This window comes from Photobacterium sp. Alg240-V54 (genome assembly GCF_900537155.1).
Lineage (GTDB): Bacteria > Pseudomonadota > Gammaproteobacteria > Enterobacterales > Vibrionaceae > Photobacterium.
Window position 1 is genome coordinate 230685 of sequence record NZ_UNRL01000004.1, and the last position, 115343, is coordinate 346027.

General features: G+C 37.8%; 103 protein-coding genes (2 of these 103 cut by a window edge). 51 read left to right on the forward strand and 52 right to left on the reverse strand.

Annotation, left to right across the window (positions count from 1 at the left end; genetic code table 11):
- Positions 1 to 1079, forward strand: the 3' portion of a protein-coding gene (locus G6R09_RS12800; RefSeq protein ID WP_065168516.1) for a C69 family dipeptidase. Its footprint begins 397 nt before the window's first position; 1079 of the gene's 1476 nt are visible here — the last part of the coding sequence; its start codon lies beyond the left edge, outside the window; the stop codon is at positions 1077 to 1079.
- A gap of 65 nt (positions 1080 to 1144) precedes the next feature.
- On the opposite strand, the gene G6R09_RS12805 is transcribed toward G6R09_RS12800, so the two are convergent.
- Positions 1145 to 1717 (reverse strand): hypothetical protein, encoded by a 573-nt coding sequence (locus G6R09_RS12805; RefSeq protein WP_065168515.1) that lies wholly within the window; start codon positions 1715 to 1717, stop codon positions 1145 to 1147.
- Between the two features lie 200 nt (positions 1718 to 1917).
- On the opposite strand from G6R09_RS12805, the gene G6R09_RS12810 reads away from it, so the two are divergent.
- From G6R09_RS12810 to G6R09_RS12820, 3 genes are all read left to right on the forward strand, one after another.
- Positions 1918 to 2508 carry a TetR/AcrR family transcriptional regulator gene (locus G6R09_RS12810; RefSeq protein WP_065168514.1) on the forward strand — a complete coding sequence of 197 codons (591 nt, stop codon included), beginning with the start codon at positions 1918 to 1920 and terminating at the stop codon, positions 2506 to 2508.
- Positions 2509 to 2614: 106 nt separating this feature from the next.
- Positions 2615 to 3643, forward strand: coding sequence for an NADP-dependent oxidoreductase (locus G6R09_RS12815; RefSeq protein ID WP_065168513.1), 1029 nt, complete (start codon positions 2615 to 2617; stop codon positions 3641 to 3643).
- A 16-nt stretch (positions 3644 to 3659) separates the two neighbouring features.
- Positions 3660 to 4274 (forward strand): glutathione S-transferase family protein, encoded by a 615-nt coding sequence (locus G6R09_RS12820; protein ID WP_163922845.1) that lies wholly within the window; start codon positions 3660 to 3662, stop codon positions 4272 to 4274.
- A 98-nt stretch (positions 4275 to 4372) separates the two neighbouring features.
- Here the strand turns inward: G6R09_RS12820 and G6R09_RS12825 are convergent, their stop codons facing one another.
- Positions 4373 to 5737: a CynX/NimT family MFS transporter gene (locus G6R09_RS12825; RefSeq protein ID WP_065168511.1), complete on the reverse strand. Its 1365-nt coding sequence runs from the start codon at positions 5735 to 5737 to the stop codon at positions 4373 to 4375.
- Between the two features lie 96 nt (positions 5738 to 5833).
- Between G6R09_RS12825 and G6R09_RS12830 the strand changes: the two genes are divergently transcribed.
- Both G6R09_RS12830 and G6R09_RS12835 read left to right on the forward strand, forming a co-directional pair.
- Entirely contained in the window at positions 5834 to 6616 is a 783-nt protein-coding gene (locus G6R09_RS12830; RefSeq protein ID WP_065168510.1) for a helix-turn-helix domain-containing protein, read from the forward strand.
- Between the two features lie 130 nt (positions 6617 to 6746).
- Positions 6747 to 7517, forward strand: coding sequence for a class II glutamine amidotransferase (locus G6R09_RS12835; protein ID WP_065168509.1), 771 nt, complete (start codon positions 6747 to 6749; stop codon positions 7515 to 7517).
- A gap of 158 nt (positions 7518 to 7675) precedes the next feature.
- On the opposite strand, the gene G6R09_RS12840 is transcribed toward G6R09_RS12835, so the two are convergent.
- Complete coding sequence (locus G6R09_RS12840) at positions 7676 to 9145, reverse strand: C69 family dipeptidase (RefSeq protein ID WP_163922848.1); 1470 nt, start codon at positions 9143 to 9145, stop codon at positions 7676 to 7678.
- A 385-nt stretch (positions 9146 to 9530) separates the two neighbouring features.
- Here G6R09_RS12840 and G6R09_RS12845 point away from each other — a divergent pair, with 385 nt between their 5' ends.
- Positions 9531 to 11105, forward strand: coding sequence for a BCCT family transporter (locus G6R09_RS12845; protein WP_163922851.1), 1575 nt, complete (start codon positions 9531 to 9533; stop codon positions 11103 to 11105).
- Positions 11106 to 11207: 102 nt separating this feature from the next.
- Here the strand turns inward: G6R09_RS12845 and G6R09_RS12850 are convergent, their stop codons facing one another.
- The gene (locus G6R09_RS12850) at positions 11208 to 12674 is read right to left on the reverse strand and encodes an SDR family oxidoreductase (RefSeq protein ID WP_163922854.1); all 1467 of its coding nucleotides are present in this window, start codon (positions 12672 to 12674) and stop codon (positions 11208 to 11210) included.
- Positions 12675 to 13134: 460 nt separating this feature from the next.
- On the opposite strand from G6R09_RS12850, the gene G6R09_RS12855 reads away from it, so the two are divergent.
- The 6 genes from G6R09_RS12855 to G6R09_RS12880 all read left to right on the forward strand — a co-directional run bounded on the left by G6R09_RS12855 (position 13135) and on the right by G6R09_RS12880 (position 20936).
- Positions 13135 to 13806 (forward strand): ABC transporter ATP-binding protein, encoded by a 672-nt coding sequence (locus G6R09_RS12855; RefSeq protein WP_065168505.1) that lies wholly within the window; start codon positions 13135 to 13137, stop codon positions 13804 to 13806.
- Complete coding sequence (locus G6R09_RS12860) at positions 13787 to 16246, forward strand: ABC transporter permease (RefSeq protein WP_163922857.1); 2460 nt, start codon at positions 13787 to 13789, stop codon at positions 16244 to 16246. The genes G6R09_RS12855 and G6R09_RS12860 overlap by 20 nt, the downstream gene beginning before the upstream one ends.
- Positions 16246 to 17355 (forward strand): lipocalin-like domain-containing protein, encoded by a 1110-nt coding sequence (locus G6R09_RS12865; RefSeq protein WP_082955753.1) that lies wholly within the window; start codon positions 16246 to 16248, stop codon positions 17353 to 17355. The genes G6R09_RS12860 and G6R09_RS12865 overlap by 1 nt, the downstream gene beginning before the upstream one ends.
- 12 nt (positions 17356 to 17367) lie before the next feature.
- Positions 17368 to 18057: a potassium channel family protein gene (locus tag G6R09_RS12870; protein WP_065168503.1), complete on the forward strand. Its 690-nt coding sequence runs from the start codon at positions 17368 to 17370 to the stop codon at positions 18055 to 18057.
- Between the two features lie 159 nt (positions 18058 to 18216).
- The gene (locus tag G6R09_RS12875) at positions 18217 to 19398 is read left to right on the forward strand and encodes a YcjF family protein (protein ID WP_163922860.1); all 1182 of its coding nucleotides are present in this window, start codon (positions 18217 to 18219) and stop codon (positions 19396 to 19398) included.
- Entirely contained in the window at positions 19395 to 20936 is a 1542-nt protein-coding gene (locus G6R09_RS12880; RefSeq protein WP_065176819.1) for a GTPase family protein, read from the forward strand. Before G6R09_RS12875 ends, G6R09_RS12880 begins: the two co-directional genes overlap by 4 nt.
- A gap of 118 nt (positions 20937 to 21054) precedes the next feature.
- On the opposite strand, the gene G6R09_RS12885 is transcribed toward G6R09_RS12880, so the two are convergent.
- The 4 genes from G6R09_RS12885 to G6R09_RS12900 form a co-directional block, all read right to left on the reverse strand.
- Positions 21055 to 22719 (reverse strand): chitinase, encoded by a 1665-nt coding sequence (locus tag G6R09_RS12885; RefSeq protein WP_163922863.1) that lies wholly within the window; start codon positions 22717 to 22719, stop codon positions 21055 to 21057.
- Positions 22720 to 22952: 233 nt separating this feature from the next.
- On the reverse strand, positions 22953 to 23975 hold the full coding sequence (locus tag G6R09_RS12890) for an acyltransferase (RefSeq protein WP_082955752.1): 1023 nt from the start codon (positions 23973 to 23975) through the stop codon (positions 22953 to 22955).
- A 193-nt stretch (positions 23976 to 24168) separates the two neighbouring features.
- A complete protein-coding gene (locus G6R09_RS12895) occupies positions 24169 to 24858 on the reverse strand; it encodes a DUF3334 family protein (RefSeq protein ID WP_065176821.1) in 690 nt (229 codons plus the stop codon).
- Positions 24859 to 25034: 176 nt separating this feature from the next.
- Positions 25035 to 25391 (reverse strand): glutathione S-transferase N-terminal domain-containing protein, encoded by a 357-nt coding sequence (locus G6R09_RS12900; RefSeq protein WP_163922866.1) that lies wholly within the window; start codon positions 25389 to 25391, stop codon positions 25035 to 25037.
- Positions 25392 to 25706: 315 nt separating this feature from the next.
- Between G6R09_RS12900 and G6R09_RS12905 the strand changes: the two genes are divergently transcribed.
- The 6 genes from G6R09_RS12905 to G6R09_RS12930 all read left to right on the forward strand — a co-directional run bounded on the left by G6R09_RS12905 (position 25707) and on the right by G6R09_RS12930 (position 32554).
- Complete coding sequence (locus tag G6R09_RS12905; RefSeq protein WP_240345746.1) at positions 25707 to 26678, forward strand: response regulator; 972 nt, start codon at positions 25707 to 25709, stop codon at positions 26676 to 26678.
- Complete coding sequence (locus G6R09_RS12910) at positions 26675 to 27700, forward strand: diguanylate cyclase (protein ID WP_163922872.1); 1026 nt, start codon at positions 26675 to 26677, stop codon at positions 27698 to 27700. Before G6R09_RS12905 ends, G6R09_RS12910 begins: the two co-directional genes overlap by 4 nt.
- A gap of 99 nt (positions 27701 to 27799) precedes the next feature.
- The gene (locus G6R09_RS12915) at positions 27800 to 28546 is read left to right on the forward strand and encodes a tRNA-uridine aminocarboxypropyltransferase (protein ID WP_163922875.1); all 747 of its coding nucleotides are present in this window, start codon (positions 27800 to 27802) and stop codon (positions 28544 to 28546) included.
- Between the two features lie 143 nt (positions 28547 to 28689).
- Positions 28690 to 29601, forward strand: coding sequence for an N-acetylglucosamine kinase (gene nagK, locus G6R09_RS12920; RefSeq protein WP_065176823.1), 912 nt, complete (start codon positions 28690 to 28692; stop codon positions 29599 to 29601).
- Positions 29602 to 29739: 138 nt separating this feature from the next.
- Entirely contained in the window at positions 29740 to 31020 is a 1281-nt protein-coding gene (locus tag G6R09_RS12925) for a DEAD/DEAH box helicase (RefSeq protein ID WP_065176824.1), read from the forward strand.
- Positions 31021 to 31228: 208 nt separating this feature from the next.
- Entirely contained in the window at positions 31229 to 32554 is a 1326-nt protein-coding gene (locus G6R09_RS12930) for a GGDEF domain-containing protein (RefSeq protein ID WP_163922878.1), read from the forward strand.
- An 87-nt stretch (positions 32555 to 32641) separates the two neighbouring features.
- On the opposite strand, the gene G6R09_RS12935 is transcribed toward G6R09_RS12930, so the two are convergent.
- The 5 genes from G6R09_RS12935 to G6R09_RS12955 form a co-directional block, all read right to left on the reverse strand.
- Positions 32642 to 34060 (reverse strand): basic amino acid/polyamine antiporter, encoded by a 1419-nt coding sequence (locus G6R09_RS12935; protein WP_163922880.1) that lies wholly within the window; start codon positions 34058 to 34060, stop codon positions 32642 to 32644.
- A gap of 200 nt (positions 34061 to 34260) precedes the next feature.
- Complete coding sequence (locus G6R09_RS12940; protein WP_065168491.1) at positions 34261 to 34731, reverse strand: SulA-like leucine-rich domain-containing protein; 471 nt, start codon at positions 34729 to 34731, stop codon at positions 34261 to 34263.
- 472 nt (positions 34732 to 35203) lie between these two features.
- On the reverse strand, positions 35204 to 35776 hold the full coding sequence (locus G6R09_RS12945; protein WP_163922883.1) for a DUF2913 family protein: 573 nt from the start codon (positions 35774 to 35776) through the stop codon (positions 35204 to 35206).
- 259 nt (positions 35777 to 36035) lie between these two features.
- Entirely contained in the window at positions 36036 to 37280 is a 1245-nt protein-coding gene (locus G6R09_RS12950) for a cysteine desulfurase-like protein (RefSeq protein ID WP_163922886.1), read from the reverse strand.
- The gene (locus tag G6R09_RS12955; protein ID WP_373423718.1) at positions 37270 to 37923 is read right to left on the reverse strand and encodes a 2OG-Fe dioxygenase family protein; all 654 of its coding nucleotides are present in this window, start codon (positions 37921 to 37923) and stop codon (positions 37270 to 37272) included. Before G6R09_RS12955 ends, G6R09_RS12950 begins: the two co-directional genes overlap by 11 nt.
- A 583-nt stretch (positions 37924 to 38506) precedes the next feature.
- Here G6R09_RS12955 and G6R09_RS12960 point away from each other — a divergent pair.
- Complete coding sequence (locus G6R09_RS12960; protein ID WP_163922888.1) at positions 38507 to 39868, forward strand: lytic polysaccharide monooxygenase; 1362 nt, start codon at positions 38507 to 38509, stop codon at positions 39866 to 39868.
- Between the two features lie 56 nt (positions 39869 to 39924).
- Here the strand turns inward: G6R09_RS12960 and G6R09_RS12965 are convergent, their stop codons facing one another.
- Together G6R09_RS12965 and G6R09_RS12970 are read right to left on the reverse strand one after the other, a co-directional pair.
- Positions 39925 to 40407, reverse strand: coding sequence for a hypothetical protein (locus tag G6R09_RS12965; protein ID WP_065168486.1), 483 nt, complete (start codon positions 40405 to 40407; stop codon positions 39925 to 39927).
- A gap of 10 nt (positions 40408 to 40417) precedes the next feature.
- Positions 40418 to 41557, reverse strand: a complete 1140-nt coding sequence (locus G6R09_RS12970) for a cytochrome-c peroxidase (RefSeq protein ID WP_163922890.1) — start codon at positions 41555 to 41557, stop codon at positions 40418 to 40420.
- Positions 41558 to 41765: 208 nt separating this feature from the next.
- Between G6R09_RS12970 and G6R09_RS12975 the strand changes: the two genes are divergently transcribed.
- Positions 41766 to 42368, forward strand: a complete 603-nt coding sequence (locus G6R09_RS12975; protein WP_087843506.1) for a sugar O-acetyltransferase — start codon at positions 41766 to 41768, stop codon at positions 42366 to 42368.
- Positions 42369 to 42448: 80 nt separating this feature from the next.
- Here the strand turns inward: G6R09_RS12975 and G6R09_RS12980 are convergent, their stop codons facing one another.
- The 5 genes from G6R09_RS12980 to melB form a co-directional block, all read right to left on the reverse strand.
- The gene (locus G6R09_RS12980) at positions 42449 to 42676 is read right to left on the reverse strand and encodes a hypothetical protein (protein ID WP_065168483.1); all 228 of its coding nucleotides are present in this window, start codon (positions 42674 to 42676) and stop codon (positions 42449 to 42451) included.
- A 268-nt stretch (positions 42677 to 42944) separates the two neighbouring features.
- Positions 42945 to 43943, reverse strand: a complete 999-nt coding sequence (locus tag G6R09_RS12985; RefSeq protein ID WP_065168482.1) for a substrate-binding domain-containing protein — start codon at positions 43941 to 43943, stop codon at positions 42945 to 42947.
- A 218-nt stretch (positions 43944 to 44161) separates the two neighbouring features.
- Positions 44162 to 46294, reverse strand: coding sequence for an alpha-galactosidase (locus G6R09_RS12990; RefSeq protein WP_163923037.1), 2133 nt, complete (start codon positions 46292 to 46294; stop codon positions 44162 to 44164).
- A gap of 26 nt (positions 46295 to 46320) precedes the next feature.
- Complete coding sequence (locus tag G6R09_RS12995; protein WP_163922892.1) at positions 46321 to 49413, reverse strand: beta-galactosidase; 3093 nt, start codon at positions 49411 to 49413, stop codon at positions 46321 to 46323.
- Between the two features lie 77 nt (positions 49414 to 49490).
- A complete protein-coding gene (gene melB / locus G6R09_RS13000) occupies positions 49491 to 50876 on the reverse strand; it encodes a melibiose:sodium transporter MelB (RefSeq protein WP_163922897.1) in 1386 nt (461 codons plus the stop codon).
- 420 nt (positions 50877 to 51296) lie between these two features.
- Between melB and G6R09_RS13005 the strand changes: the two genes are divergently transcribed.
- On the forward strand, positions 51297 to 51818 hold the full coding sequence (locus tag G6R09_RS13005) for a hypothetical protein (RefSeq protein ID WP_163922899.1): 522 nt from the start codon (positions 51297 to 51299) through the stop codon (positions 51816 to 51818).
- 120 nt (positions 51819 to 51938) lie between these two features.
- Entirely contained in the window at positions 51939 to 52316 is a 378-nt protein-coding gene (locus G6R09_RS13010; protein WP_065168478.1) for a hypothetical protein, read from the forward strand.
- A 53-nt stretch (positions 52317 to 52369) separates the two neighbouring features.
- On the opposite strand, the gene G6R09_RS13015 is transcribed toward G6R09_RS13010, so the two are convergent.
- Positions 52370 to 53731 (reverse strand): phosphatidylserine decarboxylase family protein, encoded by a 1362-nt coding sequence (locus G6R09_RS13015; protein WP_163922902.1) that lies wholly within the window; start codon positions 53729 to 53731, stop codon positions 52370 to 52372.
- Positions 53732 to 54227: 496 nt separating this feature from the next.
- Here G6R09_RS13015 and hpf point away from each other — a divergent pair, with 496 nt between their 5' ends.
- Positions 54228 to 54620 (forward strand): ribosome hibernation-promoting factor, HPF/YfiA family, encoded by a 393-nt coding sequence (hpf, locus tag G6R09_RS13020; RefSeq protein ID WP_065168476.1) that lies wholly within the window; start codon positions 54228 to 54230, stop codon positions 54618 to 54620.
- A 94-nt stretch (positions 54621 to 54714) separates the two neighbouring features.
- On the opposite strand, the gene G6R09_RS13025 is transcribed toward hpf, so the two are convergent.
- On the reverse strand, positions 54715 to 55488 hold the full coding sequence (locus G6R09_RS13025; RefSeq protein ID WP_065176839.1) for a class I SAM-dependent methyltransferase: 774 nt from the start codon (positions 55486 to 55488) through the stop codon (positions 54715 to 54717).
- Positions 55489 to 55785: 297 nt separating this feature from the next.
- Between G6R09_RS13025 and G6R09_RS13030 the strand changes: the two genes are divergently transcribed.
- A complete protein-coding gene (locus G6R09_RS13030; protein ID WP_163922905.1) occupies positions 55786 to 56475 on the forward strand; it encodes a pseudouridine synthase in 690 nt (229 codons plus the stop codon).
- Between the two features lie 73 nt (positions 56476 to 56548).
- On the forward strand, positions 56549 to 56920 hold the full coding sequence (locus G6R09_RS13035; protein ID WP_065168473.1) for a spore gernimation protein: 372 nt from the start codon (positions 56549 to 56551) through the stop codon (positions 56918 to 56920).
- Between the two features lie 125 nt (positions 56921 to 57045).
- On the opposite strand, the gene G6R09_RS13040 is transcribed toward G6R09_RS13035, so the two are convergent.
- Positions 57046 to 57453 carry a nitrous oxide-stimulated promoter family protein gene (locus G6R09_RS13040; RefSeq protein ID WP_163922908.1) on the reverse strand — a complete coding sequence of 136 codons (408 nt, stop codon included), beginning with the start codon at positions 57451 to 57453 and terminating at the stop codon, positions 57046 to 57048.
- Between the two features lie 238 nt (positions 57454 to 57691).
- On the opposite strand from G6R09_RS13040, the gene G6R09_RS13045 reads away from it, so the two are divergent.
- The gene (locus G6R09_RS13045; protein ID WP_005367981.1) at positions 57692 to 57985 is read left to right on the forward strand and encodes a hypothetical protein; all 294 of its coding nucleotides are present in this window, start codon (positions 57692 to 57694) and stop codon (positions 57983 to 57985) included.
- A gap of 141 nt (positions 57986 to 58126) precedes the next feature.
- Here G6R09_RS13045 and G6R09_RS13050 read toward each other — a convergent pair whose 3' ends face one another.
- The 4 genes from G6R09_RS13050 to G6R09_RS13065 all read right to left on the reverse strand — a co-directional run bounded on the left by G6R09_RS13050 (position 58127) and on the right by G6R09_RS13065 (position 65448).
- Positions 58127 to 60880: a GH92 family glycosyl hydrolase gene (locus G6R09_RS13050; protein WP_163922911.1), complete on the reverse strand. Its 2754-nt coding sequence runs from the start codon at positions 60878 to 60880 to the stop codon at positions 58127 to 58129.
- Between the two features lie 76 nt (positions 60881 to 60956).
- Positions 60957 to 63404: a GH92 family glycosyl hydrolase gene (locus G6R09_RS13055; protein ID WP_163922923.1), complete on the reverse strand. Its 2448-nt coding sequence runs from the start codon at positions 63402 to 63404 to the stop codon at positions 60957 to 60959.
- A gap of 175 nt (positions 63405 to 63579) precedes the next feature.
- On the reverse strand, positions 63580 to 64977 hold the full coding sequence (locus tag G6R09_RS13060; protein WP_065168471.1) for a fructose-specific PTS transporter subunit EIIC: 1398 nt from the start codon (positions 64975 to 64977) through the stop codon (positions 63580 to 63582).
- Positions 64978 to 65001: 24 nt separating this feature from the next.
- Entirely contained in the window at positions 65002 to 65448 is a 447-nt protein-coding gene (locus G6R09_RS13065; protein WP_065168470.1) for a PTS sugar transporter subunit IIA, read from the reverse strand.
- A 463-nt stretch (positions 65449 to 65911) separates the two neighbouring features.
- On the opposite strand from G6R09_RS13065, the gene G6R09_RS13070 reads away from it, so the two are divergent.
- Positions 65912 to 66550 carry a thiopurine S-methyltransferase gene (locus G6R09_RS13070; RefSeq protein ID WP_163922925.1) on the forward strand — a complete coding sequence of 213 codons (639 nt, stop codon included), beginning with the start codon at positions 65912 to 65914 and terminating at the stop codon, positions 66548 to 66550.
- 75 nt (positions 66551 to 66625) lie between these two features.
- Here G6R09_RS13070 and purT read toward each other — a convergent pair whose 3' ends face one another.
- The 7 genes from purT to sbcB all read right to left on the reverse strand — a co-directional run bounded on the left by purT (position 66626) and on the right by sbcB (position 73358).
- The gene (purT, locus tag G6R09_RS13075) at positions 66626 to 67801 is read right to left on the reverse strand and encodes a formate-dependent phosphoribosylglycinamide formyltransferase (RefSeq protein WP_163922927.1); all 1176 of its coding nucleotides are present in this window, start codon (positions 67799 to 67801) and stop codon (positions 66626 to 66628) included.
- Positions 67802 to 67977: 176 nt separating this feature from the next.
- On the reverse strand, positions 67978 to 68853 hold the full coding sequence (locus G6R09_RS13080; protein WP_065168467.1) for a DMT family transporter: 876 nt from the start codon (positions 68851 to 68853) through the stop codon (positions 67978 to 67980).
- Positions 68854 to 68985: 132 nt separating this feature from the next.
- Positions 68986 to 69873: a cytidine deaminase gene (gene cdd, locus G6R09_RS13085; protein ID WP_065168466.1), complete on the reverse strand. Its 888-nt coding sequence runs from the start codon at positions 69871 to 69873 to the stop codon at positions 68986 to 68988.
- A gap of 226 nt (positions 69874 to 70099) precedes the next feature.
- Positions 70100 to 70786, reverse strand: a complete 687-nt coding sequence (locus tag G6R09_RS13090; protein ID WP_163922929.1) for a CidB/LrgB family autolysis modulator — start codon at positions 70784 to 70786, stop codon at positions 70100 to 70102.
- Positions 70783 to 71127 carry a CidA/LrgA family protein gene (locus tag G6R09_RS13095; protein WP_065168464.1) on the reverse strand — a complete coding sequence of 115 codons (345 nt, stop codon included), beginning with the start codon at positions 71125 to 71127 and terminating at the stop codon, positions 70783 to 70785. Before G6R09_RS13095 ends, G6R09_RS13090 begins: the two co-directional genes overlap by 4 nt.
- Before the next feature lie 117 nt (positions 71128 to 71244).
- Positions 71245 to 71769 carry a hypothetical protein gene (locus tag G6R09_RS13100; protein WP_065176847.1) on the reverse strand — a complete coding sequence of 175 codons (525 nt, stop codon included), beginning with the start codon at positions 71767 to 71769 and terminating at the stop codon, positions 71245 to 71247.
- Between the two features lie 167 nt (positions 71770 to 71936).
- Positions 71937 to 73358, reverse strand: coding sequence for an exodeoxyribonuclease I (gene sbcB / locus G6R09_RS13105; protein ID WP_163922932.1), 1422 nt, complete (start codon positions 73356 to 73358; stop codon positions 71937 to 71939).
- Positions 73359 to 73620: 262 nt separating this feature from the next.
- Here sbcB and G6R09_RS13110 point away from each other — a divergent pair, with 262 nt between their 5' ends.
- The 4 genes from G6R09_RS13110 to G6R09_RS13125 all read left to right on the forward strand — a co-directional run bounded on the left by G6R09_RS13110 (position 73621) and on the right by G6R09_RS13125 (position 79903).
- Positions 73621 to 74127 (forward strand): hypothetical protein, encoded by a 507-nt coding sequence (locus G6R09_RS13110; protein ID WP_240345747.1) that lies wholly within the window; start codon positions 73621 to 73623, stop codon positions 74125 to 74127.
- A gap of 99 nt (positions 74128 to 74226) precedes the next feature.
- The gene (locus G6R09_RS13115; protein ID WP_163922937.1) at positions 74227 to 75009 is read left to right on the forward strand and encodes a hypothetical protein; all 783 of its coding nucleotides are present in this window, start codon (positions 74227 to 74229) and stop codon (positions 75007 to 75009) included.
- The gene (locus G6R09_RS13120) at positions 75002 to 78253 is read left to right on the forward strand and encodes a DEAD/DEAH box helicase (protein WP_163922940.1); all 3252 of its coding nucleotides are present in this window, start codon (positions 75002 to 75004) and stop codon (positions 78251 to 78253) included. Before G6R09_RS13115 ends, G6R09_RS13120 begins: the two co-directional genes overlap by 8 nt.
- A gap of 1161 nt (positions 78254 to 79414) precedes the next feature.
- Positions 79415 to 79903 carry a hypothetical protein gene (locus G6R09_RS13125; RefSeq protein ID WP_163922943.1) on the forward strand — a complete coding sequence of 163 codons (489 nt, stop codon included), beginning with the start codon at positions 79415 to 79417 and terminating at the stop codon, positions 79901 to 79903.
- 511 nt (positions 79904 to 80414) lie between these two features.
- On the opposite strand, the gene G6R09_RS13130 is transcribed toward G6R09_RS13125, so the two are convergent.
- Positions 80415 to 80558 (reverse strand): hypothetical protein, encoded by a 144-nt coding sequence (locus tag G6R09_RS13130; RefSeq protein WP_163922946.1) that lies wholly within the window; start codon positions 80556 to 80558, stop codon positions 80415 to 80417.
- Between the two features lie 610 nt (positions 80559 to 81168).
- Between G6R09_RS13130 and G6R09_RS13135 the strand changes: the two genes are divergently transcribed.
- The 3 genes from G6R09_RS13135 to G6R09_RS13145 all read left to right on the forward strand — a co-directional run bounded on the left by G6R09_RS13135 (position 81169) and on the right by G6R09_RS13145 (position 84803).
- Positions 81169 to 82545, forward strand: coding sequence for a hemolysin family protein (locus G6R09_RS13135; RefSeq protein WP_065168639.1), 1377 nt, complete (start codon positions 81169 to 81171; stop codon positions 82543 to 82545).
- Positions 82542 to 83558 carry a CNNM domain-containing protein gene (locus G6R09_RS13140; protein WP_065168456.1) on the forward strand — a complete coding sequence of 339 codons (1017 nt, stop codon included), beginning with the start codon at positions 82542 to 82544 and terminating at the stop codon, positions 83556 to 83558. The genes G6R09_RS13135 and G6R09_RS13140 overlap by 4 nt, the downstream gene beginning before the upstream one ends.
- A gap of 237 nt (positions 83559 to 83795) precedes the next feature.
- Complete coding sequence (locus G6R09_RS13145; RefSeq protein ID WP_163922949.1) at positions 83796 to 84803, forward strand: transposase; 1008 nt, start codon at positions 83796 to 83798, stop codon at positions 84801 to 84803.
- Between the two features lie 307 nt (positions 84804 to 85110).
- On the opposite strand, the gene G6R09_RS13150 is transcribed toward G6R09_RS13145, so the two are convergent.
- Positions 85111 to 85533, reverse strand: coding sequence for a hypothetical protein (locus G6R09_RS13150; protein WP_065168809.1), 423 nt, complete (start codon positions 85531 to 85533; stop codon positions 85111 to 85113).
- Between the two features lie 662 nt (positions 85534 to 86195).
- Between G6R09_RS13150 and G6R09_RS13155 the strand changes: the two genes are divergently transcribed.
- Entirely contained in the window at positions 86196 to 88790 is a 2595-nt protein-coding gene (locus G6R09_RS13155) for a family 20 glycosylhydrolase (RefSeq protein WP_163922952.1), read from the forward strand.
- A gap of 624 nt (positions 88791 to 89414) precedes the next feature.
- On the forward strand, positions 89415 to 90944 hold the full coding sequence (locus tag G6R09_RS13160; protein WP_163922954.1) for an EAL domain-containing protein: 1530 nt from the start codon (positions 89415 to 89417) through the stop codon (positions 90942 to 90944).
- 70 nt (positions 90945 to 91014) lie between these two features.
- Here G6R09_RS13160 and G6R09_RS13165 read toward each other — a convergent pair whose 3' ends face one another.
- The 3 genes from G6R09_RS13165 to G6R09_RS13175 form a co-directional block, all read right to left on the reverse strand.
- Positions 91015 to 91317: an antibiotic biosynthesis monooxygenase gene (locus G6R09_RS13165; RefSeq protein ID WP_163922957.1), complete on the reverse strand. Its 303-nt coding sequence runs from the start codon at positions 91315 to 91317 to the stop codon at positions 91015 to 91017.
- 115 nt (positions 91318 to 91432) lie between these two features.
- A complete protein-coding gene (locus G6R09_RS13170; protein WP_163922960.1) occupies positions 91433 to 92449 on the reverse strand; it encodes a HupE/UreJ family protein in 1017 nt (338 codons plus the stop codon).
- A complete protein-coding gene (locus G6R09_RS13175; RefSeq protein ID WP_163922964.1) occupies positions 92442 to 93254 on the reverse strand; it encodes a peptidylprolyl isomerase in 813 nt (270 codons plus the stop codon). The genes G6R09_RS13170 and G6R09_RS13175 overlap by 8 nt, the downstream gene beginning before the upstream one ends.
- A 265-nt stretch (positions 93255 to 93519) precedes the next feature.
- Here G6R09_RS13175 and G6R09_RS13180 point away from each other — a divergent pair, with 265 nt between their 5' ends.
- Positions 93520 to 94092 (forward strand): beta/gamma crystallin-related protein, encoded by a 573-nt coding sequence (locus tag G6R09_RS13180; protein WP_163922966.1) that lies wholly within the window; start codon positions 93520 to 93522, stop codon positions 94090 to 94092.
- Positions 94093 to 94159: 67 nt separating this feature from the next.
- Here G6R09_RS13180 and G6R09_RS13185 read toward each other — a convergent pair whose 3' ends face one another.
- The 3 genes from G6R09_RS13185 to G6R09_RS13195 all read right to left on the reverse strand — a co-directional run bounded on the left by G6R09_RS13185 (position 94160) and on the right by G6R09_RS13195 (position 96562).
- Positions 94160 to 94999: a hypothetical protein gene (locus tag G6R09_RS13185; RefSeq protein ID WP_146145154.1), complete on the reverse strand. Its 840-nt coding sequence runs from the start codon at positions 94997 to 94999 to the stop codon at positions 94160 to 94162.
- Between the two features lie 67 nt (positions 95000 to 95066).
- Positions 95067 to 95651 carry a TetR/AcrR family transcriptional regulator gene (locus G6R09_RS13190; protein ID WP_163922969.1) on the reverse strand — a complete coding sequence of 195 codons (585 nt, stop codon included), beginning with the start codon at positions 95649 to 95651 and terminating at the stop codon, positions 95067 to 95069.
- Positions 95652 to 95791: 140 nt separating this feature from the next.
- Positions 95792 to 96562: an SDR family NAD(P)-dependent oxidoreductase gene (locus G6R09_RS13195; protein WP_065168817.1), complete on the reverse strand. Its 771-nt coding sequence runs from the start codon at positions 96560 to 96562 to the stop codon at positions 95792 to 95794.
- A 499-nt stretch (positions 96563 to 97061) separates the two neighbouring features.
- Between G6R09_RS13195 and G6R09_RS13200 the strand changes: the two genes are divergently transcribed.
- Positions 97062 to 97901 (forward strand): methyltransferase domain-containing protein, encoded by an 840-nt coding sequence (locus G6R09_RS13200; RefSeq protein ID WP_065168818.1) that lies wholly within the window; start codon positions 97062 to 97064, stop codon positions 97899 to 97901.
- 81 nt (positions 97902 to 97982) lie between these two features.
- Here the strand turns inward: G6R09_RS13200 and G6R09_RS13205 are convergent, their stop codons facing one another.
- The 4 genes from G6R09_RS13205 to G6R09_RS13220 form a co-directional block, all read right to left on the reverse strand.
- Entirely contained in the window at positions 97983 to 98435 is a 453-nt protein-coding gene (locus G6R09_RS13205) for a YidB family protein (RefSeq protein WP_065168819.1), read from the reverse strand.
- A gap of 14 nt (positions 98436 to 98449) precedes the next feature.
- Positions 98450 to 98881: a peptidoglycan-binding protein LysM gene (gene lysM / locus G6R09_RS13210; protein ID WP_065176902.1), complete on the reverse strand. Its 432-nt coding sequence runs from the start codon at positions 98879 to 98881 to the stop codon at positions 98450 to 98452.
- Between the two features lie 263 nt (positions 98882 to 99144).
- The gene (locus G6R09_RS13215) at positions 99145 to 99387 is read right to left on the reverse strand and encodes a hypothetical protein (protein WP_163922972.1); all 243 of its coding nucleotides are present in this window, start codon (positions 99385 to 99387) and stop codon (positions 99145 to 99147) included.
- 238 nt (positions 99388 to 99625) lie between these two features.
- Positions 99626 to 100189 carry a TetR/AcrR family transcriptional regulator gene (locus G6R09_RS13220; RefSeq protein WP_163922975.1) on the reverse strand — a complete coding sequence of 188 codons (564 nt, stop codon included), beginning with the start codon at positions 100187 to 100189 and terminating at the stop codon, positions 99626 to 99628.
- A gap of 146 nt (positions 100190 to 100335) precedes the next feature.
- On the opposite strand from G6R09_RS13220, the gene G6R09_RS13225 reads away from it, so the two are divergent.
- The 9 genes from G6R09_RS13225 (at position 100336) to G6R09_RS13265 (ending at position 106018) form a co-directional block, all read left to right on the forward strand.
- Entirely contained in the window at positions 100336 to 100785 is a 450-nt protein-coding gene (locus G6R09_RS13225) for a DUF417 family protein (protein WP_163922978.1), read from the forward strand.
- A gap of 18 nt (positions 100786 to 100803) precedes the next feature.
- The gene (locus G6R09_RS13230; RefSeq protein ID WP_065168824.1) at positions 100804 to 101046 is read left to right on the forward strand and encodes a hypothetical protein; all 243 of its coding nucleotides are present in this window, start codon (positions 100804 to 100806) and stop codon (positions 101044 to 101046) included.
- Between the two features lie 144 nt (positions 101047 to 101190).
- A complete protein-coding gene (locus tag G6R09_RS13235; protein WP_163922981.1) occupies positions 101191 to 101997 on the forward strand; it encodes a Cof-type HAD-IIB family hydrolase in 807 nt (268 codons plus the stop codon).
- Between the two features lie 113 nt (positions 101998 to 102110).
- Complete coding sequence (locus G6R09_RS13240) at positions 102111 to 102293, forward strand: hypothetical protein (RefSeq protein ID WP_065168825.1); 183 nt, start codon at positions 102111 to 102113, stop codon at positions 102291 to 102293.
- A gap of 153 nt (positions 102294 to 102446) precedes the next feature.
- Positions 102447 to 103244, forward strand: a complete 798-nt coding sequence (locus G6R09_RS13245) for a Cof-type HAD-IIB family hydrolase (protein ID WP_065176904.1) — start codon at positions 102447 to 102449, stop codon at positions 103242 to 103244.
- Positions 103245 to 103470: 226 nt separating this feature from the next.
- A complete protein-coding gene (locus G6R09_RS13250) occupies positions 103471 to 103686 on the forward strand; it encodes a hypothetical protein (protein ID WP_065168827.1) in 216 nt (71 codons plus the stop codon).
- A gap of 151 nt (positions 103687 to 103837) precedes the next feature.
- Positions 103838 to 104350, forward strand: a complete 513-nt coding sequence (locus G6R09_RS13255) for a superoxide dismutase family protein (RefSeq protein WP_065168828.1) — start codon at positions 103838 to 103840, stop codon at positions 104348 to 104350.
- A 186-nt stretch (positions 104351 to 104536) separates the two neighbouring features.
- The gene (locus G6R09_RS13260; protein WP_065168829.1) at positions 104537 to 105490 is read left to right on the forward strand and encodes a carbohydrate-binding protein; all 954 of its coding nucleotides are present in this window, start codon (positions 104537 to 104539) and stop codon (positions 105488 to 105490) included.
- A gap of 105 nt (positions 105491 to 105595) precedes the next feature.
- On the forward strand, positions 105596 to 106018 hold the full coding sequence (locus G6R09_RS13265; RefSeq protein WP_065168830.1) for a GNAT family N-acetyltransferase: 423 nt from the start codon (positions 105596 to 105598) through the stop codon (positions 106016 to 106018).
- 107 nt (positions 106019 to 106125) lie between these two features.
- Here G6R09_RS13265 and G6R09_RS13270 read toward each other — a convergent pair whose 3' ends face one another.
- Complete coding sequence (locus tag G6R09_RS13270) at positions 106126 to 107040, reverse strand: VirK/YbjX family protein (protein ID WP_065176908.1); 915 nt, start codon at positions 107038 to 107040, stop codon at positions 106126 to 106128.
- A gap of 274 nt (positions 107041 to 107314) precedes the next feature.
- Here G6R09_RS13270 and yeiP point away from each other — a divergent pair, with 274 nt between their 5' ends.
- Together yeiP and G6R09_RS13280 are read left to right on the forward strand one after the other, a co-directional pair.
- Positions 107315 to 107887 carry an elongation factor P-like protein YeiP gene (gene yeiP, locus G6R09_RS13275; RefSeq protein WP_065168832.1) on the forward strand — a complete coding sequence of 191 codons (573 nt, stop codon included), beginning with the start codon at positions 107315 to 107317 and terminating at the stop codon, positions 107885 to 107887.
- Positions 107888 to 107977: 90 nt separating this feature from the next.
- A complete protein-coding gene (locus G6R09_RS13280; RefSeq protein ID WP_235860171.1) occupies positions 107978 to 108439 on the forward strand; it encodes a GNAT family N-acetyltransferase in 462 nt (153 codons plus the stop codon).
- Positions 108440 to 108503: 64 nt separating this feature from the next.
- Here G6R09_RS13280 and G6R09_RS13285 read toward each other — a convergent pair whose 3' ends face one another.
- Positions 108504 to 108713 carry a cold-shock protein gene (locus tag G6R09_RS13285; RefSeq protein ID WP_036794623.1) on the reverse strand — a complete coding sequence of 70 codons (210 nt, stop codon included), beginning with the start codon at positions 108711 to 108713 and terminating at the stop codon, positions 108504 to 108506.
- Positions 108714 to 109113: 400 nt separating this feature from the next.
- Positions 109114 to 109323 carry a cold-shock protein gene (locus tag G6R09_RS13290; RefSeq protein ID WP_045029050.1) on the reverse strand — a complete coding sequence of 70 codons (210 nt, stop codon included), beginning with the start codon at positions 109321 to 109323 and terminating at the stop codon, positions 109114 to 109116.
- A gap of 545 nt (positions 109324 to 109868) precedes the next feature.
- Between G6R09_RS13290 and G6R09_RS13295 the strand changes: the two genes are divergently transcribed.
- Positions 109869 to 110183 carry a DUF496 family protein gene (locus G6R09_RS13295; RefSeq protein ID WP_060998102.1) on the forward strand — a complete coding sequence of 105 codons (315 nt, stop codon included), beginning with the start codon at positions 109869 to 109871 and terminating at the stop codon, positions 110181 to 110183.
- Positions 110184 to 110479: 296 nt separating this feature from the next.
- On the opposite strand, the gene rsmF is transcribed toward G6R09_RS13295, so the two are convergent.
- From rsmF to G6R09_RS13310, 3 genes are all read right to left on the reverse strand, one after another.
- Entirely contained in the window at positions 110480 to 111910 is a 1431-nt protein-coding gene (rsmF, locus tag G6R09_RS13300) for a 16S rRNA (cytosine(1407)-C(5))-methyltransferase RsmF (RefSeq protein WP_065168833.1), read from the reverse strand.
- Positions 111911 to 112126: 216 nt separating this feature from the next.
- A complete protein-coding gene (locus G6R09_RS13305; RefSeq protein WP_065168834.1) occupies positions 112127 to 114754 on the reverse strand; it encodes an MlaD family protein in 2628 nt (875 codons plus the stop codon).
- Positions 114735 to 115343, reverse strand: the 3' portion of a protein-coding gene (locus G6R09_RS13310; RefSeq protein ID WP_065168835.1) for a paraquat-inducible protein A. 588 nt of this gene lie beyond the right edge of the window; 609 of the gene's 1197 nt are visible here — the last part of the coding sequence; its start codon lies off the right edge, out of view; its stop codon occupies positions 114735 to 114737. Before G6R09_RS13310 ends, G6R09_RS13305 begins: the two co-directional genes overlap by 20 nt.

The window sequence follows — 115343 nt, forward strand, 5'->3', positions numbered from 1 at the left end:
ATCCATTAGTCAAAAATGGAGTAATAGAGGCAAATATTCCAACCCTTGTTTTACCGCAAGCTAAAACGGCAAAACAAGGAGTAGAGTTGTTAGGACGTTATATTGAACAATATGGCGCAGGTGAGGGGAATAGCTTATATATTGCCGATATTAATCAAGCATGGTTAATGGAAATAGGCTCAGGTCATCATTGGATTGCAGTTAAAGTCCCTGATGATAGTTATGCTATGTTGGCAAATGGATTACGGATCCATGGTATTAATTTACACTCAAAAAATGTGTTACATTCCAAAGGATTATTTGAGTTTGTTCAGCAACATAAATTGTTAGCGCGTCCTCAGCAAGCAGATTTTAATTTTGCCAAAGCCTTTGGAGTGATAGGCGATACCTCAAATATCGATCGTGAATGGCTTGGGCAACAAATATTATCACGTTCAGTTGGGCAACAAGTGCGACAGCAGCAATATCCATTATTTATGAAACCAGACTCTAAAATCAGCCTTAGTAACGTTGTGAGTGTATTGAGTGCAACCTATGAAAATACCGCATTAGCCCATTCAGGCGATCGTCCTATTCGTGTTGATCGTCAAATAGAATCGCATATTATTCAGTTAAGACCCAATATGCCAGCTCCTTTTCAAGGGGTGATTTGGCAAAGCTACGGTATATTGTCTGAATCAATTTTAATTCCTCTCTATGCAACACTACATGATTTTCCTGCAGCATATAAGACCGGCACCGATGAGTATTCTGATGACTCTGCTTATTGGCAATTTAGAAGTCTAACAACGCTCGCCACTACACATCCTATAAAGTATTTATCGTTTATTAATAACAACTGGCAACGCGCGCAGCATAAAATTTATCAAACCTTTGCCAATACTGATAAACGTTTAATTAGCCTTTATCAACAAGATCCAACCGCTGCGGTTAAAGTATCGGTAGATTATTCAACAAGACAGTTAAATCAAATGCTAATGTTAGCTAAAAAAATGCGCTATAGAATCATGACAGATTTAACTAAAAGTACAGAAAATGGTTATTCAAGTTCTAACTATATGAATATTATAAGCCTTTAAATACAACAACGCCTTGTAGATAAATGACTCACTACAAGGCGTTAATTTAGGCAATAAGTAAACAATTACTGATTAAGTGTAATCTCAGTCTCTAAATCTTTTAATGCCATTTTTTGAATGTTAATACCAAACATCATCATGATAAGGCACCAGTTTAGGTAAGGTAATTTACCTGCACGTAAACTTTCATTGACGTTTTCTGGCTTCCAATTAAATAATGCAGCGATATTGTCAGTTGTCATTTCTGCAAATAAACCACTGTCGATCAATTTCGCGAATTGATCGCTTGTTGGGCATACAAATGTATTTTGACTACCAAATGCAGAAGGCTTAAATAAACGCAATACACGTTTAATTTCATCAACTTCAATCACTTTACCATTGGTTGCGATGTTAGGTCGGCCAATCAATGCGGCAATAAAGCACCAGCAAGGGTAAGGAATTGAAGAAACATCTAATGGCTCTTTCTTATATTTAGCTGTCCAATTACAGATGTTTTTTTCTTGCAGGCCAGTTGCTAATGTAAGTTGCTTTGCATCATAACCATTATCTTTCAATAAGTTGATTGCTTCTGCAACCTCAGAAACTAGAGGCTTGCTCCACGTTGCAAAAGGGGTAAAGACATTTTCTCTAATCAAAACGATATTCCAATTGACAGTGTAATTCGAGTACTTTGCTAATGGTGCTGATCATACGTGTTCGGTGCTATATGTCTATTAATATCCGCTGTTATAAATAAGATAGAAACAAGGATTTGATAATAAGTAATAACAGCACAATCAAAATAATGTTAACAAAAGTCTAGACGACTGGTCTAGTCGAGTTTATAGTTGAGCTCATGAATACAAAAACACACGATACACGTCAGCATATTCTTAACGTTGGTTACCAACTTGTGGTTGCTAAGGGATTCACAAATGTTGGCTTGTCAGAATTATTAAGAACAGCAGCTGTACCAAAAGGTTCTTTTTATCATTATTTTAAATCGAAAGAGCAATTTGGTGAGGCGTTAATTGAAGATTACTTTGAATCTTACCTTGAGCATGTCGCTGCGATTTTAATTCAAGGTCAAGGTAATGGTTTTGAACGCTTAACTGACTATTTTTCACGTTGGTTAGAGATTGATAATGGTACCTGTAACGTCAATAAATGCGTAGTTGTTAAGCTAAGTGCTGAAGTATCAGATCTTTCTGAACCAATGCGAGAAGCATTAAAAATTGGGGCTTATAGCATTGTTAACTTAATTGCACAGTGCATTGAAGACGGTATAAAAGATGGCACGATCACTGTAAAAGATAGCCAATTAGCGGCACAAACATTGTATCAATTATGGCTTGGTGCCAGTTTATTTTATAAGTTGAGCCAAGATTTGCAGGTATTACAGCAAGCGTTAGCGACAACTAAAGCTCAACTACGTCCTGAAATTTAAATGGTTTAATGATAATTATCCCGTTATGAAAACAACGGGATTTTTTATCATTTAGCACTAGACGACTGGTCTATTGCTTGTTTTTGGAAATGAAAAGGAAAGCTCAATGACAAACGTAAATCGTAAAATCGTATTAGCTTCTCGCCCTGTAGGCGCCCCTGTGGCAGAGGATTTTTGTCTACAACAAACTGCTGTACCAACGATAACGGAAGGGGAGGTTTTACTGCGTAGTGTATATCTATCTTTAGATCCATATATGCGTGGCCGTATGAGCGATGCTAAATCCTATGCAGAACCTGTTGCTTTGGGTGAGGTGATGGTTGGCGGTACGGTATGTCAAGTTGAGCAGTCAAATCATGCTGATTACCAACAAGGTGAATGGGTATTATCTTATTCAGGCTGGCAGGATTATGCAATTTCCAATGGTGAAGGGTTACTTAAATTAGGCATGCATCCAACACATCCATCTTATGCCTTGGGTGTGATGGGGATGCCTGGTTTTACTGCTTATATGGGGCTACTTGATATAGGCAAACCGCAACAAGGTGATACGATTGTTGTTGCAGCAGCAACAGGTGCAGTTGGTTCTATGGTTGGTCAAATTGGTAAAATCAAAGGTTGCCGTGTTGTTGGTGTTGCGGGTGGTGAACAAAAATGTCGTTACGCCAAAGAAGTATTAGGTTTTGATGATTGTATCGATCATAAAGCGAATGACTTTGCCGAGAAATTAGCTGAAGCGTGTGAACAAGGCATTGATGTTTATTATGAAAATGTGGGTGGTAAAGTGTTTGATGCGGTGTTGCCTCTATTAAATACTGGTGCACGTATTCCATTATGTGGGTTGATTTCTCAATATAATGCCACTGAATTACCGCAAGGGCCCGATCGTATGTCGATGTTAATGGGCACGTTACTGGTGAAACGTATTAAGATGCAAGGGTTCATTATCTTTGATGATTATGCTGATCGTTATGATGAATTTGCTGCTGATATGAGTCAGTGGCTCGCTGAAGGTAAAATTCATTATCGTGAAGATTTAGTACAAGGATTAGAAAATGCACCACAAGCATTTATTGGCTTATTAGAGGGTAAGAATTTCGGCAAGCTAGTTATTCAAACTAATTCAGCGCAATAACAAGGCAGATTATATTATGATCACATTGCATCACTTAAATAAGTCACGTTCAAAGCGCATCATTTGGTTATTAGAAGAACTGGGTTTGGAATATGAAGTAAAACCTTATCTTCGTGATAGCGTTACTTTTTTAGCGCCACCAGAATTGAAAGCTGTTCATCCGTTAGGAAAATCTCCTGTTATTGAAGATAATGGATTAGTGATTGCTGAATCAGGGGCTATTACTGAATATTTGATTCAAACCTATGGTGCTAATCTCGCTCCTAAGCTTGGAACAACGGCTTATGTTGAATATTTACAATGGTTGCACTTTGCTGAAAGCTCGGCAATTTTACCGTTATTATTAAAGATGTTTGTTGCTAAAGATGGCGCAAAAACCAATTTCTTAGAAGGTTATGCTGACGGCGAAGCTGAAAAAGTGATCGGTTATTTTGAACAATGTCTTGAGGGTAAAACCTATTTGGTTGAAGAACGACTCACTGGAGCGGATATCATGATGTCGTTTATTGCTGAAATACTGCAAAATAACGGCATGATAGAACACTATCCTAATATTCAACGCTATCAAGCACACTTAGCAACCCATGATAAATTTGCTAAAGCTGATCAGGTTGAACAGCAATTTGATTAAAGCAAACGGCTACTAGATAAAGGTCACGTTAAGTGGCCTTTTTTGAATGTAAAAAATCGCTACCAGCAGTATGCTAATAGCGATTCTTTGATGCAAGATTACTGTTTATTTTCAAGCGTGTTTTTTAGTTGGTCACGCTCTTTAGTGATACGTTGTAACTCTGCTTTTAGCTGTACAATTTCAGCATGAACATCTGTATGTGGATGAGATTTAGCTTGCTGTTCTGTGTCTTCGATGATGATATCTTTACCACTCTTAGTACGTACAATAACATGTGAACGACCCGCAAATAACGCTAACAATGCCCATACAATACATACACCTGCAGTCATAAGTAGTGGTGTGTGCCAGCTACCTGTCATTTCATGTAATGAACCAAAAATGATAGGACCAGTTGCAGCAAGTAGATAACCCATACATTGCGCCATACCTGATAGCGCTGCAGCTTGATGTGCGTCATGAGTACGAATACCGACGAACGATAGACCAAGAATAAAACCACCACCACAGCTGAAACCGAAAGCAATAACCCATACAATTGCGTGCTCTGGCATAAATAATAGGCCAAGAATACCCACAAATGACAGTATCGCCATTGCCACACTCATGCCGCGCTTATCTTTCATTTTTGCCATTAGTGGAATAAGTACTAACGCTGGAATGGCTGTTGAAAGTTGAAGAATACCGTGAATATAACCTGCTTGGTTTTCTGTGTAACCATTATCAATAAGGATACTAGGTAACCAGCTGATAAAGATGTACATAATAAATGAGTTAAGACCAAGGAAAATCGTTACCTGCCAAGCTGCTGCTGAACGCCATAAGTAACTATGGCTATCAATATCAGCAGTATCAGCTGATGGACGAGTATGACCACTTAACTGTGGTAACCATACTAAGATAGACAGAGCTGGAAAAATAATTACACCAGCAAGTGAAAATGCCCAGTTTGGAATAGCCGTAATATGAAGTTTTTCTGCTAAATTAAACAAAGGAATAGCAGAACTAGAGCTTACTGTTGAACCAATACCCATAACAAGTACATAAACAGCTGTTAATGTTGGTACTTGAGTTGGAAAGTCTCTTTTAAGTAAACTTGGTAGTAATACGTTACCGATGGCAATACCGACACCAATAATACAGGTACCTAAAAATAGCATAGTCGTTGAACCAGAAGAACGAACTACGATACCTGCTGCGACGAGTACCAGTGCCAACATAAGTGAGGGCTCAAGTCCCATCTTTCTTGCTAGGCCAGAAGATATTGGTGAGAAAATGGCAAAGGCTAGCAAAGGTAATGTGGTAAGCATACCGGCTTGTGTTGCTGATAAGCCAAGATCATGAGAAATAAAATCTAGAATAGGACCTAGACCTGTGATTGGTGCACGAAGGTTACTTGCAATGAGCAAGATTCCTGCGATCACCAGCGCTGGATGCGCAATCTTACGTACGTTGTGTGACATATCAGTCTCCTATAAAAGCGTTGGAATAATAATAAACTTTACTTTTATTTCTGTATTCGGGTATATTGACAATTCATATCTAAAAACGGACATAGCATGAATTTTAAAACCAGTTTTATGGAATTTGATACCGATCTCTACCCACAGAAGGTACTGGCATTACGTATTGCTGGTGTTGAAAAGGAAGAAGAAGTGCCATTTCATCAACATCATAAAGGTCAATTAGTGATGCCTTTGACGGGCTTTGCGAAGTGTCATATTAATGATGCAGTATGGATGGTGCCAGCACATTGCGCAGTATGGATCCCAAGCCAAGTCCCCCACAGTAATCGAATTTCAACTGATGCAGATGTATGTATGCTATTTGTTGAGCAAGATATTATCGGCATGCCAAACAAAGCCTGCACACTTTCTATTTCGCCTTTACTGCGAGAATTAATTGTACGCCTTGCGCAAGAAGAGCAGGATTACGATAAAGAAGGGCCAGTCGCACGTTTAGTCGACGTATTAGTTGATGAATTAACATCAATGCCAACGGAGCATTTTGATTTTCCGATTCCGGCAGAACATCGTTTAAATCAAATCGCGAAACGACTATTGGCAAATCCAGGTGATAGAAATACAGTGGGTGAGTGGGCGACACAGTTTGCAATGAGTGAGCGAACATTAGCGCGTCTAGTTAAGCAGGAGATAGGCTTAACATTTGGTCGTTGGCGTGGGCAGTTACATATTGTGGTAGCACTTCAAAAATTATCAATGGGTGAGTCAGTCCAGCGCGTAGCAGAAGACTTAGGCTATGAGTCTGTAAGCGCATTTATTTTGTTTTTTAAAAAAACCTTAGGGCGACCGCCAAAGCAATATATGAAAGAGCGAGAATAGACAGATTTGTTATCAATATGTATATCAATAATCAAGTTTAGATAAACGACATAGACATAGTGATCAAGCTAAGCGCATGATAAATTAGTCTACTTCATTAGTATTTTTTGTATTGAGTAAGGAATACGTTATGTCCCGATGGCTAGCCTATCACGGTGATAGTATCTATTTGGATGAATTAATTTATCAACCTGAACATTCATTAATTCAGCAAAGTGTTGAATCTAATAAAAAGCGGACGATTCGGGTTAATGGCGATGGGTTTGGATTAGGTTGGTATTCTCATCGCGCATTACCTGGTTATTACCATGATATTTTACCGGCATGGGGTGATGAAAATTTACGTTCGTTAGCTCACCATATTAGCTCACACCGTTTTATGGCACATATTCGCCATTCAACAGGATCACAAGTATCACGAGTTAATTGTCATCCGTTTGTGCTTGATAATTGGATGTTTTTGCATAACGGTCATATTGGTGGTTTTGATCGGGTTAAATTTACGCTGGTACGTCAATTAACAGAAGAACTATTTTTAAAACGGGTAGGCACAACCGATAGTGAATTGATTTTTTTGATGATGATTAAGAATGGCTTAAGAGTCGATCCTATTGCTGCGATTAATCAGACGTTATATGAAATTGAACAGGCAATGGAAGATAAGTCGATCACTGAACCACTAACAACGTCGCTGTGTATTTCAGATGGTGAGCAATTTTGGGTCGTGCGTTATAGCTCTGATCATCAGCCACCTCCAGTGTTTCTTCAACGATCATCAAATAAGACGATCATTGCATCTGAGCCTTTAGATTATTCAGATACGTGGCAAAAAATTCCTCGTCAGACAATTACTCATATAGTAAATAATCATTGCTCTCAATATGATTTAATTATTGATTAATCTATTACTATCGTAAGTTTAAAAGGCAGTTATATACTTTCAATTAGAAAGTGTGAATTAATAACTGCCTTTTTGATAGCGATAACATTACCCTATAGCGATTCTTATAAGTCGATTAGGGTAGTATTACAGTGTTAGTCAATGTTATAACCTTGACACTAAGCACCTGAAAATTCATAAGTCTTGTTAGTGTTTGATGTCATTTGCGTGATAATCGCATTTTGAAGTTTATTCGCTGTTGCCATTGCTTGGTTAGTCACCGTTAATTCAAAATCATTTAACAAGGCTTGTGCTTTTTGAGGTTGAGTTTTATAGATTGCTAAGTATTTTTTTTCCGTTTCTTTCATTAATGCGGTTTGCTTATTCTCAAATTCGGCATACGCAGTTTTCACCATTGGTGCAAACTGATTATAGTCAGTCATGGCTAGGGTTTGTACCTTACGTAATTGCCAATAAGCCGAGAAATTATCCGCAGTTTTACCAACCCCTGTTTTATAGATAGCTGGAATTTTTGCCCCTTGATAAAACGCAATATAAGGGGTGAGGTCGGTCATACCCCAACCAATATAAGCAACTTCTCCAACAGCTTGCGGAAGCGTCGGCCTAACTTGCAGAATGTGAGATTGATAAGTTCTAAAGACAGATATTGGTCGATAAGCTTCATTAGGATTAACGTTGGTATAAGGGTCGTGCGATGTGCCTTGATAGTGGTTACGTAATCCTTGTTTTATATCGTTGACAGATAATTTGTGGGTCGGCATTGCAAAGACTGGAAAGTTTAATGGATTGGCTAATGTTGTTTTAATTCCGTGCGTATACATCTTCTGTAAAACATGGACTCGCGGGTAGTTATAGAGTCGATCATTGGCATTATCTACAGAATAGATTTTATGAAAATTAAAAGGGCCATCATGAGCGGGTTTATAAATACCCTGATCAATTGCAAAGGTAATCAGTGTTGGGCTTGAAAGATATTTATCAGTGTCATTCGGATGAAAACGTTGTAGCCGACCTTGATTGGCTGAAACAAAATAATCCTTATTATCCAGTTTAGTTGCCATCCATTGATGACCACTGCCTGTTTCTAAATACCAAATCCCCGTTTTATCAACAAAAGCGACGCCAAACCCTTCGGCTGCACCTTTTTTTTCAATAATACGGCCTAATAGCTGCACACCATCTTTGGCTGTTTTCGCGCGCGGTAAAATGACATTAACAATTGAATCTTCATTAATTCCGGTCTCATCATTATAAGGATCAATAGCAAGTGCTGTGGGATTGTTATAAATGGTTTCAGTGGCAGACATACCAACACCTAACTCATTAAAACCTGCTGAACCAAACGAGGTATCTTGCGTTTTGGCTTTAGAAAAACTGCTATAAGCCAAACTTGTTTGGGGTAGCGGATAACTAAAAGAATTACTGTTAGATTTAAATTCACCGTGTTTATTGGTTTGATGAGGATGATTAAACCAATGAGAGTTCACTAACGGGCTATGATCCGCGTTTCTCGCAATAATATAGCTGCCATCTATTGTTGCTTGGTTGCCAATGAGAATAGTTGTACAAGCGAAGACGGAGGGGGAAAGGGTTGCCGCAACGACGGCACAAATTAATGTAGATTTCATTAGTGTCTCTATAGAGGCGAAAAATTGCCTTCTACTATAGGGGATAGAAACACAGCTATTTGCGTAAAACATCACATTCGCTGGATTATGAAAATAGACAAAATGGTAACTAAGTTTGCAGTTATTATTTCCAATATGATTTGGTCAGTAATGAATTTGTAGTGTGCTAAAACGTATTTTTAGAGGTTTTTTTTATGGTTACGATGATTTTTGTTTGTTATTAGTTGTTTTTGTACGACAAAATATAAGTTTCTGTTTTTAAATTACAAACTAATAAAAATGTTTGTTTGTGCGCTTTTTCATTGAAATTTAAAGATAAAATTATCTGGCGTTACTATAAAGATACTGATAGTGTGTCTTCCCTCACACACAGCGTGAGACATTTATGCAACGCAATACAAGCCAAATTAGTAATGACACAACACCAAACATTGTTATGGGACTAAAGGGTTTAGATAATAAACTTGTTCCAGCAATAACGATTGGGTTTATTACCTTATTCGTCCTTTCTGCTTTAATTGATATGCCCACTTTCACGGCAATGATTCAAACATCATTTAGCTCCGCAGCTAAAACTTTTGGGTCAAGTTGGCAGTGGTTGATGCTCATTAATTTTTTCCTAGCATTAATTGTCGCGATTAGCCCATTAGGTAAGAAAGTCATGGGCAGTGTCAGTAAACCGACAATTGGCACATTTCGTTGGTTAGCAATGATCATGTGTACACTACTTGCTGGTGGTGGTGTTTTTTGGTCGGCAGCCGAGCCTATTTACCACTTTATGACACCTTCGCCATCATTTCCTGGCATAGAAGGTGGTACTCTTGCCGCTGTCACTCCGGCATTAGATCAAGCTTTTTTACATTGGGGATTTCTTGCTTGGGCGGTATTAGGTACGCTATCAACAATTGTACTTATGTATGCTCACCACGAGCATGGTATTAAATTACGTCCACGCGCTTTATTATTTCCACTTTTTGGACATCGTTTAGAAAATCATTGGTTAGGCAGTGTGATTGACGCTTGTGCTATTATTGCCGTTGCTGCTGGTACAATTGGGCCGATTGGATTTTTAGCATCACAGCTAGGTTACAGCTTAGAGTTATTAACCGGCTTAGAAAATAACACTCAATCTCAGCTTATTATTCTGGCGGTTGTGGTCGCGATTTACTCGGTTTCTGCAGCATCAGGTATGGATAAAGGCTTGCAGTGGTTATCACGTCTTAATGTTATTGGTGCGTTTGTACTATTAACAGCCATGTTACTTTTAGGGCCGACAACGTTTTTGCTCAAAGAGTTTGGTGCTGCTTTTGGCAGTTATTTACAAAATATGGGCACAATGAGTTTAACAACGGCCAAGCCTGAGTGGGACTTATGGTGGACATGGTTTTTCTGGGGCTGGTTTATTGGTTTTGCACCAATGATGGCGATTTTTATTGCACGAATCTCCGAAGGCCGCAGTATTCGTAGTTTGATCCTCTGCGTGGCTGTTGGTGCGCCGATTGCGACAAACTTTTGGTTTGCAGTGCTTGGTGGTACAGGTATTTCATTAGAGCTTAATAATCCAGGTATTATCTCTGGACCATTAAATGATGGTGGCTTACCGTCGGTATTATTAGCAACATTATCTAATTTACCCTTGAGTTATATTTTATTACCTGCCTTTTTAGTGCTGACGACAACCTTTGTGGTTACCACGGGCGATTCAATGGCATATTCAATTGCAATGGTGGTGTCAGGGGATAATGAACCGAGCAGTAAGCATCGTTTATTTTGGGCGATTACCATGGGGGTTGTTGCTGCGGTATTGTTACTTGCTGGTGATGGTGGTTTAAAGGCACTACAATCGTTTATTGTTATTACCGCAGTACCTGTTTCATTACTGATTGGGTTAACTTTATTAAGTGGGCCGATTGCCGCATTGAAAATGACATGCTCATCAAAAACGACTAAAACAGCTTAAATAACGCCAATATGATGTGATTAATATATTGTAAGTTAACGCTTAAAATTAAACCGAAAGTATTATTCATGCTTTCGGTTTTTTTATGGAGATTGACAAGAGCTATTTAGTGTCGATATTACCTTCTTGTATCTTAGCCTTACAGCGCTTGACTAAGGCGTGAGTCATCCCGCGGAAAATAAATAAGTGTGCTGGCATCATTGCAAACCAATACAGAAGCCCCAGAAAACCTTTGGGATGCCACCATGCACGAATATCAACAGTTCGATGATCGCCACAATCTTCAATTGTGAACTCTAAACGACCTAAACCAGGGGCTTTCATACCAAATAACAAAGACAGGAAATGATTTTTCTCTAGGCTGATCACTTTCCATGAGTCGATTTTATCGCCTAATTGCAGCTGATGTGGATCACGACGATGACGTTGTAGTGCATTGCCACCAATCATAGCGTCCATCCATTCGCGAACACGCCATAGGCTATTGGCATAAAAATAACCTTCCTCGCCACCTATCAGCTGTACTTGACGCCAAAGGTCTTCACAACTTGCGTCTGTTTTGAGTGTATAACCTGCTTGTTTAGGGTAATAGCCATAACCCGTTTGCCAACGTAATAATGCATCAGGATCAAACCCCCAAATCTCACTCTTCACTAACTCAGTATTCATTGCTAAGGTTTCTTGGATCGCTTCTTCATAATTAAGCAAATGTTGAGGAATTCGGCGCTGAAGTTCACTACCATCAGCAGGAAGGTCGCAGCTTAAACCGCCAATCAGTGCGCGTGCAATATTGGTTGGTACAGAGGTGATAAAACGAAGCCAATAAGCTGCCATTTTAGGGCTTAACCATTTTAATGGAATGACGCGAATAGTTTTACTGTGCATTTTACTTAGTCTGACCATTTGATCTTTATAAGTCATTTGCTCTGGGCCTGCGACATCTAAAATAAGATTATGTTCTTGAGGGCTATCGATAAGCTCTGTGAGGTAATAGAGCAGGTTACGCAATGCAATGGGGGAGTTACGGGAGGTCACCCAACTTGGGGTTAGCATAACGGGTAGGTGATAGACAAAATCTTGCATTACTTCAAAGGCCGCAGAGCCTGGGCCAATAATAATACCTGCACGCAGTTCTGTTATGCATTTGCCACTTTCACGAAGAATGTTGCCCGTTTCTTTACGCGCACTTAAGTGTTTTGATTGTGCTGTGTTTATTTGTGGTTGTAATGCGCCAAGATAAACAACATGCTCTACGTTACTAAGGCCGAGATAATGACTAAAACGACGCGCACAATCGAGTTCAAAGTCAATAAAATCATGGCCGTGGTTCATACCATGAACTAAGAAATAGACCGTATCAATATCTGTAAATAGAGCAGTTAAATCCTGATCAACATCTAAATCTAATTCAACCAACTCTAAATTATCAATACTTCCCCAACCACGCTTTTCTAATAATTTAAGATTACGTCCTGTTGCTCTTACGTGATGACCAAGTTCCAATAAGTTTGGTACTAAATGACTTCCTATATAGCCAGAAGCTCCGACGACAAGAATATTTTTGCTCATTAACTAACCACTCTAAATTCTGTGTTGCGATATAGGAATGCAAAAATGCTGTTACTAAATGTTTTAAGATCGTATTTTTAGATAATGGCTTTTTATTGATTAAAAGCAATCAGAAACTGTAAAAGATGATAGTTTTTATTGCTTAATATGATTATTATCACGACGAATTTTATGCCGTCTCATGCATATATTTGTATCTACAATATAAACAAATTAAGTTATTCATAGAATAGCATTATGATTCTTGAGCTGTGATTATTTATTGTTCTGATTTTGTAGCTATTTGTTGTGAAAGAGGAATATTTCAATCTTATAAGGGGGTTAAGTAACAATACTTAATGCCTAAACTGTTATATCAAGAATAAAGCAGGTAATATTGCATAATTATTTGTTTTGGTTATTTGAGACCAAAATGAAAAAATAGTTAATGTGTAATGCAAGTAAACGTTGGTGATGGAACATGTTACGATTATCTGAACTCTGCAAAGGTTATCTAGATGGTACTGAGTATCACTCTGTGCTTCAGGGGGCTAATTTATCGCTAAATCCAGGCGAGCAATTAGCACTAATGGGTGAGAGTGGATCTGGAAAAAGTACATTATTAAATTTAATTGCAGGGCTAGATAAGCCTGAGTCGGGTGAAATATGGTTAGGGAAAACAGCAATACATGCAATTTCTGAGCGTGAGCGTACCGCTTTTCGTCGTAAAAATATCGGCTTGGTATTTCAGCAATATAATTTATTACCAACGTTAACGGTGGCAGATAATATTCGTTTTTGCCGTCAGTTAAAAGGCTTAGCTGATGACGACAAACTATGGTTAAAAATCATTTCCGCCCTGGATTTAAGACCATTATTATTACGTTACCCTGAAGAAATTTCAGGGGGCCAACAGCAACGAGCTGCAATTGCTCGTGCCATTTATATGGAACCAACATTGTTACTTGCAGATGAGCCGACTGGCAGTCTAGATGAACGTAATGCCGAAGCAGTAATACGGCTACTTATTTCATTAACCAAACAACTTCACTGTACGTTATTAGTCGTGACCCACAGTGAAAAGGTCGCCGCCCATATGCAGGGATGTATTCGTTTGCAAGGAGGTCAGCTAAATGTTGCGCCCCGTAGCTAATGCTCTTTGGGGGCATTACCGTCGTCATCCTCTGCAAATTGTTTTAGTTTGGCTTGGGTTAACATTAGGTATCGCACTATTAGTGGGTGTGATGGGAGTTAACCAGCAAGCGAAAGAAAGTTACCGTAAAGGTGAGCAACTTTTTTCTAATCCTTTTCCATACCGTATTCGTCATACTCAAACTGGCATGAAGGTCCCGCAAGGCTTTTATATTCAAATGCGCCGTGCAGGGCTTAAAACCTGTGCACCATTAGTTGAGCATCGTATCGTTACCGAGAAACAACGCGATTTTCAATTATTAGGTATTGATCCAGTCGCGATGTTTGGCGCAATAAAAAATACGGTAATTGACGAGAATAAGATCAGATTATTAACGTTAATGCGCCCGCCATATCCGATCATGCTTGGAGAGCAACTAGCCAGTTATATTGGCATCAAAAATGGCGATATGCTGACCCTTGATTCTGGCCGAAAAATTGGGCCGTTGAAAGTGATCAGTGATAGCCGTATGAATGATCCTCGTATGATTGCGGATATTGCACTCTTACGTGAATTACAGCCAAGCTCAGGATTTAACTCGGTTATTTGCGGTGAAATGAGCCGCAAGCAGTTGATGAAATTGACCCATATTTTACCTCCTGGTTTAACATTAGAACGTAAGCACAGCGCTAAATTGGAACCATTAACGAATGCATTTCATTTGAATTTGTTCGCAATGGGCATGCTTGCATTTGTGGTTGGGCTATTTATTTTCTATCAAGCAATGTCGTTATCGTTAGCGCAAAGGCAGCCGCTTGTTGGTATCTTGCGTCAACTTGGTGTAACAGGTACTCAGCTTGCAGGGGCATTAATTGGTGAGTTGTGTCTATGGGTCATACTAGGGCTTATTGGCGGTAATATTATTGGGCTACTATTAGCGCAACAGTTACTGCCGTCAGTTGCTGCGTCATTGAATGATTTGTATAACGCCAATGTCAGTCTTGAAGTGCATTGGAATTGGCAGTGGGGGGCAGCAAGTTTAGCCATTGCTATTTTTGGTTGTGCTTTTGCGTGTACATGGCCATTAGTACGATTAATTAAATCGCCGCCAGCACGCTTAGCAACCCATTTGTCATTAGTGCGTTTTACTGGCCGAGAGTTTGCGTGGCAAGCGTTGTTTTCTTGCGTGTTTATCCTCGGTGCTTTTGCGGTTTATAAGTTACCACATGGGCAACTTGCAGGGTTTGCGCTAATTGCATTTATTTTGATCGCATCTGGTTTAATGATGCCTTATTTATTGTGGTTACTGTTTCATCTTTTAGGCAACATAAGCCGTAGAGCGCGTATGCGATGGTTTTTCTTCGATGCTGCAGCAAGCTTAAGTTATCGTGGTATTGCTGCGATGGCATTTATGCTAGCACTAGCATCTAATATCGGCATGGAAACCATGGTAGGCAGTTTTAGAAACACCACTGAAAACTGGCTTGAGCAACGTTTAGCCGCTGATATTTATATACGTCCTTCTATGAATATGGCACCACGTATTTCTAAGTGGCTGCAAGAGCAACCAGAGGTTGAGCAAGTATGGTGGAGTTGGCAAAAACAAACGCCTTCAGACAGTGGCACGATTCAAGTGATGAGTATTGGCCAAACGTTAGGTGAGAAAACAGCACTATCACTAAAAGAAGAAAGCCGTAACTATTGGCAAAAACTGCATCATACTCGAGCAGTAATGGTCAGTGAATCTATGGCACTAAAGCACCATTGGAAGACTGGCGATATTATTACGTTACCTGCTCCGATGAACGAAGGTTGGCATGTTGTTGGTATTTATTATGACTATGGTAATCCTTATGGACAGGTGCTTATATCTCAACAAAAATGGCAACGTTTTTGGCCGCACTCAGGACAAGTGGGGTTGGCTATTCATTTAAAAAAAGGCGCTAAGTCAGAGCCTTTATTGGCTCAATTAGGTGAGCAATTTAGGTTACAGCCAGAACGTGTGCGTAATAATGCCGCATTAATGAAACAAGCGATGGCGGTGTTTGATCGTACCTTTGTAGTGACATCAACATTAGGCCACTTAACGTTATTTATTGCCATTTGTGGTTTATTCTTTGCAACGATTGCGGGTGAAATGTCTCGACAACGGCAATTTTCATTATTGCGTTGTATGGGAATGACAGGCTTTGAATTAACGCTACTTGGTGGTGGGCAATTATTGGTTATTGGTTTGATGACTGCATTAATGGCATTACCGTTAGGGTTGCTTTTAGCCCAGTTATTGATTGATGTGGTGTTGAAATATTCATTTGGTTGGACAATGCAAATACAGTATTTCCCGTATGACTATTTGTTGACATTAGGTACTGCTTTGTTGGTGTTATTAGTCGCAGGAGCATGGCCAGTATGGCGTTTAGTCCGTCGTTCTGCGATTTTATCTTTACGAGAGTCATTTTAATGAGCGCTGCAACCCAAGGAACGCGTTGGCATTTATTTTCTGTCGCGATCATATTTATAAGCATAATGTTATTAGGTGGTTGTGATGATCAGCCCGTACGCAGTAACTCCGTAAAGACATTGACTCAATCACAAAACTTTGTGTTTGAACCCGTGGTTAAAGGTGAACCGATTATTTTCCCTCGAGATTATGGCGAACACCCTCAGTACCTTGCCGAATGGTGGTATTTAACCGCAAATCTAAAAACAGAAACAGGCAAAGAAATCTCGGTGCAATGGACGCTATTTCGAATGGCAACCAGTGATGATGAACTGACAGGTTGGAAAACGCCACAGATGTATATGGCGCACGCTGTAATAACCACTAAAAAGAAAATATGGAAAGCAGAAAGATTCGCGCGCGGTGGAATCGGCCAAGCGGGGGTGAGCCTTAAACCGTTTCGTGCTTGGTTAGATAATTGGTCATGGCGAGCACCAACCAGTAATCCTTTTCCGGGGGAGCTTGAATTCTCTGATGATGATATGCTCGCGCGATTAAATATTGAGCAAGATGGGGCGATTATTTTGCAAGGGGATGAAGGCTATAGCCAAAAACATCCGTTACTGGGTATCGCTTCTTATTATTACAGTGTGCCATTTTTGAATATTGATGGTGTTATTGAATTGGATGGCGAGCAATATAAAGTTAATGGCCGTGGTTGGTTTGATCGTGAATGGAGCAGTAGCATGCTCAGTGCCAAGCAACAGGGGTGGGATTGGTTCTCGATTCATCTTGCAGACGGCAGTGCATTAATGGTGTCACAGTTACGTGAAAAAGGTCAAACACCGTATTTTATTGGTTCACGTTCATGGCCCGATGGCACTATGGTTACATTAGATAATAACCAAATACGAATGAAACCAATGCATTTTCGAGACGTTAGTGGTATTTCTTTTCCATTAAGTTGGCTAATCGAAATTCCATCACAAGGATTAAAGCTTCAAACAAGCGTTGTACGACGTGATCAATGGTTACATTTTTTATTCCCGTACTGGGAAGGCCCAATAAACGTGACGGGGTCACAAAAAGGGAAAGGGTTTATGGAACTTACCGGCTATGAAGAACAATAAGGAATATTGTCAATGTTGAATAAACAAAGCCAACACATTAATAATGAAAATAATTTTTTCTATTTAACATTAGCTTTAGTGTTCTTATTGATCAGTGCGTCGTTAGATAAAGAGATCACATCTGGCCTGTTGCAATACATACTTGAAGCTTTTACGTTAATGACTTTTGGCATTTGTTTATTAAGTTTACGCTTTGATAAGAGTTGGTTTAGATTTTTATTATCGTTAGTCGTTGCATGGCTGGTTGCGGTGATTACTCGCGCGGTATTAGGGGTCGAAGAAATAGAAGTCATTATGTTGTCGCTGATGTTTATCTTCTTTTATGGCACATTTCGTTCAATCATGCGACAAATACTATTTACAGGCTCGATTAATACCAACAAAATCATTGGCTCAATGGCATTGTTCTTATTACTTGGGCTTATGTGGGCTATCGGCTATTTAATTTTGATTCATTTTTTGCCTGAATCATTTCATGGTATCAATAAAGGCCCTTGGCATGAAAATTTTGCTGATGCGGCGTATTTTAGTTTTGTAACCTTAACCACATTGGGCTACGGTGACATATTGCCAGTGACGTCAATTGCTAAAGTGTTTGCCTATCTTGAAGCGATTGTTGGTGTGTTTTATATGGCCATCGTGGTCTCAAGTTTAGTCAGCTCAAGCCGTGTGCAGTATTTTAATGATAATACGGACAATTAAACAGCGTTATCAATTAGGCTTATAAGATTATAAAAAAGAGAATAGTCGTTTAGATTATTCTCTTTTTTCATTTAATGCTATGTTGCTAATACTGATTAAACCACGATATATGAAAATAGAATCAATAACTGTTTTACTATTTTAGGTATAGAAGGTGATATGAATCGCTTCTTTAAGAAAGTTTATCAATATATAAATCCCACCGTTAATCCTGATTTGGCGCCTGCGTTTGATGAATGGCAAAAACATATTCCAACGCTATGGTTATTAGGTAAAACAGGTGCAGGTAAATCAACAATTATTCAAACGCTTACCGGTAATAGCTTGGTTGAAATCGGTAATGGTTTTCAACCTTGTACACGTACAGCACATCAGTACCTTTATCCAGTTGAAAGCCCGTTAGTGTGCTTTCTTGATACGCGAGGATTAGGTGAGGCGGACTATGATCCAAGTGAAGATATTGCGATGTGTAGTGGTAAAAGCCATGCATTGATGGTGGTAATGAAAGCAGAAGAGCCAGAGCAATCAGGCCTATTAAATGCTCTGAAACAGATAAAACGCAGCGGTGTCATTAAACACTTACTGGTTATTCATACTGCGGTTAATAGCATTGTTGATAGTCAAGAACGCCAACGGGCAATTGAGTATAACCATCAACGAGTGATGGATATCTGGGGAATAAAGCCTGCTCAATGGCAATCAAAAACAGCCACTATCTATCACCCTATAGTGGTTGATTTTATTCCGGATGATGAACAATTTATCGGCCTTAATGACTTACACCATGCATTAACTGATGCACTACCGATGTTGAGTTTATTATCAAATCAACAAGCGCATGCTAATCGCGAAGAACAAAACTTTTACCAGCTGCGCCAAGAAGTATTGTGGTATGCCGGTGCTGCTGGTGCTAGTGATGCAATTCCTGCGGTGGGGTTATTCAGTGTGCCTGCTATTCAAGGCAAGATGTTGCATAGCCTTGCCAATCAATATGGTGTTAGCTGGAATAAGAAAGACTATGCTGAATTTGTTGGCATGCTTGGTTCTGGTTTTTTATTGCAATATTTATCTAAACTAGGCTTGAATCAATTAGTGAAGTTTATTCCTGCTTATGGTCAAACGGTAGGAAGCGCAACGGCTGCTGCGATGAGTTTTTCATCAACGTATGCGATTGGCAGAGCGGCATGCATGTATTTGTATCATCGTAGTAAAGGTGAACCAATCTCTAAAGATCAAATTAAATTGGCTTATCAACAAGCATTTACAACGGTTAAAAACATAGCAGATCGACAACAAGTTACTCAAGCATCGAAAAGTGGCATCGAAAAGGACGGCCAATGAAACGGATCAGTAAAAGTTATCAGTTAATTAATCAACTTTCAGAAGGGTTTTTGCCGTTAGTGGTGTCGGCTATCTGTTTACCGGTATTGGTATTAGCTGGTTTTGGTGTGGTTGATCTTATTCAACAAGGGCTATGGTGGTTATTCTTTGCCATTATTGCTGGTGGCTGTTTATTGGCATTTGTGCCTTATTGGTGGTTGCGCCGTAAACGTGTTGTTGCTGATGCAGTCATTGATGATATCGCGCCACTGCACGTGGCAGCTAATCCTCAATGGAGTGAGCATGATCATCAGGTGTGGCAACAAATGACAGCTGTGATCGATAAGCAGTTAGCGGAAGATGCTGCATGGGAAAGTTTACAAGCTCATGCTTATGTATTGGTGGCAGATGTTGCAGCACAATACCATCAGCAATCAAACTCACAAAAATTAGCATTTACAGCGCCTGAGTTTTTAATGATGGTTGAAGAGGTAAGTCGGCGTTATCGTTACTTTTTACAGCAACATGTCCCATTTTCTGAGAAGATCACTCTCACAAGCTTGAAACAAGGTTATGCACTTAAAGATAAAATGGGATACGCCAAAAGTGCTTATGACGTTTATCGTTTATTTCGTATAGCGACCCCCACAGGTTGGTTAGCAGAAGTACGAGGATTAGTGGTTGGTAAGTTATTTGACGATGTCAGTGCTGAAGTTCAAGCTAAATTAAAGGCAACATTACTCCAAGAAGTTGCATCGGTTGCGATTGATTTATATAGCGGTCGTTTTAAACTTGATGATGCTGCAGTGCCCCATAGTCAGTTACATGATCAAGATAAACAAGCGGCAGCGATAGCGGTTGAGCCATTGCGCGTGGCTGTTGTGGGTCAAGTGAGTGCGGGTAAATCTTCAGTGATTAATGGTTTATTGGGTGAAATTGCAGCAGAAGTGAGTGCATTACCGTCAACCGATAAAGTCACGACTTATAAATGTGAAGTTGAAGGGCTTGATTTAATCAACCTTATTGATTTGCCGGGAATTGATGGCAGCCTAGAAACCGACAAAAAATTACTTAAACAAATGACCCAAAGTGATGTAGTTATTTGGGTATTAAAAGCAAATCAATCATCACGTCAAGTTGATGTCGCGTTGAAGGGATCATTAGATAATTTTTATAAACAACAGCAAAATCAGCATCGAAAAGCACCTAAAGTGATCATGTTGGTGAACCAAGTCGATAAACTTAAACCGGTTGATGAGTGGCTACCACCTTATGACTTGAATGATCCACAAACCCCCAAAGGACGTATTATTGGTGATGCTGTAAAATATAACCGTGAAATTATGAACGCTGAATATATTTTGCCATTTTCTGTTAGTCGTGATCGTATTCCCTATAATCTTGATAGCTTACAATCACAGCTACAACTGGTTTATCAAGATGGGATTAATACTCAACTTAATCGTCGTCGAGCACAAGGAGAGACGATTGATTATAGTGAACAAGCGAAGCGACTATATCGATTAGGTAAATTAGTGTTTGATGCGGCAACAAAATAACAGTTATTACGAACGATAAAAAATGGCCTTGATAGTAAGCATCTTTAATTATAAGACGTTTATTATAAGGCCATTTTTATTCTGTTTAATGGTTAATTAATTCGTTCAACAGTAAGGGTTAAGGTAGTAAAACCCACGGATCGCCTGCTGTTGGTGTATTACCTTGGCTCCACCATTTTGCTTGGTATATTTTACCTTGGTAGCTAACTTTATCATTAGCGTTATAAACGGCATTAGTTTCCCATGCTGCAACATCTACAGGTAACTCTGGTGCTGGTGTTTCATCGGTTGGTGGTGTTACAGGTGGAGTAACAGTGTTATCTGTTGCTGCTTTAATTAACTTCCAGGGGCCGCCTAAATCAGGCTGATCACTTTGTGTCCACCATTGAGCTTCATAAATTGCACCTTTGTAAGATACTTGCTCACCACCAGTATAGACTTTATTTTGATCCCAACTTGCTACACCATCAACGGGTGGATCGGTTGGATCAGTTGTACCGCCGCCAGTATCTGGATCTAATTTATCGACTACACGAACGGCAGGCCAGTTAGCGTGAGATCCATAGAAGTTAGCGACACACTTTTCATAATCGCCAGCAACCAGTGCAGAATAAGCGGTTTGGAAACCCACTAACTCACATTCAAACGACACACCGCCTGGACGATCTGGATAATATTTCCAGTTTGCATCCCAGTTAGTGTAAAGCACATCGGTCGCACCATTTAGATTTAAACTGCCATAAGGGGTTTGCTGCCAGCAAGTATTGGTTTCATCACTTTTTAATGGAATTTGATAGTTTTCAACTAAGCCTTCCCAATAACGAATACGGTTAACGGGCTGGCCTTTATCTTTATTTTGTTCGCCACATTCAATACCACCATTGATCACGTTAATTGTGGTACCAAATCCATAACCGATACCAGCATCTGTTTCTCGTTGTGAAGGAGTCCAAGTACGATCGATTACATGTAACATGGCTGGTTTAGGGGCTTGAGGTGTTAAAAAGAACCAAATAGCTGAAGCCAGATTGAGCCAAGAATCAGCGACAAGCCCTGGGTTATTGAGCAATACTGTTGCATCGCCGTCAAACATAACTTCAGAAAAAGCGCCGTAGTTAAAGTGGTAGGAAAGTTGTTTTGCACCGCGACCAAAGTAACCTTGCCCCTCAGCACAAGGCCAGCGTTTATTTTGCCAATCGTCTTGACCACAACCTGTGGTGTAACCCGGTTGACCTTCAGACCAACCCATTTCGCGAACATGAACTAATGCTTGTTGCCATTCTTCTAGCCCTAGAGGGTTATCAGAGACGTTTTCAATACTAATATGACCGCCAGTTTCTTGGGCGAAATGGGCGAAAGCAGTAATAATGGATTTTTTACAAATAGCATCAGCATCACGGCCATCAGTGTAATCACCACAGAAAGCGGGGAATTTACCGATGGCACGTAAAAAGCGAGTATAGGTATATTCAGGTGCGGCCATTTGAGTGAGGTAATTCCATTCAGTTTCAGGAAAAACTCGCTCGACGCGTTTGACGTTATCTGGGTTAGTGTTCAATCCTGGTGCAATACTTTCAACAACAGTATTTGATGCTGTTGCTAAGGCTTTCGCCCAAACATCATACATAGGATCTAGGGTTTTTGCGTTTTCTGCTGCTATTATTTCGGAACGTTCAATAACATAACCACCGACATTATCAGGATCTGGTTGAGGGGTCATTGCGTAACAATTAGCAGCAAAAAAGCTACCAATGATGAAAGATAGCGGATGTAATTTAGTCATTGACTCATTCCCTTATCAATAGAACACACAGAAGTTGTTAACAATGTTATCTGTATGTAGCTGATAGGTGCAATCATGCGAGTCTAAAAGCGTGTTATTGCGTTGAAATTTAGCTAGTGCTTAAACATTTTTTGCATTGAAAATGATGTTTACAACTTTATTTATTCATTATTAAGCTAAAAAAGTCCTTATAATCACGAAGGTCATAAGGACTTTTTAATAGCGTTATTTATTTAGCGAACGAGAAAGCGTGCTATTGGTGTTTTACGTAAACCGCGAACAATGAGTGTAGATACAATCAATACGACAGGCACAGCCAAAATACTCGCAATAATTGAATTAATGCCTAATAGCCTAACGATATTTAAATAATAAATCACAATAATAAGATGACAGAGGTAAATACCTAATACATCTTTACTTAATGTGTGGGTGATTTTATTGTCACCAAAGTTTGGTTTAGCCAATAAAACAAAGAAAATACCTAATGCCCATAATGGAGTCCCAAATAGAAAATCATGGAAAAAAGATCCATTTTCTTGTAGGGATAAGTAGTTTGCTTCACCAATAAATAACCCAAATCCAATGACTAACATTATGATGCTGTATTTTAAGCTAAGCCTGATATTACGGCGACGAACCTCAAATCCAAGCATGATCATAAAAGAACTAAAAAATGGCCCGTTACGGGTGAATATCGGCGAGCTTAAATCTGTCATTTGGGAATAACTTCCCGCCATTAAACCAAAGATAAACAATCCGCTCGCCACAGGGATGATTAATCGCTCCAACTTGAAACGTAATAAGATAGTAATAACGGTTAACCCACTGAGTAAACCAGGAATATACCAAAGGTGCACTAATCCCCCTTCAAAGAGGGTATTTAATGGTGTTGTTAATAGCTTTTGCCAATACATGCTACGTTCAGCAAAATAGCCATCGGTCGCTACAATATGAAAGTTAAATGGTAAAATGAGATAAATAATGCTCCATGACACCCACATGATCAGTAACGGGCGAGCATAGCGCCATAAGTAAGGAATGCGCTCAGTTGTTAAACGGGGTTGAATAAAGTAGCCAGCCATAATAAAAAATAGTGGTACAGCAAAACGACTCATCTGGTTAAGACCCATACCTAATAAAGGCTGGCCATTAAAGAGTGGTGCTTGCATAAAAATTTGGCAGTGTAAGGCAATAATAGCGATAGTCGCGATAATTCGACCGCATTCAAAACTGGCAACACGAGATTGAGACATTATTAAAACTCACAAACTATAAGTGGTGTCGAAATTATACGGATTTGAGGATTTTGTAAATTGCATAATGAAAGGGAATAACGTTAATGATCACATAATGACATTATAAATTTCTATTAACAGCAAGTTACACGGCATAAAATGTAAGTAGGCAACAATGTTGTTATATAAAGTTACCTACTGATTTAAATAGTTACAATCCTAATTGGTCAAGTAAATCTTGATTATCATTATTATTGTCGGTGGGTTTATTTGCTGAAGTAGGTTGGTTTTGTTGTTGAGCAACATAAGCCGTTTCAAAAATAGTATCAGGATCTTGTTCATCAACTTCAAAAGCTTCGAGTTGAATAAATTCAGTTTTATCCATTGCAAGTTCAAGATAAAAAATATTGTTGTTAGCTGTTGTAAAACTAACGCGTCGAACTTGTGGACGATCTAGATTAGTATCAACAGACAATATAATTTGTTTGTGTAACGCTAACATTTTAGGCTGGTTTTGAGTAATTGAGATGTTTAATTCTCGGCCAATTTTGCCGGTAAAATCCCCAACAACTTGGTTCATTAACTCTCCTAAAATGTTTGCTACGTCATCTGCTGTATGATGAATAGCAAGGTCTGAATCTGTAAAACCCATGCGTAGCATATAATTTTGATAGAGCTCCATAGCGGCCGTCGCAGAGAAATTGGTAACAACTAAACCAGTAAAGCCACCATCAAATAAAACAAAGCATCCGATATCAGGTTTTAAACTGGTTTTATTAATTTTTTGTACCATCGGCGAATATTTTATTTGACTGTCTGTGGCGCGTGATAATACATCAGCAAGCGAGTGACATAATTTTATTAAAATATCGTCAGTAGTGATTGTATGATTTTTTCTCATATACAGCCCTGTAGAACTTATTTATAACTAATAAGTGAAAAATACAACGGTTAAAAAGCCGATCACCATTCTGCTTTTTATACGCTAGCGATAAAAAGGTAATGAAGGTGTATCGGCTTATAACAACAGGACTTGAATATTTATTTGTTGTTATTTGTTGTTATTTATTGCTGATGTTAAGCAAAGCGCTTGTCTAAATACGCAATAATATCGTTTGATTCATACATCCAAGTGATTTGGTCATTTTCTTCAATGCGTAAACAAGGAACTTTGCGCTTTCCACCTTGCTCTAATAGTTCTTTGTCCCAAGGCGCTACTTTAGCGTCGCGAGTGGCAAGTGGTATATTTAAGCGCTTTGCGTGACGTCGTACTTTTACACAAAAAGGGCAAGTTTCAAATTGATAGAGCTGCATATTGGCGACAGCAGTGTCAACCGCTTGTTGTTTTACCGCATCGCGTTGTATTCCACGCGGTGAAAAAATCGCATTAAGTATAAGGATGATACGACCGACAATCCAACGAAGAGCTTTCATGTTTATTATCCTGTGGCTGATATAAATATGCCCTGATTCTATTATAAAAAAGCGATTGGGTAACTATATAGTCAATGATTATATTTACTTAATGAAAACAAGATGCATTTTATTAAATTATATCAAATTTATAAAATCAATATGGTAAGGTCAAATATAAATTTTATTTTTTTATTTTAAATTTATCTTTTGGAAGTAAGCTCAATATTTAGATGTATGTCACTGAATGCATAATTTATGTTACAGCAGATTGTTGCTTTGCTTTATACTAAATTTAAGTTTCGTGGGTAAGTGATCAATCTGATGATTAAAAATATGAATATTCTCATTTGTGACGATTCAGTATTGGTGCATAAATCCATTACACGATCCCTACAAGCGTGCAGTAATGCCACTTTTTTCTATGCTGAAAATGGAGAAGAGGGGCTTGAACACCTAAAAAATATTGATATCGATATTATGTTTTTAGATCTAACCATGCCAGTGATGGATGGTTTTAGCGTGATGAAATCGTTACCCGTACGCGACTTTACAACCACAATTATTGTATTATCTGCTGATGTTCAATGCACAGCAATGGAAAGAAGTTTAGCATTAGGGGCGGATTATTTTTTACCTAAGCCTTTTGATCATAAACAGCTTATAGAGCTTTCTCAACGCTTAGGGCTAGTCTTTGATGGTGTGCAACATTCGGTCACGGGTGCGCATTTTATTAGTGATCATCCAATAGATAATATTCGTGAAATTGCCAATATTGCTCTAGGACGTGGGGCTGCTATTATTTCTGACCATTTAGGCGACTTTATCAAAATGCCATTACCTAATGTGGCATTTATGAAAAACAGTGACTTATTAATGGCGATTGCAGATATTCGTAATGATAATGAACTTATCGCGATAACACAGCGTTTTGTTGGTGGCGGTATTCATGGCGAAGCATTAGTGGAATTACATGGCCAAGATATTCATGTCTTTGGTGAAAAATTGGGTTTTAGTCAAACCGATGAATATAAAAACGAAGTCGTGATCGATATTGCAAATTTGATGGTGTCATCTTTTTTAGTGGCATTATCAGAGCAAATTTTAATTCCATTTTCTGTTCGACAACCGATTGTTCTAGAAGAATATATGAATTTGCATCATACGCAATGTGAGACAAATACCTATTTCACTATTGAATATACCTATAAGGCCGAAATATTAGATGTTGAGTGTGATGTCTTATTTATTATGGATAGCCATTCTCTAACTATTATTAATGATAAAGTGATGGAATCATTACATTGAACGAAATATCGTTAGCTGATTTTCATTTAACAATGCAAGTATTAGATAACCTAGATGCAGGTGTTGTTATATTAGATGAAACCTATAATGTTTGTGCATGGAATACGTTTATGCAGGCGTATAGTGGTATTTCTAGTACGCAAATAATGGGCAAGTCATTGTTTGATATAGTGCCTGACTTACCCGAGTCATGGCTGAAAAATAAAATACAATCAACGTTTAAGTTACGCATGCACTCATTTTCAGCTTGGGAAGACCGGCCATGGGTGTTTCGTTTTTTAAATTTTTGTCCAATATCTGGTAGCTCAGATATTATGTATCAGAATATGACTATAACGCCATTGCGTTCATTATCAGGTGAATATAAGCATATTTGTTTAACCATTAATGATGTTACTGATATTGCTAAAAATAAAAACCATCTTCATGAGTCAAATAAACAGCTGACCCATTTAAGCATTACCGATCGGCTAACCCAACTTTATAATCGAGGTCATTGGGAGAATTGTTTAGCTGACGCATTTGAGTATTGCCAGCAAACGCAAACACCAGCGACACTGGTGATGTTTGATATTGATCACTTTAAACGGGTTAATGATACTTATGGTCATGTTGCGGGCGATGGGGTAATAAAAGTAATCGCTGATGTTTTACGCCGTACAAAGCGACAAACAGATATCGCTGGCCGTTATGGCGGTGAAGAATTTGGTATTATTTTACCAGGAACATCAGCTGAGCTTGCAGGCTACTTTACCGAAAGACTGCGTAATCGTATTGAACAAGAAACGGTATTTGATGATCAGCGAGGGATTGTTAAAGTTACAATCAGTCTTGGTGTGTGTGAGTGGAATCCTAAACTGATCGATTATAAATCATGGTTAGAAAAATCTGATTTAGCGTTATATGAATCTAAGAAAAAAGGCCGTAATACCACTACGATTATTAATAGCGATAATTGCTACACCGACAGTAAAGGCGAGTTTATTTTAACGGAGGTTGATGGAAATACGACTATAAACTAAACAATATTATGCTAGCCATCCTGTAATATTGATAATGACTGTATGTTTAGTACGGTTTATGTAAAATGCAGGCGTTTTTCCTGTTTTAGGTTAGTCGCTATGCGCATTCATGCTGTCCATACTCTTTATGAAGAACGTCTTGCACGTTCAACTCGTCCTTTCCTTGCTCGTGGCTGTAAAGTCCAACGCTGTCGTCAGTGTATGTTACGTACGCATCTGTGTATTTGTAAACATCGCCCATTAGCCAAATCAAACGCGGCTTTTTTATTGGTAATGTTTGATGACGAAATTTTAAAACCAAGTAATACTGGTCGATTAATTGCAGATGTGTTTGAAGATACCTTTGCTTATATTTGGTCGCGCACTGAACCTAACGTTGAGATGTTAGCGTTATTAGATGATCCTCAATGGCAGCCTTATGTGGTTTTTCCTGCGGAATATGCACCAGAAAGAGAAGCGACGACAATAGAGCTTGAAGCAGGGAAGCGGCCATTATTTATAATGTTAGATGGCAGTTGGGCTGAAGCTAAAAAGATGTTCCGTAAGAGCCCATATCTTGATCGTTTTCCGCTATTGTCTATTAATCCAGATAAGCCTTCACGTTATAAAATGCGCGAAGCCTCAAAAGAAAATCAATTGGGCACAGCTGAAGTTGCCGCACGGATTATTGATGTTTTTGGAGAGCACTATAACGCTGAGCTATTAGATTTATGGTTCGATGTTTTCCGCGAAAATTATATTGCAGGAAAAATGAATCGTCTAGTGCCAGAACATTCGTCGCTATCTGTATTAGAAAAATTCATGTCGATTGATGAAACGTTGATTAGAAAATGTGACACCGACTGAATAACATTAAAATCAACTTGAACAATAACTGCTGAATTAGCCGTAGATCACAGTCATTTTTGGTCTAAATGTGGATAATTTTTAGTATATTTAATGAGTTATAAGCTCACGGTGTAGTTAAACATTATTTGTAGGAGAATAGGATGTACTACGGCTTCGATGTAGGCGGAACTAAAATTGAATTTGGTGCATTTAATGAGAAACTAGAGCGCGTAGCAACAGAGCGTGTACCAACACCGAGTGATGATTACGATAAACTTATCGATACGATTGTGTCTATTATTACTGCCGCAGACGCTAAATTTGGTTGTGAAGGTGCTGTCGGATTGGGTATTCCCGGAATTGAAGATGCGCGAGATGGCACTGTATTAACCTCAAATGTCCCTTCAGCGAAAGGGCGTACATTGCGTAAAGATTTAGAAGCAAAACTGGGCCGTAGTGTCAGCCTTGATAATGATGCGAACTGTTTTGCATTGTCTGAAGCATGGGATGATGAACATCAAGATGCACCGTCAGTATTGGGGCTTATTTTAGGCACTGGTTTTGGTGGCGGTATGGTGTTTAACGGTAAGGTTTTTTCAGGCTTAAACCATGTCGGTGGTGAGTTTGGGCATGCACGTTTGCCATTAGATGCTTGGCTACATTTAGGCGAAAATGCACCATTATTTGATTGCGGTTGTGGTCAAAAAGGCTGTATTGATAACTATTTATCAGGTCGTGGTTTTGAGCAGATCTATGCGCACTATTACGGTGAAAAACTAAAAGCGATTGAGATTATTGAACGTCATGCTGCGGGTGATGAAAAAGCACAACAGCACGTTGATCGTTTTATGGAAATATTAGCAATGTGCTTTGCTAATTTATTTACGGGTGTTGATCCTCATGTTGTGGTGTTAGGTGGCGGTTTATCGAATTTTGAATTAATTTATGATGAATTACCAAAGCGTTTACCTAAATACTTATTGTCAGTCTCACAAGCACCAAAAATTGTAAAAGCAAAACACGGTGATGCTGGTGGCGTTCGTGGTGCAGCTTTCCTGAATATTAAACAGTAACTATTATGTAATTCACCAATATTTATTGTGTAACGAAAAGCACTTCATGGCGAAGTGCTTTTTTTTTATGTTAGAATCCGCGCTTGTTTTCTTATGCCGATCTATTGGTATAAGCGTATTTATTGCTAGGAATACACTATGTCGTTTGAAACGCTCGGCCTTCACCCTAAATTATTGCAAGTTGTTACAGAATTAGGTTATGAAAAACCAACAGATGTGCAGTTGCAAGCTATCCCATTAGCATTGACTGGGGATGATGTGATGGCTGGGGCACAAACGGGTACCGGAAAAACAGCAGCATTTGCGCTCCCTATTTTACAACGTTTAATGACATTGCCATCATTGGCAGAACAAGGAATAGAAGACACTAAGCCTCAGCAAGGTGCGAAAATTCGCGCTTTAGTGATCACGCCAACCCGTGAATTGGCACAACAGGTCTACGATAGCTTTATTGCATACAGTAAATATACTGAACTGAAAGTTGCTGTTGCTTATGGTGGCACCAGTATGAATGTTCAAATTAAAGCATTAAAAGCCGGCGTTGATATTCTCATTGCGACACCTGGACGCTTACTTGACCATGTTTTTGTCGGTAATGTATCACTTGCGAATGTAGAAACATTTGTACTTGATGAAGCAGATCGTATGCTTGATATGGGGTTCATTATTGATATCAACCGTATCATGAAGCGGATGCCTGCTGAGCGCCAGACATTATTTTTCTCTGCTACTTTTTCAAAACAAGTTAAGAAATTAGCTTTTAGTATTTTAACTGATCCTAAAATGGTAGAAGTAACACCTGAAAACATTGCGGCTGATACTGTTCAACAAATGGTATATCCAGTAGATAAGAAGCGTAAATCAGAATTATTAGCTTATTTAATTGGTTCGCGTAATTGGCAGCAAGTGTTGGTGTTTACTAAAACCAAACAAGGTTCGGATCAACTTGCTAAAAGCTTAGGCTTAGATGGCATTAAAGCGGTTTCAATCAATGGTGATAAAAGCCAAGGTGCTCGTCAACGTGCTTTAGATGATTTTAAAGCAGGTAAAGTGCGTGTATTAGTGGCAACAGATGTCGCTGCTCGTGGTTTAGATATTCAGCAGCTAGAATATGTTGTTAACTTTGATTTACCGTTTAATGCTGAAGATTATGTGCATCGTATTGGACGTACTGGCAGAGCAGGAAATACAGGTTTTGCGATCACATTAATGAGTCTTGATGAAGAGTGGGCATTAAAGGCGATTGAAGAGCTATTAGATACTCGTTTGCCACAACAATGGCTTGAAGGTTATGAACCCGATCCAAGTCTAATTGAAACAGTGTCTGTACATCGTGGTGCATCGGCAGAAAAACGTCGCGCTAAGGCAAAGAGTAAAGTACATCAAAATCGAGGTAAAAACGCTCAACGCCGTCGTTAAATAACAGTCATTTATACCTCAAAAAAGAGTCAAACGTCGCTAAATAGCGGCGTTTTTTATCAATATGCAATTTGTTGCTTTAAATTGTTCGGTTATCTATAAATATCTAATATAATTAGTTGTTTAACTATACATTTCCTGCTAATTTGTCGCTTGTGATTGTAATATATTACTTCGTTTTTGGCAGTAATAATGTTTTGAGGTATTTATGGCGGAGTTAAATAAATGGCTTCGATCAATTGTCTTATTTTTAGTCTTTTTCACCATAGTGGCGTATGGGTGGTATCTTTTGGGTGGTGCAAAGAAAGAATATATTGTTACACCTCAAAATAGCCAATATAAAATTATTGATGATTCAGCCCAAAATGGGGCAACGACAGCAATATTAGATATTGGTCAACATAATGTATTGCTAGAATGTAATATTATCAATAAAGCCAAGTGGCCATTTTGTGAAATAGCGATTTCGTTGACTGATTATATTGATAAAGGGATCGACTTAAGTGCTTATCATTCAGTGGGTATTGATATTGATTACACGAGTCCACTCGAAGATGAACGCGTAAGAGTATATTTACGTAATTTCGATTCAACCTATGCGAATGTCAATGATCCAATATCATTAAAGTTTAATGCGATAGAGTATTCACCAGGGATTGATGATGGATTGAAGGTTTTTCCATTACGAAATTTTCAAGTGTTATCGTGGTGGATCGCTGAAAACAATATTCCTGTTGATAAGTCGAGTCGGCAATTTGATAATATTTCAGTGATTGAAATTGCGACAGGTAGTTATGTTAAAGAGTCCTATTATGCTATTCGATTAAATAAATTAGTTTTTTATGGTGAATGGATTTCTGAATCGTCTTTAGTTAAAGCACTATTACTATTGTGGGTTGTTACCGCTATTATCATTATTATGAGTGAGCGATTTATTCTTGATAAAAAAATAAAACACACAGAAGAGCGTAGCCAGCGTTTACGCGATGCAAATAGATTGTTATATAACAAAAGTCTAAAATTTGAACATTTAGCCTGTACTGACCCATTAACACGAATTAGGAATCGACATACCGTAACTGAATGGTTAAAAGAGGTAACGATTCAAACTCAATCTAATGATATTCCTTTCTCAATGATTTTTATCGATATAGATCATTTTAAGGCGGTAAATGATACTTATGGTCATGGTTTTGGCGATACGGTATTAGTTAAATTTGCAGAAACTATTGATAAATTAATACGGCGTTCTGATATGTTTGCTCGTTGGGGGGGAGAGGAATTTGTACTTTTCTGTCCTGAAACGAATATGAGTACAGCTGTTGAAATAGCGGAAGAAATTAGAGAAACGATTGCAAATAAAGTATGGGATTTTGATAGCGAATTTAAGTTAACCTGCAGTTTAGGTGTTGCTGAATTAGTGAATGAATCAAGTAATGAGTTAATTCAGCGTGCTGATTTAGCGTTATTAAAAGCGAAAAAGATGGGCAGAAATCGAATTGAAATAAGTTGGGAGCACCAACAACTTAAATGATATTGCAAAAAAGCCGTGTATTACATGATATCCATTGTTATGGGGCATTGTAATATACGGCTTTTTTAGTCTAGATATCAGTAAGTATTAACTCTCTAACATAATATGCCCAGTGGCAACCATATAAATAGCAAACACAGACAAGAGAATTAATAAAACAACGAAAATACGCTCCTTACCAACAAAGTAGGGTTGATTTAACTCTTTCTTGGCTTTAATGAAGAAATAGAGTCCTGGTAAATACAATAAAGAAGCGAGTAATAAGTGGCTTAAACCTGAAGCATAAAGCAACCATAGACCATAAATCGTTGAACCTAAACCGATGAACAATAACATGCCACGGTTTTTATTTTTAATCGCAAGTTTTAGCGTATAAGCAGCAACAAGGAAGTACGGAACTAAGATCATCTCTGAAGCAATTATTAGTAATGAATTATAAGTCCCGCCAGCATAGATAACGGCAAATAATGAAATTTGAATACAAATAATAGTTAGGTTAAGCGCTTTAATCGAAGTACCTGCGCTATTTTCTTTAGCATACGATTTAGGGAACATATTGTTTTGTGCGGCCAGCAGTGGTGCTTCTGTAGCGAGTACTGTCCAACTTAAAAATGCACCACTTACTGACACTAATAAACCACAACCAATAATAATTGAACCCCATGGGCCAAGAATATGTTCAAGCACGAGTGCCATTGATGGATTATGGAATTTAGCTAATTCGGGTGTAGAAATAACCCCCATAGAAAGCAGAGTGACAAAAACATAGATAACAAGTGCTGTTAGTAGACCGAGAATAGTCGCTCGACCGATATCACGACGGTTACGCGCTCGTGATGAAACGATCACAGCACCTTCAACACCGATAAATACCCATACAGTAATGAGCATAGTGCCTTTCACTTGGCTTAGTAAGTTGTGTTGAGGACCAAATTCTAAACCCGTAAAATCAAATGTAAATGTATGCCATTTAAATGCGACTAGCGTACAGAAAATAAAGAGCACTAATGGAATTAATTTGGCAACGGTAGTAATCGTATTAATGGTTGCAGCTGTTTGTACACCTCGTCTTACGGATGCATAAACGAGCCATAATAGCACCGATGCGCCAACAATTGATTGCCAAGTATTACCCAAACCAAAAATAATATGGCCAGGTTTGTCAAAAAACATACCTAAGGTACTAAAGACAATTACAAGGTATGACACATTAGCAAGCATTGCACTTAACCAGTAGCCCCAGGCTGAACAAAATCCAACAAAGTCGCCAAAACCTGCTTGGGCGTAACCAAAAACACCACTATTAATATTAGGTTTTAGTAGTGATAATATTTGAAAAGACATAGCAAGGAATATCATGCCTACACCCGTAATAGTCCAGCCGATTATGACCGCTGCAGGGCTAGCAACAGCTGCCATATTTTGTGGCAGACTAAAAACCCCCGCACCAATCATTGAGCCGATTACAAATGCAGTTAATGCACCAAATCCGAGCTTATTATCCATTCTGAAACCTAGTATTTAAATTTTAATTTACTCGATTATATGGATTTTCATTATGCGTAAAAGCTATTTTTAATTTTTTTCATATTTAAAGAAATATATTTTCAAATAAAAATATATAAGTTGTATATATATCTTTACTGGTTGTATGTAATATCAGTGCCGCATTAACCTATTGATAACATTAATGGTTATAAAATAACTTAATGGAATGTTAATTGTGCTTTAATGTTCTGGTTTAATACAAAAGCTAACGTCTTACCTTGTTCAGCTGCCGTTGTGATAATAGGGGTATTAAATACTTCAATTTCGCCTGTAACAATAACAGCAGAGCAATTTCCCATTTCTAATGCTTTTGCCATAAGTAAATGTTTACTTTGATTTTTGGCATTTTTAAGTAGTAGCACTTTATTAATGTCAATGCCTGCATTTATGAGTAATTGCTTATCTAACAGTGCATCTTGGCCAATAAACATAATCCAACGATTCTCTTCGTTTGCTTGTTTAAGAAGGCGTAAAAAATATGCCAGTTGAGCTTGTTGCTGTTCACTATAACTGACCTCTATTGGAACAGCTCTTGACGGAGATTCTACACCATTTAAATGCGATCCAAATGTGGCTTTGTAAACGTCAGAAGCAGTAATAAATTCTTGAGTCTGCATTAGTGCTTTCATAGTGTCATCTCCGACAGTGGTTATATATACATGCTGTATGTCCATACAGTAGTTTTATTCTGATTGAGATGCAAGCGTTATTTGTCGCATGTATAGGATAGATATAAAAAATGAGTCGGTTTTTCTTTTATGAGAATAGATATTAAGTTGTTGATATTAATAGCTATGTTTTTTATTACGGTTTTTTTATTAACGAATCTCTGAAATAAAATTTTATTACGATACGAAATTTTGAGTTATATCCCAAAAATCTATACAGTAGTTTTACTGTATAAACATAAAGATGAGGTGCTTTGGAAAGCAAGAGTTGGTCGAACTACAGCAAGGAGTGACTTTATGAAAAATAATAATGAGTTTTAGCGATGATTATTATCTTCTTAGGTGGGAATTTAAGATTAGTATAATAGAACGACCAATGAGTAAGCTTCTAAGGCGTACTCATTGGTATTGTCAATTACAATGAAGTGTGAAATTAAAGTCTAAAAAGTTCAACACGAAGGTGGTTTTCATCTTCATATGCAATAACAGATTGGAAATAACCGCTTTGATCAATGGCTGCAGAGAAAATATCTTTGTGCTCGGTATTACCAATAAATAAAATTTGAGTTGATTTGATCATCAGCCCATCGTCATCAAAACTTGATGTTAAATCTTCATCTACCACACACACTAAGACTTTACCAAATCGCGCTTTCAAATTGATATTATGTGCTAATGAATACTGCACTTTAGTATGTAATTGTGATTCGACTTCTTCAATAAGATCAACAAAGCGATAAAGATCAGTAGAGCTGGTTTGTAGCATACGCTCTCGATCATTATTTAGGATTGACTCTAAACAGGCGCCCGTTTTCCTACCGCGCAATAACCAACTTTTGGTTGATTTCTTAACGGCACGGTATCGATTATCCTTTAGGATTCGCTTTAGAAACTGAACAAGTAAATTATTTTGCTCAGTTTGTGTTAGGCGATGTTCAAGTTTTTTAAATTCTAGATGTAGTAGGGCGTGAGTACTAATATCGAGTAGTTGTTGAGACTGATTCATTTCTGTACCGAGTTGGAGCGGGTTTGATAATAATATCATACTATTACTGATGTAAGATAATAGTTAATGCGTTAATTATAAATTGCAAAATTAAGCTTAACCATTTTTATATTAAGTGATATTAATCGCATAATTTTTTATATATTACGTCATAAATGGAGGTAAAAACTTGAACAAAAGGAAAGGGACAATAATATTCCCCTTTATAGTGAATATTATGATGGATGAGGTGATTTGTTGAGAACATCTGGTTTAGTCATTACTGTGGCGTTAGAAAGCAATCTAACACTTTAAACAAGGTGTCTATTTCATGATAAGTATTGTAATGCATACAACCAATACGAATAACTCCGCCTTTATTGAGTAGCTTTAATTGTTCGCATAATCCTTGTGCATAAAAATGCCCGTGCCAAACACAGATATTGTGGTTGCTAAGATAGCTGGCGACTTCTGCTGGCGTCGTATTATCAATCCTGATCGCGAAAGTTGGTGTACGTTGTTGGTGATGATTGACGCCATATAAAGTGACATTACTATAATGGCTTAAATGGGATAAAAAATATTGGCTAAGTTTAGCTTCATAGGCTTGATAATAATCAAAACTGCGACATAAATGTTGTCGCAGTGATAATGATTGATTGTCGATATGGCGACTGTAATCGGCTAAATAATTGACCGCAGCAATAAATCCAGCCAACGCTTCAAAGTTTTGAGTGCCGGTTTCAAAGCGAGCTGGCCCATCATTGGGAGCTGGCTCGACTTTATAAGGATGAAGTGTTTGAAGCCATTGTGGTGCAATATAAGCAATTCCAAGATGGGGACCAAAAAACTTGTAAGCAGAACATATTAAAAAGTCACAATCTAATGCTTGAACATCCATAAGTCGGTGTGGCGCGTAATGTACAGCATCAACATATACTTGTGCACCAACAGCATGCGCTGCGGCAATAATACGTTTTACATCTATTAGTGACCCTGTCACATTTGACGCGTAAGTGACGGCGACTAATTTAGTGCGAGAATTAAGTAGCGTATTGAAATGATCATAATCGAGATCACAATTGGTTTCATTTAAACGCACTTGATGGACGCTAACCCCTTTATCCTCGGCAGCCTGCTGCCAGCTTGATACATTTGAGTAATGATCAAGTGCGGTAACAATAATCTCATCGCCCTGTTGCCAATCTCTGGCTATTGTTCGACTTAGATGAAAAGTGAGGCTGGTCATATTTGCCCCAAAAACAATATTGTTGGCTGAGGGAGCGTTAATTAAAACTTGTGCTACCTGACGAGCCTCTTTCATTAATGCTGTCGTTGCAACGCTAGTAAAAAAAGATCCGCCTAAGTTTGAATTAAAATGACCTAAATAATAACTCATTGCATCTAAAACTGTTTGAGGAACTTGTGACCCTCCGGGACCGTCAAAAAAACATACCGGTTTATTATTAATTTGCTGATTTAACGCCGGAAATAAGCACCTATTTTCTAAGGGATCAAATGTCATGCTGAATCTCCTTGGTGGTTAGCACAAATACATCCCAATAACCTTGATGGTGTTTTTTGATCGTTTTAATCGGATGGGCGTTATGCCATAAAATTTCATCTGCTAAAATGGCCATTTCGCCGTATTGTAAGGTTGTACACAGAATAGGTGATGAGGTGTTATCTTTATAAACTAAAAACTCACCGCCATGAATGTTGTGACGTTTTATGCCAATCACTGCAATATGTTCAAACCCATCTTGGTGAATGCCTTCGGGTGATGTTGGTACTTCGCCATCCATAACGGTGACACGCATCTGGTGAATTTCGATGGGTTGGTCATTAGGAATAGCATTGGCATCTTGAAATAATTGGCACATCTCAAGCATTCCGCTACAGGTTATGACCGCATCTTCTAGAGGCTCAAAATGGCGAATTACGTTACCTTGAAAATGATTGATATCATTAGATTGGACAAAATCTGCAGCAGGTAACTGGACAAGTTTTCCATCATGTAAAGCGACAATGGAATAGCGGCGTAACCGATACTGTCCATCAGCATGACAGGTGTGAGGTAAACGTATAAACGAAGGAGCTAATTCATTGACTGCATGCTCACTCAGTTGAGTAAGTTGTAAACTACGCATTAGTGGCGTCATCATCATACATCTCCTTTATCAGCATGACTTATAAATAGAGTTGGCTAAAAATCTAAATATTACAAATATGATCGACTATATTTTGGCTTAATTAACTAAAAATAGAATTAAAGTTCATGTATAGAGATTAATTTGGCATTTAAAACTGTATGAGAAAGAGGTCTAGTAGCGTGGTAGGAAAGTGGTAACGATAAATAGTGAATAATTAAATAATTATCGAATTAAAGACTGTTTTGTTAAATAAGACTGGCACAAAAGAATAATATTTTCTCATTAGTATGATTAAAAATAGCGGATAAAACAGACAATAAATACTAAGTAGCGGCGTTTATACTTATTATCTATGATTGCAGAATAATGCATGTGTAACAAAATATGTCTTTCATTAAAATGGGTGTTTTTTATTTCATTACATATCATGAGTTTATGATAAGTATAAGTTTTTGTTATTATATTTGCGTGGGATATGATTTCATTATCACATGATTGCTTTTGTATATTCCACCCAACAAAAATGAAAGCAATGGCAGCGTTATAATCTATATGCTCAATAGAGAGACGTTGCTTATTATAAAATAATGAGATCAACATGCCTTTAAAATTAAAAAAACTATCATTAGCCGTCGCACTTATTGCGACTAACTTTGCTGCTGTAGCAACTGTTAGCGCACACGGTTGGGCTGATTTCCCGCCATCACGTACTGAAATTTGTGATCGTGACGGTGGCTACTGGCAAAATAAAATTCCTAATGCGGCATGTCAGGCTCTTTGGGAAAAATCAAACGCGCATCCTTTTACCCAAAAGAATGAAAACGCAGCCTTAACCGCGGATTACAACAACATTGAAGAAGTAAAAAAACAAGTTGTCGATGGTCTGTTATGTGCAGGTGGCGATCAGAAAAAAGCCGGTTTAGATATTCCACATAATGAGTGGCAGCAAACAGAAGTTATTGTTGATGCTAACGGCGAGTTTGATTTTAAGTGGGTTGCAACCGCGACACATAATCCATCATTTTGGCAGTTCTACATTACTAAGCCAGATTACGATAAATCACAGCCATTAACGTGGAATGATGTAGAGTTGATTGATGAAGTAGGTAATATCGAGCCAACTGAAGCAACACCATATGATACGTATAACTTTAAAGTGAAACTGCCAAAAGATCGTATTGGTGATGATGTTATCCTTTATTCTCGTTGGCAGCGTATTGATCCTGCTGGTGAAGGTTTCTACAACTGCAGTGATATCACCATTAAGCAGGGCAATGGTGATATTACACCACCACCTGTTGTAGGTGGCGATTTACATGCAATTCCAGGTTTCTTTGTTAAGCCAGGTTTTACACCTGTTGAAGGTGATACAGTCCGCTTTCGTTTAATGGCTCCAGGTACTGGTGTAGAAGTACTGGATCAACGCTTGGTGATCACGGCTGCTAACCAAGCTTTGTGGGCTCAAACCTTAGCTGAGCAAATTAATATACTAGCAACAGACAGATTATTTATTGGTGTTTGGAATCAAACTGCGGCTAAGTATGAATTTAATGCGAATAACATTCATGCAAACCAAGTATGGGTAGAAGCTGAAAAGTATGGCTTTGCGTTAAGTATCTTTAAAGATCTTGAGCCATTACCGCCGGTAGTAGATCCTGAATTGCCTGAAGGTAGCTGGAGCAAGTCTGCAACTTATGTTGCTGGTGATGTGGTAACACATGATGGCAAAACGTGGAAAGCTGGCTGGTGGACGAAAGGTGAGCAACCCGGTGTTGCGAACGTATGGACACAAGTTGTTACTGATGGCGAAACACCAGATGTTAGTGCTTGGTCAGCAATGAAAACATACAATGAAAATGATGTCGCTATTCATAACGGTATTAGCTGGAAAGCATACTGGAACACAGTAGGCGAAGAACCAGGAACAACAGGTGAGTGGGGAGTATGGCGTAAGCTGTAATCTTTAACCTATAGATATATTTATGGCCTGCATTGATGCAGGCCTTTTTGTATCGATTATTCTTTAACGATACGTAAGCTGATCAATTGATTTGGACGGCCGTGTAATTCAACCAAATAACTGCCCCATTCATGGGTATTAACATGATGTAGCGCTAATTTTTGCTCAATACAATATAGATTAGTAATGTACTGGCCATTGATATCAGCCCCTTTGATGGTTAATTTTACGTTTGGATTAGTCGCAAACACCATTTTTTCATTCCATTCTTTTATCGCTAATTGAACATATGCTTGACCTTTAGCATTGAGTGTTAGCGAATATCCCAAGCTTTTGTCAAATATTTGTTCTAACTGTATTGCTTCATCTGGAGTATTTGCTGTTACTTGATTAACTGGGGTCACATTACATGTTGCTTGATAAGGAGTAATAAAATAGGTATTGCGACCTTTAATTTCCGCATCAGAAGGGATCTGAGGTGCGGCAATCACAGGTGAACTAACCGCAATAATGAGCAAAGCTGACAGTGTTTTTTTCATCGTTATATTCTTATTGTTGAAGTGGAAAAGCCGTGATGCAATTTGGTGGATCTTGTTTGGTTTTTAATGGAATTATTTGGCAAAAAGGACTCTGGTGAGCTGGATCTTTGCTCATGTCACGGGTAGATAAACTAGCAAAAAAAGCCAATAAAGCCTGTTTTTCAGCAGGTGTTAACCTAAAGCCTTGTAACCGCGAATCTTTACTTAAATGTTTACGGCCATCGCCTTTATTGGGACCAACAGTGATAATACGTCCACCAGCTGCATAACTATCAAGCACTGCTTCAAGTTGATTAAAGCTACCATCATGTCCCCATGGTCCAGTATTGTTAACGTTAATCAATGACGGAATTCTAAACTTACCATCATCCATTTTTTGTTGAGTAAACTGACGTAGTCCTGTTTCATGGGTTGGATATCCATATTCTTCGAGGTTATTTTTAATGCCATAAAGACCAGTATTGTAATAGTGGTTATTAGTGGCTGGTGGTTGGTTTAGTAACGGTCCTGCATGGCATTGAGAACAACCTAATCGTTGGCTATTAAATAGAATTAATCCTTGTTGCTGTTGGCTATTAAGCGCTGTTTTATCACCTTTAATAAAAGCATGATAAGCAGTATCGGTATCAACAATTGTCATAACATAACGACTTAATGCGTTGATCACTCTTGCTGTGGATATTGTGCTGTCACCAAAACTAGCTTTAAAAAGAGGTTGGTATAAGGTATTTGCTTGTTGCAGACGCTTGAGTAGTAATGCATCTGTCATTCCCATTTCTGGTGGATGTAATGAAAATAGCGGTAATTTAATAGTGTCAGTGAGTGTGGTTAAATTGGGCTGACGTTGCATAAACGCAGTTAGCAGTGCGCTATTAAGTAATGATGGTGTATTGAGAGTGGTAGGATTGTTATTGATATCTGGTACTTTAGCAAAACGGTTAGTCCACCCTAAATCAGGTGCATGACACAACGCACAGCTACGATTTCCTGTTTTAGAAAGTCGATTATCGTTAAATAAATACTTACCGAGGGTGACTTTTGCTACATCTTGTCTATCGTTTTGAGTCATCGTTGCTGCATACAATGTTGACGTTAATGCTATGAGCGGCGTTAAGAAAAGGACTGCAATGATACGGTAAGTAACAGTCATGATAGACATCAAAGAGGTGTAAAGAGAGCGTTATTATAATCGACAACTTGTGGTTGCGCTTATGAAATTATGTATCAAGTTGCAACAATAATCGTCACAGAAAAATTAAGTGATCTTGCTCTGCTTTTGGCGTAAATCAGCATAGTATTATTGATGTGATAAGTGAGTCTATGATAGCTTAATTCCAATACTATCAAGGTGATAAACAATGGATACTAACCCTGAAGATAAGCTACATAGCCAACAAGTTTATGTTTGTGATGATGTGCTTGCTGAACGTCAATTAGCGTGTTTAGAAGTATTATATGATTTTAATCACACTCGACCATCAGAAACGAATAAACGAGCAGAATTGATGCAGCAGCTGTTTGCAGAAGTCGGTACAGGGTGTTATATCGAACCACCATTACATGCTAATTGGGGCAAGCACACCCATTTAGGAAATAATGTGTATGCTAACTTTAATTTAACCCTTGTTGACGATACTCATATCTATATTGGCAATAATGTCATGATTGGTCCAAATGTGACCATTGCAACTGCAGGTCACCCAATAGAGCCGATCTTAAGAGAACAAATTACGCAATTTAATATTCCCGTTACGATTGGTGATAATGTTTGGATTGGCGCTCAGTGTGTCATTTTGCCAGGTGTCTCAATTGGTAAAAATAGTGTTATCGGTGCTGGTAGTATTGTTACTAAAGATATTCCAACCAATGTTGTTGCAATGGGAAATCCTTGTCGAGTATCACGTGAAATAAATGAGCATGATAAAATTTATTATTATAAGAATAGAAAATTTAATGAATAATATAAATAAAAGTATTACTAAAAAAGGAGTTTATATTTAACATCATTATTTATTATATAACTAAAGCAATTATAGTATTTCTATTGTATCGATATAATTATTTCTTGTACTTTGTTATAGATATCTGTTGATGTTCCTACCAATATTGCTTCTTTATAGCTGGACTTATCTAATACGTTTACTTTTTCTAATGTGATCACGTTATCATCTTTTCGTAACTGATAGCGATCTTTCATTAATGACTGGCTCATTACAATATTTGCTTTAAATACAGCACGATAAACACCATTCATGGGCATATGACACATAAGTAAAATCTCTTTAGCGATGTAATTATAAGGGGATGCCTTATTGAACTTTTCAAAAAACGAATTGTAGACAACTCTAGCCAATATTTAAAGGTTTAATCTTAAAATCTGACTAAATAGAATTAAATTGTGAAGAACATGTACCATTATATAAATAGAGAGAATGTGTATAAAGACAATATAATAATAAGCTATTAATAAAGGGAAAAACCAATGCTGATTATTAGCCATTGGTTTATATTATATTTTATAAATAAGCGCATAAATTTTATATTTTATTTATAACTGAATTACGTCTAATAAGTGTCGGAGAAAAAATACGTGTTGTTGTTTGTATTTTATTATCACTTAAATTGAGTGCTAATTTAGTCGCTTCTTCTGCCATTAAATAGATAGGGTAGCGAATAGTTGTTAATTGTGGTCGAACATACCGAGCAATTAAACCGTCATCAAAACCAATAACAGAAATATTATTCGGCACTTTTACGCCATTATCTTCAAGAATATTGATTGCTCCCGCTGCCATATTATCGTTGTAAGTCACAACTGCTGAAATAGGCAGTGATTTTGAAAGCAAATTGGTCATTGCTTGCTCACCACCTTCAATACATGGTTCAGTGGTTTCGATAAAGTTTTCATTAACGATGATATTATGGGCGATAAGTGCGTCTTTATAGCCTTGTAAACGTTGGGTCGCATCCTCAATATCGTGTGACGAGTTGATATAAGCGATGTTAGTGTGACCGTGGCGGATCAAGTATTCTGTCGCAATATAGGTGCCTTTAATATTATTCAATGAAATACAGCGATCGGCTAATTCAGGAATATAGCGATTAATGAGTACCAGCGATTTTACTTGTTGAGCGTAATCAATAAGCGCTTGATCTGATAATCCTTTTGAATGAATAACCAAAGCATCACAACGACTATTAATTAATAGGTCGATGGCTTTTTTTTCATCGGCTGCACGATGGTAGCCATTACCAATCAGTAAATTTTTTCCGTTTTGTTGAGCGACAGTGTCTACCGCTTTGACAAGTGAACCAAAGAAGGGATCAGAAACATCACCGACTAACACGCCGATGGTATTGGTATTATGGCTAGCAAGAGCACGAGCTGCCGGATTGGGTTGATAATTTAAGCGTGTAATTGCAGTTGTTACGGCGAGGATAGAAGCTTTACTGGCTTTGGGGGATTGATTTAATACACGAGATACTGTTGCTACAGAGACGCCTGCCTCACGAGCAACATCTTTAATTGTTGCCATAGATGCTCTCAAATTACCTACCTTGGAGATTAAACAAAATCAATGTAGGAAGCGGTAATATAGTCGTTTATTAATAAAATGAGTGAGCCAGTATATAGCCATCTTATTACATATCATACTGAATCTTTAGATGATGTTAGGAAAAAGGTTTTTTAATCATAATGATAAAAGAAAAAGCACCATTAGTAGGTGCTTTTTGTCATGATGTTAACTGCATCTTACTGAATTTGAAGCGCGAGCAATAACGAGGATTCAGGATCCATTATAGGCAGGGTGAGTCCTACGGTTTGTAACCATTCTCCACTAAAGTGTTGTTGGCTCGTTAGCCATGGTGGCTGACGGTTAACTATCGAATGGAGATTGTCAGGTCCATCAACAACAGTAATGGTATAGTGTTGATCAGCACGTAACCCAGGAATATGTAATCGGCCTGATAAACAATAGGTTGGCATCGCTAATTGATTGATACTCACTAAAGCATCTGATTGTGACTGACTAACGACCATATTGCCTTGCAACGCTGCGCTATCGTTAAAACTTAAACGGTAGTTATCGCCGCTATGCAGTAAATGGCGGTACTTTTTGTGTAATTGAATATAGCGGCTAAACGCTGTCTTTTCTTGATCACCAGCTTTAACGGGATCGAGTTCTAATCCCATGTGGCCAAAGAGTGCAGTATTACCGCGAAAATTCATTGTGTGAGTACGGCGAGTCGTATGGCTGCAATGAGAACCAATATGAGTGCCCATCACTTCAGGCGGATAGAAATAACTCATTCCGCGTTGAATCGCCTGACGTTCAAGCGGATCGTTATTATCTGAACACCAAAAACGGTGTGTACGCTTTAAAATTTCATAATCAATACGACCACCACCAGCTGCGCAAGATTCAATCTCAACCTTGGGATGTTTAGCCAGCAGCTTGTCCACGAGGGCATAGTAGCGCTCTACTTGACCACATCCAGCAGCACGATTGTTATGTGCGGGTTGTACAATTTCACGGTTCATATCCCATTTAATATAGTCAATATCATACTGAGACAGAAAATGATCCAGACGCTCAAATAAATACGCAAAGGCGGCTGGATTTTGTAAATCAAGGACATATTGATGACGTCCAGTAGGTTGATCATAGCCGTCAACAGCAAGTAACCACTCGGGATGTTGTCGATAGAGATCTGCATCTTTATTGATCATTTCAGGCTCAAACCACAAACCAAATTCCATCCCCAGTTGATGGACATGATCAATAATAGGGCTAAGGCCGGCAGGGTATTTTTTAGGGTCAACAAACCAATCACCTAGCGATGAAGTATCGTCATTGCGGCCTAAAAACCAGCCATCATCAATAATAAAACGCTCGACACCCATTGCAGCAGCTTCGGTAGCCATTGCTGTAATATAAGCGGGATCATGATCAAAATAGATCCCTTCCCAAGTATTTAAGTGAATTGGACGAGGCTTATCTAACCGATCCTTTAGGATGGATGTGCGTACATACTGGTGGAAATGTTGACTCATGCTATTGAGTCCATGATGACTATAGCTCATGTACAACGTTGGTGTAGTTAATGATTGTTGTGGCTGTAATGTAATTTCACCCGGTAAATATAATGCTTCAGCTTGAAGTACACGACGGCCATCGGCTTTGACATCAATTCGAATGCGATGATTGCCACTCCAAGCTAAATGCGCGCCCCATACTTGACCATGATCGTCACTAAAACCGTGCTCACCAACAATAATGGCAGGGTAATGTTCATGTGAAGTGCGCCCGCGGCGGTTTTCTTGTATATAGCCACCATGGCTTAGCTGACTTCGATGTTGTTGAAATTCTTTGATCCAACGACCATAAAAAGACAGAATTTCACTGGCATTATCAGCAATAGGTGCAGTATTAGCACAGCGGATCACATGATAATCACTCGTGCCAAGGTTCGTCACCGTTTGTGATAGCTGTAATACATCATTTTCATCAAGTTCTATCTGTGTCTGCCAGCCTAACTGCGCTTGTTGATCAAGGCAGTCAATAAGCAGCTTATTACCATCCTGTTTGACGGCAGTGATCGTAAACACAGGGGCCCAATCGCTGCCATTTTCACGAAAACCTTCAAGTGCAGAAGCACCGAAATTTCCACGACCTAATTGAGGGTTAATACTGACCGCAATATCGGTATCTAAACGTCCAAATGGAATCGGCCGTTCAAGTCCGATCGCCATTTGCTGCAAGTCACTGTGTGTTGCATAAGGCAAGCGGTTGCCGTAATACACAATATCGGCATTATCGCTAACAGCTAGCAAGAGTTGGCTATTGGTGCCGATTAAAGAATACAGTTGTGGTTGAGTTGTCATTGGCATGGTTTTGATTTCCACTGCTATTACTGCGCTGCCGCGGTAAAAGTTAACTGGTACTGATAACGATCAGCGGTTAATAAAAACTCAGGGTGAACGCTTGGGCTCCAAGAATCATCGCCACCAATCCCCATATGTTCACTGTCAATATTAAGGTGTAAACAGTTATCGGGTTGCAACTCGTAGCTATGACGCGCCAGTGCTAATTGTGACTGTGAATAACGACTGACTGCAAAGTGGAATTGACCGCTAACAGTTAAATTATTAATCGTCGCGTATTGAGTGTCGCAGCGCAGTCCGTTATCGGTTGGATAGATATAATCGGTATGCATGGCGGTAATCGGCAGGGTATGGTGATCCATATGAGCAGCCAGTAGGCGATCAGGATAGTTCTCATGCGGGCCGCGACCAAACCATGATACGCTATCGGCTAATGGAACATCGACACTAATACCAATACGAGCCAAACTTGGTAGCTGAGTGTCTGGTTCAACCGTAACATCAATCGTTAGCTGACCATTCGCTTGAATGCGGTAGTGCCATTGTGTGTTAATGGTTTTTTGTGAAGATGTAAAATGGCTAAAGTAAGCCGTTACCACTAAAGATCCATCACGATCCTGTTGAAATTGAACATGTTGGCATTGTGTCTCTATATTATCTAAGCCTGCGAGTTGCCATTGTGCCATCCACGTGGTGGGATCGACACGATCAACTTCACTGGTACCAATATCATTATCCAGTGGAGCACGGTAAAAATTATCTTTAAAAGGCGACGCGATCATAGCATTGTCTTGTGCAAGCCATGTTTCTAAGTAACCTGTGGTTAAATTAAAACAAAATTCATTATCGGCAGCCACAATGGTTAATTGTTGGCCTTCTTTAGTGTAATGAATAGCATTTTGATCATTGATCGTCGGTATAGCTAGAGTGCTACGTGCTTGTTGCAGCTGAAATTGTTCGATAGCAACAACGTGACCAGCTTCAGCCCAAGCGGTGGCTTTAGTTAATACCACTTCAAGATCCAAGTAATAATTCATCGCAGGATCAAAATCGCGCATATCGTCGCTAAATGCTATTTCGGTAGTCGCTTGTGGCGCAAGCATCAACTCGCATTCACCGTGAGTTAATGTAACGCCTTGCTGCTGAATCTTCCATCGCAGTAGGGTATGTTCACTGTCACTAAACAACAATTCACTTCGAATACGCAATTGGTGCTGTGGCGTTAATTCAAACTGAAAAAATTGCTGTGCTTTTTTAACTTCAAATAAAGCAGGGTGTGGCGTGCGATCAGGAAATACTAAGCCATTTATACAGAATTGACGATCGTTGATGGTATCGCCGAAATCACCGCCATAAGCCCAATATTGTTGGCCGTCAGCGGTAGTTTTAGTTAGCCCTTGATCAACCCAATCCCAAATAAATCCCCCTTGTAAGCGCGGAAATTCACGAAAAGCCTGCCAATACTTATTGAAGCTACCTAAGCTGTTACCCATCGCATGAGCATATTCACACAAGATCAATGGGCGCTGTTCATTAGGTTGGCTGATCCAATTTTTAAGTGCATATTTAGGCACGTTAGGGTGATCAATATGTTGATCAACACGAGCATACATCGGACAGATAATATCGGTTGCCGCAGTATTAGCACCGCCGCCTTCATATTGAACAGGACGTGATGGATCGCGTTGTTTAGTCCATTGGTACATCGCATGATGGTTAAAGCCAATGCCAGATTCGTTACCCAAAGACCAAATAATGATTGAAGGGTGGTTTTTATCCCGTTCAACCATCGCCATCATGCGCTGCATATAGGCGTTATTCCACATTGGATCGTTTGATAAACGGCACATAGGGAATTGACCATGGGTTTCAATATTGGCTTCATCGACTACATAAAGGCCATAGTGATCACACAATTCATACCAACGCGGATGATTGGGATAGTGAGCGGTACGAACGGCATTAAAATTGTTTTGTTTCATCAATTTAATGTCTTCAATCATAGACGCTTCAGTGATGTAATGACCGGTAATCGGATGATGCTCATGACGATTAACGCCACGAATTAACAGCGGTTTACCGTTAATAAGCAGTTGACCATTGCTTATTTCAACTTGACGGAAACCGACATTATAGCTTTCACATTCAATCAGCTTATCGCCGTTATATAGGCCAATAACAGCGCGATAGAGATAAGGGATTTCAGCGCTCCATTGTTGAGGCTGATGTAGATGTAATAAATGCTCAGTTTGATCGTGCCAACCGCCTTTTTCATCGACTTCATGGGCCGCAGTATAAGCGGTAGTAGCACCAGAAAACGTAACGGGGTTATTATCAGCATCAAAGAGCGATACCGTGACACTGTAACTATCAGTGGCCTGAGTTAATTTGGTGGTAATAGCTAAGGTAGCATCTTGATAGGTGGCATCTAATTGAGGTTGAATAAAGACATCAGCAATCGCCAATAAGGGTTTTTGGTAAATAAACACATCACGGAAAATGCCACTTAGCCACCACATATCTTGATCTTCTAAGTAAGAACCATCAGACCAACGCATTACCATCACAGTTATTAGGTTATCGCCTTCGTGAACGGCATCCGTTAAATCAAATTCTGCCGGTAAACGGCTATCTTGCGAATAACCGATCCAACGACCGTTACACCATAAATGAAAAGCAGAGTTAACTCCTTCAAATACTAAGCGTGTTTGTTGTTCAATATCAGCAGCCGTTAGTGAAAAACGACGACGGTAGCAACCGGTTGGATTTTGTTGCGGAACCAGCGGTGGCGTATCTGCAAAAGGGTATTTAACATTGGTATAAATAGGCTTGTCATAACCTTGAAGTTGCCAGTTGCTCGGTACGTCAATAGGTTGCCAATGATGGTGTTGAGTATCAAAATCGACATCAACGATAGTTTCAGGAACAGCTTGAGGACATGGGTAAAAACCAAAATCCCACTGACCATTCAAAGACTGACGGCCAGAGTGTTGCTGTTGCAGCGCATTTTCTACTGAGCGATAGCTATGTAATGGGCTATGGGGAGCAAGAGTATTTAGCTTAACAATAAGCTGGTTTTGCCAATCTTGGCTTACGATAATATCAGAGAAAGAACGCATGGATGACCTCATTAAAACAACCAATGAGCCGCCTGTTGACGGCTCATCATCGTGACATATATAGAATTAAATAAAAATTAAGCGTTAGTTGATAGTGATTTTTGCTCCGTTACTGCTGGTGGTGATGAGCTAAAATCATCACGATTAAAGCCATCATGCAGGCGGTAAAAACGTTTATAAACAATGGCGCTGATTAACATTAATACTGCAGGTAAACCAATCATTAACCATTGAATGCCTAGCAAGGTATCAGCAGTTTGAGTTTGGTTGGCTTGATAACCAATCAGTGATAGACCAACACCGACGATGAAGCCGCCAAATGCACCAGCAAATTTAACTAACATGGTTTGAATTGAGAAAATAATACTTTCGCTGCGACGGCCAGTTTTAAACTCACCGTAATCAACAACATCAGAAAGCATTACTGTTTGAAGGGCGTTCGCTATACCAACACCAAATTTAATAGCAGCACCTGATAGACCGATAAGTAGTAGGTTACCTGGTGAAAATACGTTCATTCCAAGTAAGATCACACATGATAAAATCGGCATACTACATGCGATGATCCACAGTAGTTTACGTGGAATAAGATTGGCTAAGCGCGGGAATAAAAACACCCCAGCTACTTCTGCAATACCCGCAACCATCATGTAAGCTGGGAACAATTCTTTATTGCCTAACGCGTAGGTAAAATAGTAAATCGCAAATCCGCCCACCAACATATTGGCGATTTGAAAGGCTAAAACTGTTGCAATGAGCGTTTTGAGTTGATCGTTACAATTAATAATGTGTAACACATCTTTAAAGGTAAATTTGGTGGTAGTTGGAATCGACGTTTTAACGTGTTCTTTAACGTTTTTTGCGGTGATAAATGCACTAACAATAAACAAGACTGCAATTATCATCGCTGTTATTTGAAAGCCACGACCTTCATTACCATCACCAAGCGTCGTAACGATATACAAGCCGTAAGTACCCGTAATAAACCACGCGAGGCTAGCAAACAAACGTGGCCATACTACTAATTTTTCTCTTTCTGGGCGTGAACTTGATAGTGCAGGGATCATTGACCAGTAAGGAATGTCCATAATGGTGTAGGTCAAGCCCCAAAGAATATAAGCAATGGCAGCATAAACATACAATGCTGTTCCTTCAAAAAGGTGGGTACTGAATAAGCCAATAAGAACAGCGGCATTGATCAGCGTACCGATTACTATCCATGGTCGAAATTTACCAAAACGTGAACGGGTATTGTCTACCACCATTCCCATCATTGGATCTGTAATCGCATCGATAATACGTGCAGCTAAAAATATGGTACCGACGAAAGCGGCAGAAATCCCAGCAACATCAGTAAAATAATACATAAGAAAGATATAAATCGGCGCACAGGCAAAGTCTTTTCCTAATGCTCCTAATCCATAACTGAATTTGGTTTTTAAGCTAATAGTTTGTGATGACATAGTGTAGGGCCTTATATTATTTTTTATCATTATTACTTGTTGACACTACATCGACTGTGATCAAAAGCAGAATAGTGGAAACGGTTACACTAAGTTTGCTGTTTTAAACTATTGGTCACAAAAATAGCCACTTTTTCAGGATCTGATGCGTATAAAACCGAATTGTTTGGCAGTTATCACGCTATAGATATTGAGAGAATGTCTGTTTTATTATGATTTTAGGTGACTAAATAACGTATTTTGGTATCGGTTACACTGCAAGGGTAAAAAGTAGAATGATGTATCACAATCGTTAATTTGCTATTTTTGAATTAGGATCAAGTCATAATAACTTTGCGTTTTTGAGTACCATCTTTATGATTAAACAGGACTATTATGAAAGGAGTTTTATTATGTAATGATTCTAAGTAAGGATAATTTATGAATATTTTAGCGATACCAGGAAAAATGCCGATCACTGAAAAGTGGTTATATAAAATACTTTCAGCAACAGATTGGGATAGCAGCGCGATTGAAATGCACCGATTTGAAGCATGGTCGAGTGATGAAGCATTCAGTGTTAATCAAGAAATAACTTATCTGCCATCAGGGCATTATGATGTTGTGATCACTAAATCTATCGGTTGCTTAATTACATTGAAAGCGCAAAACAAGATTAGTTGGAATAGATTAGTGCTTATAGGTGTTGCATGGAGTTTATTTTCAGAGTCGGAACGTCAGCTTTTAGGTGCACTTGAAGAAAAAGCGTTGCCAGTGTTAATTATTCAAGAGAAGCACGATCCTTTTGGTACTTACGCTGAGATATCAGAGCAAGTGATAGGTAAAGATCACATTCGTTGCATTGAGGTGGAAGGGGATAGACACCAATACACTGATACCGTTGCAATTGGTAAGCTTATTAATCAATGGATAAATGAAACACAACCAGCGGTTTTATCATAATTATCAAAAATGAAACAAAAAATACTATAATGCATTTTTTCCTTTGTCATTATTCGCTACGTTACTTAATATGAACGACGTTTCTTATTGGTTGGTTAATTAATGACAAAGGATGTCGACATGAACAAAATAATCACTGTCGCAATAATGCTATTACTCACTGGGTGCACTGAAATACCCAATGATACAACATTAGAAAAAGCCTTTTATTCTGCGGCACAGTCTTCAAAAGCTAACACCATTTTAACGGTTGATAACTTTGCTAAAGTGAGTGGTTATATAAAGCAAGATCATTACATTGCTGAAATTAGTTATGACATTCGTTTTATCAGTAATCAAGAAGAACAGCAGACCGTTAATAAAGATACTCTGACCTCCGGTTTGGGCTTACACGCACTGTCAATGGAGTATGGTCAGTATAAGCTAGGGGATATTAGCAGTAATCAGCAACAAGTGATTTTTATAAAAACCAGCGCAGGTTGGCAAGTTAAAGCATAAAAAAAAGCAGCCAATGATAAGGCTGCTTTAGTACATTTTATGAATTAGGAATATTATTTATTCTTTACTGTCGCGATACGAGAACAAACAGGAATATTCGTCGCATCAAGACCAGGCGCTGTATTGTGGAAGTCAAACTCAAGCTCAACATCTGGTTTGAAGATTAAGCAGTGCGTTGAACCACCAAAGTGGAACATACCTAACTCATCTCCTTTATTAATGTGCTGACCTTCTTCTACAGTAACAGCACAAGAAGATACTTCTGCCATACCAATAGCAATGAAACACATTAAACCAATTTTAGGGTTATCAGACTCAATAAAGATCACTGCACGTGTTGCAACAGCAGTTAAGAACGGCTGCGAATTGTTAGGTGCACTATCATCAGCGCCATCAGGATTATTGAAACCTTGGTAACGGTTACCTAAGTAATATGAACCATTAACCATGAAGGTTTTCTTAATCGTACCACTCACTGGGCTGTTCCAACGGTGGTAGCTTAATGCACTAAGGAATGCTTGATAAACCGTACCGCCAACAAATTGTTCTGCCAGTGGATCAAAATCCATCATGTTTTCTAATGAGTAAGGTTGACCTTTAAGCCAGAAGCTTGAAGATTTAGCCACATTAGCCACAACTTGCAAGGGCGCAGATTCACAGGCGTTAGCGATAACATCGTCACCTTCTGCAACAGGCCTTACACCCTCTTTAAAAGTACGAGTAAAGAAATCATCCCAAGATTTAAAGCCGTAGTGTTTATCAGTTGGATCACAGTTAAAGAAATGCTCAAATGGTTTATCATGATTTTCTGAATCACTGGCTTCAGCTTGACAAGCCACAGTCACCATTTCTTTTTGAGCATTATCACTTAACCAACCAAATACTTTTGGAATGCGATCTGGGTGATTTTCAACTAATACAGAACGTGACGCTGGAGATGAAAGATATAGGCTCCAGTACGTTAGAATTTTCTTAAATTGTTGATTAACAAGTTCGTTAGCAAAGAATGCATAACCAGAATCTGTTGCCATTGGCCAGTCAAGAAGGGCGTTAATTGGAAAGCCAATTAAACCACAAGGCTCTAATGCGCCTGTTTTAGGGTCTAAAAATTCAGTACATTCTGGCGCTTGAGTCATAATATGATTTAATAAAACTAAGAACTCATCAAAACTATTTACCTCAGGTGTTTCCAAAGGTGTTAATTCTTTATGGCTTTTAGCCTCAGTGAACATATCTTGAGAAAGACGTAATAAAACAGGATCGTTTTCTACTAATTCTTTAAAGTCTGCAATCGGTTGAGCGATTGAGTGAGATGTTAAATGCGTACGTGTTTTTAAATCTTTAATCCAAGCTGCAACATGTGCTTTATTTTTAGGAAGCCAATTGCCTTTCAAAAGAGGGTATGTCTGATTCATAATTCTATACCAAATGATAATTTAAATTTAAAAACGCTAAAGCATGACACCATATTAAATATAAATTGATGTGCTCAACATTAGCAATACTTTATCGCTATCAAGATTTTAAGTCATTATCTAAAATTCAAACGTAAAAACTCAATTATATGTAATCAAGAATTCTAAACAGAGAGTTAAGTAATAATGACATATAAGCGAAATAACCATAGACCAAAAAGTCATTTAAGGTGAATTTTATTTATTTATTTTTTTATTAAAGATAAAAGCAGGGGAGAAAAACAACAAAAACGTATCTTTAATGAACTTTAATGATTTAAATTGATTATTATTTAAACTATTTTGTTTTGTTTGTTGTTGATTTTGCTTATTTTATTTTTTCAGTTCTGATAATGACAATTCAAAAGTGTGACCTGTGTCACGTTTTGTTTTTTAATTTCGGTTCATCTTAATAGCACAAACAATAAATAACTTATTTAAATTATTGGTGGAAAAAATGACTTTAAAAGTAACTGCTAAAGGTTTTGAATTACCTGATTACATGGAAGCGCATATTGAATCTGAGTTTGCTAAATTCGATAAATTCCAAGTTGTATTTCATAGTCGTAATGTATTTATGAAATTAGAACCAGGCCGTCAATTTATTGTAGAAATTGCAGTAAAGACAAATGTTGGTGATATTGAAGCATCAGCAGATGAAAAAGAATTAAGTGACGCATTAAATGCAGCATTTGCACGTTTAGAGCGTCAAATTATTAAGAAAAAAGAAAAGCCACTAGCACATCGTTCTGAATTAAATGAGCGTGATAAAGAAAACTTCTTAAAAGAAGAAGAAGCATCTGCAGAAGCTGCAGCTGACGAAGCGATTGCTGCTGAAAGTGCTAAATAATAACTTACAATAAATGAAATAAGAGTTAGCTAGTATTATTTCATTATTAGTTTGTAGTAAATACCTCGATCAATACTCATTGATCGAGGTTTTTTTATGCCGCTTGCTGATTGATGACGGTATTTTGTTTTTTAACACAGACAAAAATGGCATTACCAGAGTGGCCATTCCAAGGCACGATTTTATCGTAGCTATGTTCAAACATCGTGATATCAAAAAAAGGTGCTAACAATTGCTGTAATTGCACAAAGTTGATTGCCACCATTGGGTGATTATCACGCCAAGACTGAGTGACATTGTCAGCTGTTTTTTCAATATGCAGCTGTAATTGTTGATGTTCGCCCTCACCACCGTAATACCAACCAGATTGGAACATAAAGTGATCGCCTTCAAACTCGGTGGTATGACGCACAAAAGAACTGTTATCGATTTTATCTTTGTCGACAGCGTTAAAGCAAAATACACCATTTTCAGTTAACGCATTGTAAGCACTCTCAATACATTGCATCAATTTTTCGATATTGGCATTGTAGTGTAATGAATACAGGAAACAGGTTATTAAATCTAACGGCGCATCAACGGTAAAATTACACATGTCGTGCTGCACAAAAGTAGCTTGTGGACAACGTTGTTGAGCAATGTTGAGCATTGGCTGATTAATATCTAAGCCACTTGCTTGATAGCCATAACCAATAAAATGCTCAACGTGTGGACCAGTACCACAAGCAAGATCAAGATAACGAGTGCCTTGATTGCCAAATAGCTGGTGGAGTCTACGAATACAATTACTTTGTTCTTGGTAATCAATATCAGCACACATTAAATCATAGTAGCCAGACAAATCAGTGTATAAAGCGTTATAAGACATGGTTAACCTAATGATTATAAAGAGATTGTGTTGGTTTTTGGAATGGTCAAATTACCAAAGTTGCGCGATATTAGCCTAGCTTTGTAAATGCGCCAAACAATATTTTTTAAATTAAGCAATTAATTGAGGTAGTGCTCGCTTTATGTTTATTTGAAATATTCTAATATGTCTAGATTGGTAGTCATTGAGGGCTTTTTCTGCTGTTGTAAAGAGATTAAATATTGTTGTAAATGTTGCTTATTACTGACGGAGAGGGATAATCATCGCTCTTTAATAGAGAGAAAGAGCGATATTTTTATGCGTCTTGATAAATTTGTTTGTAAAAGTACCGCACTAACTAAAGAGCAGGCCATTAGCGCTATTATTGACGGTGAAATAATGGTCAATGGTGATGTTATCACTGACATTGCAACGCAAGTACATGAAAATAATGATGTCAGACAAGCAGGAGCGCGACTCTATCCTCGTCCATTTCGTTATCTATTAATGCACAAGCCAGCACAGACCATTTGCTCAAACATTGATGAAGTCTATCCGTCATTGTTTAATTACATTGATATAGAACGTCCACAAGAACTTCATATTGTGGGTCGATTAGATGCAGATACAACAGGTTTAGTTCTGATTACTGATGATGGACGGTGGTCATTTAATATTACTTCTCCCAATAAACTATGTCCGAAAGTATACCGAGTTAAACTTCGTCAACCCATTGATGTAAATGCGAAACAGTTATTTGCACAAGGCATTCAGTTGCAAGGTGAAACCCAGCTTACCGCACCAGCGTTATTAACCATTATTGATGAAAAGCAGGTGTTATTAACCATCACTGAAGGTAAGTTTCATCAAGTAAAACGTATGTTTTCAAGCATTGGCAATAAAGTTGTTGGCTTACATCGTGAGACTATTGGTGATGTAACGTTAGATGTTAGCGAAGGTCAATGGCGCTATTTAACCAGTGATGAAATTAAGGCATTACGCCAATAATAAATACCAACAATGGTGCGATACCGTGATATAAAATGAGTATCGCGGCATGTAATTTAATGAGGATAAATCGGTGAAAAAAAGTCAATTAGGTTTTCTTGTGGTGGCAGCAACAATGCTTTTAGCTGGCTGTAGTGGCGAAGCAACGGTGACTGCGACTCCTGTGAAAAATGTTGATACTGTATCGGTAACATCACCTGAAGATATTGATGTTTTTTGTCCAACGGGTATTTGTACTTTTGAATTATCAACTTCTGCGCCAACAAAAGTAACCGTTACTATGCACTATGACTACAGCAAGCTTTACACCAAAATCGAAGGAGTAAGTGTTGTTGGTGAAGGTGCAAAAGACGCTAAAGTGGTTGATGAAGATCAATTCACTGTTGAACTAACCAAAAAGAATACCCCAGTAAAAATTGAAGTGATTGATTTTTACCGTAACTAAATAGCTTTTGCTGGAATATTATTAAGCAGTCTTTACTTATCTAAGGACTGCGTTCTACATATCCTCATACACACCTTTCATTACAATAACCAATCAAAACTCAATAAAACATCACTATATAATTGCTACTTATTGGTTATTAAGGCTTTTCTTTTTTTATGATTAGATTGCATTTCTTTGGTTAAGTGCGGTAGCGATTTTTTATCATGAACTAAATGTCTGATTGCCATAATAGGGTGCTTGAGTAACATTTTTGGCCCTGAATAACGCATTATCGTTTGTGATTTGAGCTTTTGTTGTGGCTTATAACAATGGATAGGGCATTGCTTACAGCTGGGTTTGTTTTCGCCATAAGGGCAGCGATCAAGACGGTGTTTTACATAGTTTCTAAATTGCTCACAATCAGTACAACGCTGAAATGGGGTAATGTTGGTTTGATGGTGATTTAAGCAATAAAGGTCAATCATTGCGGTTATGGTATTAAATTCAGTATTAAGTCTACCAAATAGACCAAAGTTAGTGTCTTTATCCACGTTTATCACCGTTATGAGTAAAAGGAATTATTCTAACGCTTATAAAGATGCATTTTAAATAAAAGTTTCATAAAAATGATAAATTATGACGATAAACTCGCATTACTTTAGCAATAAGTATTAATAATGTTGATGAATTGATAAATTTAATGATTAAACACAAGAAACATGCCGAGATGGCTTGATTTAACGGGAGTTGAGCAGTAGTATCCACGCCTCGATTTTTATGGTGGTGTATATGAGCAGATTTGAGTGCCTTGAAAGAATTGTCGACGAATATCGTAAAAAAGTTCGTGACGCAGAGTTTAACCGTCAGAACGATAGTGAAGTTGCTAAAGTTCTAGTTTTATTAGTCGGTAACTCAATGTTCAGTCTGGCTGATGAATTTGCTGATTGGGTTAATCGTGGCGGTGATCGTAGCTACGGCGGTAAGTTTTTTGTTTCTAAGCAACTGATGACATTGCTAGAGCCAGTAACATTCCGTGGTGTAACGGTTCGTCGTGATTCGATTAAACTATTCAGAATTTCATAAACCTGAGTGGCTTCCAATCGTTATTCAATGACTCTCCGATAGAAAAATTGAAAAACAGATTTTTGATCTAGCTGTTCAGCGTGGTCAATAAAAAGGGGATGCTGCGGCATCCCTTTTTTGTTGATTGCTATTGGTTATATATTAGTTTATTGCTTTCATTGCTTGAGTTTTATCATTGGTCATTTCGAAATTTAGCTCGCCATTGTTGCGAAGTTCACGATGATTAAATGAGAAATTCTTGTCTAATTGCTTGCCGTTAATAGATACCGATTTAACGTAGATACTTTCTTCACTGTTGTTTTTTGCCGTGATTGTGAAGAAACCATCATGAACAGGCATGACTATTTTATCAAAGATAGGGCGACCAATGGTGTAAGTTGGATCCGCTGGACTGACTTGGTAGAAGCCCATTGCCGACATAATGTACCAAGCCGACATTTGTCCGACATCTTCGTTACCAATCAGTCCTTCTTGAGTCGGGTGGTAGAAATCGTTCATCGCTTGGTTGACAACTTCTTGTGTTCTCCAAGGCTCTGCCGTCCAGTTGTATAGGTAAGGTACGTGATGATCCGGTTCGTTACCCATAACAAATTGACCGATGTAACCTGACATATCATGAGATTGAGAAGTATCAGCGTTTGAATCCGCATTAAATAGACCATTTAGGTTAGCAAGCATTGCAGCTTGACCTTTTTCAGTCATTATTTCTGGCGTATTTAAATCACTACGGGCATTGAATTGACCCGCCATGATATTAGCTAAACCTGAGACACTGTGAGGTGCAAACCATGTCCACTGCCACGCATTGCCTTCAGTGAAGTCTTCGCCGCGATGTTCTGCGCGGTATGGCCAGAATAGGTCATTTTCATCAAGGTGCTTACGCTCTTTACACCAAGTGTAATCACGTCCTTCAGGAATTAATAACTTTAGATTTTTGTCTAAGCATTCATCGTTAAGATTATTAGCAAAGACTTTTTCACCATTTAAATGATATACAGGACGCATAAAGCCAGTAATGCCTAATGGTTTTCCATCTGCGCTTTGCATTTTTCCGTAAAATTCAGGATTGTGGTCAAAGTAGTTCTTAAATGATTCTGAGCGCTTCATGTAGCGATTAAATGCTTCTTCATTATTAGCAAGCTTAGCTATCTGTGCGACACACCAATCGTAATAGGCATTTTCTAAACCATATGATACTGATTCATTGACTAAGCCATCAAATTTATCTGTTGCAATACCGTCAACATAAGCCGGTTTATTTTTGTCATTAGGATTCCATTTTATATTTGCTGGAATATATCCTAATTCTTGCTGATATTGGTTGTGTTTAGTCATGACGGTAAAACGTTTGTCACCATTCCAAGCATCACGATAAGGCACCCAACTATCTGTGATATCCTCGTTAAATCCTAGTGTATCGTCAGCCGCTTTAAGTGCTAATTCGAAGTGTTCCTGAGTAAATTCTTCTGGGTGTTTAACCATTATATCGGCAATAACGGATACAGCGGGATGACCCACCATTTCACCAGTGTAATCTGAATGTAATTCCCATTTAGGAAGCACACCACCTGTTTTATACTTGTTTAATAGGTCAAGGGCGTAATCAACGGCACGATCTTTATCAACAATTGTTTTAAGTGGGTGAGATGCACGGAATGTATCCCACATAGAATAAACAGACATGTTAACTAGATCACCATCAGATTGATGGATCTTGCCATCCATACCACGGTAACGACCATCAACATCTTGGTAGATAAATGGGGCAATATAGGTGCGATAGAGAGAGGTATAGAACATTGTCTTATCGGCTTCTTTACCGCCGTTTACCTCAAAATCGCCAAGGACTTCAGCCCATGCCATGCGGTTTTGCTTCACCACATTGTCAAAGTTGAAATCATTATTGTCAGCTTCTAAGTTATTAATAGCACCTTGAATATCAGTACCTGAAATAGCAACTTTAACCGTGATTGGGGCATCACCTTTACCAAAGTTAAGATGTGTCATTACATCGTTAGCCATAGCTAATTTACGTGCGTCTGCCGGCGTTGGTTCGTTTGGCATAGCAACATGTTCAGCATAGCCATTGTAATCAGCTAAGCCGACTTCTGTGGCATCGATAGGGATCAATGTTCCAGGGTTATTAACTAACGTTCCAGCTTCCATTGCGTAACGTTTTTTAGCGTATAAGTTCTCTTCAATAATCGGCTCTGAAAACTCCGCAACAAAGAATACAGTTTGCCACTGTCCCCATTCGTTAGATGTACGTGCACCCACAACTGTAGTGTCATTAAGACGTTTATAATAGATATTACGTGAGTGGTTACCATAAACTTCTAATAGTTCATGTTGTAAATCGATTCGAACTTTACGATCTTCACCTTCAGGGAAAGTGTAACGTTGGAAAGCGACGCGATCAGTTGCTGATAATTCAGCTTTAACGCCAGTTTCATTTAATTCTACTGCATAATATCCAACTTCTGCAGTTTCTGATTTTTTGTCCATACTTGGAGCATCAGTATTAAAACCAGTGTAGGGTAAAAATGCGAAGTCGTTTAAGTCACCTTTACCCGCACCTGAAATGTGGGTCATAGTGAAGCCGGATAAATGGGTATTTGATGGATCGTATTCTGATGGTGATCCTTTACCGTTCCAACCATTAGGATTCCAGTTATCTGGAGAGGGTTGAATCATACCTTCAGGCATAACAGGTGATGGGTTAACGTTGCCTAATCCTTTGGTACCGATCATCGTATCAACGTATTTCAGAACAGAAGAGGTTTCGATTTCTGGTGATTTATTTGTATGATTATCGTTGTCACTATTATTACAACCAGTAACACTCATTAAACCAAGCATTACAGACACAGTAAGAGCCGTACGTTTAAATTGCATTTGAAATCCTTATTCAAATATTTAAAGTAAGGAGGAGGTAGAACTCCTCCTTATTTATATAAAATATGCGTCGTGGTTATTTAGCTAGATTTGGCTGCATTGCTTCTGATTTATCATTCGTCATGACAAAACGTAGCTCACCACCAGCTTTGAACTCTTCGTGTTTGAATGTATTGAACACATCCAATGGCTTTCCGTTAATAGTGACAGATTTAACATATAAGTTGTCTGGGCCATTATTTTCAGCAATCACAGTAAATGTGCCAGAGCCAATATTGACTGTTGCTTTATCAAATAGTGGACGACCGATAGAGTAAGTAGGATCAGTCGGCGCAATTTGGTAGAAACCTAATGCAGACATGATGTACCAAGCAGACATTTGACCAACATCTTCATTACCAATGATGCCATCAGGTGTTGGTTTATAGAATTGGTCATTAACTTGATCGACGTATTCTTGAACCTTATATGATTCAGTTGTACGGTTGTAGAGGTAGATCACGTGGTGAGATGGTTCATTACCGTGAATGTACTGGCCAATATAACCGGTCATATCTTGGTGCTGATCACCTTGGTTTGAATTTGCTGTAAACAAGTTATTTAGCTTTTGATTTAAACCGAAAGTACCACCCATTATTTCAGTTAATTTATCCAAATCTTGCATGAATGCCCACTGCCATTGCCATGCATTACCTTCAGTAAAGGCATAAGCATCAGCGACATATGGATCATATTTGCCGTCTTTGTAGAATTTAGGTTCCCATTCAGTACCTGAGCCGACTAAGGTTTCACACTTATTATCGCCAACTTGAACTTTAGGTACGAAGAAGCCTGATTCTTTATCCCAATGTGATAGAGAGTTATAAGAACGAGCTTTAAATTCTTCGTATGCTTCGATGTTACCAGCAGCTTTCGCCATTTCTGCGATAGTCCAGTCGTAGAATGAGAATTCTAACGAGTAAGAGACTGAGTTCCAGTTAGGAATACGAACACATGTTTCATTGACGTGGTAGTTCAATTGACCAGCCATCAAAGATCCTAAGATACCATCATTAATTTGAGGGAAATTATGTGGACGGTAATGTGCAGATTTAACAGACGCTTCAAATGCTTCTTGAGGTTCAACCAAGCCTTTAGTTACAGCGTCACCTACAATAGCTGTTGATGGATAACCGATCATTGTCCCGGTTTCTGAACCATGACCTTCCCATTTAGGTAACATGCCGAATTCATCGTTAGATTTACGAATTAAATCTTTAACGTACAATGTCGCTTGTTTAGGATCGATAATTGTCCACATTGGGTGAACGGCACGGAAGGTATCCCACGTTGAATAAATAGAGTAGTTTGGTACGTCGCCATTTTTAAGCGTACGAACAGTACCCAGCATGTCAACATAACGACCATCAACATCATAAAATTCGATTGGTGCGATCATCATGTGATACATAGCAGTGTAGAAGTTGGTTTTTTCAGCTTCTGTTCCACCTTCAACTTTGATTTTCGATAATTTTTCAGCCCATGCATGCTCTGCATTTTTTTTAACTTGTGCGAAATCGAATGTTGGTGCTTCTGCCTCTAAGTTCTTTTGTGCGCCATGCCAATTAACAGGAGATATACCAACACGAATTTCTAATGGCTTATCATTTTGCTCAAATTGTAGGAAAGTCGTTAAATCCTCACCTTGATAAACAGCGCCTTGACGCATTTCATTGGTTGATGGTTCATTGCCATCTTTGCCTAAGAATGCTTTAGCAACAGGTTCATTAAACTTGGCGTAAAAGAAGATTTCTTGACCTTGGTGATCTTGACCTTGGAACCAACCTGTAGAGGTTTTTTTACCACGAATGGTGTAATCATCAATGATCTCAATTTTATTTTTAACCGTTGCGCCGTTATTATTTTCTAAGGTATGTCCTAAGTCGATTTTAATATTACGATCAGCACCATTCTCAAATATATATTTATGTAGTCCAACACGTTTTGTTGTTGTTAATTCTACTTCAATATTACCTTTATTAAGTTTTGTCTTATAAAAACCAGCAGATGCTAATTCGTTTTCTTTATCAAAATCATTAATATTATGATTAGAAATATCAGAATAAGGAAGAATTAAAATATCACCTAAATCAGTTGCACCTGTTCCTGATAAATGTGTATGAGAGAAACCATATAATGGAATATTGGTTGCTATAATATCGTTATTTTCATAATCTGAAGCATCCCAATAACCAGAAGCTGAATGCCATGGGTTTAGGCTGCTTTCGTGATCAATTTCTGAACCGATAAACGTATCTGGTGATAATTGAACCATACCAGCAGGAATCACTGCTCCTGGGAATGTATGGCCACTCGCTGCTGTACCAATCATTGGATTTACGTGTTTTAATACGCTTAAATCAACGGTTGAAGATACAGGGATTTCAATAGCTGATTTGTCGGTATTATTATCATTATTACAACCAGTAATATTAATAAAACCAGCCATTACTGAAATAGCAACTAGAGTACGTTTAAATTTCATTATTAATCCTTTAGGGTGAAACAATATATTACAGTTAATTTGTGTTTTATTTAAAAATAACAAACGAACATTATGATAAATAAAGTAATTGAAGTTGTTTAAAATAAACAAATGAATGGATGTTAATTATTTCTTATCAAGGGCTATTTAAAATAGCCCTTTGTAAGAATAACTATTAGCTCATGAACGTTTTTGCTTTTTTCATTGCTTCTTTTGTTGAACACTCAATAATATTTACACCATTGAAACGTTCTGCTTCTTTGATAGCAATATCGTGTGCAAGAATCACAAACTTAGCATTTTGAATATCAGCAGTTGTTAGGCGATTTTGAATGCCATTCTGACCTTGCGTTTCTACTTTTGCTTTTAAGCCAAGTTCTTTAGCTGCTTTGTAAATAGCTTTCTCAGCCATGAACGTGTGTGCAACACCAGAAGGGCAGCAAGTGATAGCGATAACATCGTACTCACCTTCGCCAGCAACAGGTGCTGTGTCAGCTTGTACTGGTGCTTTTTCTGCAACAGCTACTGTTTCATCTTCAATAACAACAGGTTTCCACATACCTACAATAACAGCTGTTGTGAATGAACCTGCAAGAATACCTGCAACGTACATTGGAATGTTGCTAGAAACTGGCGCAGTAATTAATCCACCCCAAGGTGCATGTAGAAGTACATCAGTAGCAAAACCAAAGACACAGCCAACCATACCACCAATAACGATAGACGGTAGAACACGCATTGGGTCATTTGCTGCAAATGGGATAGCACCTTCAGAGATACCAATAGAACCCATGATTGCCGCAGCTTTACCTGCTTCACGCTCTTCTGTAGAGAATTTCTTTTTGAACATGAATGTTGCTAATGCCATACCTAGTGGTGGAGTACAGATAGCGATACCTACGCCACCCATCAACCAAGGTTGTGTATCAACTTGTGTTTGTGCAAATAGTGTCGCTACTTTATTGATTGGGCCACCCATGTCAAATGCAGTCATACCACCTAAGATTGCACCCAGTACCGCTTTAGAAGACCCCGCCATTGAAGCTAGGAATGCGTTCATACCAGCCATGAAACCAGCGATAGCAGCACCTAAGCCCCACATTACGATACCCGCACTAATTAACGTACCTGCAAGTGGGTATAGGAAGTACACGCCAAGTGCTGATAAGTGGTTAGGAATTGGGATCTTTTTAAGTTGTAGCACTACGAAGCCAGAAATGAAGCCAGCGATAATACAGCCTAGGAAACCACCACCCATATCAGCCATGATGCCTGAAGCGATAAATGCTGGTGCAAGAGCGGGTTTATCTGCAATTGAGTAACCGATAAAGCCACCAAGGATGATTGGGAATAAAACCAGACCCTTAATTGCAATTGTTGAAATATCTTTCAGAATACCAGTATCAGGAACCGCACCTTTACCTGTTGCCATTACTGCAAGAGCAAGAAGAACACCACCAGCTACAACGAAAGGTAGCATGTGAGATGTACCAAAAAGTAGGTGTTGTTTCATGGTCGATAGGGTTTGTTTCCAATCACGCCCTTGACCGTTAGTCATTGTTGTCGTAGTCATCTTTATTCCATTAAAGTTTGTTAATTAAAATTGATCAGATAAGAGAACATCTAACGCTTCTTGTTCTGTGGTCACGTTATGCATTGCTTCAATAAACTCATCGCCGAATTTACCGAATAATTCTTGTAGTACGTAGATATGATGATCAGCACCGTTATCAGGAGAAGCAATCATAAAGAAAAGAGAGGGTTCATTACCGTCTTCATCACCATATTCGATCGTTGCTTTTTTAATGCCAACAGCGATTGCGGGTTCTAATACCGCTGTAGATTTAGCATGAGGGTAGGCGATACCATCCATACAGGTGATGCTGTCAGATTCACGTTGTTTAATATCAGCTAAGAACTTAGCTTTATCATCAATACGATTATTTTCATGAAGAAGGTTAACTAATTCTTGAAATAACTCATCTTTGTTTGTCGCACTAAGATTAATCTTAATAAGATTGGTATTTACTAAAGTAGAAAGCATGATTTTTCTCGAGCCAGTGTTTTAAGTGAGATGGAGTATATCCACTTAATTACAAAAAATTGCATGCTTGGTCACGCTTTTATTTTATGACAAAGATAGGATAAAAACCTTGAGGGGAAAGTCACATAATAAGTTAACAGAATAATATAATGAAAAATTCTGATTACATAGTTTTTACATTTGGTGTTATTTTTCTTTAAGTGCAATAGAGTTTATATTATTCATTTACGGTATTTATTTCAGTATGTTACTGCATTATGTTTTTGTGGAATATCTATTGAGTGTTTTTTTGTAGCTGGTTTGTTGTTTTAATGATCTCATTTATTTTTAGTGAATGTATTTAATTGTAATTAAATAACCTGGCGGTACTAAACTCTGGCACGAAAGTGTATGATCTTTATTTGCAAGAGGATAAATTTTCACACTAACACTATAAATAAAATATAAAAAAAGAAGGTAATTCATGGACGCTGAATTTTGGCATAGCCGTTGGGCTGAAGATCGGATTGGTTTTCACTTAACCGACGTTAACCCGTTATTAATAAAATACTGGCCTCATGTTAATGCTCAACGTGATGATCGCGTGCTTGTTCCTATGTGCGGCAAGTCTGAAGATCTAGTATGGTTAGCGGGTCGTCATAACGATGTTGTTGGTATCGAACTAAGCGACATCGCAGTGAAAGCATTCTTTGCTGAGAATCTCTATACGCCGTTAGTAACAGGCGTAGGGAGCGAGCATGTGTATTCTTTTGATGAGATCACGATTTATCAGGGTGATTATTTTACTGTGCCTGTCGCGCCAGTGGATGTGGTTTATGATCGCGCCGCTTTAATTGCGATGCCACAATCAATGCGTGAACGTTATGTCGAGCGCTTATTGAGTTTGGTAAAGCCAGGTGGACGAATTTTATTGGTGACATTGGATTATCCACAATCGCAAATGGATGGACCGCCGTTTTCTGTACCTGAAGCTGAAATCACAACGTTATTCAGTGGCTGTAAGATCACCCATTTAGCGCGTGATGACGCAGATGAAAACCATCCTCGTCGTCGACAGGGAGTCGAGCGCTTTGCTGAAGAAGTGTGGTTAATTGAAGTGTAATTAGCGCTCATAAGGTGAGATAAATAATAAAGGCGTCATTACGACGCCTTTGTTGTTTTTATTGCGCAGCTAAGGTTACATAATGACCTTAACGTCTGCTGCTGTGGCAATGGCATCAGTGATCGCGGTATCAATGTCATCACGGCGAGTAAGCGCTACACCTAAGCGACGACGACCATCGATTTCAGGCTTACCAAAAAGGCGCACTTGTGTTTGTGGACGCGATAACGCTGCTGCAAGGTTATCAAAACGAATATTAGTCGATACGCCTTCAGCAAGAATAACCGCAGAAGCAGATGGACCATAATGAATAATTTGCTCAATCGGCAAGCCTAAGAAAGCGCGAACATGGAGCGCAAATTCAGATAACTGCTGCGATATTAGAGTCACCATACCAGTATCGTGTGGACGTGGAGAAACTTCACTAAACAGCACAGTGTCACCTTTAACAAACAGCTCGACACCAAATAACCCGTAACCCCCTAATTCATTCACAACCTTTTGAGCAACGTCCTCAGCCGCTTGTAGAGCAGCAGCAGACATTTGCTGTGGCTGCCATGATTCACGGTAATCACCATCTTGCTGGCGATGACCAATTGGAGCACAGAAATGGACACCATCAACAGCACGTACGGTTAGCAGTGTAATTTCATAATCAAAATCAACAAAGCCTTCCACAATCACACGCCCGGCACCCGCACGACCGCCTTCTTGCGCATAATGCCAAGCTGATTCAATATCGGCGGCGGTTTTGATCACGCTCTGACCTTTACCTGATGAACTCATGATGGGTTTAACTACGCATGGCATACCTACACGGTGAACAGAGGCTTCAAAATCGGCGTATTGATCTGAGAACTCGTAAGGGGAGGTTGGAATCGCTAATGTTTCAGCGGCTAGACGACGAATACCTTCACGGTTCATGGTTAGCTTAGTTGCATTCGCAGTTGGTACAACGTTGACACCTTGGTTTTCAAGTTCAACCAGAGTATCAGTTGCAATCGCTTCAATCTCAGGCACCACAAAATGGGGTTTTTCTAGTGCAATTATGCGTTTTAGAGCATTACCATCGAGCATATCAATCACATGGCTACGGTGAGCAACCTGCATTGCCGGTGCGTTCTCATAACGATCAACAGCAATGACTTCAAGCCCCAGGCGCTGACACTCAATAGCAACTTCTTTACCTAACTCACCAGAGCCAAGCAGTAATACACGGGTTGCATCAGAACAAGTAGCTGTACCAAACATTGATATTCCTTACGATTAATCATTAAAGGTGAAATCTGAAACCAATAATACCTTATTTTTATGTTTGCGCAATCGTTTGCTTTTTGATCTGGTTAAGACTTGAGCATCGCTCTGAATAAAAAAATGAATAAAAAAATGAATAAAAAAACCGCTTATTATAAGCGGTTTTAAAAAGGTTATTTTTTGCGATTTTCCCAGTGGGTAATAAAGGCGACCGAGAGAATAATTATCGCTGCGCCTAGCCAGAGCCGACCAGGAGGCGCCCAGCCAAACACCAACCAGCCACCTAATACGTTTAGCGGTAATTTGGCATGGTCAAATGGTTGTACAAACGAAGCATCAGCCACGGCATAAGCTTTTGCAATCGCCCATTGTGCTAAACCTGTTAGTAGGCCTGCTAGAATGAGCAGCCACCAGCTAAAGCTCACGGTTGGCATCGTAAAATCAGGGGCAGCTAACAGAAGGTTAAACGGCGTCATTAAAATAAGCAGGTACATCACGATAGTGGTTGGAGATTCATGACTCGATTGCTTTTTCACCATCAAAGAATAAGCCGCCCAGAACAATGCCGCCCCAACAGGCAATAAGGTTGCGATATTAAAATCTTCCGACCATGGCTCAAGAATGATCATCGCACCAGCAAATCCAGCTAGAGTCGCAAACCAGCGTGCTTTACCTACGGTTTCTTTAAGAATTAGCCCAGAACCAATAGTGGCAAATAGCGGTGAAATCATCAGCAACGCAATACCTTGCCAAATAGGTACCGGATAGGCCAAGGCCCATAGCCATAATTGAATGCCAATAACCGCAAAAAACACCCGTAAACAGTGTAACCAAAAGTGATTTGTTCTAAGCGATTGGCGAATACCGAGAGTACGTAGCCACGGCAGCATCGCGATCAGCGCAATGAAATATTGGATCAAAGCAACAGAGGTTGAAGGAACACCCATTTTGATACTAAGGTACTGAGCTAAACTGTTCACGATAGCAAACGCGAGTCCAGCTGTGAGCATCCATGCTGCGCCTTGCAAAGGATTGTGTGTTTGAGACATTGTCATTGGCTTCTAATAATAAGGTGGCAAGATGATACGCTTTTGATGTTTGATAGCCAACATTGTTCAAGTTTAGCTAACAAAAAACCGCCACGAAGGCGGTTTTTAAGTGTTTTTTAAACAATTGTCAGCTTAATAAGCAACATAGGTTAATTGCATATCAGGGTTCAGTGCTTCCAATAATGCTTGAGTACGCGCAAGCTGGCTTATTTTGCTTTCAGCACTTTCGACTAAAGCCGCTTCGACAATTTCAGAAAGCGGGTAGTTAGACATGTTCATATTAATCAATGCAACTTGCAGCGGTGGCAGGCTTGGGTTAAATGCTGCGTTTTCTGCATACATACCTTCAAACACACGACCGTCTTGAGCTTTTAATGCTACGCCACTGAAGTTTTTAGAATATGGCGCATGTGAACGGTTGGCCGCTTTACAAGCAGTAACAACCAATGCTGCATCTTCTTCGATATTAATACCGTTATCAATGTCACTTAATAAGCCATCTTTAATGCCTAAATCAAGTGGGCCAAATGAATCTGGTAAATATTGCTGTAATGTCATTGGTTCACGTTGTGGCAACTGAATGATCATATCGTTAGCTGAAGTTAATTCATTCATAAACTGACGACAGTGACCACATGGGCTGTAATTGATAGTGACATCTTTAATGCCTACTTCGCCCTTGATCCATGCATGGCTAATGGCTGACTGCTCGGCATGAATAGTACAACCCATACTCGCGTTTTCAAATTCCATGTTGGCACCAAAGTATAAGCGACCAGATGTACCACGCACTATCGCGCCAACATAGAAATTAGAAATAGGGACAACAGCATAAGAAGCAGCAATAGGAAGGAGAGCCAAGCGAAGTTCAGTATCAGTCATTTGAGTCGTTGATAATAAAAGTTCGAATTGCTCAGGACTAATTGTGGAATCGAAATCTGAAGCTTCAATAATAGGCTTTAACGCTGACGCCAATTCAGCAGGTAATAAGCTTAATGCTTTTATAACACGTGCGTGCATTGGGTGTTACTCCTTCATTGTTGATGGCAAAACATTCTATGTGAATCATATTCCATTGGAAGTGATCTTGATCACATTGTTGGTTTTGCCATTACACCTATTACATTTGTGAGAGAGGCGTCACACTTGTTATTGCAATCAACAATGCAATATTTCAATAGCTTAGCGAAAATCAATCACATTGATCAATTTGTGCTCAGTTGCAGGGTGATTGCAAGATTTGCGATCAAGCATGACCAAACAAGCGCAATAACAATGGGAACATCACCGGTGCTAATAAAGTTGTCATAATACCGCAAATCACCAACGCTAATGAGCTAAATGCCCCTTCTTGATAGTTTTCTTCCACCGCTTTTGCTGTGCCTAAGGCGTGTGAAACCGTACCAATCGATAAGCCTTTTGCTAAAGGATGCTTAACGCGAAACAGTTTCATGATTGGGTAGCCTAAAACCGCGCCAAATAAGCCGACAATAATGACCATCGCAGAAGTAATTGCTGGAATACCGCCAATTTGTTGAGAAGCCGCCATCGCCAGTGGAGTTGTGATCGATTTCGGTAAAATACTCGCAGCTAGTTGCGCATCAGCACCCATAGAAAATGCAATTGCAGTACCAAATGTCATCGATAATACGCTACCGACAAAACATGAGGTCAAAATTGTTTTCCACTTACTGCGAATTAAACCAATTTGTTGGTATAGCGGAAACGCCAATGCTACAACCGCAGGGCCCAATAAATAGTTAATCACTTCATTTTGGGCAAAATAAGTTTGGTAAGGCACTGCTAGCCACTTCAGCGCGACGATCATCACAATAAGCGTGATTAAAAGGGGGTTAAAAAAAGGGCTTTTTATTTTCATTGCTAGATAGCGTGCAGAATAGAAGCACACTAAGGTTGCCACTAACCAGATCATGAGTCTTTTTCCTTATGGTGTACCGCCAAGCCAATCACTATTAATACTATAATGGTGCTTCCAAGGGTGCTGGCAAAAATGATTGCCGCATTGTTTTCAATTACCCCTAAGTAATTCATTAAACCCACACCCACAGGCACAAATAACAATGCCATGTGTTTAATTAATAAATTACAGGTACTTTCCACCCACTCAGCACGGCAAATGCCAGTGACAAGGCTGAAAAAGAGGATAAATAAACCGATGATACTGCCTGGAACTGGTAATCCAGAATAGTGTTGAATGGCTTGTCCTAAAAAGAAACAAATCATAACGATAGCAAATGAGCGTATATAATTCATGGAGATTACAACTCTAAAATATTTAATTTATCATACAAATAAACATGATGATTGTCACACTAATTTTTTACGATTAATGAACTATATTTGTTTTGGTTTATAAAACAACCATCAATGTTATTGAGTTGTCATAATCCACCAGCCAACCAGTAGTATAAAACTAATTATCACAACTGTTGTAATGATAGTGTATTTTATGTTAATTGCTTGATGTAAAGGTTTTTTTTGCTTTTTATTGTTGATGATTGGCCAAGGAGAAGTGGATTTTAAGGCTGGTGTTTCTCTGCGGACAGCGGTGGTATTTGGTAACGATACGCGAAAGCCATAGCTTGGAATTATATAAATAGGAATGGCCATTTTTCCGTTGCGGAGTAATTTTTTTGACAGTGATAGTAATAAAATATTGAGATCGTATTGGTGATCGCCGCTTTCTTCATAGGCATTGGGGTAGGTAAAGGTATAACGGTATATTGATTCGGTGCTAACCACTTCGCCCGCGAGATAACACAATGAAGCTAAAAAGCGCGATTCGTCATCAGTTAATAGGGTTTGTTGATTATCATGCCAGCGAAGGAGCCTATTTTCAGGAATGAAATCAATACCTTCAAAGCGATAACACTTTGCTGCTGTTTTCGTCGTCATTATTCCACCTGCCTGTAAACGCCTCAAACACAACATCATTCGATAGCATTAAGTGTTGACCTAATAACGATAATCATCAAATTGCGGTTCTTATTAATAATAAAAAAGCCTGTCATAACAGTAATATGACAGGCTTAATGTGCACTTAATAATTATAAGGTAATGAATTACATCAACTTATTAATATAATCATAGAGTGACTTCATGATCTTCATTTTGTGTTCATTAGATTGGCAATCAAGCGCTACCGCTTCAAAGTTTTCCATATATTTGCCCATGTTTTCTTCAAAGAAATCTTGGCAATGGTGCTTCCAACGTTGTTGTTCTTGATAGGTTAGCGTTAAAGGATAATTACGGGCACGATAGCGGAACAATAGCGGCTTAATACGCTCGTCATCGACATTAATTTCCAAGGTTGCCAATGCATCAACCGCTGTTTCACGAATAATATCCATCGTCGAACGATCAGCTGTCGAGAAGAAGCCGTCGTAAAGCATGGTATCAACGTTGCCATTATTGGCGTATTCACGTTTAACACTGAACATTTCAACCAGTTTTTCACGCACTTCTGGATGCTGCTTTAATAACGCTAAATGTTTAAGGCATAACTCGCGATCAATGCCTAATCGAGCCGCATCTTCTGCTTTAAGGGTTTTTGCGGGCGCAAGTACAGGGCACTTATTCAAATGCACTTCTTTGATTGGCACTGGTAGTTCATCTGGGCCAAGATCTATTCGCTTAGTGTATAAACGCTCACGCAGTTGCTCGGCATCAAGCTCAATTAATGGGGTTGGATCTTGGGCAAGGTTAACGCAGATCACCGCATTTTTATTATCAGGATGCCATGCCAGCGGCACAATCCAGCTAGTATTGCCACACTCAGTACCAAACATACCTGAGATATGCACTAGCGGTGTTAGCTCGACAATATCAATCAAGTTTTGCAATTGACGCTTATTACGCAAGTTAAACAAGTAGTCAAATAGCTTAGGTTGGTTTTGTTTTAAAATCTTTGCCAGCTCAATAGTGGCATACACATCTGCCATTGCATCATGGGCATTGGCGTGTTCAATACCATTAGCAATCGAGAGTTTCTCAAGCTTAAAGCTCGGACGGCCTTCATCGTCAGTCGGCCAGTTAAGCCCATCAGGACGCAATGCATAACAGGTACGCATAATGTCTAATAGATCCCAGCGCGAGTTACCATTTTGCCATGCCCAACCGTAAGGATCATAAAAGTTACGGTATAACGTATAACGGGTCACTTCATCATCAAAGCGAACATTGTTGTAACCAATCACGCAGGTATTCGGCTTTGATAGCTCAGCATGAATTTGCGCAATAAACTCAGGCTCTGATAAACCTTTCTCCATCGCTTCTTGGGGGGTGATACCCGTAATTAAACAGGCTTCAGGCGAGGGAAGGTAATCGGCTGGTGGCTTACAATAGATCACCAAAGGCTCACCGATAATGTTCATTTCCATATCGGTACGCACCCCTGCAAACTGGCAAGGGCGATCATTTGCTGGACTGGCACCAAAGGTTTCGTAATCAATCCAGTATAAGCTTGGTTCGTTGGTTTTTTTCATAGTTTTCCCAAAAGCCGTTGGCTCAATATCAAGTTACTGCAATCTATGACACGCTGCATCACAACTTAATATTATCTTAAAGCAATACGTTATAAGGCTAAGTATCCCGTAACTAACCTAATAGAGGCAAGTTTTTAGGGAAAATAAAGCCTTCCAGTTCGTCATTCCCTACAGTGAATGCCCAACTCCCCGTCATTCCCTACAATGAATGCCCGCGAGGGCGATAGGGAATCTACTATTCGCGTGTGGTGGTAAAGCGTTATTGTCGGCAGAAGAACAATTGGCGGTAGTGGGGTTATGTTGGCATGAATCGCCAGTAGGGTGGTTGGTACTGTTTGTTGAAGGGCTAAGAGATGTTCATGCACTTAAACAACTGCAAATAGCGACCAGAGGTGAAACATTACGATTAATGGAAGATTGGCGCGGTGTGTATCCTGAAAAGGCGTTAACAGCGTTATGTGCAACGGCAATTGCTGAAGCTACGCAACAGAACGGCCAAGTGTGTCCTGAGTGTAATGGTAGTGCCATTGTAGTTGATAAAAATCGTAATCGTTGTAAGTGCCAATGTTGTAAAGCGGGTCGTATTGTATGGTCTCAAGAAACCCGTTTTGCCTATTTTGCTCAGGTTCTGCCTGTAACTTATAGTCGCTTTAAGCGTTATAACGTGGTGTTGAATCAGTTGGTGTTGTGGTTGGTGGAAAATAGGTCTACGGCAGTGATGGCGATGGAAGGGCTGGTTGAGAGGGAAAGTAGTGGCATTACTGTATAAAAAGTGACATTTAATATAATGAGATATAGATCAGTAATTTAAGTTGAATTGTTAAGTATACTAAAAAGAATTTACTCAATCTATTTAGTATGCGTATTTATGCCTATATCACTTACTCCTTTTCAACCAAATGAACTTTGTCATGGGAACTTTTGGACTGTAGTTGATGAAGATCAACTTGCGAACTATATAGCTCGCATAGCACTAGGACATTCAAGACATATTAGTAAGATTTTACAAAAACTTAGTGGTAGATCTCCTTCGATTAATAATCAGGAGTCAGCGATAGCGTTGTTATATGTTCCTTTAGGTAGTGATCCATGGCATCGTGATGGGTGGATTTTTCAAGTAATGTCATGGATTGCAGCATATAAAGAAAATCCAAACAGTGTGCTAGCTACTCCTCATATGATTCATGCACATAAAGGTCTAGATGGACTGCAGATCAAACTGGATAAATCAGGAAAAGTAAAGGCAGCAATAATATTTGAAGATAAAGCGACAGATAACCCTAGGAATATGATACGAAGCAATGTATGGCCAGAATTTAAAAAATTCGAAGATGGTATACAAGAAAATGTGATTATTTCAGAAGTTATTTCTTTATTAGAGAAACAGCCAATGATTGATCCTGATGATGCTATCGATAATATCTTCTGGAAGGATATTAAGCATTATAGAGTAAGTATTACAATTAACGAAACTCATAATATTCCCGAAGGTTATAAAACATTATTTAAAGGTTACGAAGACGCAATTCCTGCATCTTTAGAAAAAAGAAAAGCAGAAGTATTTTATGTGAAAGAGCTTAGGAATTGGATGGATCAATTGGCAAATAAAGCTATTTTAAATGTAAAAGAATTGAGTGCTTGTCATGTTTGATATTGATACGGAAGAATTGATAATAAATGCACCAGATTTATCTGGTTTAGAAAGTAAAGCATTGCCAAAGTTGTTGACTAAAGCTTATGCACAAATTTCAGCGGCGAGAATAAGAGTTGGTAATATTGATGAGTTTGGCGGCGATACTGAGGAATTAGAAGGGGTAATTTCTGAAATTCAAAGGCTAGCTTTTACGAATGAAGCATATGTATCAACACTTAGAAATAAGAAAGATAGAGCTTCTGCTGCTTTTGTTGCTGGAACAGCACATCAATTATGTTATTTATCAAAATTAAATTCTAATTTAGAAAATAAAGTAACTAATATTAAGCCTAGATATATATCTTCAGAAGTATCAGCCGCTCTTTTATTCTTGATTGCAGAATCACCAGCTGATGCTGCAGAAGCATCAAAAGCAATAAAAATTGACACTCTTGATATTGTGGAAAAGAACTTATTACAGAGTATTAAGTTATTAATAACGGGTGAGTTAGGTAAGATTATTTCTTTAGTGGATTTAGAATATTGTATAGCTCCTTCGATAAAGAATGCTTCTGATGCATTGTATATCTCTATTTTAAAATCAATAAAAGATTTAGCTAGATTATTATTAGGTGAAATTTTTGAAGAAGATCCTATTGTAACATTAAAAAATGTAATTTCATTAAGCGAACAATCCATAGAAGGAATTGGTTGTGCGAAAAGCATTTTTTCTGGGCCTAGTTATTTAGCTAAATTATTATTATTAACAGCTGAATTTTTAATTCACTCAGCTGTCATTAATATTAATTCTCCTGATGGCATAATTAATGAAAACTGGTCTTCTGTGATGAGAAGTATCGCAAAGAGAAGACCATATTTATGGAGAAATCATCTAAAGTCAATTGAAGATGGTTATTTAAATATAGGGACATCTTCTGTTATCAGTTTTCCGACAGGTGCTGGAAAATCTACATTATGTGAGTTGAAAATTGCGGCTACTTTTTTAAACAATAAAAAAACAATATTTTTAGCGCCAACATTAGCATTAGTTGATCAGACCGCAAAATCATTAGAAATAGCTTTTCCTAATACAAAAATAGAAAAAGAGTCGGGTAGTGATATTTTTGAAAAATCAATGTTCGAATTACCTGCTATTTCAGTTATGACACCTGAAAGGTGTTTAGCATTAATGAGCTTTGAGCCATCTTGTGTTTCTGAGGTTGGACTTTTTATTTTTGATGAATGTCACTTACTTCATCCAAAAGAAAATGATAGAAGCAGAAGAGCAATCGACTCGATGCTTTGCTTATTAAACTTTAATAACTTATCGCCTTATTCAGATATTGTTTTATTATCAGCGATGATAAAAAATGGCTCAGAATTAGCAAGATGGATTGAGAGTATTACAAAAAGGTTATGTTTGTCTCTAGATTTGAATTGGAAACCTACTAGGCAATTAAGAGGCTGTGTTCTTTATCGAAAAGATGAAATATCATCTTTAGATGATATACTAATTGAAACTCGAAAAAATGTTTCGAATAAAAACTTCCCATCTTTAAAAAAAGATTTGCTTTCTGTAACGCCTTACGGCTTCTTTTGTTTAAATCACTCATGGTTATCTAATTCTAGAGGTGATTATACATTACTACCAATACTAAAAAATAAAGTAAATTTATCAACAGGTACTTCAAAAGATGGTAATTATAATTGGTATTTAACTCCAAATTCAAATCAAGTTGCTGCTGTTATTGCATCTCAAACAGCTACTCAAAACTTTAAAACATTAATATTTACACAATCAATAATTTTAGTTAACAGTGCTGTTAAAACGATTAATAAAGAATTAGATGAAATCAATTGTCATTTAACAATAGATGAAAAAACATTATTTGAATCAGCAAAAGAAGAACTAGGAGGAGAAGAGTTTTTATATATAAATATAAAAGATAATAATATGAATTCTCCTTCTATTTGCCATCATAGCCTTTTATTACCGGAAGAAAGGAAATTACATGAGTCATTATATAGGAGAAAAGATGGGCCTAATATACTTGTTGCTACCTCGACAATCTCACAGGGTATGAATTTACCTAGTGAAGTAGTTATAATTTCTGGGGATAAAAGATTTAATAGTGATGCAAATAAATTAGAACAATTAGAAGCCTATGAATTATTAAATGCAGCAGGTAGAGCAGGACGAGCGGGAGAAAACTCACAGGGAATCGTATTAATAATACCTAGTTCCGTAGTCAATTTTGATACTAAAAATAACAGAATTCATCAACATTGGGGGGAATTACAGAGTATTTTCTCTCAAGGAGATAAATGTTTAACTGTTGATGACCCAATAGAAAAAATAATTGATTCAATTCAAATGTCTAACAATGAACTATCTTCTCTTGAAAAGTATTTCATTCAAAGATTACCAGTTGAAAATGGAACTTTACTTTCAACAAGGAATTTAATTACAAGATCTTTTGGAGCATTTAAAGCTATTGAAAATAATAATTATAAATGGGTGGAATTACACACAGAGATGTTATTAAATTTGCAAGAGAAAGCTAAGGACCCTGAACAGGAGTTATCTTGGATTGATGAGTTATCTGCTATTTTTGGGACGCCTAAATATTTTATAACTGACTTGTCAAATGCTTTATCGGAAACGTTAGATTATACTGCAAATGTGATGAGATGGACTCGATGGTATATTAAATGGTTATCAAGTTATCCTGAGATTTTACCAAAGCTGATTAGAAAGGAAGCCCTTGAGTCAGTGCTTGGTAGCTCATATAAAAAAATTAATGATGAAAGAAAACAAGGCGAATATATAGTTGAACATGTTTTTAAATATCTATTTCAGTGGATGCAAGGTAATACCTTATCTGAGATTGAAATAGCTATTAACGGCTCTAAAAAATCAGATAAGTGTTCAATGTCTAGAAGTTTTGTTTTACGTTTACTTCCTGAATTATCATATATTTTTGCTATACCAGCTCAAGTATTAAGAGTGAATAAAAAATCAAAGAATGAGAATGTTGTTTTACCTATTGGTTTAGAATTTATGGGTGAATGTACAAAATATGGTTATGATGCTGTTGAGAAGTTAGCTTTAAAGCGGTTTTTATTAAAAAGCTATTCGAGAGTCAAAGTACATAAAGAATATCTTACTATTCAAGATAAAATGGTTCCATTATCTGCTAGTGATACTATGTCATCAGTATTAGAAAGAGTATCTAAAAGCTATACATTTAATTTTAATTAATTTTAAAATTTGATTAACTTTTATTCTATAAGTGGACAATATCCCCACATTACAGAACCTCACCTACTCGGTGGGGTTTTGTCGTTTTAGGATTCCATTAAATCCATAACCGTCCTTTGAGACGGTTTTTTTATGTCTGAAATTCGCCTATGAAAGACAGGACACCCATAACTTTCTCTTCATAAAACTGATAATTCTTACATTATTATCTAGGGCTGGTTATCGTCATGTTCTATTAGTAAATGCTCTCTTGATGGCAATAGGGAATCTCTTTCAGCAGGTTGAAATTTAAAATTTAAGATATGGCTGCCCAATGTTTTTTTAACTGTTCCTCATCAAGTTGGCTTAATCAAATTGAGTAAAACCTAGCTGAAACTTCTGCAGTCAATAATGCCTGGTGAAAAGGTAACAGCCGAGCGTTGTGATTTGTCTTGTTCGTGGGCGAGTACTTTGTTGAAGATGGTTTGGGAAAGAGGGTATTTAGCGAGAGGTAGCCATGTTCGAATGAAAGGTGGAGTTGAATTTATTTATTCGTCAGTGTGAGTTTGAATGAAAGTTAATAATAATGTTGATGTCATTATATGGATGAATAATAGTATTAGAGATGATGTTATTTTCGAAGGTGATATATGCCAACCCAAAAAGAAGAACAAAATAAAAATAAACGCTTTCCATTTAGTGAGGCAGTAAGAAAGACAGGACACCCATAAGTTACCCTTCATAAAACTGATAATTCTTAGATTATTATCTAGGGCTGGTTATCGTCATGTTCTAGTAGTAAATGCTCTCTCGATGGCAATAGGGAATCTCTTTCAGCAGGTTGAAATTTAAAATTTAAGATATGGCTGTCCAATGTTTTTTCTGTTTTTTTAACTGTTCCTCATCAAGTTGGCTTAATCAAATTGAGTAAAATCCAGCTGAAAGTTCTGCAGTCAATAATGCCTGGTGAAAAGGTAACAGCCGAGCGTTGTGAGTTGTCGAGTTCGTGGGCGAGTAGTTTGTTGAAGGCGGTTTGGGAAAGAGGGTATTTAGCGAGAGGTGTTGTGGTAAGAAAATGTGGTGGAATGGAGTTCACTTATCATTTTTTTAATACGTAATATGTTGAATATGTTTTTTGTTAACCATAAGATAAAAATTAAATATTATATTAGCAATGGATTAATGATGCACTCAGACATAATAAAATTCACTTTAGATGCTGTTAATGATATCGGTATTAATTCTGATTGGAGTACTGGTGAGTGGACCAGAAAAATAAAGAATGATTTATGCCGATTAGGTAAAGAGCAAGGCTTTTGGGTTTATGCATCTTCTTGTGATGAGTCTCATGAGGGAGAGTGGCTTTATGATATTACATGGCTAAATTATGATGGTGATTACATTAAAAATGTTGAGTTAGTTGTTGAATCTGAGTGGGATATTAAAGGGTTGAACTCTGATTTTCAAAAATTATTAATTGCTAGATCTCCTATGAAGTTATTTGTTTTTCAACAGGCTAATGAAGTGTCTGCAGATAGAATGATAGCTAACTTTATTAACCAAATTGAGGTTTTTAATATTAACAATCAATTTGTTAGTGGTGATAAATACATTTTTTCATGTTGGTTGTGGAGTGATTATAAGTTCTATCATAAAGAGATATCTTTATAACTTAGGTTCTTCTGTACGCTAAGAAAACTCAAACGAGTCAGACTCTCGGGAAATAAAAATTTTTTGGCTCTCTTAGCCACCACCACCGAGGTTGGTGATTTAGACCATTTTCGGTGATGAAGGGCTGAGCGTGATGCTTATCTTAAACATAATTTACTTGCCATCGTCCGTTTAGCCATATCTGGCTAAATTCTAACAATTAGCCAGATATGGCTAAATTACGAAAGAAAATTATGGCTAATATGAATCAACTCTATTTAATTGTACTAATGAGTAAGTAATTACACATTAAAGTGTTTAATCCTCATTAATGTGTATTAAATTACTCATTAATACTTTAAATAAGTAATTGGTGTATTTTTATTGTGGGTGTTTGAATCATCAGGTGTCGCTTGATGGTAGGGTGTGATGCGTAACGTGGTTTAAATATGAAGGGAATATTGATTTAAAGGATATAAAAAAAGGCAACTCAAGACACAAGATTCTGTGTATTAAATCACCTTTTATTCGGTTAGCAAATGGCTTGCTTTTTTTTCTCACCGGATAATTCTGGTGCAGATGTTTTGTATTTATTCGACATTAATGTTTTAGCATTTTTTAAGAGTAGACTACGCATGTCTTGAGCCGATAAACTCTTCGTTTTTGTTTTGTTCATGGTTCCTCCAACTTATTCTTATATTTTAGGTATAAATACTAACATCAGAACGTACGAGCTTTGTCATTTATGTGGTTCCATAATTAAACTAAGTTGTATTTAGATAGCATTAGATTGGTACGTAAAATAAATAACTTTTGTCCCTGAAGTGTCCTAAGTAACAAATAAAGTCAATCCTGTATCAGCTTGGTTCGTTGGTTTTTTCATTGTTTTCCCAAAAGTCGTTGTCTCAATATCAAGTTACTGCAATCAATGACACGTTGCTTAATAACTTAATACTACCTTAAAACAATACCTTATTAAGGCTAAGTATCAAGAAAGCAAACAACAGCCAGTAACTACACTTAATCTTCAGTTGCTTATAGTGAATTGAATGACAATCTCAAGTTATGATTTATACCTTTAAAGTATGCTCATCTTGGCCGTGTGCATGCTAAATGTTATGTGGCGATAATTTAACGAGTATTGTGTAACTATTAACTAGACGCCGTTATTATCACTGCAATATAATGCAATCCTTATTATTATCTTAGGAATACTTCGTGGATCCCACCCCTAGTCAATGGTGTCACACTTTACTGGTTTTTTGTTGCCAAGTGAGGGCATCGAAATGATTGAGCTTCTTGTTACTATTCTGTTCGGCATCCTATTTATCTTGGTTATTATTGCAATGAATGGCTATTTCGTTGCTCAAGAATTTGCCTATATGGCAGTGGATAGGGCGAGACTCGCAACATTAGCTGCTGATGGTGATAAAGCTGCAAAGCGTGCTCTTGCAATTACAAAACGTACCAGTTTTATGTTGTCAGGTGCGCAACTTGGTATCACTGTAACAGGTCTAGTATTAGGTTTTGTCGCAGAACCCCTTGTCGGTAAATCTATAGGAATGTTATTACAAAACTTTGGGCTATCGCTTGAGGTTGGCATTACTATTGGTACTGTTGGTACTTTAGTTATCGCTATGGTTGTGCAAATGATTTTAGGTGAGCTTTATCCGAAAAATCTTGCGATTGCGAACGCTGAACCAATGTCTCGCTTAATGTCTCGCTCTACGCTGATTTATATGTCTGTGTTTGGCTGGATCATTAGCTTCTTCGATAAATCCGCTAATTTAGTTCTTCGCATTATTAATATTGAGCCCGTGCATGATCTCGATGTTAGTGCTTCGGAGGAGGATTTACGCCACATTATTGCTAACTCACGTGATAGTGGTGATTTGCCGATAGAACTATCACTGATGATGGATCGTATTCTTGATTTTCCAGAACGTGATGTGGAACATGCTATGGTGCCTCGTTCTCAGGTGGATTGGGTTGAGCCAGAAACTACATTAACAGAGCTTTTGTCGATGATGGCACAAGCACACACGCGTTATCCGGTTATTAATGATGATGACTCGCCTGTGGGTGTTGTTCATTTGTCGGATGTACTGGCGCGAATAGATGCTGGCGATACTGATGGCACTGTTGCTTCTGTGATGCGTCCAGCTACTGTGCTATCAACGTTGATGTTATTGCCTAACGCGTTTGATCTGCTTGTTAATTCTACCAATCAGATTGCTTGTGTTATCGATGAATACGGCGGTTTTGCAGGTGTGTTGACCCTTGAAGATTTGGCGATGGAGATTGTAGGGGAAATCACCGACGAGCATGATGAAAATAACAATAATGCTGTGGTTTCTGAAAGTGACAATGTTTGGTTAATGGACGGTGATGTTCATATCGACGAAGTTGAGCGCACGATTGGTTATGATCTGCCGCGGGACGATGTGGAAACTATTGCTGGTATGCTGATTGCTGAACGAGGCGCGCTTCCTGCTGAAGGTGACACTGTTAATATTGCTCTTCCTGTTGATCCTTCAGAGTTGGCTTCTGGCAATCTTGTATCACGCTCCCTTGAGATTGACGTGTTGCGTATCGAGCGACATGTGCCAACAGAAGTACGTGTAAAACTGGTAGAGCAGCCAATTGTGGAGAATGAAGCATGACCGATCCGTTGATTGTCACCCTTGTGACAGTAGCCCTTATTATTTTGAGTGGCTTTTTCGTCATCATCGAGTTTGCTTTGATGGGGGCTCGTCGCCACCGGCTTGAAGAAATCGCGGTTGAGAGTGCTTCAGCGCGAGCAGTGTTGCGTGGTATGAATGATCTGACGCTGATGTTGGCGGGTGCCCAGCTTGGTATTACTTTCTGTACCTTCGCGTTAGGTGCTGTGACCAAACCGGCTGTCGACCAGTGGCTTGGTCCAGTTTTTCTAGCCATGGGTTTGCCTGATTGGGCTGCTAATGGTGCAGCGTTTGGTTTTGCACTGTTCTTCGTGACGTTCCTGCACTTAGTCGTGGGAGAAATGGCGCCAAAATCTTGGTCGATTGCGCATCCAGAGAAATCGGCACTGGCAATTGGTATTGTTGCAAGAGCTTACGTTTGGCCACTACGTCCACTGCTAAAAGCGATCAACAGCATTGCTAACCGCTTGGTAAAAGCGTCTGGTGTTGAACCCGTTGAAAGTGCAGCTGTTGGTGGACAGGATGTTAATACTATTCGCCAATTGGTTGAGCATTCAGGCAAAGTCGGCACACTGAAACCGAACATTCAAAAGCAGCTGACAGGTCTTATTGATCTGAGTTCTATTCCTATCGACACCTTGCTGACTGAAGGTCAAGTGATGGCCCATATCGACAACAATGGGACTGTCGCAGATGTGCGAGCTGCAGCAATGGAATCAGGACATTTACGTGTGCTTGTGTTTGGAAAAAGTGGTCTCAAACCGTTAGTGGTTCATGTGCGTGATACATTACTGGAACCTACAGACAGACCAGCGAGAGAGGTTGCACGTAATGCATTTGTGCTTGATTCGAAAACGCCGGTCTATGAAGCATTAGCTCGAATGCGTAAAGCGAGTGTTCAGTTAGCTGTAGTGAGTAAAAACGGAAAAATGGTAGGTGTGGTAACCCTCGCCGATATTTTAAAACGTGTACTCCCTACGACGGCAGCGAATTAATAGGCTTCACTCGCATCATTAAATAAGCTGAACGATCTTTTTCGTGTATCAAAATCCGAGTGTTATCAACCACTCGGATTTTTTTATTTAAAAGAAAACGGGACCAAAGAAAACAAGAAAACGGGACAGCCATATCTTTGTTTAAAAAAACAGCGGAAAAAGCAGCGGACAGCCATACCTTTGCACATTAACTATCAGCGACTATAGTTAAGCTTCAAGTTGCTTATGGTGAAACTAATGACAATCTCAAGACGCAAATTGATCGAACCGCAAATTACGCCTTTTTATCATGTGATTAATCGTTGTGTACGTCGTGCATACTTGTGTGGCGATGATCCATATAATGGTAAAAATTATCATCACCGTCGTGGTTGGATAGTAAATAAAATCAAACAATTAGCTAGTGTGTTTTGTATCGATGTGTGCGCTTATGCGGTGATGAGTAACCATTATCATCTGGTGCTAAAAATAGATACAGAGCAGCAACAGAAGCTAACTCCTAAAGCGGTAATATCACGTTGGTTGCAGTTGTTTAATGGTCATCCAATTGCGGTTGATTTTTTAAAAGACGGTCAGATAGGTGACGCAAAACAACAAGCGTTATCAAATTTAGTCACTGAATGGCAGCAACGATTAGGCAGTATTAGCTGGTTTATGCGCTGTCTTAACGAGGAAATAGCACGCAAAGCTAATAAAGAAGACCAATGTAAAGGTGCGTTTTGGGAAGGAAGGTTTAAATCTCAAGCTTTATTGGATGAACAAGCATTATTATCGTGCATGATGTATGTTGATTTAAACCCAATCAGAGCTGGCGTTACACCGTCACTTGAACAATCAGATTTTACTTCAATTCAGCAGCGTATTCGTGAATATAATCAACCGAAAACCTCCGCAAAACAAACATCATCAAATAAAGGTCACTTTCAATTATTACCTTTTGTGGCAGCTGAACACCAGGCTCAAGCAACCGGAATAAATTTTGCGTTTGCAGATTATCTCGAACTTATTGACTGGACTGGCCGCTGTATTCGCAATGATAAAAAAGGTTTTATAGCATCTAGCCAACCAAAGATTTTGCAACAGCTAGGTATAACCGCAGACGCTTGGCTTGAACATAGCGAGCAGTTTATGGAACGTTATGCCAATGTAAGTGGTAAATGGTCTCGAATGTGTGCTTTTAAACAATATGCTGGTGGGCATTGGTGTAAAGGTAAGTCGTCGAGTCACCAATTGCACCCTAATTAGATATAGCTTTTATAATTGGATGAAAATACCGCAATACCTATCAGGTTGTGGGATTTGCTGATCCTAAAATATAGAAATAGAGTTGATTTAGTGACGAAGGTAAAAGTTAGCAGTTAATTATTACAGCAAAAGAGTTTGTTGTTAGGTAAATCGGACGTTTTTTATGGTAACTATTAACGATGAAATATTTGGCTGTCCAGTAAAAAAGGTAAAAAATGTCCAGTAAAAAATGTTTCTAGGAGGATTATTAAAATTGAAAGAAGGTTAAATATTTAAAATCTAATATTTAACCTTCTCTTTTAATTGTTTATAGTTTTATTAATGATATATTTGTAATGTCTGAAAAATTTTTTAATATTATTCTTGCTCCAGTTATCTTAGGTTCAATTTCCTCAATGGAAAAGTTAAATTTAAGTTCTTGCCAATTTGAATTTAGCTGATGGCTATCAGGATTATCACATGGAATATTGAACTCATTATTCCAAGCCTTTATAAGAAGTACTGGCTCCATTTTATTAACTTTTTCTGAGCGAGCTTTTATTGTTAGTTGATAATGTTCATTTTTCTTTATTGTGTTACCACATTCTAATATTTGAAAAAGTAGTCCAGAAATATCATTGTGATGGGCATAATTTCCTTCAGCTGGATCTGTAAGTATTGAAAAATCATCGCCCCCCCAAGAAGAAAAACCATTTGTAAAGCAACCATTTAAAATCAAATTGTTTGACATTATCTAACCTTAATATTAATTAAAATAAACTTATAATTATATATAAGTGAAAAAAAGTTTGTAAAATATAAACAACGAGAATAAAAGTAAAAAGTTATATGTTATCCTTAAGTCTATTTTTACTTTCATTGTTGTTTTCTGTTTTTAATAGTATTTACATCCTTTTCTTTCTAATTACTATAAAGGTTCCTATAAGTTATATCAACTGTGAAATATGCTGTTTTAATGAATGAGATTCTAAGTTAAATATTGCTTTTTTAAATTATTTATATTGGATTGTTTAATTTATAAAACTATTTTTGGTTGTAAAATTTCGTCACTAAGAATTGTTTTTTATTACGTTTGAAAATTGGTTAAATTAGCTATGTTATTATTTTTAAATTGGAATTAAGAAAATGTTTATAATATTCCCTTAATTACTGGCGTAAACTAAGGTCGGTGATTAGTCAATTTTTGTTGGTGAAGAGAAGGTCGTGATGTTAGCTTTTAGAATTTGAGATGGTGATATTACCACGTTTATTCAATTTGCAAGTTTTTTATAATATTGTGATATAACTCAAAAAGTTTATTTACTATTAAGTTGATAGCATGATTTTACTTTGGTTTTATAAGATGAAAAACAATTAATATTGGGTCAAATCTTATAAATTGAGTTTTACGAAATGCGTTTGAAATTAACACTTTTAGCCAGTTCAGTGATGTTAGCGAGTATGAATGTTCATGCTCTTACTCAAAGTGATATTGATTATGCAGCAAAGCATATTAAGTTAACGACAGGTCTAGTTGAAAATAAACCTCAAGATTGTCCTCCTGAGTCTCCGTGGGGGCATTGTTACCGCGTTGAAATTGAGTTAGAAAATAACGGCAAACGTGATCTTAATAAAGATGTTGAAATCTACTTTTCTAATTATCATCGTACTTTAGGCTCTAAGAGTGATGAGTTTAAAATTGAGCATATTAATGGTGACTTGCATAAGATAACCACGACCGACCGTTTTAATGGTTTAAAAAGTGGTCAAACGAAAAAGTTAAACATTGATTTTATGAACTGGATTGTTTCAGAGAGTGACTTTTTTCCTAATTATTATGTTGCAGGCGCTAATCTTCAAGCAAGAAATATATTAAATACTCAGCCTTTGCTTGATAAAGTAGGATTAGATGAACTTTCTGGTTTTAGTCGCGGAATTAAAAATACAGAAAACCAGCTTAAGCGTAATGCAGGTGATTTACTTCCTACCGCCACAGCAACATCACGTTACGCAGACAACGCAAAAACTAAAGATCTGGGTGTTGAGGCCGTATCGGAGCATATCTTACCGACACCAATGAAAACAACATTATTAGGTGGCAAATTAGATATCACGCAAGGGTTCAATATTGTTAGCGATGCTCTACCGTTAAATCAACTTCAAGCGTTGAATGATCGTTTTAAATCATTAGGTATTCAAACTGGACAGGGTGTTACGGTTGATGTGACGGTAAAGCCAGAGCCATCAAAACCTTTGGGATCATATACGCTTCATATCAATGAAGATAAAATAGCCATTATTGGTACGGATAACGCTGGCGCCTTTTATGGCGTGCAGTCTGTCGCTGGTATGCTAACACTGGGTAAAAATACTTTAGATACAGTTATGATCGAAGATCAACCACGCTATGATTATCGCGGTATGCATGTGGATGTTTCTCGTAACTTTCATTCAAAAGCGTTTATATTTAAATTAATGGATCAAATGGCAGCTTACAAACTCAATAAGTTCCATTTCCATTTGGCTGATGATGAAGGTTGGCGTTTGGAGATCAATGGATTACCAGAACTTACTGAGGTAGGCGCGCACCGTTGCCACGATCTAGATGAAAACAAATGCATGCTGCCCCAATTAGGTTCTGGTGCAGAGTTACCTAATACGGGTTCTGGTTATTATACTCGTGAAGATTATAAAGAAATTCTTAAATATGCGAGTGCGCGTAATATTCAAGTTATTCCATCGATGGATATGCCTGGGCACAGTTTAGCTGCGGTTAAAGCAATGGAAGCTCGTTACCGTAAATTTATGGCGCAGGGTGATCAAACGGCAGCTGAAATGTATTTACTTTCTGATCCGTACGACACCACAAAGTATTATTCAATTCAGCATTATCAAGATAACACTATTAACCCTTGTCTTGAGTCGAGCTTTATTTTTATGGATAAAGTGATCGATGAAATTAATAAACTACATACGGAATCTGGTCAACCGCTAACGGATTATCACATTGGTGCAGATGAAACCGCTGGCGCTTGGGGAGATTCGCCTGCATGTAGAAAGATGTTTGTTGATCCTAAAAGTGGAATTAAAAATGCTAAGGATTTAGGCGGTTATTTTATTAATCGTATTAACCATATTCTTGATACTAAAGGGTTGACTCTTGGTGCATGGAACGATGGTTTATCTCATTCTGTAATTGAACCAAGTAAACTTGCTGGCGATCCAGCGAAAGCTTGGGTATGGGGAACCATGTTCTGGGGGGGTGTCGATAATTATAATAACTTTGCCAACAAAGGTTACGATGTAGTTGTCGTTCCACCTGATGCTTATTACTTTGATATGCCCTATGAGAATGATCCTAAAGAACGTGGCTATTATTGGGCAACACGCTATACCAATACCAAAAAAGCATTCTCTTTTATGCCAGACAATATTCCTGCTAACGTAGAATGGATGTCTGATCGTATGGGAGCGCCTATTGCAGCGGTTACAGGAGAGAAAAAGCGCGATTTCATTGGCGTTCAAGGTGCCTTTTGGTCTGAGGTGACAAGAACTGATGCACAAGCAGAATACATGATTTTCCCACGTATTTTTGCGATTGCTGAACGAGGATGGCATAAAGCGGAGTGGGAGCCTGAACATAAACAAGGGATGGAATTTAAAACTAACGTTGATGGTAATAAAGGCACAACGCATCTAAATGAGAATGCCAAATTGCGTGATGCTGATTGGGAGCAGTTTTCTAATTTAATTGGTTATAAAGAGTTACCTAAGTTAGATAAAGCCAATATACATTATCGACTACCGATAGTTGGTGCAGTAATTGATAAAGGGTATTTAAATGCGAATACACCTTTTAGCGGGGTTCAAATTCAATATTCAAAAGGTGGTAAAAACTGGGAAAACTATAATCCAGATAAACAACCATTGGTTGGTAACAAAGCATATGTACGTACAATTGCACAAGATGGACGAACAGGGCGTATTATAAGCGTAATAGCAAATTAACTATTGCTAATAGTAGTTGAAAAACCACAAAAGCCGTCTATTTAAAAGGTAATAGCGGCTTTTGTTAGTAGTTAAAATATTAATTAGCAAAGTGATCTTGTGTTGATTGTTTAAATATTGAAAATTCCCTTCCATTAATAAAGATTTCGAATGTGTGGGTTTATTATTTTATTTTTTCTATAAGAGTAATAATCATTTTATTTCTAATGTGCAATTGCAGGTGTTTTAATAAAATCCTCAATATTATTTAATAATACAATGGTTTGTATATTTATATTCAATATAATTTAAACTCGATTAAATATTTCTTATTTAGTTACTATCCATCTTTAAATCGTCGCGTATAAAATAAACCTGTTGGTATGTTTGCTATTGCTGAGTATGAGAATAAAGCTTATCGAGTTATAGTTGAACAGTTTCTTGCTTTTTTAGAATGATTTTTAATAAATTAATAACTTTTGTGCATTGAAGTAATATTAAAATATTATATGCATAATGATTATTATTATTCTTGAATTGAAAGATTTAAAAATACCTTTTGATTTTTATGGTTATAATCAAAGAAAATAATGATGTAACTATTTGTTTAACAATCAGACTAATACTGATTACATAGAGGGCCTAATGACTGAAAACATAAAGAAAAATTTACTTATATTATTGACATTACTGCCTAGTATTATCATTTTGAAATTATTTCATGCTGGTTTTATGGCCTCGTTAGAAGTAAATGCAAAGCAACATGCAATGATAATAGTGACTCAAATTGACTCTATTCTTGCTTATGGTGAACAGTCCAACCAACGGGCATTAGATTTAATCGCTGCTGATAATAGTTGTGACCAAATTTATCGAAAAATAAGGACGAGCGTTACCCGTATTCCTTATGTACGTACAACAAACCTTGTACATGGTGATACTATTTATTGTACATCTCTTTGGGGACCGCTTTCTCTTAGTGATAATCAAGCTAGATATATTGATGGCAAATTATTGCTGATGCCTGGAAGTAAGGTTAAAAAGGATCAGCCATTAATCGTGGTTCGTACTGAGGAAGGTGATAAGACAGCGTTGAGCGATATTGATACTCGGTATATTGAATCGCTGTTTTCTCATTCACAAACAAATTCATTTCTTATTTCATTAGCAGTTGGTAAATTATGGTTAACCAATAGTAACGTATTTACTCATGAAGATCCTAATCAGCCATTATTAGGTGTTCAATCAGTAACATCTAATAATTATCCTTTTACAGTTTTTATTGGCTTAAACAGCGAATCTTCATGGCTTATTTTTTGGAAACAAGAATATTTTTACATATTAGTCATTTTAATAACTCAAGTCTTTTTCTCTATTTTCTGTGGATGGGTATTGCAACGTCCTCGTTCGTTATATTCAGAACTCGAAAGGGCAATCAGTAATCGTGAGTTTGTGCCATATGCTCAAACAATTGTTAATGCGACAACAAAAGAGTTGATTGGCTTAGAAATTTTAATGCGTTGGAATCATCCAATTCACGGGCTAGTACGTCCTGATATGTTTATTCCACAAGCTGAACGTTCTGGATTGATTATTACAATGACTAATCTCATTTTCAAAGAGACGGCAAAACAATTACGTTTATATAAACATGCTTTACCGGCACCATTTCATGTTGGAGTGAATATTGCACCTCAGCATTGTAACAGCACGGTATTGTCTGAAGAATGTCAGCATTTTATTGATGAAATTGCAGATAATAAAATTGTATTGGTGTTGGAATTAACTGAACGTGAAGCACTTGGCGTATCAGATTTTACCCAAGGTCTATTTCAGCAGTTAAAAAGTATTGGTTGTAAAATTGCGATTGATGATTTTGGAACTGGGCATTCAAGTTTGGTTAATTTGCAAAAGATTGACCTTAACTATCTAAAAATCGATCAAATCTTTGTAAAGAATATAGGTATAGACAGTACTTCTGAGCACTTAATTGATACCACTATTGAAATGGCAAAACGGCTGTCACTTGATCTTATTGCAGAAGGTGTTGAAACAGAGGTACAAGCTGAATATTTGCAAAAACAAGGCGTTGATTTCTTACAAGGTTTTCTGTTTTCTAAGCCAATTCCATTGGAAGAGTTACTTCAGAATCAAGCGTTAAACTTAGAAAAATAATAAGGAATTAATCTAAACCCAAATACTATAAGTTAGGCATTTGGGTTTTGATTGAATCTCTGGGTTGTTATTAAAGGCAGCTTTCAAAGCCTTCGAAGTTTGGCGCACCTAAATAAATGTCTTTGTTACCACGGGCATTAGCATGGGCTTTGCGGAATTGTTCTGATTGAGTCCAATCTTCAAATGCTTGGCGAGAGTTCCACACTGAATGCGAAGCAAATAAGGTGTATTCATCATTCGATGCGCCTTGAAGTAAATTGAATGATTGAAAACCTGTAACGGTATCAAGATAGGTTTCGCGATTTTTCCAGATATCGATAAATTCTTGTTCAGAGCCTAAACGAATTTTAAAACGGTTCATTGCAATGTACATATAACTTCCTTAGCTGATTGACTGTTTCTTATATCTAGAGTGCTATCACTATCATAGCAATAGCGTAGTTGACCACTTGCAAAAGCAAAATATTTGATTTCGATTAATGATCTATTTAGTGAAAGACGATGTAAATTCGTTGAATAAACCAAAATGAAGCCATAATTCCCATGATATATAACGGTACTTGTTGAAATATTCGTTGTTGGAAAAATGCAATTTTGGAGCAAATTTTTAAGATCGTTAGTAGTATGCTTAGAAAAATTAGCTGTCCGATTTCCACGCCAACATTAAAACATGCCAGTGCTAAAGGAATACTGGTTTGCTGTAATCCCGCCGCTTTCAGAGCGCTCGCAAAGCCTAAACCGTGTAGTAAACCAAATGAAAATGAGATCAGCCACGGAAAGCGACGGCTTAGTGTTGGTTGGTGTTTATTATTTGGTCGCGTTAACTCATAACATAAAAATAAAATACTCAACGCGATACCAGCTTCAACAGGTGGTTCCGGCACATGAATCAAATTGAGTGCTGATAGACTTAAGGTAATGCTGTGTGCCAATGTGAAGCAGGTAATAGCTTTCAAAAAGGTACGAAAATCACGGGTAAAGAGCAATAAGCCCGCAACAAACATGAGGTGGTCGATGCCTGTTAAAATATGAGTGATACCTAAGCTGACAAATAACTTTACTGTAGCCCATGTGCTTACCTTGCCCGCCAACAATAACTGGTTATGTCCTTTGTAAAGTTCTAGCGTATTTATTTGTCCATGTTGGCTGGTGGTTTGTGTCAGCAGTTGAATATTATTTAGCCCTTGGAATGTGATCATTGGCGTTGTGTCTGTAGTTGGAAACACCAATAAATACCGCTGTAGATCCATACCAAAACCATCAATACTATTTTGAGAGCTTAATAGTTGGATCTTGCCTCCGTGGGTAAGCTTGGGAATGATTTTTGTGTGTTCTCCAGCCACCACAGGCAGCTTAAGTGTTAATTCATATTGATGATTATCTATTTGGGTAATTAATCCAACAGCAGGTTGATAAGGATGGGCTTGTACTTGTGTGCTCCATACCAAACTCAATGCTATATATAAAACCGCGCATAGTGCAGTATAAAAGTTATGTTTATACATTTTTAAGTAAGGTCTTTGTTGTGACAACGATGCCTGAGTTAGCAGGAAGTTCAATGCGGTATTTTTTTATTACGTCGGTTATTTTTGTATTAATAACAGCATTGGTATAGTCATTCGTTAGCAGTGGTTTCGCATCTTTAAAGCTTAGAATTCCAGCTTTATTATAGTGGGTTAATTTAACCGTAATAGGGCCAAACGGAGTGTTGACTGAATGTGACCAGGTATTAAGGGCAATTGTATTTAAGGTTTTAATCACCGCTGATCCTAATTTAGACTGCAGATCTTGCTCGGTTATATGGCTCAAACATTGTTGAGATCTGGGCGCTTGGTTTGAATGTGCTTGCTCTTGAGGTGATAGGAAGTGATAGCAGAGCGAGTACATATTAGGAACACGGTAGTTTTGGCGATGCGCAACATAATAGCGGTTCAATAATCTAGTATTGGCCGCATTTATTTTAGCTATTTGGGTGGTGTAAGAAATAAACCGTTGCATTAGCAGCGCGTTAAGATTGGGATCGCCTTTCTCTAAGCCGAGTTTCAAAGCTTGTTGCGATAGAATGCGTTGTAGAATCACTTGGTTGATATCGTTATTCAACATTTTATGGGAAGGTAGGCTACCAAAGTATGTTTTATCATCGCGTTTTTGTTGGGTAATTTGAGAGGGTGTGATCACTACTTCATTGGTTGAAGACGTGTTTGAATGATAAAACGAATAACAAACAAATAAGATCGCCCCAGCGATTAAAAAATGAGAAAACGGATCTTTAATGAATTTTTTAAGCCAATACAAAGCAGTGTTAAGCATGTTAGTGAGTCTTTGTTATGTAAATGCCCTGTAAGCATACATAGGGTATCTGTATGTTTATTGAATGCGGCTATTAATATTACAGTGGTGATGCAAGATGTTGTATTTTATAAACTAAGTTTAATTATCTATATTGATTATTATTATACCTAATAGATACATTTGAACGGTGTATTATATTAAAAAGAAATAGTTAGTGGTATTATCCAACAATCGGTTCACCTTTATATTAGTAATTTTGGTTGCTATAGCAGATTAAGTAGTCATGAAAAAAATACTCTTTTTAACCACTCTTTTAGGTTTCAGCGCTGCTTCACAAGCGGATTTACGTGTTGAGTTTAACAATGTAAATAATCTTAATAACAACACTAATGGCAGTCATAATAGCCGTGTTTATGTATGTACCTTACAGCCATTTACTGATGTATTTGCTGATGTTGGTATGAGCGAAGATATTGCTCGCTATAAAGTTCACCAACGCTGCGAACAGTCGCAGGGTGAAAACAGTATCTTCTGTAAGGCAAAAGAAGCGAAGTGCATTAAATCATTATTAGCGTTTGATTCTGATAGTGAACGACATGATGCTATTGCATTGTACAGTCATAAAAATCACCGTGGAAAATCAGTGACTATTAACCACGATGTTCCTAATTTAAACGTTTATAATTTTGATGATCGTATGTCTTCTTATTATATTCCAACGGGTTGGACGGTTCGTTTTTATGAGGGCATTAACTATAGTGGTGGTTATTATACTCGCAAAGGCGGTGATGAGAGTGCGACAGGGTTTGAAAATAAAATAAGCTCAATTAAGATTTTAAGCACTCGCTCTTGGTAATTATAGCCATCATCACCGATATAACAATGTAGTCTAACCTGAATAGCATAAGTGTTATTGTTGATGGTTATTGCCCCATACTGCATTGTTCAACTAAAACATGCTGGTTGCTGATCATTTTAAATTGTTGATCGAGTTGTAAATTATAGTAACCAGCATGACTGCCTGCACAGCGACGCAGGCCCACATTGTAATCGAGTTTAATCTTCCAACCTTGGGTGTTTTTTTTGATGTTGGCAACCGCTAATGAGAGTTCAGGGCAGGCAATATTACCATTGGTAATTTGGTATTCTGACGCTAAGCCAAGTTGTGTGAGTAAATCAAGGCTTGTTGTGGTGCGGTGTGAAGAAGTAATCACCAAATTATAATGGTTTTGTGCTTGGTCGGTGATGCTATCCATATTAAAAGGATTGACGTTTAACGTTTTGGTGCCGTTAGTCCACTTACCGCTAAATGGAAGCCATGCTCCATTGGGTTGCTTCCAACGATTTACAAACTCAAATTTTTCGATAAATGAAGAATTATTCTCAAGGGTGGTTAATTGACTTGGGTGATCTTTAAATTGAGTAAGCAGGCGTTGATGTTGTACTGCATCAAAGCGATATAAGGTTATAAATTGATAGTTGTAGATCCCTAATAATGGCATGCGAACTTTATATTTATCATACTGATACCAACCTGTCACCAGTCCAATATCATCATAACAATTAATCACATTAAACAGTAACTGTAATTGGATGGGGTAGTTGTTATCAATGTGAGTGTTGATTGTCAGTGGTTGTATTGTTTGTGAGTAGTGAACACTGGCATGCATGTTTTTGGTTGGTGTGGGGCTGCTGTGTACTGGAAGAGTGAAAAAGAGGCAGTAAAAGCACCATAGATACAAAAATTGATAATATGATGCCATTGAAATACCTGCGAAACTACAATGCGATTTGTATTGAGTGTAGTCTGTTTTATTAACGGCAACAGTCTTAGATATTTGTTTTTACTTTAAAAACAACATTAAAATAGTTGTTAACCACTGTTTTAATGTAATTCGCATCTTTAAATTGTGAAATGAGCATGCAGCCTTCGAGTGATACGAAATAAAGCCGAGCAGCATCTATAGCAATTAATTGTGATGAAAACTCATCATTATTCATTCCTGCTATGATGACTTGCTCTATCCATTGCTCATTAAAAGTAACGAATCGATCCAACTGAATGTTAAGGCTATCAGTAAGAGAATAAAAATCCGACGCATACATGCCACATAAACACAGTTTGCCTTCTTCACGGACTGTAATAAAAATATTGGCCAACGCTGTTAGTTTATCAGCAGCAGTTGTATGTTGTTGTTCGATCGCGATTAGTGCCGTTTTATAGCGCTCTAGATAACGTTCAAATACAATAATGGCTAAATCTTGTTTAGTTTTATAATGATAATGAATACTGGCTGTTTTTATGCCCAATTCATCTTGAATATCACGAAAACTAAAGCCGTTAAAACCACGACATTGAATATATTTTTCGGCAATATCAGCAATTTTTGCTGCTGTAGGATTAATGTCTTTCATAATTGATATTCACATATTAAAGAGAATCAATAATTTATCATTTAGCATTACAGATAACAATTTATTCTACCTATGAGTAGAGAGGTAATGGCGACCAATTTATCGCCATTATTAACAACATGCGAGAGTTATCTTTAAGGTTAATTACGACCCGCCATTACACCACCATCGACATCGAGCACTGTACCTGTGATCCATTTTGCTTTGTCTGATAGTAAAAATTCAATCGCATCTGCTATATCAGTGGTTGAACCAATATGTCCGATTGGGTGGAAATCATTAAATCCCTGTAACGCTGTTTCAATCTCATCTTCAGCAATGAATGATTTATAGATAGTTGAAAGAACAACGGCAGGCGCTACAGCATTCGCACGAATATTATCGTCAGCAAGTTCCATCGCTAAGTTACGGGTAAATGCATGTAAAGCCGCTTTTTGCATTGAATAAGCAGATGATGGGGTAGCCTTAATCGCTTGATGGGCCCACATTGAACCGATATTTACGATTGAGCCTCCACCATGTTGTTGCATGTTTTTTGCCACCGCTTGAGTAATAAAGAAAAATGATTTGTTGATATCTAATTGAAGATCATAATCTTTTGCAGTGTGCTCTAGAAAGCTAACCGGTTTAAAAAAACCAGCGGCGTTAACAAGATAACCAATATGACGAGTTTCATTTTCCAGTTGATGAATAAAAGCGTTCACATTAGCAAGGTCATATAAATCAACTTGTGCTGTTTCAACATTACTGCCAGTTCGTTGTTCTAAGTCGGCTTTTGCTGCTGCAAGTTTATCCGCATTGTGCGATAAAATCATTACCGGAACCCCTGCGTTTAATAACCGTTCAGCGGTGGCTTTACCCATGCCTGATGAGCCGCCAACGATAAGTGCAATTGATGATGTAGTGAACATAATGTAATCCTTTATTTTATCTACCTACCAGTTGGTAGGTGGCGTGGTTAAAAAAGAAGCGAGCAATGTGATTAGATTATTCTGCTGCGCTTGATTGATTGATTGATTGATTGATTGATTGATTGATTGATTGATTTTAAATATAGGATGATTTTATTTTAGCGTCAAATATTATTTCTACCTACTTGTAGGTAGTTTGGCTATGTATTTGATTTTTAATATTTTAAAAATACCAATCGCTATTGGCGTTGATGATTATCGCTTATGAATAATAGAAACGTCAGTACATTTCTGCGTTTGATATTGATGCTTGTTTTGAACAATTACAATTAAATCAGCATTTAACCTCAATCTGAGCGGTGGTATTGCTGCGATAATCAAGCAAAGTTGAAAGGCATTACAAATTCAGCATGAGCACAATATGCTAACTATGATCGAGATATGAGTGTGAGGTTTTATGTTACAATACGCTCAGTGTTTCTAATTAGATAAATGAACTATGCTTGGCTACTATCTTCATACAAAAAATGCTCAACAGGCGTTAGACGCTATTGCTAAAGGACAATCGAGTGTCCACTTATCGACAGATCTTCACCTTTCAGAACAGGATTACGCTGTTAGTCCAGAAGGTTTAGTTCTGGACGAAGACAATAAATTGTCAATTGCTGATCTTAAAAAAATCGTCAAAAAGACTCAAAGAATTTATCTTTGCAGTGATGGCGATATGGAGCCTATTGAAGACCGCAGTGTTGGCTATTACAAATTAGCACCGACAGAGGGCGCACCATTACTCGAAATTAGTGGTGTTAAGATGCATATTTCTAAAGGAACCGATCCTTTTGCAAGTGCATCCGATATGGCGAAACAAGCTGTACGCAGTGGCGACAATGTCCTCGATTGTTGTAGTGGTTTAGGTTATGCCGCAATTGCAGCTCATCGACTTGGCGCTAAAAAAGTGTTGACCATTGAACTGAGTGAATCAGTAATGGGGTTACGTGCATTAAATCCTTGGTCGCAAGATCTAAATAATGACGGCATTGAACAGCGTCAGGGCAGTAGTTTTGAGTTGATCACGACCATGCCTTCGATATCGTTTGATGCGGTTATTCACGATCCACCGCGTTTTTCTCTTGCAGGAGAGTTATATAGCGAAGAGTTTTATAGCGAAATTTACCGCGTACTTCGTCAAGGTGGACGTTTTTTCCATTACACCGGGAATCCGCATATCATGAAAAAGGGTAGCAGCTTTGTGGACGGCGTAATTCGTCGATTAATCGCGGTTGGCTTTAAAAATGTGCAAAAGGTTGATCACCTGATGGGTGTTAGTGCGCAGAAGTAATGCAATAAAAAAATCGATGTTATTACTAACCTTATCTCATTGTAATAACATCGATTTATTATTTATAGATAGTGCTATTTATTACTTTTTACCAAAGATATTTGAGGCAATGTTAAGTAGTCCATCCATACCACCGACGGCTTGAAATAGTTCTCCTGCAATATCACCATTAGGGCTTGCTTTATCTATCATGCCTGGCAGTGTTTCCTGCAAACCCGTTACTGCTTCACTTGGTGGTAATTTAACTTCATTGGCAAAGTTCGACAGTTGTTCAGAGTTGAAAATATTACCAATGTCTGTGGCTGAAATGGCCTCATTGTCACCATTACCAAGCCAAGATGCTGCAATGTTTGCTAGCCCAGCTCCATTTAGTGATTGAATTATAGATTGTAAATCAATGCCTTTTCCGTCACTGTCACCACCAAATAAATGTGATAATGCAGAAGTAATGGTGTTCTCATTTAAACCTGTCGTATTCGCTTGTGATTGCGAAAATAATTGAGCACCAATACGTAATAGTTGGTTAATATCCATGATTCTTACCTCTATTAAGCTGTGGTTGGTATACGAAGTTTCTGACCTGGGAATATCTTGTCAGGATCGATAATCACTTCTTTATTTGCATCAAAGATTTTTTGATAGTCTGCACCATTACCCAACGTGCTTTCAGCTATTTTCCATAGGTTATCACCAGATTTAACTTCATAATAACTTACTGTTTCAGTTGCTGCTGGCGCATCAACATTATCAACAATCGATTCAATACCGGCTGTATTACCTGCCATTAAGATAGCTTTTTCTTTGGCCGCTGCACTATCTGCTGCACCTGAAAGTGTTGCAACACCATCTTTTACTTCAACATTTAAATTCGTCAATCCTGGATTATTATTTTCAATATGTTGAGTTATTTTTGCTGGCGCTTCATCTTCATTGCTAAATAATTTATTGCCAATATCGCGTACAAAATCAAGTAATGCCATCTTGTCTCTATCCTTATTGTTGGGTGGTAAATACGAATGTTGTTACCAAGCTTAGTCCAAAAAATAATAATAGTGACTATTAAGGATGCCTTTTGGGTATTTTTAATGTATGACGGCGACAATGCACTTTTAATAAGAAAGGGGAAATCGTTTACTACTATAGCTTTTGAGGGGGGATATCAATGATAATTTAAAGGGTAATTAATTGATAAGTAAACAATGAGCAGTTTATAGTGCCCATTGTTTATTAAATAACAGGGAAACTAAAGAGTAGGGGCTGATGGCGCCGCTTTTTTCGCTTTTTTGATCACATGATGTTCTTTATTATCTGGATGATGAAATTTAGGGCTGATAACTCCCTTGTTATTCATAGCAGGCGCAGCAACTTTTTTGGTCACATGATGTTCTTTATTATCTGGATGGTGAAATTTTGGATTTAAGACATGAGTATTCGCCAATACTGATGTTGAAACTAAGAGTAGGGGCAAAATAAGATAACTTTTCATATGGAAACGCCTTGTGTTAAAAACCATGCTGTTAACTAATCATCAACCATCATTTAGAATGATTAATTATGTAATGAATAAAAATATATATTGTTTTTATGGCACTGCAATGGTTTTTAGCAAAGAAAATCATCATTAAATTGTGACATAGTTCAAAGCTATAATTTGTTTAAAGTATGTATTGTGTCTTTTAATAAAAAACGCATTAAAAAGATGCAAATCTGTCATTTTATGCTTATCAATCTTTAAAAATAATATCGAGATACATATCTTTTGCCATTGGTATTAATTGAGTATTTTTTGTTATTTGTAAAGATGCTAATAATCCATTAAAAACAAGCTCTGCTTGCTGTGACTTTAATGCCGCATTAGTAATATTATGCTGAGTCAATAAGGCTTGTATCATCTCGACACGTTGCATTTTGTATCCACTACATGTATCGGCAATCGCATTGTCAGTATGATTGAACTCACTGTATGCCAACTGAAAATAACAACCATTAAATAGGTCATCTTTCATTAATTTTACTAATACCTCAAAGCGTTCTGAAAGCTTCTGCTCTAGAGTGAGTGACGGATCAGAAAAGATAAGACCTAAATGGTTTAATGCTCGTTCGCTAAACATTACCAATGCTTCATTTATAAGATTTTCTTTTGATGTGAAGTACTTATAAATAGTCGCTTTAGAAACACCCGTTGCGGTAGTTATGCTGTCCATACTGGTACCGTGGAAACCATATTGAGCACATAAGGTAATTGTTTTATTAATGATATTTAATCGCTTTTCTTGTTGTTTACTCATTAACCTTAGCCTCTAGTTGTTAGTGTTTTAATTTTATCAAAATAAACTGTTTAGTTCAAAAGTGTTGACAGGCGATGAATAAACCCATAGATTAAACTGAACAGTTTAGTTCAATACAATGTAAATTTAGTTTTGGGGAATAGAATATGAATAGTTTAGATAACCGCGTAGCTACGACAGTCGGGTATAAGTTAGGCGTTTTTGGTGTTGTATTGGTTTTATTGTGGATTGGTATTTTTAAATTCACACCAACAGAAGCAGCAGCCATTGAGCCTTTAATTAAAAATCATCCATTAATGGGCTGGACGTATAATTTTTTCTCTGTTCAAACAGTCTCAAATCTTGTTGGTTTTAGTGAAATAGTAGTAGCAGCAGGACTTGTTTATGGCTTTTTTAATCCTCGAGTAGGGTATTTTGCAGGGTTAGCATCAAGCGTTATTTTTCTTGTGACATTGAGCTTCTTATTTACCACGCCAGATACATGGAAAGTCGTCGATGGAGTACCAACAACAAGTTTCTTTTTAGTTAAAGATATTCTCTTTCTAGCTATTGCCATCATGGTTGTAGAACATAATAAAAAGTTATTGATTTCTTAGTCTTGGTAGAGGTGATTTATGAAATATATTAAGCATGTTTTTTTGATAACTATTTTAAGTCTAACGTCTTATACCGCATCAGCCAAAGATGGTGACTTTATGGGGAAGGTTAGTTTTGATAACGCTAAAATGAATAATGTTTCGCTACAAAGATACCGAGTAAATCGTTCAATTGATAAATCTCATTCAGGTGTTTTAATAAAACAAAAATTGGTAATGCTGACTTTTCAACAAAAATTATTATCAGCGGCAGATAAATAAGCATCTTAATTATAAATATATGGTTATATCATAAGTTTTAGCAGCATTGTTTGAGGCTAAATAGTGCTGCTGTTATATGCTTATTAGGTATTTGTTGGTAATGTATCATTATTGGATTAATTTTGTTTAATTGGAGAAGCGATAGTGACAGCGTCTGATATTAAATTTATTGCGACAGATATGGATGGCACTTTACTCAGTGATACAAATGAACTGCCATGTGATTTTTTTGATGTATTTCATTCACTTGATACAAAAGAAATCGTTTTTGCGGCAGCGTCTGGACGTCAATACTTTACGCTGCTGAATATGTTTGAAGCGATTAAAGACAGGGTATTGTTTATTGCTGAAAATGGTACCTTGGTGATGTATCAAGGCAAAGAACTTTATAGCGCCACGATACCTAAATCTGAAATAACCTCAATTATCAGCATCGTCCGTAACATTAAAGATAGTCATACTGTGTTATGTGGTAAAAAATCAGCGTACGCAGAAACCAAAGATCCTCTTGCTCAACAAGAAATAATGAAGTATTGCCATCAAATAACCTTTGTTGATGACTTATTAGCAATTGATGACGAGTTTATAAAAATATCTGTATTAAATTTTAAGGGTACGGAAGAACACGTTTATCCGCTAGTTGCTCCTTTATTTGCCACTAGCCATCAAGTGGTTGTTAGTGGCAAAGTATGGCTAGATTTTATGGATAAACAGGCTTCTAAAGGCCAAGCAATCAAAGCTATGCGTGCAAAATTTGGTTTTACGTTTGAAAATAGCATGAGTTTTGGTGATTACTTTAATGATGTTGAAATGTTTAATGAAACCTACTTTAGCTATGCAATGGGGAATGCACATCCTGAGATTAAAAAGTTAGCCCGCTTTATTGCACCAAGTAACAATGAACAAGGTGTTATGACTATAATCAAGCAGCAAGTGTTACAGTGTAACTAATGGGCTATTGCTGTTATCTATATAAGTAAAGTGTGAATTCCATTGACAAATAATGGTAATGAATTACATTCCTATTTAGGTTGTTGGTGATTAACATAAATAAGGAGTGTTCAATGAGTACCGATGAGTTATTTCCTTTATATATCGTTATTTCTGTTGTTGTATTTTTATTCTTTATGTTCTTTTTATTTATACAGCTATATTTAAAAGCGAAAAAAGAGAATATAGGTGGTTGTTGTAAGGCAGAGGTTGAGTTAACACCTAAACACAATAATAATGATGATCATCGCTCTTAGCCGCAATGAAAACACCACCACATTAATGGGTGGTGTTTTTTTATGCGATATGAGTGTTCAACTAACATTTTATATGTTTTTGGTGAAAATCACTCAAATTAACAGGTAGAATATTGGTATTAATTACATGAAATATTGGAGTAATAGCGGTATATGACGTCTTCAATCAAATTTATAGCAACAGACATGGATGGCACATTACTAAATGATAATAAGCAACTGCCAGATAACTTTTATGACATATTTAATGAGCTTCATGCTAAAAATATCATTTTTTCAGCAGCATCAGGCCGACAGTATCAGAGTTTAGTTAATACTTTTGAGCCTGTTAAAGATAAAATGCTCTTTATTGCTGAAAATGGTACGTTGGTGATGTATCAAGGTAAAGAGCTCTATAGTTCGACTATTCCAACGCCAGAAATCCATGCCATTATTACAAGCGTAAAAGCAATTGAGAATACGTTTATTGTTTTGTGTGGTAAAAATTCCGCCTATACAGAAACAACAGATCCTCAGGCATTAGAAGAAATTAATAAGTACTATCATAACCTTGAAATAGTAAGTGATTTATTGGCTGTTGATGATGAATTTATTAAAATTGCAGTGCTAAACTTCAATGGTACGGAACAACAAATATACCCAATTATAGCGCCTTTATATTCACAGACTCATCAAGTTGTTGTAAGTGCAAAAGTTTGGCTTGATATTATGCATAAAACAGCATCTAAAGGCTCTGCAATTAAAGAATTACAGCGTATTTTCAATTTTACCTTTGAAGAAAGTATGAGTTTTGGTGATTTTTTAAATGATGTTGAAATGCTAAAAGAAACCTATTTTAGTTATGCGATGGATAATGCTCATCCTAAGATTAAGCAATTAGCTCGATTCCATGCGCCAAGCAATAATGAACAAGGTGTAATGACAGTCATTAAAACGCAGGTATTAAAATAAGGCGTTAATTGTCTGACGGCACACTTATTAGTTGATGATTGTGGTATTGAATGGTAATTTTTTGAACAAATGTTTAAATAAAGCGAACTAATCACAGTAATTACCTTAAATAGACAATATTTACTGGTGAAGGTGATACGAATCTAATTATTGAGATTATTAGCTATCTCCTAAAAATTTAGAAGCGTAATGTCTTTATGAAGAATACTACTTTTCAGAGGTGATTATGAGTTTGTTTTATGTTGATAAAAATGCGCAAGATAATGGCGATCATGAAATTCATACCGCAACATGTAGCCACAGTCCTGGCCTCAAAAATTGTGATCCACTGGGTTATCATACGGCATGTAGTACTGCGTTAGATGCTGCGAAAAAAATATATCCTCAGTCAAACGGTTGTTATTACTGTTCATATTCAAGCTATACCTCTGAAAATAAATAAATTAAAGCGGCAACGTAATTATCTATATTACGTTGCTGTTTAATGCTCTCTTCTTTCCTTACTCTTTCTACACCTAATACGCATAAAATTGCCTATAATTTAATAATCATTAGTAGTATCTAAATGTAGAATTAAATTTAAGGATGAATTTATGCTAAAGATTTGGTTATTTTTTGGCTTACTCGTTACTTCATTTGATGTGAATGCCACCGTTGTTATGGTTGAAATGAATGATCTTAATTCAGGAAAATCAATCGGTACTATTACTGCTAAACAATCACAATATGGTGTTGTATTTACACCTAAAATCTCTGGTTTATCACTTGGACTGCATGGGTTTCATTTACATGAAAATGCGTCATGTGAATCGACCCAAGAATATGGGGAAACAATAGCCGCTGGTGCTGCAGGTGGACATTATGATCCAATGAATACAGGGAAGCATGGTTATTCTTGGACAAATGATAATCATCTTGGAGATTTACCTCCATTGTATGTCGATAATCACGGTAATGCTATTGAGCCAGTATTAGCACCTCGCTTAAAAATTACTGATTTAATTGGGCGTTCATTAATGATACATGTTGGTGGCGATAATCATGCCGATCACCCACATCAACACGGTGGTAGTGGCGAACGTTTAGTTTGTGGTGTGGTTAAATAAACTGCTATTTAGAATTAAATGAATAGTTACGCGTGTATTATTTTTTATGTATTACTAATGATAAATACATATTTGATGTGATCTAGTATTTAACATTCTACAAAAAGAATAAAAATCAAATGACAGCAATCAAATAGCCTTTAAAGTGATATTAATTTTATAAAATTAATATTATATGAGGTAGTAATGATAGGGTTATCAAAGATAAAACTTGGAGTGACTATTTTTAGTTGTGCTTTATTTCCTTGGAATTCAGCATTTGCAGCTTATGATGCTTATCCTAATGATGATGGCCCTTATTTGGTAGGCCCTGTTTCTAGCGTATTAAGTTGGAAAGGCGAAACATTTGATAATTTTAAAGATGGTCAAGTAATTGAATGTTCAAATTCACAGTCTTTACAAGCAGGCTATGATGTGACGTCTGGTTGCCTTATTGCGAAATCTGTTGATCAATTTAAATATGGGTGGGTTGATTATAAAACATTTCGTGTTGTCACAGATGCGCGCGATACACTGAATCAAAAGATGAAGTGGACAAATCAAACTGTTGAATACCGTGCTTATATAGATGAGTGGCATAAAAACGGTAATATTCCTGCATGGTCTGGGTTACATGCGTTTGTACGTTATCAAACATCTGATGATTTATATGTTGCTTCTATTCGTTATGATGGATATGTAACAATCAAAATAAAATATCAGGGTAAATATACAACGCTAGCGCAGATCCATCTTAGCGATTATACCAATGACTATTTTAATTCAGAGGGAAAATTAGCAGAAAAGCAATGGTATAATATTAAATTTACAGCTTATGATTCTCAACTCACGCTATTTTTGAATGATAAAATTATATTAGCCACCACCAATCAATTAATAGATGCCGGTACTACAGGTATTCGAATTGATTATGCTACTACTTATTTAGATGATTGGCATGTGTCTGCTGGGATTAAGAATGATGATCTTGATGAACCAACAAATCCTCCTCAGCCAACCACACCAATTTGGAATCTAGATACTATCTACCATGGTGGGGATATTGTTAGCTATAACGATATTATATATAAAGCAAAATGGTGGACGTTAGGTGATCGTCCTGACGAGGGCGATCCGTGGCAGGTTTATGTAAATAACTAACGTTATGATTTGTTGTAATGGATGATTGTTCCTTTTGCGTTATGACAGCGCCACTTTAGGCTGTACTATGTTGTAAAAACATAAATTTAGTATTAAAGGGCGAAGATGGAAATCGAATATAAAGTTAATCATCCAATTACAGCAAACCAGTATATTGAATTAGTCAATAAAACAACCTTGGGAGAGCGTAGACCTGTACATAATGAGGCAACAATTAAAGGAATGCTTGAAAATAGTAATTTGATTGTCACGGCATGGATTGATGAGCAGTTAGTTGGTATTGCGCGCTCAATGACAGATTTTTACTATTGCTGTTATTTGTCTGATCTCGTTGTTGATGAAAGTATTCAATCAATGGGGATTGGTAAATATCTTATTTTAGTTACAGCTGAATCAGTCGTTGAAGGGTGTAAAATTGTTTTATTATCAGCCCCTAAAGCGGAAGGTTACTATTCTAAAGTAGGCTTTACAGAACATAATAGTGCGTGGGTATTAACTGATATTAACCAGTTAATATTACCTCAATAGAGGTATTATTAAGGAATGGAATAAAAATTATATCTAAGTGATAAACTGAAAGATTTAACCACAGAGGCGATTACTCTCTGTGGTTAAAATCACCACTAGTAAAGAGACTATAAACTGATTTTTTGTTGGAGTGTTGCATTAACAGTATCAAGCCATTCATAACGGCGGCGATACATTGCACGTTTAGGACGGGATATATCTTCAGGATTTCGACGAATATCTTCCATACTTAATGCATAAAAGTGTTTATCAAACTCTGTACCACCTAAAGCTTGCCAATGTTTATCATAATTGGCCTTGATACGGCCTTTACTGTAACGCTTAGCTGAATAAGCATGAGAAGCACTCTTAACAGCAAGTATTGTGTCAACTCGCCAAATATTTGCAATGAGAGTAATGATCTTCACCATGAGATCTTTAGGGCGTTGACCATGCAGTGTTTTAGTTAATGCTTTTATTTTTAGATTATTTTCTGGGCTACTTGCAGGTCCTTGTAAACCTCCAATAACTAATTGACGCTGCCCTTCAATATCTCGCATAGCAAAGGTAAGAGTATAAAAGTTTTTATCAATCTCATTAAATAAGATCAGGCTCATATCGCCTTCTTTTTGGTAACGAGCATGAAAGACTAATTTAAATGCGTACTCTATTTCACCTACAGTAAAATCAAATAATGTTAATCCATATTCTTTAGTATAAATTTCATTACAAATATGTGGAGGTAATTTTTCGCTCACGAATTGATAATGTTGGACTACAAATTGTGCTCGTTCAATGGCGCTACTGTCATTAATAATATAAGGGCGAAAGGACTTTTCTAGAAATCGAGGGCATTGTTTGCATAATGTTTCCAGCAAAAGAGGGCTAATACTAGAAGTTATATACTGAAAAGCATTACGGTAATATATTGCTCGAAGTACGAATTTAGCGCGATAGCTCCAAAGAGGGGAATATTGCTCAGCTGCACTATCTGGATAAATAATCTTGGCGTAATCACGCAGAGTTGAAGATAAAGTTGCCATTTGAATAAGGCTCTAAAAATATGTAATTAATTATTATCTCTATATTAAGAGTATTTACAACCAATATATTCAGGTGGGGAATAAATAATGCTTCTATGGCTACGAGTTGAATATTAAAAGTAGAGCGTAAAATTTTGTTATTATTGTCTTGGTTATCTATTAACCATGTTGATACAACAATGCAAAAAAATAGACTTTGGACTATCATATTACTTGCTATAAATCTGTATCTTGGTGTAATTTCTCACCACTATTTATTTTTGGAATAATGATCATGCCAAAGGCTAGTGATATTAAAAAATTTGCTGCTATTGAACTTAACGGTAAAGTAGCTTTAGTTAAAGAAATTACCAAACTAACGCCTAGTGGTCGTGCTGGCGCAAGTCTTTACCGTATGCGCATTTATGATGTAGCAACGGGTTCGAAATCAGATGTTAGCTTCAAAGCTGATGAGATGATTACGTTAGCAGACTTCCGTCGTCAAAAAGCATCGTTCTCATACATCGATGGTGAAGAATATGTGTTTATGGATGATGAAGATTACACGCCATACACTTTCACTAAAGACGCAATTGCAGAAGAATTACTGTTCATCAATGAAGATACGAAAGGTATTGAAGTATTGACTGTAGACGGTGCTCCTGTTGCTCTAGAATTACCTGCAACAGTAGAGCTAACAATTGTTGAGACAGATCCTTCAATTAAAGGCGCATCTGCAAGTGCTCGTACTAAGCCTGCAACATTGTCTACAGGTCTTGTTGTTCAAGTTCCTGAGTACATTGCAAATGGTGAAAAAATCAAAATCAACACTTCTGAGCATAAGTTCATGAGCCGTGCTGATAAATAATAGTTAATTATTATTGACTAGAGCCAGTGGCGTTTATGCGGCACTGGCTTTTTTATGGCAGCAAGAAAGATAAAAGGATGAACAAAGGCCGTGGATCAAATAATTACATTGGATGTTGCTAACAAAGAAGACATACAGGCGGTATATCAGCTCGAGAAGGAATTGTTTGGTGAACACTGTTATCCTGATTTTTTTATTCGCCAGGCTTATGATTGTTGGCCTGCTGGTTTATTAGTCGCTCGAAAATCTGATGAGGTTGTTGGCTATGTATTGTGTGCGCCTCAGTTTACTAATGAGTCATTAGTTATCTCTGAAGGGTGGATACTTGCACTAGCTGTTGCTAGTTGTGTGCAAGGTAGAGGTGTCGGACGGCAATTAATGCAAGCTGCGATGGAGAGGTTATCTGGTTGCGAAAAGCTATGGCTAACGGTTCATCCTAATAATCATGCGAAGAAACTGTATCAGCAACTAGGATTCATAGAGATTGAACAAGAAAATGATTATTTTGGTTTAGATCAGCCGCGAGTGAAAATGCGCTATGTTGCAGAATAATAAATAACAATAAAAAAAGGGTATATAAAATACCCTTAACTTCTTTCAACTGTTTGTTGAAAAATTAAGCACGCTCAACGTTAGCTGCTTGAGGACCTTTTTGGCCTTGCTCAACGTCAAAAGATACCTTTTGGCCTTCAGCTAGAGATTTGAAACCTTCACCAGTGATAGCACGGAAGTGAACGAATACGTCAGCGCCGCCATTGTCTTGAGTGATAAAACCGAAACCTTTCTCATCGTTGAACCACTTAACGATACCAGTTGCTTTAGACATGTTATGTCTCCTGAAATAATAAATTAATAGCGCAAAACGCTGGTTTACTTATGTACAAAAGAATAATGAAGCGCTTCAGGACAACTGTGTACATTTGAACAGTGTATCGAAGTTTTCTCTTTCAATTTGTTGCATAAATAGGCCTTTCTTAAAGCCATGACTATTAGGCCATTTTCATATTGAAAGGGCAAGTTTCTCGTATAAAAACATCACAAGAATGTGACCCCTTTAACAAAAAAATATTTAGTATGGATATGAGACTGTGTGCTTATTGTTTGTGTGAGGATAATAGATAATGCTGTATTGTGCTTTTTCTTTATATATCAAATAAGATCAGTGCGATAAAAATAAAAAAGGGCTCTGGGAGCCCTTGGTTTTGTAACGTTTTAACGTTAAGTTATTAGACTCTTTCAACGTTCGCTGCTTGAAGACCCTTAGGACCTTGCTCGGTCTCGTAAGAGACTTTTTGACCTTCAGTTAGGGTTTTAAAGCCATCACCACTAATCGCACGGAAGTGTACAAATACATCAGCACCGCCGTCATCTTGAGTGATAAAACCAAACCCTTTTTCCTCGTTAAACCACTTAACGGTACCTGTTGCTTTTGACATGTTGTCTCCTGATAAATCTATTCATCACACGGTATAGCCAATATCAGATTACGGAGCGATTTGAGCGTTGAACTCTGTTGCTGATCATGGAGATGACAGCGAAGATATCCTTGTTCAGATTGCTTTAGCTGTAAATAAGTACTGGTCTACTATGAAGACTAGGCGCTGATGGGTGATTTGCAAATCAAATTCAGCTTTTTTATGAACAAACAATGCAATCATAACCAGTGTCATTATTATTTCTTCGATAATTCATCTAAATGTCTTTTTTATCAGTAATTATCTCTAATATTTATTGCACGAAATCAAAGCAAAGATAAATAACAAAGCGCATAATCCAGACAATAAAGGATCTTTAAGCGTATGTTAACTCACCACCTAGTCGATAATCTTCGGGTATTGCTTGAGTTTACAGCGGATTTTCTGATATAACGATTTTAGAAAAAAACTGAGACTCGACGGTTATGTACTAGGAAGTGCATTTTTCCTAATTATTAGCATTAAATCAGTTTCACAAGGCTTTATTTTCAGACTAAGGACAAAACATGAACAACATCCTTGAACTTGTTCGTCAGGCTCGCCGTAAAAACAAACTTAAGCGCGAAATTCTTGATAACGATCGTAAAATCCGTGATAACCGTAAGCGTGTAGAATTACTAGAAAACATGTTGGACTATATCAAGCCAGATATGACTCATGATCAAATTCTAGAAATCATTGAAAACATGAAAGGCGATTATGAAGATCGTGTTGATGATCATATCATCATCAGTGCTGAGTTATCTAAAGAGCGTCGTGACGTTAGCAAGAACGTTAAAGACCTTAAAAAAGCAGAAATCACAGCACACAAACATAACTAATTTTTTGTTAGTGAATGAAGACCTGAGCCATGTGCTCAGGTTTTTTTTGGTTTTTTTGCAGATTCGCCGATAGCTAGAATGAGAATAAGCTGGCAGACTTAAAAAGAGCCCGAAACGATTCCTGTGTCGGGCTTAGGGGAATAGGCTCAGTGATGAGCCTTGCGCTAACTGGATAGAGATAGAATTCGATTACACTATCAATATTAGTTTAGCTGTGGTGATTTTCCAGTTTTAATTTAAAATAATTGTTTATTCAATCAATAAAATGTTAATTAATAGTAACTGATTGAATTATATTAAATATCAAACAAGTTAGTATCGCGTACTAATTCACGAGGTAAGCCATTTTTGATGCGATTACCCACCCATTTACCGATGCCAATGGGGTAATCACGGTAAGTAACAATCACTTCACCTTTGCCGGTTAGATTTTCTGGGCGAATATCTCGGCCCATAAACCATTCTTTCGCTTGTGGTGCAGTTAAGGCTATAGCCACTGTTTCTTTACCAGTAGCGAGCGTCATGATTGCCTCATGTTGCCAGCGATAACCTTTTTTGTGCTGTTCTGCTAACTTAATACCAATACGCTGAAAGCGAATCTCACCAATTAATGGTTTGATCTGTGAAGGGAATAGCCACACTTCTTTATCTCGTAACCAAATATCACTGTTGGTTGATAATGTGATATCAAGATCGGTCTTAAGTTGTTGAGCGATGAGCTGTTGTTCGTCTGCTTTTACTTGGTTAAAAGGGAATTTACCCATGCGTTTTTTAACAGGATCGGTATCAACTGATGCATGCTTGCGAATACGAGCTACAAAGAATCCTTCACTATCAAAAACTTGAGGGTAGACGTGTAAAAAACCTTCCTCTGTTAGTGCTTTTTGTGCGCCATCAAATAAATCTCCTAAAGATTCAAATTCAACCGCATCGCCAAAGGTTTGTTTCAAATAGAGGCAAACTTCTTGGTTTTCATGTTGGTTTAGGGTACATGTTGAGTACACCATCACTCCACCTGGCTTTAATGCTTGAAAGGCACTGATAATTAAATTGCGTTGTACTGCTGCAATTTCATCAATAGACTCAAGACTCCAGTTTGCCATTGCATCATCGTCTTTACGAATAGCGCCTTCACCGGAGCAAGGAGCATCAAGTAAAATCGAGTCAAACGCTTCAGGAGCCCAAGTGCCAAAAACACAGCCATCAAAGTGGGTTAGCGCTGCATTATGGACACCACAGCGTTGCAAGTTAGCATGAAGGACTTTAATACGGCTTGCTGCTAACTCATTTGCAACCAACGCACCTTTATTTTGCATAGCACAAGCAATTTGGGTGGTTTTAGAGCCAGGGGCGGATGCCATATCAAGGACACAATCAAGGGCATCATTATTATCAAGCAGTGCTGTGACGGGCATCATTGAGCTGGCTTCTTGAATATAGAATAACCCAGCCATATGCTCGGCAGTATTGCCTAATGAAACGCTCTCTTCATCCTCACGTTTGATCCAAAAACCAGTATCACACCAAGGGATAGGGGTTAATGTCCAATCTTTATCTGCTACACGAGTAAGAAAGTCTGCAACGCTGATTTTGAGCGTATTAACACGAATACTGCGACGCAGCGGTGTTTTACAGCAGCTGATAAATTCATCAATACTCAGATTTTCTGGCATTGTGTGCTTGATGAGATCAATAAAAGCGTCAGGAATATAGATATTAGGATGCAAGGTAGCACTCTCTGTCAAACTAGCAATGCCGCGATTCTATACTAAACAACAATAAATTTATATCGACTATCTGTGCTTCTAAGCTTGTTATGTAGATGGATCAATTTTTATTATGAAATAACATATTAGATGGAGTATTTTATAAACCGGAGAGGCTGAAAAAGTAAAAGGGACATTGATTGTCCCTTTTTTGTAGTTTTAATATGGTTTTAAATATTACTTGACGGGAATCGCTGTACGCCAAGTTAACCACTTAGGATTGACTTCTTTATTGAGTAAGAAGTGCTTGCCGTGTTTCGCTTGTGGTGCAAGTGGATGCGTAGCTGGTGTGGCAAATGAAATACCACCACGGAGTAAACTATCAAAGGTTCCCGCTTTAACTTTTGCCCCAGTAAGACCAACATCAACATTTAGCCCTGATGCATTCCAGAACACACTATTTGAGCGAATAAGATGGCGATACTTTTGCTCAATCTGTACGGTAATTAATACACGATCAGCTAAAGCTCCTAAAGCAACCTTAATTACTTGGCCTACTTGAATATCACGATAAAGCAGAGGCGTACCTTCACTGACGGAGCCACGCTCTTCACTTTCTAAAACAAAGGTTTTGCCAGCATCAAATAATTCTGCGGAACCTAAGTTGAAATTGTGAGAGGTTAAGCCTTTACCTGGTTGTACTGCAATGTATGAGCTTAGGAGTGAATCTAAGTTTTCGCTGCCACTTAAGCTAATCTTAGGTTTTACTACCCAGAAATAGCTATCTTTACGCGCAATTACATTGGCGTATTGTGGGAATAAGCGTGCTTTTACAGTGACGTTATTACGTTCAAAGTTAGGCTCAATATTATCCACTTTTCCAATCACCACCCCTTGATATTTAATCGCCGTCGATTTTGAAATAGAACGTGCATCATCGGCAGTTAGGGTGATCATGACGCCAAAATGTTGAGCATCACTTAAACTCGAATAAAGTTTATAGTCACTGCCAGAACGGTTTGCAACACCTTTAATAGAATCAAATGCAATGCCACCTTTAAGTAATGTCGAAAGCGGATCTGCTTTAATTTTAACACCATTAAGTCCAGCTTCTACTTCAACCCCTGATCGGTTCCAAAAAACAGTGTTACTGTCTATTAAATAGCGGTATTTCTTTTGTATATTCAGTTTTATTTCAACCCCTGATGTTTTAAGGGCAAAACTGGTGATCTCACCAACCTGTAGATTACGATACAGCACCGGACTGCCTTCAGAGATAGAAGGTAAGTTATCAGCGACAAGAGTAATAGAGGTAAAACCTTTTAACTTTTCATCAGCAAGCTTAGCGAGGTGTCTATTTTTAAATAACGAATAACTCTTTTGGATCCCTTGTTTGCCACTCGATGTAAAACTAATGGCGCTGCTTATCAATTGATCCGCTGCAGGAATAGAAACATCAACGCCGCTATTACTAATATTGGCTTCAATACCACCATCAATAAAGAAACGGCTATGAGAGCGAATTAAGTGGGTATATTGCGGTTGAATTAATGCATCTAATCGTACGCGGTCACCATCGAGTTTAACGTTAGTGATATGGCCAACATCAATTCCACGATAACGTAATTTAGTGCCCGCTTTTAAGCCGAAGCTTTTATTGGCGTAAAGTGAGAAAACTGCCACACCGGGTTGTTGCTCTTCAAGTGTGTTTTGGGTGATAGCTGTAAAATGACGCGTTGTTTTACCTTCACCAGGAATTAAACGAAGATAGTTACCACGGACAAGGTTGCCAATATTTTTGACTCCCGTCAGTGAAACTTGCGCTTCTTCAAGTAATAACCGTGAGCCATTATTAAGCAGATCGCTCATGCTAGGTTCGATAGCGGCGTGAGCAATAATTTTATTGGTTTTTTCATCCAGCTTTAAATCTGAAATTTTACCAATTTGCAGGCCTCGATACATAATCGGGGCCCCTGAATTGCTGACATTATTATCGTCTGGCAGAGTGATGGTTATAGCGATACCACGACCTGCAGTATTAATGTCTGGATAGAGGTTAAATAAATGCCCTTCATCAATCGGTTTACCTGCATCAGGTGAGTCAAATGCAATCGCACCAGCAATCAATGCTGATAAGCTTTCAAACTGGACATCAACACCATTAAAGCCAATATTGGCATTGACACCACTCACATTCCAAAAACGGCTTTTATTGGTCACTAGATTGGCATAATGCGGTTTGATAAGCGCATCAATAAGCACTTCTTTCTTATTAGCACTAAGGGTGTAGTTATAAATTTCACCGACAGGGATCTTTTTATAAAAAATTTGTGAGCCAATACTAAGAGAGCCCAAGTTCGGCGCTTTTAATTGTAGGGTTAAACCATCATTTGTGGGCATGTTTGCCGGTTGGTTTTCTAATGCTGTAAATTTTGTTGCTTCTTCACCTGTACCTGGTTGAAGGGCAATGTAATTACCTGAAACGAGGGCATCTAAACCAGAGATACCAGTAATAGAAGCTTTAGGTTTTACTAACCAAAATCGAGTATGTGTGCGAAGTGTTTTTACGGCTTCTGGATAGATATCGGCAGATACATAGATGCTTTTAAGATCTTTTGATAACGTCACATCGCGTACAATACCTACCTCTAATCCTTGATAACGAATAGTGGTACGCCCAGCGACTAAACCAACGGCATCGTTAAAGTGAATTTGAATACGTTCGCCGCCTTCATTAACGGCTTTATAGAGTAACCATCCAGCGACAATAATTGCCAATAGTGGTAATAACCATAAAGGTGATAAGCCCCGATCACTGCGAATATTTACGCGTTGTGGTTGCTCATTATTTGGTTCGTTGTTCATATTTGTCCCAGATTAGACGAGAATCTAAGCTCTCTGCTGCTAACATTGTTAAAATAACGACTACACCAAAAGCAATGGCACCCGGCCCTGGTGTAAAATCAAGAAGTTGTCCACGATCGATCAAAGCGACCATGATCGCGATGACAAAGAGATCCATGACGGACCATTTTCCAATCCAATGTACGATACGAAAAATACGCATCCGTTGTAGACGTTGGCTACGCTGTTTAAATTGAATGCATAATAATATATATGCTAAGCCAATGATTTTAGCGACGGGAACAACAATACTGGCAACAAAGATGATGATTGCAATACTGGTCATTCCTGTTTTTACTAAACCTGCGACACCTGAAAAGATGGTATCTTCAATACGTTTACCGTTATTCATGAAGATGGAAATAGGGTAAAGGTTTGCCGGCAATATAAAAATACTGGCAGTAATAAGATATGCCCATGTTTTCTGAAGTGATTTTGGGATTCGATGATGTAATTGACTACCACAACGGCGACAATGTGGTAGTGCTTCTTGGGTTAACTGACAGCTATGACAGACAGTATCAAGTTTGTCACTGATATGTTCATTTTC

Bases quoted from the DNA above. Each gene is read 5' to 3' on its own strand.
- G6R09_RS12810 (WP_065168514.1), top strand. From the start codon at position 1,918: ATGAATACAAAAACACACGATACACGTCAGCATATTCTTAACGTTGGT.
- G6R09_RS12815 (WP_065168513.1), top strand. From the start codon at position 2,615: ATGACAAACGTAAATCGTAAAATCGTATTAGCTTCTCGCCCTGTAGGC.
- G6R09_RS12820 (WP_163922845.1), top strand. From the start codon at position 3,660: ATGATCACATTGCATCACTTAAATAAGTCACGTTCAAAGCGCATCATT.
- G6R09_RS12825 (WP_065168511.1), bottom strand. From the start codon at position 5,737: ATGTCACACAACGTACGTAAGATTGCGCATCCAGCGCTGGTGATCGCA.
- G6R09_RS12830 (WP_065168510.1), top strand. From the start codon at position 5,834: ATGAATTTTAAAACCAGTTTTATGGAATTTGATACCGATCTCTACCCA.
- G6R09_RS12835 (WP_065168509.1), top strand. From the start codon at position 6,747: ATGTCCCGATGGCTAGCCTATCACGGTGATAGTATCTATTTGGATGAA.
- G6R09_RS12840 (WP_163922848.1), bottom strand. From the start codon at position 9,145: ATGAAATCTACATTAATTTGTGCCGTCGTTGCGGCAACCCTTTCCCCC.
- G6R09_RS12845 (WP_163922851.1), top strand. From the start codon at position 9,531: ATGCAACGCAATACAAGCCAAATTAGTAATGACACAACACCAAACATT.
- G6R09_RS12850 (WP_163922854.1), bottom strand. From the start codon at position 12,674: ATGAGCAAAAATATTCTTGTCGTCGGAGCTTCTGGCTATATAGGAAGT.
- G6R09_RS12855 (WP_065168505.1), top strand. From the start codon at position 13,135: ATGTTACGATTATCTGAACTCTGCAAAGGTTATCTAGATGGTACTGAG.
- G6R09_RS12860 (WP_163922857.1), top strand. From the start codon at position 13,787: ATGTTGCGCCCCGTAGCTAATGCTCTTTGGGGGCATTACCGTCGTCAT.
- G6R09_RS12865 (WP_082955753.1), top strand. From the start codon at position 16,246: ATGAGCGCTGCAACCCAAGGAACGCGTTGGCATTTATTTTCTGTCGCG.
- G6R09_RS12870 (WP_065168503.1), top strand. From the start codon at position 17,368: ATGTTGAATAAACAAAGCCAACACATTAATAATGAAAATAATTTTTTC.
- G6R09_RS12875 (WP_163922860.1), top strand. From the start codon at position 18,217: ATGAATCGCTTCTTTAAGAAAGTTTATCAATATATAAATCCCACCGTT.
- G6R09_RS12880 (WP_065176819.1), top strand. From the start codon at position 19,395: ATGAAACGGATCAGTAAAAGTTATCAGTTAATTAATCAACTTTCAGAA.
- G6R09_RS12885 (WP_163922863.1), bottom strand. From the start codon at position 22,719: ATGACTAAATTACATCCGCTATCTTTCATCATTGGTAGCTTTTTTGCT.
- G6R09_RS12890 (WP_082955752.1), bottom strand. From the start codon at position 23,975: ATGTCTCAATCTCGTGTTGCCAGTTTTGAATGCGGTCGAATTATCGCG.
- G6R09_RS12895 (WP_065176821.1), bottom strand. From the start codon at position 24,858: ATGAGAAAAAATCATACAATCACTACTGACGATATTTTAATAAAATTA.
- G6R09_RS12900 (WP_163922866.1), bottom strand. From the start codon at position 25,391: ATGAAAGCTCTTCGTTGGATTGTCGGTCGTATCATCCTTATACTTAAT.
- G6R09_RS12905 (WP_240345746.1), top strand. From the start codon at position 25,707: ATGAATATTCTCATTTGTGACGATTCAGTATTGGTGCATAAATCCATT.
- G6R09_RS12915 (WP_163922875.1), top strand. From the start codon at position 27,800: ATGCGCATTCATGCTGTCCATACTCTTTATGAAGAACGTCTTGCACGT.
- nagK (WP_065176823.1), top strand. From the start codon at position 28,690: ATGTACTACGGCTTCGATGTAGGCGGAACTAAAATTGAATTTGGTGCA.
- G6R09_RS12925 (WP_065176824.1), top strand. From the start codon at position 29,740: ATGTCGTTTGAAACGCTCGGCCTTCACCCTAAATTATTGCAAGTTGTT.
- G6R09_RS12930 (WP_163922878.1), top strand. From the start codon at position 31,229: ATGGCGGAGTTAAATAAATGGCTTCGATCAATTGTCTTATTTTTAGTC.
- G6R09_RS12935 (WP_163922880.1), bottom strand. From the start codon at position 34,060: ATGGATAATAAGCTCGGATTTGGTGCATTAACTGCATTTGTAATCGGC.
- G6R09_RS12940 (WP_065168491.1), bottom strand. From the start codon at position 34,731: ATGAAAGCACTAATGCAGACTCAAGAATTTATTACTGCTTCTGACGTT.
- G6R09_RS12945 (WP_163922883.1), bottom strand. From the start codon at position 35,776: ATGAATCAGTCTCAACAACTACTCGATATTAGTACTCACGCCCTACTA.
- G6R09_RS12950 (WP_163922886.1), bottom strand. From the start codon at position 37,280: ATGACATTTGATCCCTTAGAAAATAGGTGCTTATTTCCGGCGTTAAAT.
- G6R09_RS12955 (WP_373423718.1), bottom strand. From the start codon at position 37,923: ATGATGATGACGCCACTAATGCGTAGTTTACAACTTACTCAACTGAGT.
- G6R09_RS12960 (WP_163922888.1), top strand. From the start codon at position 38,507: ATGCCTTTAAAATTAAAAAAACTATCATTAGCCGTCGCACTTATTGCG.
- G6R09_RS12965 (WP_065168486.1), bottom strand. From the start codon at position 40,407: ATGAAAAAAACACTGTCAGCTTTGCTCATTATTGCGGTTAGTTCACCT.
- G6R09_RS12970 (WP_163922890.1), bottom strand. From the start codon at position 41,557: ATGACTGTTACTTACCGTATCATTGCAGTCCTTTTCTTAACGCCGCTC.
- G6R09_RS12975 (WP_087843506.1), top strand. From the start codon at position 41,766: ATGGATACTAACCCTGAAGATAAGCTACATAGCCAACAAGTTTATGTT.
- G6R09_RS12980 (WP_065168483.1), bottom strand. From the start codon at position 42,676: ATGTGTCATATGCCCATGAATGGTGTTTATCGTGCTGTATTTAAAGCA.
- G6R09_RS12985 (WP_065168482.1), bottom strand. From the start codon at position 43,943: ATGGCAACAATTAAAGATGTTGCTCGTGAGGCAGGCGTCTCTGTAGCA.
- G6R09_RS12990 (WP_163923037.1), bottom strand. From the start codon at position 46,294: ATGACAACTCAACCACAACTGTATTCTTTAATCGGCACCAATAGCCAA.
- G6R09_RS12995 (WP_163922892.1), bottom strand. From the start codon at position 49,413: ATGCGTTCTTTCTCTGATATTATCGTAAGCCAAGATTGGCAAAACCAG.
- melB (WP_163922897.1), bottom strand. From the start codon at position 50,876: ATGTCATCACAAACTATTAGCTTAAAAACCAAATTCAGTTATGGATTA.
- G6R09_RS13005 (WP_163922899.1), top strand. From the start codon at position 51,297: ATGAATATTTTAGCGATACCAGGAAAAATGCCGATCACTGAAAAGTGG.
- G6R09_RS13010 (WP_065168478.1), top strand. From the start codon at position 51,939: ATGAACAAAATAATCACTGTCGCAATAATGCTATTACTCACTGGGTGC.
- G6R09_RS13015 (WP_163922902.1), bottom strand. From the start codon at position 53,731: ATGAATCAGACATACCCTCTTTTGAAAGGCAATTGGCTTCCTAAAAAT.
- hpf (WP_065168476.1), top strand. From the start codon at position 54,228: ATGACTTTAAAAGTAACTGCTAAAGGTTTTGAATTACCTGATTACATG.
- G6R09_RS13025 (WP_065176839.1), bottom strand. From the start codon at position 55,488: ATGTCTTATAACGCTTTATACACTGATTTGTCTGGCTACTATGATTTA.
- G6R09_RS13030 (WP_163922905.1), top strand. From the start codon at position 55,786: ATGCGTCTTGATAAATTTGTTTGTAAAAGTACCGCACTAACTAAAGAG.
- G6R09_RS13045 (WP_005367981.1), top strand. From the start codon at position 57,692: ATGAGCAGATTTGAGTGCCTTGAAAGAATTGTCGACGAATATCGTAAA.
- G6R09_RS13050 (WP_163922911.1), bottom strand. From the start codon at position 60,880: ATGCAATTTAAACGTACGGCTCTTACTGTGTCTGTAATGCTTGGTTTA.
- G6R09_RS13055 (WP_163922923.1), bottom strand. From the start codon at position 63,404: ATGAAATTTAAACGTACTCTAGTTGCTATTTCAGTAATGGCTGGTTTT.
- G6R09_RS13060 (WP_065168471.1), bottom strand. From the start codon at position 64,977: ATGACTACGACAACAATGACTAACGGTCAAGGGCGTGATTGGAAACAA.
- G6R09_RS13065 (WP_065168470.1), bottom strand. From the start codon at position 65,448: ATGCTTTCTACTTTAGTAAATACCAATCTTATTAAGATTAATCTTAGT.
- G6R09_RS13070 (WP_163922925.1), top strand. From the start codon at position 65,912: ATGGACGCTGAATTTTGGCATAGCCGTTGGGCTGAAGATCGGATTGGT.
- purT (WP_163922927.1), bottom strand. From the start codon at position 67,801: ATGTTTGGTACAGCTACTTGTTCTGATGCAACCCGTGTATTACTGCTT.
- G6R09_RS13080 (WP_065168467.1), bottom strand. From the start codon at position 68,853: ATGTCTCAAACACACAATCCTTTGCAAGGCGCAGCATGGATGCTCACA.
- cdd (WP_065168466.1), bottom strand. From the start codon at position 69,873: ATGCACGCACGTGTTATAAAAGCATTAAGCTTATTACCTGCTGAATTG.
- G6R09_RS13090 (WP_163922929.1), bottom strand. From the start codon at position 70,786: ATGATCTGGTTAGTGGCAACCTTAGTGTGCTTCTATTCTGCACGCTAT.
- G6R09_RS13095 (WP_065168464.1), bottom strand. From the start codon at position 71,127: ATGAATTATATACGCTCATTTGCTATCGTTATGATTTGTTTCTTTTTA.
- G6R09_RS13100 (WP_065176847.1), bottom strand. From the start codon at position 71,769: ATGACGACGAAAACAGCAGCAAAGTGTTATCGCTTTGAAGGTATTGAT.
- sbcB (WP_163922932.1), bottom strand. From the start codon at position 73,358: ATGAAAAAAACCAACGAACCAAGCTTATACTGGATTGATTACGAAACC.
- G6R09_RS13115 (WP_163922937.1), top strand. From the start codon at position 74,227: ATGCCTATATCACTTACTCCTTTTCAACCAAATGAACTTTGTCATGGG.
- G6R09_RS13120 (WP_163922940.1), top strand. From the start codon at position 75,002: ATGTTTGATATTGATACGGAAGAATTGATAATAAATGCACCAGATTTA.
- G6R09_RS13125 (WP_163922943.1), top strand. From the start codon at position 79,415: ATGATGCACTCAGACATAATAAAATTCACTTTAGATGCTGTTAATGAT.
- G6R09_RS13130 (WP_163922946.1), bottom strand. From the start codon at position 80,558: ATGAACAAAACAAAAACGAAGAGTTTATCGGCTCAAGACATGCGTAGT.
- G6R09_RS13135 (WP_065168639.1), top strand. From the start codon at position 81,169: ATGATTGAGCTTCTTGTTACTATTCTGTTCGGCATCCTATTTATCTTG.
- G6R09_RS13140 (WP_065168456.1), top strand. From the start codon at position 82,542: ATGACCGATCCGTTGATTGTCACCCTTGTGACAGTAGCCCTTATTATT.
- G6R09_RS13145 (WP_163922949.1), top strand. From the start codon at position 83,796: ATGACAATCTCAAGACGCAAATTGATCGAACCGCAAATTACGCCTTTT.
- G6R09_RS13150 (WP_065168809.1), bottom strand. From the start codon at position 85,533: ATGTCAAACAATTTGATTTTAAATGGTTGCTTTACAAATGGTTTTTCT.
- G6R09_RS13155 (WP_163922952.1), top strand. From the start codon at position 86,196: ATGCGTTTGAAATTAACACTTTTAGCCAGTTCAGTGATGTTAGCGAGT.
- G6R09_RS13160 (WP_163922954.1), top strand. From the start codon at position 89,415: ATGACTGAAAACATAAAGAAAAATTTACTTATATTATTGACATTACTG.
- G6R09_RS13165 (WP_163922957.1), bottom strand. From the start codon at position 91,317: ATGTACATTGCAATGAACCGTTTTAAAATTCGTTTAGGCTCTGAACAA.
- G6R09_RS13170 (WP_163922960.1), bottom strand. From the start codon at position 92,449: ATGTATAAACATAACTTTTATACTGCACTATGCGCGGTTTTATATATA.
- G6R09_RS13175 (WP_163922964.1), bottom strand. From the start codon at position 93,254: ATGCTTAACACTGCTTTGTATTGGCTTAAAAAATTCATTAAAGATCCG.
- G6R09_RS13180 (WP_163922966.1), top strand. From the start codon at position 93,520: ATGAAAAAAATACTCTTTTTAACCACTCTTTTAGGTTTCAGCGCTGCT.
- G6R09_RS13185 (WP_146145154.1), bottom strand. From the start codon at position 94,999: ATGGCATCATATTATCAATTTTTGTATCTATGGTGCTTTTACTGCCTC.
- G6R09_RS13190 (WP_163922969.1), bottom strand. From the start codon at position 95,651: ATGAAAGACATTAATCCTACAGCAGCAAAAATTGCTGATATTGCCGAA.
- G6R09_RS13195 (WP_065168817.1), bottom strand. From the start codon at position 96,562: ATGTTCACTACATCATCAATTGCACTTATCGTTGGCGGCTCATCAGGC.
- G6R09_RS13200 (WP_065168818.1), top strand. From the start codon at position 97,062: ATGCTTGGCTACTATCTTCATACAAAAAATGCTCAACAGGCGTTAGAC.
- G6R09_RS13205 (WP_065168819.1), bottom strand. From the start codon at position 98,435: ATGGATATTAACCAACTATTACGTATTGGTGCTCAATTATTTTCGCAA.
- lysM (WP_065176902.1), bottom strand. From the start codon at position 98,881: ATGGCATTACTTGATTTTGTACGCGATATTGGCAATAAATTATTTAGC.
- G6R09_RS13215 (WP_163922972.1), bottom strand. From the start codon at position 99,387: ATGAAAAGTTATCTTATTTTGCCCCTACTCTTAGTTTCAACATCAGTA.
- G6R09_RS13220 (WP_163922975.1), bottom strand. From the start codon at position 100,189: ATGAGTAAACAACAAGAAAAGCGATTAAATATCATTAATAAAACAATT.
- G6R09_RS13225 (WP_163922978.1), top strand. From the start codon at position 100,336: ATGAATAGTTTAGATAACCGCGTAGCTACGACAGTCGGGTATAAGTTA.
- G6R09_RS13230 (WP_065168824.1), top strand. From the start codon at position 100,804: ATGAAATATATTAAGCATGTTTTTTTGATAACTATTTTAAGTCTAACG.
- G6R09_RS13240 (WP_065168825.1), top strand. From the start codon at position 102,111: ATGAGTACCGATGAGTTATTTCCTTTATATATCGTTATTTCTGTTGTT.
- G6R09_RS13245 (WP_065176904.1), top strand. From the start codon at position 102,447: ATGACGTCTTCAATCAAATTTATAGCAACAGACATGGATGGCACATTA.
- G6R09_RS13250 (WP_065168827.1), top strand. From the start codon at position 103,471: ATGAGTTTGTTTTATGTTGATAAAAATGCGCAAGATAATGGCGATCAT.
- G6R09_RS13255 (WP_065168828.1), top strand. From the start codon at position 103,838: ATGCTAAAGATTTGGTTATTTTTTGGCTTACTCGTTACTTCATTTGAT.
- G6R09_RS13260 (WP_065168829.1), top strand. From the start codon at position 104,537: ATGATAGGGTTATCAAAGATAAAACTTGGAGTGACTATTTTTAGTTGT.
- G6R09_RS13265 (WP_065168830.1), top strand. From the start codon at position 105,596: ATGGAAATCGAATATAAAGTTAATCATCCAATTACAGCAAACCAGTAT.
- G6R09_RS13270 (WP_065176908.1), bottom strand. From the start codon at position 107,040: ATGGCAACTTTATCTTCAACTCTGCGTGATTACGCCAAGATTATTTAT.
- yeiP (WP_065168832.1), top strand. From the start codon at position 107,315: ATGCCAAAGGCTAGTGATATTAAAAAATTTGCTGCTATTGAACTTAAC.
- G6R09_RS13285 (WP_036794623.1), bottom strand. From the start codon at position 108,713: ATGTCTAAAGCAACTGGTATCGTTAAGTGGTTCAACGATGAGAAAGGT.
- G6R09_RS13290 (WP_045029050.1), bottom strand. From the start codon at position 109,323: ATGTCAAAAGCAACAGGTACCGTTAAGTGGTTTAACGAGGAAAAAGGG.
- G6R09_RS13295 (WP_060998102.1), top strand. From the start codon at position 109,869: ATGAACAACATCCTTGAACTTGTTCGTCAGGCTCGCCGTAAAAACAAA.
- G6R09_RS13305 (WP_065168834.1), bottom strand. From the start codon at position 114,754: ATGAACAACGAACCAAATAATGAGCAACCACAACGCGTAAATATTCGC.